The organism is Pseudarthrobacter sp. C4D7 (genome assembly GCF_013359725.1).
Classification (GTDB): Bacteria; Actinomycetota; Actinomycetes; order Actinomycetales; family Micrococcaceae; genus Arthrobacter.
Genome location: NZ_JABFMW010000011.1, coordinates 1 through 105,061 on the forward strand (window position 1 = coordinate 1; position 105,061 = coordinate 105,061).

Below are 105,061 nucleotides of genomic sequence, written 5' to 3' on the forward strand. Positions count from 1 at the left end.
ATGGGTTCGGGCCGATCCCGGCGTCCATGGCCCGGAAACTCGTCGCGGACGGGGCGGAGTTCTTCTACCGGGTCCTCGTCGACCCCCGCGACGGGGCACCCCTGGAAATCGGCCGCAAAAACTACCGGCTCCCCGAAACCATCAAACGCTGGATCCGCCTGCGCGACACCACATGCACCTTCCCCGGCTGCACCAACAAAACCCCCGACAACGAAACCGACCACCTAAAAGCGTGGGAACACGGCGGCACCACGGGAATCAGCAACCTCGCCCAGCTCTGCCCCAAACACCACCGCCTCAAACACCACACCCGCTGGACACCCGGCCCCGCCACCAGGAATGAACCACCAGGCTGGACCTCACCCACAGGCAGGCACTACACCCCAGAACACCCCGACCCCGCACCAACCCACTGGCCACCGGGAAGCTGGCCCACGGGATACAGACCAATGGAAAACGTCCCGTCGGTTAGTTCCTTCCCATGGCCGCAACAGGACGCAGCTGCCCTCTGCCCCTGCCTGGAAGCCAGCCTCGACGACCTCCCCCTGTGGGAACCCGAAGACAACCGATACGTGGACCTCAACGACCTGCAAGCCGACGACCCACTCTGGGACGAGCTCCTCGCGACGCCACTGATCGAGACGCCATTGGTCCCCTCCGGATGATGGGCGCTATCAGCACTCAGGGCGCTGCTTCACCGTCGGGCCCTGGCCGGCCTGCCTCCACCCTGCACCGCTGCGCCCCGGACTGTCAGCTCAGTGCCCCGGGCGCTATGCCTGGTGATGCTCGATCAGCCAGGCCGCCATCTCCTGGGCACGCCGGGCCGCCTGCAGGTCGCCCTCGGTGGCTGAAATGATGGATCCCTTCATCAGGATGTGCCACGACCTCGCAAAATCGTCGGCCCGGACCAGCCCGGCTTCTTCCGCCAGGCGTTGGACGTGCCCGCGCATCTTGGCCAGATAGTCCAGGCTGGCTTTGCCCAAAGGGTGCGCCGGCCCCATTTCAAGCAGGACGTTAATGAAGGCGCTGCCCTCAAAATCGTCACGGCGGAACCAGTTACTGAAAACGTCGAAGATCGCCAGCAACTGCTCAACGGGGGTGTTGCCGCGCTGCCGGGCGCTGGAAATAATGCTGTCGACTGTCCACTGCTTGTCCCGCTGCTCGAGGAAAGCCAGGACCAGGGTGTCCTTGGAGGGGAAATGCCGGTAGAAGGTGGCCTTTGCAACCCCGGACCGCCCGATGAGTTCGTTGACGCCCACATCCCTGATACCGCGGCGCGAGAACAGGTCGTACGCCACAGCCAGGATCCGTTCCTCCGGGTCCAGGTGGCCGCACAGCGGCGACGGCGGCGACGGCGGCGACGGCCGGGTAGACGCGCAGGAGGATGACGCCGCGGGCCCCGGATTCATCACATCCCCAGGCTAATTCTGGCACGAGACAGACTTGTCTCTCCCGCTGTAAGGTGTTTTCTACGTGCAGTGCATTCGAACGCCGCAGCGGCCACTCGGCCCGCTGCGCACTGATGCAAGGAGGCCACTATGACAGCAGAGCAGCTCGCCCCCGTGCCGCCTGACCCAGACCCTTGGCTTCCCAGTGACACGCCCGCCGAGATCCGGCAGTTCGCCCTCGAGTCCCTCCGTTGGCAGGCGCAGGAGATCATCGACGAACTCCTTTCCAGTACCGACCCCGCTGACGAACTCGCCAAAGCACGCCTCCGGCGCTATGTCGCACGGAATCCCGGACGCCCGGAGAAGGCGCTCCTGGAACAGCTCATGGCCAGCGAGGACGCACAGCCCTAGGAATTCAGCGGCATGTTGTCGATCAACCGAACCGGGCCGACTTTGGCCGCGATGAGCGCCAGGGCCTCCCCACGGAATGGTGTTTCCCGGCAGTTTTCGGCCAGGGGTTCCAGGGTTACCGGGTCCACCACATCAAAGTAGTCGAGCGATACCAGGGTCTGGGACTCCACCAGTGCCAGGGCGGAGTCCAGGTCCAGCGGCTCGTGGGCATTTGCCCGCTGCTCCAGGAGGCGCAGGGCCCTGGACAGGACCAGCGCCGCATCCCGCTCGGCCTCGGACAGGAAACGGTTCCTGCTGGACAATGCCAGGCCGTCCGTTGCACGCACCGTTGGCACGCCCACAATCTCAACGGGGAAGTTCAGGTCGGCAACCATCCGCCGGACCAGGGCAAGCTGCTGGGCGTCCTTTTGTCCGAAGTAGGCCCGGTAAGCCGGCAGGCGGCCGGCCGCGGAATCCGCAGCACCACCCGGCAGGCCCGCGGCAGGCAGCCCGTAATGCAGCAGCTTGGCCACAACGGTAAGAGCGCCGTCGAAGTGCCCGGGCCGCGAAGCACCTTCCCATTTATCCCCCAGGTTCCCGGACGTGATCCGCACCAGTGGCTGCCCTCCCGGGTAGACCTCCTCGACGGAAGGGGCGAAGGCCAGGTCAACACCCTGCTCCTCAAGGAGGGAAAGGTCCGCGTCGAGCGTCCGCGGGTAGCGGTCCAGGTCGGCTGCGTCGCCGAACTGCAGGGGGTTGACGAAGATGCTGGCCACCACCACATCATTCTGCTCGACGGCGGTACGCGCCAGCGTTGCGTGGCCTTCGTGGAGTGCGCCCATGGTGGGTACCAGCCCCTGCGAAACGCCGCCCTTCGACGTGAGCAACCGGGCGCTTTCGGCTTTCAGGCCTGCCACCGTGGTGACGAGTTGGATGGGCATTCAGTCTTCCTTCGGATCGAGGGCCTCGTGCAGCCCCTTGAGCTGGTCAGGTTTGAGGAGCCCTCGCCCTTCAGCGCGCAGGGCGGTGGCGCGGGCCATCGCCAGGTAGGCCTCCAGCACGTCACCGTGCCCGCCGCCGTCGAACTCCCGCAACGCCTCGGCATGGGCACGGACGGTGCCCACATCCCCGCGGGCCACTGGCCCGGTCAACGCAGACTCCCCCGAGGCCAGGGCGTTCTCCAGCGTGGCCCGCAGCAGCGGTCCCAGCATGCGTTCGGGCGATTCGACGCCCACCTCGCGCAGGAGCTCCGAGGCCTGCGCCACCAGGGTGACAAGGTGGTTGGAACCATGGGCCAAAGCGGCGTGGTAGAGCGTCCGGTCTGCCTCGGCGATGGCCACGGGCTCCGCCCCCAGCTCCACCACCAGCGCCTGGGCAATGGGCAGCATGGCAGCATCAGCCGTCACCCCAAAGGTGCAGTCCAGGAGCCGGGTGAGGTCCAGGCTCATACCCGTGAACGTCATGGCCGGGTGCAGCGCCAGCGGGACGGCCCCGGCGGCACGGACCGGGTGCAGCACGCCGACGCCAAACCGGCCTGAGGTATGCGCCACGAGCTGTCCCGGCTGCCAGGCACCAAGCTTCGCCAGGCCTTCCACCAAGTCCGGCAGGGCGTCGTCGGGCACCGCCAGCAGCACCAGTTCGGCACGCTCCACAATGTCCTGCACCTCCAGGATGGGGACGCCGGGAAGCAGCGCCTCGGCCCGGTCCCGGCTCGCCTCGGAAACGGCTGACACTCCCACGACGGCGTGCTCGGCGGCGCGCAGGGCCGCACCGAGCACGGCGCCCACCTTGCCGGCACCGATGATTCCGACGCCGAGGCGTCCGGGCTTAGCCATGCTGCTGGCCTTCCTGTTGGTAGTGGGTGTGGCCTTCGGTGGTTCCCGCCCCGCCCGGGGTTGGGCCGGGCTCCGGCCCAACCGGCAGCGGCGTGGGCTCCCCAGCCGGAACAACCTGCCGCAACCATTGTTCGGTGGTTTGCCGCTTCCTGGCCAGCCGGGCGCGTGCCGACTGCTCATCGAACAGCTGCCTCGCCTCGTCCAGCCCGGCCTGGGTCAACCGCGGGGCCACAGGACCGGCCGTTGTATGCAGGACCAGGTCCGCCACCCGAAAGCGGCGCGCCAGGGGTCCTTGGTGGAGCGCCAAGGACTGCGTCCTTTGGTGCGGAACCAGCACCAGTTCGCGCCACCAGCGCCCGGACCGGATCAGCAGCGCCGTGTCAGTGGCGGCAAAACCGTTCCGCCTCCAAGCCAGCGGCGCCAGCAGCCGGGCGCGCCGCGGCGTGGTGGTGAAGCCACCGCCGGAATCCCGGCCGCCCAGCCCCGCGGTGAAGACCGCCTCCGGCTGGTCCGTCCCCGGGTCCGGCAACACGAGCGAGAGCATGGCCATGACGTCGGCGAACCTGCCCACGGGCAGGAGGATGGTCCTGGTGTTTCCTTCGGCGGCGCTGCCCGACGCCCCGTAGCCGGCCACGTTTACCTGCATCCGGTACCAGCCCAGCGGACGCCACAGCGGCGGCTGGGCAATCTTCACGGCTTGGATCCGGCCCGGCGGCAGGGTCTGCGCCTGGGTATCCAGCAGCCCGTACCGCAGCCTGATGCCATCCGGCGAGACGGCAGCGGTGAAGTTGTAGCCCTTGTTGAAGAAGTTCCAATAGCCGGCAATGAGGCCCAGCGCGGCGGGCACCAGGTAGAAGTAGAAGGCGCGGTTGTCCGTCAGCGCGGACAGGACCACGGAAGCCACCCCACCCACCACGATGAATACGCTTTGCTCGCTCAGCAGCAGCGATCCGAGAAGGCGCGACGGCGGGACGCTGAGCACCTTGATCTCGGGCGCCTCAGGTGCGGGCGGGCCAAAGGACGCCGATGGGTTGCCTGGGCCTGGAGGTGCCGCGGCATCGGCCCCTGCCGTGGGCCCCGCACCGGAAGCAGCCGCAGCTCCGGAGGCCCGCGAGAGGATGGTGGCACGCAGTTGGCGGGCATCATCGATCCTGAGGTAGGCCAGGCGCACCGCGGATTCTCCGGCGTCCGCCACCTCGAACTTGAGTTCGGCCAGGCCGAGGACCCGGGCCAGCAGCGGCTGCACTATGTCGATCGCCTGCACCCGGTCCAGCCGCGCCTGCCGGTGCTGCCGGAAGAGGAGCCCGGTGTTGACCCGGACGTAGCCACCGGACACCTGGTACTTGGTGAAATACCAGGTCAGCACGAACCCCAGCACTGCCACGGCCAGGACTGCGGCGCCGCCGCCAAGGAGCCATGGGGCACGCCGGGCGAACCCGTCCTCGAACACGGGCTGGCCCTGGAGGGTCCGCTCAAACAGGTCGCGGCCGAAGAAAAACGTGATCGCGGCCAGCGCCACCCAGCCGCGGACAAAGGGCGAGGCGGGATGCACGCGCAGCCATTCGTCGTCGGGATGTCCCGTGGTTCCCGGGGCTGCACCGGGTGGCAGCGCCGGCCCCGCAAACTGGCCGTCAGCTGTCACAGCCCTGCCAGCCTGGCTTCGCCGCGGGCAGCCAGCTGTTCCCGGAGCCGGGCGCCTTCCGCTGCCGGGAGGCCGGGAATGCGTGCGTTGGTGCCGGGAGAGGCCGTGTGGAGCTTGACGGTGCACAGGCCCAGACCGCGTTCCACCGGCCCTACGGCGATGTCCACGTACTGCATCCGGCCGTACGGGACAGCCATGGTGCGCTGGAAGAAGATGCCGCTGCGGACCAGGAGGTCGTCGTCGCGCTCGGCGTAGCCAAGGGCCCGCACTTGGCGCGGAATCAGCACCAGCCGCCACAGGGCAATCAGCAAGGTGGCCGCCGGAACAGTCACGGCAAGCCACAGCGGCGGCCACCGCCACCAGCCCAGGAGTACGAACACCAGCGGGGCTGACAGGACCAGGACGGTGGCAATGTTGGCCAGCGCCCATTCCACCAGGCGGACCGTAATGTATTTGGTCGACACCCGCTGCCAGGCGATACCCGGCGGGTCAATCGCCTCGGTATGCATATTCGCCTTCCCCGGTGGCGTCGCCGCGGGCGTGTCGGCGCTTCTTGCCATCCACGCCCTCGGTATCGCCATCCTCCGGCGGGATCCTGCAGAACCGCTCCACCAGCAGGCCCACCACGATCATGACCAGTCCGCCGGCAGCCATGGCCAGGGCCAGCCAGGTGATGCTTTGGTCGCTGCGCAGGCTCCAGATCCGCAGCTGGTCCAGGAAGATACCCACGTGCCACCCCAGCAGCACCGTACCGGCATAGGCGCACGCCTGCGCCAGGACCAGGGTCCGGGCTGCCAGGAGAGGATCCAGTTGCGTCTTTTTCGTCTTGCTGTTGGGCTGGTGGCTGTTCCGCCACCTCAGGATCCGGATGCCCAGCACCAGGGTGATGATGACAATGACGCCCATGGTGGCCAGCGCGGTGGCAGGCAGTACAGGCGTGGCCATGCTGTAACGGCTGGTGACCACCGTGGCAGACCAGCCGGCAACGGCCAGGATGACGCAGATCAGGAGCAGGCGCAGCGGGTTGATGGGCTTCATCTCTCCTCCGCCATTCCCGCCGTCGGCATACCGTCGAAGTCTCCAAACCCGTCGAACGGGGCGAGATCCTTGAAGTCGTCCGCCTGGACTGCCAAGGTGCTGATCCGCTCGCCGTTCAGCGTGGCAGTGGGTTCAATCAGCGACCACGGGTAGAGGACGAACGCGCGCGCCGCCGCCCGGGGATGGGGGATGGTCAGGACGGGATCGTCGCTGTGGAGGTCGCCGTAAGTGATGACGTCGACGTCGAGGGTCCGCGGACCCCAATGGACCTCACGGACCCGGAGGTGCTTGTTCTCCACCGCCTGGCAATGTGCCAGGAGCTCCTCAGGGGTGAGGATGGTTTCCACGGTGATGACCATGTTCAGGAAGTCAGGCTGGCCGGGGGGCCCGCCCACCGCCTTGGTCTGAACGACGGGCGAGACGGCGAGAAGCCGGACCTCCGGCGGGTCCACCAGGTCCGCCACGGCCTCGGTCAGGGTTTCGTTCCGTTCCCCAAGGTTGCTTCCCAAGGCCAGCACGGCCTTGGTGTAGATCCCGTTCATGCGGTGGCCCCTGCCTGCGCGGGGGCGGCGGAGGCCCGTTGCCGGTGGACTGTCACGGCTACGTCACCGAACGGGACCTGGATGGGGGCCTGGGGCTTATGGACGGTGATGTCCACGGCCTGGAGCGCGAATTCGGCCAGGAGGCCCTCGGCAATCCGAACGGCGAGTGCCTCGATGAGGTTCAAGGGTTGCCCGGTGATCCATTCGGTAATGCGCTGTGCCACCTCGCCGTAGTGGGCGGTGTCCCGGACATCGTCTGATTGCGCTGCTTCGGTGAAGTCCAGGTGGAGCACGGCGTCCACCACAAAGGGCTGCCCCTCCCGGCGTTCAAAATCGAAGACACCGTGGTGGCCTACGGCGGTCACTCCGGTCAGCGTGATCCTGTCCATGGGTCCCCCGGCCCTATTGCGTTTTGGGTACGGCTTGTGTTGAGGGTGCCGCCGCCATGCGCGCCGCCACCTTGACCGCGTCGAGGCTGGAGCCGACGTCGTGCACGCGCACGGCCCAGGCGCCGCGGCTGGCACTGATCGCCGTGATCGCGGCGGTAGCAGCATCGCGTTCGTCCGGGGCGGCGGACTTCCCGGCCACGGTGAGGAGCGTGCCGAGGAAGCGCTTGCGGGAAGCCGCCACCAGGACCTTGTGGCCCAGGCTGTCCAGCTGGTCCAGGTTTTGCAGGAGTTCCCAGTTCTGGGCGTCGTTCTTGGCGAACCCCAGGCCCGGGTCGATGATGATCTGTTCCTGGCTGACGCCGGCTGCGTAGAGCTTGTCCCGCACGCCTGCCAGCTCCGCCACCACTTCCCCGGCCACGTCCGTGTATTCGGCAAGCGAGTTCATGGTCCTGGCGTCGCCCCGGCGGTGCGTGAGCACATAAGGCGCCTTGGAGGATGCAACCAGCTCGACCATTTCCGGCTCAATGGTCAGGCCGGAGACGTCGTTGATGATGGCCGCGCCGGCTTTCAGGGCAACTGCCGCGGTGGAGGCGTGGGTGGTATCGATGCTGACCAGCGCTCCGGCCTTTACCAGCGCTTCAATCACCGGGAGGACGCGGCGCTGCTCTTCATCCGGGGACACGTCGTCGGCGCCGGGCCTGGTGGACTCGCCTCCGACGTCGATGATGTCCGCTCCGGCGTAGAACATCCGCAGGCCGGCCGCGATGGCGGTATCAGCGGTTGCGTGCTTGCCGCCGTCGCTGAATGAATCCGGGGTGACGTTCAGGATGCCCATGACCAGGGTCCGGTCCGTGGGGAGGTCCTCAAAACGCGCGGCCGGACGGGGCTTGCGCAGGATGGGAAGCGGGGATGTAGCGGGCCCCGTACCGGGGGCTGCAGCGAGTGAATCCATGGTGTGTGGTTACCTTCCGAGGATGAGGCTCATGGCTTCGGCACGGGTGGCCGGGTCATGAAGCTGCCCGCGGACCGCACTGGTGACGGTCTTCGCTCCGGGCTTGCGGATGCCGCGCATGGACATGCACATGTGCTCGCATTCAACGACGACGATTGCACCGCGGGGTTTGAGGTGCTGAACCATCGCCTCGACAATTTCGGTGGTCAGCCGTTCCTGCACCTGGGGGCGGCGGGCGTAAATGTCCACCAGCCGGGCCAGCTTGCTCAGCCCGGTCACCTTGCCGTCGTGCGACGGAATGTAGCCGACGTGGGCCACCCCGTGGAACGGCACCAGGTGGTGCTCGCATGTGGAGTAGAACGGGATGTCCTTGACCAGGACCAGTTCCTCGTGGTCCAGGTCGAAGGTGGTGGACAGGACGTCCGCAGGATCGTGGTGCAGCCCGGCGAAGACCTCGGCGTACGCTTTTGCGACCCTTTTGGGGGTGTCCACGAGGCCGCCGCGGTCCGGGTCCTCGCCGATGGCGAGGAGGATCTCGCGGACGGCCGCCTCAATCCGTGGCCGGTCCACCGTTTCGGTCCTGGAATGGTGGGAACCGTCCTCCGCCGGCTGGGCGGCGGAGGCGGAAACGTCGTCGTCGTCGAAGAAAGTCACAGGGAAAGCTTAGCCGCGAAGGGTGTCAGGCCCTGAGTCGGGGGCGCCTCCGTGAAACGGAGCATCCTCCGAAACGCCCTGCGCGTGCGGGGGCTGGGCATCCAGCGGCTCGTCCAGGCGGGCCTTCTTGGCTTCCTCCTGCGCTTCGCGTTCGGCCCGTTCCTGGCGGCTCTCCACGGGGCCGGCCAGCTGGACGGGGCGGGTTTCCTTGGACAGCCACACCTCGCGGAAGTCACGCTTGCGGACATCCCTGAAGATGTCGGCAATCTCGGCCTGGTTGAGGGTTTCCCGCTCCAGGAGTTCCAGGGCCAGGAAATCCAGGATGTCCCGGTTCTCGGTGAGGATTTCGTACGCTTCGTCGTGTGCCTGCTCGATCAGGCGGCGCACTTCCTCATCCACAACGTACGCAATCTGGTCCGAGTAGTTGCGCTCATGGCCTGCGTCGCGGCCCAGGAACGGTTCGCCGCCGCCCTGGCCCAGCCGGACAGCGCCGACGCGTTCGCTCATGCCGTATTCGGTGACCATCTTCCGTGCCGTGCCGGTGGCCTTTTCGATGTCGTTGGAGGCTCCGGTGGAGGGGTCATGGAACACGATCTCCTCTGCCACGCGGCCACCCATGGCGTAGGCCATCTGGTCCAGGAGTTCATTCCGGGTCACGGAGTACTTGTCGTTGTCCGGAACCACCATGGTGTAGCCCAGGGCCCGGCCGCGGGGAAGGATGGTGATCTTGGTGACCGGAGCAGAGTTCCGGAGGGCAGCCGCCACCAGGGCGTGGCCGCCTTCGTGGTACGCGGTGATCTTGCGCTCGTGCTCTTTCATGACGCGGCTGCGCTTCTGCGGGCCGGCCATGACGCGGTCAATAGCTTCGTCCAGCGCACGGTCGTCTATCAGGTTGGCGTTGGACCGCGCGGTCAGCAGTGCCGCCTCGTTGAGGACGTTGGCCAGGTCGGCACCCGTGTAGCCGGGCGTCTTCTTGGCCACAGCCTTCAGGTCCACGCCCGGAGCCATGGGCTTGCCCTTGGCGTGCACCTGCAGGATCTGGTCGCGGCCAATCAGGTCCGGTGCTTCCACGCCGATCTGGCGGTCGAAGCGTCCCGGACGCAGCAGGGCCGGGTCCAGAACGTCGGGCCGGTTGGTGGCGGCTATGAGGATCACGTTGGTCTTGACGTCGAAGCCGTCCATCTCCACCAGCAGCTGGTTGAGGGTCTGCTCGCGTTCGTCGTTGCCGCCGCCGATGCCGGCGCCGCGGTGCCGGCCGACGGCGTCGATCTCGTCCACGAAGATGATGGCGGGCGAGTTGGCCTTGGCCTGTTCAAAGAGGTCGCGGACGCGGGAGGCGCCGACGCCGACGAACATTTCCACGAAGTCGGAGCCGGAAATAGAGAAGAAGGGTACGCCGGCCTCACCGGCAACCGCGCGGGCCAGCAGGGTCTTACCGGTACCCGGTGGGCCGTACAGCAGTACACCCTTGGGGATCTTGGCGCCGACGGCCTGGAACTTGGCCGGTTCCTGCAGGAACTCCTTGATTTCCTGGAGCTCTTCGACGGCTTCGTCGGAGCCTGCAACGTCGGCGAACGTCACCTGCGGCATGTCCTTGCTGACCATCTTGGCCTTGGACTTGCCGAACTGCATGATCTTGGAGCCGCCGCCCTGCATGCGGGTCATCAGGAACCAGAAGAGCGCGCCCAGCAGGATCACGGGGATCAGCAGGGAGAGCAGGCCGGAGAACCAGTTGCTTTCGATCGGCTGGTCAGTGAAGCCCTGGGCCGGCTTGGCGTCGGTAACGGCCTTCACGACGTCCTGCGCGCGGGCATCAACGAAGAAGAACTGGACGCTCTTGCCTTTGTCCTGCCCGTCCACCTGCAGGTCATCCTTCAGCGTCAGGTCAACGCGGTTCTCGCCGTCGAAGATCTTGGCCTGCTCCACCTTGTTGCTGGAGAGCAGTTCCAGGCCCTTGTCCGTGTCGATCCGGGCTGCACCGCCGGGGGCGAGCGTTGCAAAAGCCACAAGGAGCAGACCGACCACAACGACGATCCAGATGCCCGGGCCTTTGAAGAAGTTCTTAGCTTTCATCTGTTCGGGGGCTCGCCCCGTCCCTTCCGGTAGTGCTTCACGGCGAGTAGTCTGCGCGCGTGATGGTGCTGCGTCAGCTTCTAGCTATACACCGTCCGGAGTAAATCACGCATAGTGAAAACCAAAAGTTCCCTGTGGGCGTAGATGGTGCGGCGGACCGCCGAATGCCGCGTCAGGCCTGAGGTGCCGGGGTTCCCGGCGCTGCCACGGATCCGCGGTTGACCAGGCGGCATGCCAGCAGCACCGGGTCCAGACGGTCATGATGTTGGCGGGTGCCGGGTTCTGCGGCCTGCAGCTCGATCGCGTCGATCAGCCGGTTGGCCGCCCACGTCCCCATGCCGTAGTACGGCAGGGCCACGCTGGTCAGTTGGGGGTGGAGGTTGGCCGCAAGCAGGTCCACATCGCCGAACCCGACGACGGACAAATGGTCCGGGATGGACAGTCCCCGTTCGGCTGCGGCACGGTAGGCCCCCATCGCCAGGCGGTCGTTGCAGCAGAGGAGGGCCGACGGCGGGTTCCCGCCGGCCAGGATGCTGCGGGCAGCGGCGTACCCGCCGGGCGCATCCGGCGACGCCGCCGCAACGGTGGTGGCGGCACCCGCCATTCCTGCGCGCTGGAGTGCGTCCCGGAAACCCAGGAGGCGCTGGTGGGTTGAGGGGTTTTCGTCCCGGGTGGTGAGGAACCCGATCCGGTAGTGGCCCGCGGCCACGAGTGCGGCCGCCCCGGCTGCTGCGCCGCCGTATTCATCGGCCATCACCGCGGGGAGGCTTCCGTCAATGGTGATGGCATCCACCAGGACTGTGGGGACGCCGCCCGGCCGGAACGGTATTGGCAGGACGCGCCGGCCGGCCGCCGAGTAGAGGATTCCATCAACCTGCCCGGCCAGGAGTGACTCCACACCGGCCTGGGCGGCGTCCGGTTCAGACTGCCCCGGGATGGTGGCCATCATCAGGGTGTACCCGCGGGCGCGGGCTGCCTGGTCAGCGCCAAGGATGATGCGGCCGGCGTGCGGCGTGGTGGCTGCATCCTCCACGACCAGGCCCAGCACACCGGACCTGCGGCTCCGGAGGGCGCGGGCAAGGCGGTTGGGGCCATAACCCAGCCGGACCGCCGTCGTCCTGACCTTTTCCCGGGTTTCCGGGCTGACCCGGGCCGAGGGCACGTTGTTGAGGACGTGCGAAACCGTGGTGACGGAGACGCCGGCTTCCCGCGCCACATCCTTGATGCCCACGCTGCTGCTGTCCATGCTCCCGGGCCTCACCAGGGGGCGCGCCCCGTGAGGGTTTTACTCGTAGACGTGCGGCGCCAGGGTGCCCACGAAGTCCAGGTTGCGGTACTTTTCGGCGTAGTCCAGGCCGTAGCCCACCACGAATTCGTTGGGGATGTCGTAGCCCACGTACTTGACGTCGATTTCCACCTTGGCGGCGGTGGGCTTGCGGAATGCGGTGCAGATTTCCACGGAGGCGGTGCCACGGGATTCCAGGTTGGTCTTAAGCCAGGACAGGGTGAGGCCGGAGTCGATGATGTCCTCGACGATCAGCACGTCCTTGCCCATCAGGTCGGTGTCCAGGTCCTTGAGGATGCGCACCACGCCGGAGGACTGCGTTCCGGAGCCGTACGAGGACACGGCCATCCAGTCCATGGAGATGTGGCTGTGCAGTGCCCGCGCGAGGTCAGCCATGACCATGACGGCGCCCTTGAGGACGCCAACAATGAGGATGTCGCGTCCTTCGTAGTCTTTGTCGATCTGTGCGGCGAGTTCGGTGATCCGCTGCTGGATCTGTTCCTTGGTGTAGAGAACGTGCTTGAGATCTGCCTGGACGTCGTTTGAATCCACCAATGGCTCCTGTGTAGATGCGGGGGTGCGACTATTTTGCGGGCGGCTTGTGGGGCCGGAATACTAGCTTCCCACAGCGTGCGGGTTCGCGGGGAACGGAGCCGGGGCCCGCAGGGTCAACTGCAGCGGCAACGTCCTTCGATTCCTCCAGCTGCGCCAGCGACAAGCGGTACACGCCCACGCCGCCTGGAAGCTGCACGGGGCCGGCCGAGCCTCGCCGCCGGAGCAGTGCTTCGGCCGCGAGAAGCCGCCGGTAACTGGGCTGTTGGCCGCCGGCCTCGGCGGCCGCCTTGGCGATGACACGGAACCTGATGGCCGGCGCCAGGGCGCGCAGCGGCTCCTCCGGCAGGCTCAGTTCGGTGCTGTGCCGTTCCACCAGGGAGGCATAGGTGCTTTCCGCCACACCTTCCAGGTAGTCCGCGTCCAGCTGAAGGATGGCGGCGGTCCGGGCCAGGGATTCGGCGACGCCGGGGCCGAGTTTGTCCTCAAGGTGCGGCAGGACCTCCACCCGGGTCCGCGACCGCGCGAAGGCGGGGTCGGAGTTCGTGGGGTCGTGCCAGGGGTCCAGCTCCTCCACAGCACAGATTTCTTCGGTGTCCGCCCGCCGGAGCTCCAGGAAGGGTCGCAGGAGGATGGCGTTTCCGGTTCCTGGACGGGCCGGCCGCATCCCTGCGAGGGAGCGCGTGCCGGAGCCGCGGGCCAGGCCCAGCAGAACCTGTTCGGCCTGGTCGTCCAGGGTGTGGCCCAGCAGCACTGCCTGCGCGCCCTGCCCTGCGGCTGCGTCCTCGAGCGCGGCATGCCGGGCCTCGCGGGCGGCGGCTTCCGGGCCCATGCCGGCACCTGCCACGGTAACGGTGCGGATTTCCACCGGGTGCAGGCCCAGCTCCCTGAGCGCAGCAGCGGTGCGGGCGGCAATATCGCCGGACCCCTCCTGCAGCTGGTGGTCCACCACCACGGCGCCGACGGTCAAGGGGTGTCCGTCCACGTGGCCGCGGCGGGCGAAGTAGGCGGCGACGGCGGCGAGCGCCAGGGAGTCCGGCCCGCCGCTGCAGGCGACCAGGACGTGGCGGGGATACCCGGCGCCGGCCAGGGCGTTCTGCAGCAGCTTGCGCGCCGTGCCGACGACGGGCGCCAACCTGCCGGGCCGTCGTCGGCCGCTCGGCGTCCCATGGCCCTCAGCCCGGGGGCCGCCTGCCGCAGCGTCTGACGGCAATTAGAGTCCCATCCGCTCGAGCCACAGCTTGGCGTCATGGATTTCGGGCTCGGTGGGAAGGTGGTCCACCGAGTCCCACACCTTGTTGAAGCCCTCCATGCCGGCCACGTCCACCACGGCGCGGACAAAGCGGGCACCATCGGAGTACTGGCGCATCTTGGCGTCCAGGCCCAGGAGGCTGCGGATGAACTTCTCCATCACGCCGCGGTCCTTGCCGCGGTCGTTGAAGCGCTGCCGGATGGTCTTCACGGACGGCACGATACTGGCGTCCACGGCATCCATCACCACGTTCGCGTGGCCTTCGAGCAGGCTCATCACGGCGGTGAGGTGTGAGATGGCGGCCTTTTCCTCGGGGTCCTGCAGCAGGTCCAGGATGGCACCGCGGCCGGGGGTGTTTCCGTTGGCGGAGCGATCCTTCAACGAACGCGCGGCAGCTGAGGCACGCTCCATCAGGGAGTCCACGTTGCCCAGGAGGTGGCCGCTGAGTTCATCGATTTGCTCCAGCATGTGGTGGCGAAGCCACGGCGCCGCCGCGAACTGCACCCGGTGCGTCTGCTCGTGCAGGCATACCCAGAGCCGGAAGTCCTCCGGCGCGACGTTGAGTTCGCGCTCCACTGACACGATATTGGGAGCCACCAGCAGCAGGCGGCCGGCGGCAGGGGCAGTGGAGTTCTCCGCCAGGGCCGCGAAGGGATCGTACTGGCCCAGGACCTTGCTGGACAGGAACGCCAGGACGGCGCCCAGCTGGCTGCCGGTGATGGCCCCGCTGACCTGGGCGGCGGCGGGGCTGAGGTTTCCGCGCCGGGTATCCAGCATCTTCTGCATGGCGGGCTTGAGCATCACAGCGAAACTCTGGGTGTTGGCCTTGGCCCAGGACGCCCGGTCCACCACCAGCACGGAAGAGTCCCGCAGGTCGCGCGCCGCTTCCAGCCCGGTGATCTCGTGGACATGCGGAACGGAGGCGTCAGCCAGGTGGCGCAGGCTGTCCACCGCCGCGCCAATGGCCTTTTCGTCAAGCACCGGGCCGGCCGGAGCCAGCCGCGCCGCGGCAGAAGCGGCGAGGTCCCAGTTAATCAGGGACTCGGCCTGGCTGGACTGGGCGGTAGGGGACATCGTCGGTGCGGACTCGCGCGCAGTGGACTCCATGGTTCCCATCAGAACACAGCAGGCCCGGGATCGTCCTTAAGTTCGCTGACCGGCGAACGGTCCCCCCGCATGAGCGGCCCGCACCCGCACAACCGTTGCTGCCCCGCACCGTTGATGCGGGGTAGGCCGCCCCTGCGCCGGAGGGCCCTGTGACAGGCCTGGCAGATCCGCGCTAGCGGCAGCCGCACCCCGCCAGGGCGGTGGCTGCCCGGTCCAGCGCCACCTTGTTGCCGGCAGCTCCCGGTACCAGGCCATTGCCGATGAAGGAGAACACCAGGAGCCGGCCGTCGGCGTCCACCACGTAACCGCTGAGCGCCAGCACGGTGTTCAGCGTGCCGGTCTTGGCGCGGACCAGCCCGGCGCCGCCCGCAGTGGTGGCATCCCCGTACCGGGTGTCCAGCGTGCCGGAGAGGCCACCCACCGGGAAGCCGGCCAGCACGGCGCGAAGCCTGGTATCAGTGCCGGTGGTGATGGCGCGCACCACGTCCGTGAACTGGCGGGCGGTGACCTGGTTGCCCATGGCCAGGCCGCACACATCCGCCAGCATGACGGCGTCCGGGGTGATCCCCGCGGCCGCCAGTTCAGCGGTGACCGCAGCCGTGGCGCCGTCATTGCTTCCCGGCCGCCCCGTAGCCAGCGCGGCCATGCGGCCCATGGTTTCAGCCAGGTAGTTGTCCGAGACCTGCAGCATCAGGTCCACCTGGTCGGCCACGGTGGCCGAGTCAACGCCGGCCAGGGCCGCGGCGCCTGCTGGGGCCGCCCCGGGGGAACGTTCGACGCCGGCCGCAACGGTCAGTCCCGCGCCGGCACCAGCTTCCCGGAGCCGGGCCGCGAATTCCTGGGCAGCGGCCAGGGAGGCGTCCTGGGGCCGGGGACCGGTGGTCACGGCGGGGTCAAAGCGCGCCGAGTTTAGGGCCAGCGGGTAGAGCGGGGCGATCTCGCCGGCTTCCACGTCGCCGGACAACCAGTTGGGGTTCAGCGCGGGGCCGGTGAAAAGGGAGTCGTCCACCAGGACCTTGATGTCTCCGGAGGTGCCGGCGGCCTGCAATGCCTGCACGGTGCGTGCCGCAAGCGTTGCCAGGCCCGCGTGGCCCATGGCCTGTCCCGGCTGCGACTCCCCCGACCCCAGGAGGACGTCGCCGCCGCCCACCAGGACCACCTGCCCGGCAGCGGGGCCGGGCACCACCTTCGTGGTGAACCGGTGTTCCGGCCCCAGCGTGCGCAGGGCGGCCACGGCAGTCAGCAGTTTAAGGTTCGACGCCGGCACCCGGCCTTCCGCGCCGCCCCGGTCAAAGAGGACCTGGCCTGTGAGCGCGTCCTGCACCATGCCCGTGAACGTGCCGCCGCCGTCGGCCGTCAACAGCGGATCCAGCCTGGCCGTCACCGCCGACGGCGAGGGCGCCGGCGCGGACGGCTGGAGCGGTGCGAGGACCTGCGGGGCGGACAAAGTGGCAGGGATCTGCTGCCAGGCCGGCGGGGTGGGGGCGGGTGCTGGAGCGTCCGGGCCCCGGAACCCAGGGGCCAGCAGCAGGGCCCCCGGGAGGGCCAGCGCGAGCAGGAGCAGGGCGGCCAGGACCCAGTGCCAGGATGTGCCGGTCCCCGTGACCGCGTTCCCCCGGCGCCGCGGCGGGCGGGCGCGCTGTGGTTCCCCGCCGGGTGATGTGGTCATGCTGGTGCCGGTCCTCAAGTCCTGAAATTTCCCCACAAGTTCCTGATTCCAGGGCCTCTCGCTATATCCTCAAGTGTAGTCGGCGGCACCGACACGCTTTTTGTGGGCCCGTCAAGTGTGCCGCGCACCCCCTGCAATTGCCGAGGAGCATTCCCATGAAGCACGACGTGACCATCGAGATCCCCAAGGGATCGCGCGTCAAGTACGAAGTTGACCACGAGACCGGCCGCGTCCGCCTGGACCGCGTCCTCTTCACCTCCATGCAGTACCCCACGCACTACGGGTACTTCGAGAACACCCTCGGCGAGGACGGCGACCCGCTGGACGCACTGGTGCTCCTGCAGGACTTCGACCTGCACCCCGGCGTCATCGTCGAATCCCGCCCCATCGGCGTGTTCAACATGACCGACGACGGCGGCGGAGACGCCAAGATCCTCTGCGTGCCGGTGGACGCCCGCTTTGACCACATCCAGGATGTGAGCGACGTCAACGAGTTCCTGATCAAGGAAATCGAGCACTTCTTCACCCGCTACAAGGACCTGGAACCGGGCAAGTGGGTCAAGGCCGAAGGCTGGGGCGACCGCGCCGCCGCCGAGGCCGAGCTGGAAGCCTCCATCAAGCGTTACGTCCCCACCGGACACTGATCCCCAGGTTGGGCCTGCCCCAACAACTGCTTTAGGGTCCGACGGCGGGTGCCCGGCTTTTCGAAGCCGGGCACCCGCCGTCGTTGTTTCAGGAAGTTATGGCAGGGTGGGGCTGTGAGTTCCGAGCCAGCCCTGACGTCCCAGCTTCTGTTCCATCCCCCATGCGGGCCCGTCACCGGCCGGCACGACGGCACCGTTGTGCGTGCCTCCGGCATCCCCTACGCCCGGGCCCCGCGTTTCCAGGCTCCAATACCGGTCCCGGACTGGACCAGCGAATATGCCGCCACGTCCCCAGCCCCCGCATGCCCGCAGGCGCCGGTGCCGTTCCTGGACGACGTCCTGGGCACAAAATACGGCGAGCTTCCGGGCAGCGAAGACTGCCAGAACCTCTCCATCACCCTGCCCGCCGACATCACGCCCGGCGAGAAGCTGCCTGTCATGGTCTGGATCCACGGCGGCTCCTACACCACAGGCTCCGGTGACCTGGCCATCTTCGACCCTGCCCGTCTGGTGGCCGAAAACCGGGTCATCGTGGTCTCGGTGACGTACCGGCTTGGACTCTTCGGCTTCCTGGCCACACCCGCAGGGCGGCCCGGCAACCTGGGGCTCCTGGACCAGCTTGAGGCCTTCCGGTGGGTGCAGCGGAACATCGCCGCGTTCGGGGGCGATCCCGGCAGGGTCACCGCGTTCGGGCAATCCGCCGGCGGCGACGCGATCGCCCACCTGATGGCCACACCCGAGGCTCCAACCCTTTTCCAGCGCGCCATCATCCAAAGCGCCCCGCTGGGCATCACGCGCGGCCGGGCGAAGATGAACCACGCCATGGGCATCGCCGCGGATGGCGTCACGGAACAGACCCCCGCCATGGACGTGGTGGCGCTCGAGGCACAGGTGACCCAGGTGGCCAAAAAGTTCGGGATGCTGGCCGCCATGCCGTTTGGCACCCAGTACGGCCACGATCCGCTCCCCGAGGAGTCCGGGATCGAGGCCGCCTGGAACCGGACGGCCCCCGCCATCGAGGTGCTGATCGGCCATACGTCCGAGGAAGCCCGGCTGTTCCTTCCCCGCAGCCCGCACCTGATGCGGCTGGCCGCGGTTCCGGTGGTGGGTAAAGCCGCCGTGCGCGCGATCGACTGGCTGGTGACTGAAACCGTGTACGGCCGGGCCACCCGAAGGTTCGCGCGCCGGCACGCGAAGGCGGGTGGACAGGCGCACCGGTACGTCCTGGACTGGCATGCGCCCGGCAACATCTTCGGCGCCGCCCACACCATCGATCTGCCCTTGCTGCTGGGCAGCCGCCAAACCTGGGACGGTGTGGGCCTGATCGCGGGCGCCCGCTGGGAGGAAGTGGACATGACCGGCCGGGCGGTGCGGTCGTTGTGGGCCGGTTTTGCCCGCGGGGATGACCTGGGCGAGGCCGGCGCAGTGGACGGCGCCCTGCACTACCGGCGGATCTGACCGGCCATGAGGACCCTTGGCGTGGACCTGGCGGCGGCCACCAAGAAGACCGCCGTGGCCGTCATCGAATGGACCGGGGACCAGGCCCGGCTGGTCCACCTGGCCCTGGACGTTGACGACCAGGAGATCGTAGACCTGTTCGGCAGCTGCGACATGACCGGCGTCGACTGCCCCGTGGGCTGGCCGGCCGCCCTGATCCCGTTCCTCACCGGCCACCTCAACTTCGACGCCGCGCCCGTCCTGGACCATGACGGCATTGCGGGCCGGCGACTGCTCGCGTACCGGGACACGGACCGGTTCTGCACCGCCCGGACTGGCCTGATTCCGCTGAGCGTCTCCGCGGACCGGCTGGCGCACCCTGCCATGCGCTGCGCGGTCATCCAGGCGAAGATCGCGGCGGTGCACGGCCCGCAGCTCCGCGACGGCTCAGGCCGGCTTGCCGAGGTGTACCCGGCGGCATCGCTGAAGATCTGGGGCCTCAACGGCCGTGGCTACAAGGGCCGCGGCGTCACCGAAGCCGAACGCCTGGGCCTCCTGCTGGCAGCCCTTGAGGAGCAGGCACCGTGGCTGGACCTGGGCGCGCACCGGGACCGGATCACCGCTTCGGATGACCTGTTCGACGCCGTCATCGCCTCGCTGACCGCCCGGGCCGTGGGCCGCCGTCGGACGCTCCTGCCCGACGAAGCCCATGCCGCAGCCGCCCGCAGCGAGGGCTGGATCCATTTGCCTTCCTGCGGCCTGGACGGACTCCCGGGCTAGGGCGTCAACCGCCCAGCGTCCAGTTGCGGATCTCCTCCGGGTCCTCGCCGTGGGTGCGGGTGTGCTCCCGGGCGCGGTTCCGCCGGTCCTGCAGGTCCTGGCGCAGGAGCGCGTGCGTTCCTGCGAGGCCGGGGACCCGGTCGATCGCGTCGATGGCCAGGGTGAAGCGGTCGATTCCGTTGAGCATGGCCATGTCGAACGGGGTGGTGGTGGTCCCCTCTTCCTTGTAGCCGTGCACGTGCAGGCCCTGCTGGTTGGTGCGCCGGTAGGCCAGCCGGTGGATCAGCGCCGGGTACCCGTGGTAGGCGAAGATGACGGGCTTGTCAGGGGTGAAGATCCCGTCGAAGTCATGGGCCGGCAACCCGTGCGGGTGCTCGCTGTCGTCCTGCAGCCGCATCAGGTCCACCACGTTCACCACGCGCACTTTGAGCCCGGGGGCGCCGTCGCGGAGCAGTTCGGCGGCTGCCACTGTTTCCACCGTGGGGACGTCGCCCGCGCAGGCCAGCACGACGTCGGGCTCCTCGCCGGGGACTTCCGAGCCGGCAAACGTCCAGATCCCCAGGCCGCGCCGGCAGTGGTTGGCGGCATCGGCCGGGCCCAGCCACGTGGGCGAAGGCTGCTTGCCGCTGACCACGATGTTCACGTAGTCGGTGGACGCCAGGCAATGCTCCATGACCGAGAGCAGGGTGTTGGCATCCGGCGGCAGGTACACGCGGATGATTTCGGCTTTCTTGTTCACCGCATGGTCGATGAACCCCGGATCCTGGTGCGAGAACCCATTGTGGTCCTGCTGCCACACATGCGAGGACAGCAGGTAGTTCAGCGACGGGACGGGCTGGCGCCACCGCAGGGCGCGGTGCACCTTGAGCCACTTGGCATGCTGGTTGAACATCGAATCGACAATGTGGACGAACGCCTCGTAGCAGTTGAACACTCCGTGCCGGCCTGTGAGGAGGTAGCCCTCCAGCCAGCCCTGGCAGAGGTGCTCGCTCAGCACCTCCATCACCCGGCCGGACCGCGCCAGGTGTTCGTCGACGTCGTCGATCCGGTACTGCCACACCTTGTCGGTGACCTCGTAGACATTCTGCAGCCGGTTGGACGCCGTCTCATCCGGGCCAAAGAGCCGGAAGTTCTCCATGTTCTGCGCGATGACGTCCCGCATCCAGGAACCGAGCGTGATCATGGGGCTGACGCGGTCGGTGCCCGGGCTGGGCACGTCGACGGCGTGGTCCCGGTACGCGGGCAGTGTGAGCGCGCGCCGCAACAGTCCGCCGTTGGCGTGCGGGTTTGCGCTCATGCGGAAGTCGCCGGTGGGTGCGCCCTTGGCGACGTCGGACCGGAGCCGTCCCTCGGCGTCGAACAGTTCGCTGGGGCGGTACGACTCCAGCCATTGCTCCAGCTGCTTCAGGTGTTCCCCGTTGGTGCGGACCTCGGACAGCGGGACCTGGTGTGCCCGCCACGTTCCTTCCACCTGGAGCCCGTCCACGGTGCGCGGCCCGGTCCAGCCCTTGGGCGAACGCAGGACGATCATGGGCCAGTGGTGCCCGCCTTCCCCCTCCTCTTCGGCGTCCGGATGCTGCCGGTGGGCGTCCTGGATGGCCTTGATATCGGCCAGGCACCGGTCCAGCACGGCGGCGAAGTCGCGGTGCGCCTGCTCCGTGTTGTCCGGATCCTGCACGGTGACGAAGTAGGGCTCGTGGCCGTAGCCGCGCAGCAGCTGCTCCAGCTGGTCCTGCGGCATCCGGGCCAGGACCGTGGGGTTGGCGATCTTGTAGCCGTTCAGGTGCAGGATGGGCAGCACCGCGCCGTCCGCGGCGGGGTCCAGGAAGTTGTGCGAGTGCCAGCTGGCGGCCAGCGGACCGGTCTCCGCCTCGCCGTCACCGATGACGACGGCGGTCACCAGCTGGGGGTTGTCAAAGACGGATCCGTAGGCGTGGGCCAGGGAGTACCCCAGTTCACCGCCCTCGCTGATGGAACCGGGGCTTTCCGGAGCCGCGTGGCTGGGAATGCCGCCCGGGTAGGAGAACTGCCGGAACAGTTCGGCCAGGCCGGCCTCGTCGTTGCCCACGTGGGCATAGATTTCCGAGTAGGTGCCCTCCAGCCAGGCATTGGCGACGACGGCGGGGCCGCCGTGGCCGGGACCGGCCACAAAGAGCATCTCCAGGTTGTCCCGGCGGATCACCCGGTTCAGGTGCGCGTAGACAAAGTTGAGTCCGGGCGTGGTTCCCCAGTGGCCCAGCAGACGGGATTTGGTGTGCTCAGCCTGGAGTGGTTCGCGCAGCAGCGGGTTGGAGCGGAGGTAGATCTGGCCTACCGAGAGGTAGTTGGCGGCGCGCCACCAGCGGTCCACGAGGCCCAGTTCCCCCTGGTCCATGCCGCCCTGCTGCATCGTGTCCTGCATTCCATCGTGCCCAGTGCTGCCGGCCATAACCATCCTCACCTCGGGTGTGCCGCTGCGGGCGGCCCTTTCCCCATCGCAACAGATGGAGGGGCAGGGTGGCAACCCCCGCCGTCGGACCGTGCTTTGGGGACGTCGGTCCTTGCCATAGGGACCATGGGCACCTGTAAGGTACTAAGCAAGCTTAGCTTTCGTTGCGGCGAAGGCTGGGACCATCAAATTGTGGGGAGACCGAGACATGCCAGCCGAAGACGACGTCGTAATTCCCGGGGTTCCGTCCAGCGAACCCCCGGCGCTTGAAGAGCCCACCACTCCGCGGGAGCCGCTGCCGCCAAAACCGGACCAGCGCGGCCCAGAGGCCGTATCCCCCACGGGCAGCCCAACCGGCGCGCCGGCCACCGCCCGCGCCCAGTCCGGCCAATACCTGACCACGGCGCAGGGCCTGCGGCTGCAGGATACTGACCATTCCCTGAAGGCCGGCCCGCGCGGTCCCATCCTGCTCCAGGACCACCACCTGCGCGAGAAGATCACCCACTTTGACCACGAGCGGATCCCGGAGCGCGTTGTCCACGCCCGCGGCGCGGGAGCCCATGGCGTGTTCCGGTCCTACGGCACGGCCTCGAAAGTCACGCGCGCCGGCTTCCTTGCCGCGGACGTCGAAACCCCCGTTTTCGTGCGGTTCTCCACCGTCCTGGGCTCCCGGGGGTCGGCGGACGCGGTGCGGGACACCCGGGGTTTCTCCACGAAGTTCTACACCGATGAGGGCACCTACGACCTCGTGGGAAACAACATCCCGGTGTTCTTCATCCAGGACGGGATGAAATTCCCGGACGTGGTGCACGCCGCCAAACCGCACCCGGACCGCGAAATTCCGCAGGCCCAGAGCGCGCACGACACGTTCTGGGACTTTGTGTCGCTGCACACCGAAGCGCAGGCCCACACCTTGTGGAACATGTCGGACCGCGGAATCCCCCGCTCCTACCGGACCATGGAGGGCTTTGGCGTCCACACGTTCCGGCTCATCAACGCCGCAGGCGACACCACGCTGGTCAAGTTCCACTGGAAGCCCAAGCAGGGCGTGCACTCGCTGGTCTGGGAGGAAGCCCAGATCATCAACGGCATGGACCCTGACTTCCACCGCCGGGACCTGGCGGACGCCATCGAGGCCGGCGCCTACCCGGAGTGGGAGCTGGGTATCCAGACGTTCCCGGACACGGAGGACCAGATGTTCCAGGGCATCGACCTGCTGGATCCCACCAAGTTCGTCCCCGAGGAACTGGCGCCGGTGCAGCCCATCGGGCTCATGACCCTCAACGCGAACCCCACCAACTACTTCGCCGAGACCGAGCAGGTGGCCTTCCACCCGGGGCACCTGGTGCCGGGCATCGACGTCACCAACGATCCCCTGCTGCAGGTGCGGCTGTTCTCCTACCTGGACACCCAGATTTCGCGCCTGGGCGGCCCCAACTTCGCGCAGATTCCCATCAACCGGCCGCACGCTCCGGTCAACGACATGCTCCGCGACGGCATGCACCAGACGGCGGTCCATGGCGGTGTTGCCCCCTACCGGCCCAATTCGCTGGACGGCGGCTGCCCGTTCCTGGCGGGACAGGACATGGGGGCGTTCGTGGACGTGCCCGAGGCTGTTGCTGAGGCCATCAAGGAGCGGCGCAATCCGGCTTCCTTTGATGACCACTACAGCCAGGCCCGGCTGTTCTTCCGCAGTTTGAGCGCAGTGGAGCAGGACCACGTGATCCAGGCATACACCTTTGAGTTGGGCAAGTGCTACAAGACTGCCGTCCGTGAACGCCAGCTTCAGGCCCTGGCCAACATCGACGCCGGGCTGTGCGCCGCGGTGGCCGCCGGCCTGGGGATGCCTGCGCCGGAAGCCACCGAGGAGGTTCCGGACCGGGACCCCAGCCCTTCCGTGTCCCAGGTGGGCGGAACGTGGCCGGTTGCCGGGCGCGTGGTGGGCATCGTCGCCGATTCCTCCAGTGACCTCGCCCAGGTGGAGGCGGCCCGCAAGGCGCTCGACGGCGAAGGCATGGTTCCGCTGGTCATTGCACCCACCGGGGGCACGCTTTCCTCCGACGGGCATGCTGTGACGGTACAGCGGACCTTCCTCACGGCTCGGTCCACCGAGTTCGACGCGCTGGTCGTGGCCGGGGGCAAGCGGCCCGCGCCCGACGCCTCCGCCGGGCGTGACGCCAAGGCCGGGCAGCCGGTTGACGGGCTGGATCCGCGCGTCGCGCTGATGCTGTCCGAGGCGTACCGCCACGCCAAGGCCATGGGGGCCTGGGGCTCCGGGTCTGCGGCGCTGGAGGCAGCCGGCATCCCGCAGGGGGCCGCCGGCGTTGTGGGCGGCAGCGATGCTGCCTCGGTGACCGCCGAACTGTCGGCGCTCCTCGCCGCGCACCGCGCCTGGGACCGCTTCCCGGCCGCCGGCACCGCTGCTGGACAGGAAAACTGACCGGAACCCGGTTAGCCTGCAGGCCTACCGCCGGGGGTCCGCATCCAGGTGATGCGGGCCCCCGGCCGTGCCTGGAGCCACCAGCGGAGGGAAGGTCCACGTGCGGAACCGGCCGTTTCGCAATTCCTACTTCCGGGTAGTGTGGATCCAGAATGTTCACCCTCACCATCAACCAGACGGACAGCCGGCGCGACGGCGACCAGGTGCCGCAACTGCTCAAGGCGCTGCGGCACATTCCGGCGCGCCTGGATTTTGACCGCTCGGTGGAGGACGAAGTCCAGGGCATTGTCGATTGCCCGCACCAGGCCGTGGATGCCGCGCTGATCGCCCTGCGGAGCGGGCACTGGTACGTGGGAATCGGTGCCGGACCGGTGAACGAGCCGTTGCCCAACCAGGTCAAGGACGCGTCCGGGCACGGCCTGGTCTATGCCCGCCGGGCGGTAGACCGACTGCGCAACAGCAAGGAGCGGGTGCCGGTTGCGGTGGAGGGTCCGCTGGCTGACGTAGCCCACGACGCCGAGGCTGTCCTCCGGCTGCTGGGCCACATCGTGCGGGACCGCTCTGGAGCGGAATGGCGGGTGCTGGACCTGCTGACCCCCGGAGTCCGTGGCCAACAAAGAACGGTGGCGCAGGAACTGGGCATCACCACCCAGGCGGTCAGCAAAGCAGTGGCCCGGGCGCAGTGGAACGAGGAGCACGCCGCCCGTCCCGCGGCCGCGAGGCTGCTGGCGCTGATCCTCGCGGTGGACTGACAGCCGACGGGCTGACCGCCTGGCGGGATACCCGCTTGGGCCGTGTCCCGCCGTCGTCATGGCTGCCGGGCCCTTACTGACGGGACTTTCCCGGGGCTTAGCTGCCGGTGGCGGCCAGGACCGGGCCGCCGTTGAAGTATTCCAATTTCCAGCCGTCCGCTGCGTGGTGGTGCGCCAGGTTAAGGGCCGCATTGTCCACGCTGGCCAGGGTCTGGCCGATGGCGCGGCTGAGGCTGACGCGCAGCAGGGTGCCGTGCGTGACCACCAGGACCCGCCGGCCGCGGTGCTCCGCCGCCAGGGATTCCAGCGCTGCGAGCCCGCGGTCCGCGGCTTCATCTTCAGTCTCGGCACCCTTGAACCCGCCGGGCACACGCAGCGCTTCCAGTTCGGGGCCTGCCTGCATCCCTTCGGCCGGCCCGAAGCTGCGTTCGGTGAGCTCCGGGACTCGCCGGGACACCGTGAGCCCGAGCCCTTCGGCGATCAGGTCGGCGGTTTCGGCGGCGCGGCTCAGCGGCGAAGAGACGATCACGTCCCACTCGTACGGCGCAAGGGTAGCGACGGCGTCCCGCGCCTGGCCACGTCCCACGTCGTTCAGGGGGATGTCGGTTGATCCCTGCAGCCGGCGCTCGGCATTCCAGTCGGTCTGGCCATGGCGGACGAGGGCGAACGTCGTAAGGGTCATGCACCTATTCTGCCTTGGCTGGCCGGCGGGCCCTGAATTCCCGCTTGCCCTATCAGTAATGGCTCCTATAACGGGTGTCGAGGAGCCATATCTGATGGAGCAAACTGCCGGGTGGTGCCTAGAGGAGGCTGCGCAGCACGTGGGCGGCGCCGTCGTCGTGCACCGAGTGGGTAACCTCGTCCGCCGCGGCCAACACTTCAGCCGGGGCCTGGCCCATGGCGACGCCCCGGCCGGCCCAGGTGAGCATCTCGATATCGTTCCGGCCATCGCCCACCGCAACCGTCAGGTGCTCTTCGAAACCAAGCCGGAGCCGGAGGTTTTCCAAAGCACTGGCCTTAGTGACCCCTGCGGCGGCGATATCAAGCCACGCGGTCCAGCCCACCGAGTAGGTCACGCCGGCAAGTCCCACATGGTTGATGGCCTCGTTGAATTCCTCGGGCGTGTTCTCGGTGCTGAACACCACCACGCGCACGGCGGTTGCCTCCAGCATGGTGTGGAAGTCAACGCCCACCGCCTCAACGCCGAAGCTGGCATCCTGGAACCGCTCGGTGGAGAGGAAGTTGCCCTCGGCGTCCTCCAGCGCATACTTGGCGGAGGGAAGGCGTTCCCGGAGTGCGCGCAGTGCCGGCGCCGGATCAAAAGTGGCCTTGTGGATGACCTCGTAGCCGTTTTCCAGTTCCGGGTGGAGCCGGAGGGTCACGCCGCCGTTGCAGCAGACGGCGTATCCGCGCTCGATGCCGATCTTTTCAATGATGGGAAGCGTGGCGTTCAAGGAGCGGCCGGTGGCGATCATCACCTCGTGCCCGGCAGCCACCACGGCCTGCGCAGCTTCCCGCACGCCGGGGGACATGAGTCCGTCGTGGTTCACCAGCGTGCCGTCCACGTCCAGGGCGACCATGAACTTCCGGTCGATGCCCGCGAAGCCGGTGCTGGTGTTGCTGTTGTGTCGGTTGGTGTCTCGCCGGTCATCGTTGCCGGCGACTGAAGTTTCAGTCAGCGTTGTCATCCACATAGTGAAGCAGACGTAACTGACACGCGCTAGGACGGGGACCACACGTTTACTGAACTGTTGGTTAACGCGGCGGGTTTCCACATCGGGGCCCGTTTGTTCGTTGCGCACCAGCCAACGGACGCCGCACCCCCGCACACACGGGTGTATCGTCCTCTTCGCGGTGCGGACGCCCCGGCGCCGGTTATCCACATGCACCCGCCAGTCCCTTCAGCCACCCATCACGCTCCGGCGACGATGAGTGGCATGCACCTGATTTCCGCCCTGGACCTACGCCACACCACCGGGGACACCCGGTCACTCAGCAGGCGCTATGCGCAGGGTGAACTTGTCCGCGTTCGCAAGGGTGTTTACGCCGCGAAGGACGAATGGGTGTCGCTGGCTCCCTGGGAAAGGTACCTCCAAACGGTCCGGGCAGTGAACCTGGAACTACCACAATCCACGTTCTGCCTGAACACCGCCGCCGTCCTATGGGACTTGGAACTCCTTGCTGTGCCCCGATATGTCCACTTGTCCGGGGCATCCAGGGGCCACACCGGCCGCAGGCAGCCAACAACCTCCGCGGCCCCTGACAGATCCGGGCGAACCGGCATCACCCATGTCACCGCATACGGCACCCACCGGCATCTCGGGTATACCGCGTCGGTCCAGCGCGGAGGCCTGCTGGTCACTCCGCTGCCCGATACCGTCATTCATGTCCTGGCGAGGGAAAGCTTTGCGGCAGGAGTGGTGCTGGCGGACCACGTCATCAGCAACCGCCGCGTTTCAGGACCTCGGGTCACAAGGACGAACTGTTCCAGGCGGCTTCCCAGCTCCCGTCGGCCGCCCGCCGGGGCTGGGTGGCCCGGGTGCTGAACTTCGCCTCGCCCCATTCAGAGTCAGCCGGAGAGTCCCTCAGCCGCGCACAGATGCATCTTCTCGGGTTCCCGGCCCCTACGCTCCAGGCAAAGTTCCGGCAGGGAGGTTTGCTGCTCGCCCGGACTGATTTCTTCTGGCCGCGGTACCGGCTGGTCGGCGAGTTCGACGGCGACTCAAAGTACCTGAGCGACGACTACCTGGGCACACGGACGGCGCGGCAAGCCGTGTTGGCGGAGAAGAAACGCGAGGACAGGCTCCGGGCGGCGGGTTTCCGGGTTGTCAGGTGGGACTGGGCAACCGCCTCCGAACCTTCCCGCTTCGCGGCGTGCCTCCGGCAGGCCGGCCTGCCGAATACCCGCACCGGTCCGCCCATCAACGGCTAACGGACAGTGCACCCCCGCGTTCGGGGGTGCACTGTCCGTTAGCGGGTGCGTTGTCCAGGTTCGGGTGCGCCGGCGGAGGAGAAGCCTAAAGAACCGGGAGGACCTCGAGGCCGCCCAGGTACTTCTGCAGGGCCTTCGGCACGTTCACGGAGCCGTCCGCGTTCTGGTGGTGCTCCAGCAGCGCCACGATCCAGCGGGTGGTGGCCAGGGTGCCGTTCAGGGTGGCCACGGCACGGGTGCCCTTGGCTGCGCCCTCAGAATTCACCACCCGCTCGCGGATGTTCAGGCGCCGGGCCTGGAACGTGGTGCAGTTGGAGGTGGACGTCAGCTCGCGGTAGGCGTTCTGCGTGGGGACCCAGGCTTCGCAGTCGTACTTGCGGGCCGCGGAGGTGCCGAGGTCGCCGGCTGCGGTGTCGATAACCCGGTACGGCAGCTCGCACTTGGCCAGCATTTCCTCTTCCCAGGCCAGGAGGCGCTGGTGTTCCGCGGCAGCCTCTTCAACCGTGGTGTAGATGAACATCTCCACCTTGTTGAACTGGTGTACGCGGATGATCCCGCGGGTGTCCTTGCCGTGCGATCCGGCTTCGCGGCGGTAGCAGGAGCTCTGGCCCGCGTAGCGGATGGGGCCAGCGGAGAAGTCCAGGATCTCGTCGGCATGGTAGCCGGCCAAAGCCACCTCTGAGGTGCCCACCAGGTAAAGGTCGTCCTCGGCGAGGCGGTAGATCTCGGCGTCGTGCTTGACGTCGAAGCCGGTGCCCTGCATGGTCTCGGGGCGCACCAGGGTGGGGGTGATCATGGGGATGAAGCCGGCGTCGATGGCCTGCTCCATGGCCATCTGCAGCAGCGCCATTTCCAGCCGGGCACCCACGCCGCGCAGGAAGTAGAAGCGCGCGCCGGAGACCTTGGCGCCGCGTTCCATGTCGATGGCGCCGATCAGTTCACCGATTTCCAGGTGGTCCCGGGGCTCGAAGTCGGGGAATTCGCGTGGGGCGCCGACGGTCTTGACCACCACGTAGTCGTCCTCGCCGCCTTCGGGAACTCCATCCTCCACCAGGTTGGGGATGGTGCGCAGCAGTTCTTCCTGCTTCGCCTGGGCGGCGTCAGCTTCTGCGGAGGCGGCCTTGACCGAGTTGGCGAGCTCCTTGACCTCGGCCAGCAGGGCCTGCTTCTCCTCGCCCTTGGCCTTCGCCACCTTCTTGCCGAACACGTTCTGTTCCGCGCGGAGGTTCTCGAAGCGGAGCAGGGCGGCACGGCGGGCGGAATCCGCGGAGATGATCGCGTCCACCACTGATTCGTCCGCGCCGCGGGCGCGCTGGCTGGCACGGAACTTGTCCGGGTTTTCGCTGAGGTCTTTTACGTCGATCACCAGACAAGGGTATCCAATTCACTGCACGACGGCGGGCGTACGGCTCCGTGCCGCCGCCCGCCGTGCGCCGGGCTACTGTTGAAGCACCATGAGCGACTGGATTCTCTACCTGCTGATTGCGGTGGCGCTTGCCTTCGCCACCTCCAGCTGGTGGGGGGTGCGCCGCCTCAAGGCCCTGCATGTCCGCAGCGCTGTGGCCGGCGAAGCCTACGACTCAGGACTGGCGCGGCAGCGGGTGGCCGTCGTCCTGAATCCGATCAAGGCCCGTGCCGATGAAGCCAGGGGAATGATCCACAGAGCCTGCCTGGCCGCCGGCTGGGATGAGCCGGCGTTTTTTGAGACGACGGCGGAGGACCCGGGCTTCTCCCAGATGCAGGCTGCGCTGGCGGGCAAGCCCGACGTGGTCCTGGTGGGCGGCGGCGACGGCACGGTCCGCGTGGTGGCCGAGGCCCTGGCAAACACCAACGTTGCCATGGGCCTGATACCGCTGGGCACGGGAAACCTTTTGGCCCGTAACCTGGACCTGGATGTCAACGACCTGCACAGCAACGTCCAAACAGCGCTTTTCGGCCGGCAGCGGTACATCGACACCGCCCGCATGGCCATTGAGAACTCCCGGACCGGCCATTATTCGGAGCACGTCTTCCTGGTGATCGCGGGAATCGGCATGGACGCCGAAGTCCTCGCTGACACCAACGCGGGGCTCAAGAAGGCCGTGGGCTGGCTCGCCTACACGGAGGCCGGCGTTCGTCACCTCCCCGGCCGGCGGAAAAAGGTCTCCATCACCCTGGACGGGAGTCCGGAGCAGATCCGGAACATCCGCAGCGTGCTTTTTGCCAATTGTGGGCTCATTCCCGGCGGCATTGATTTCATTCCGCAGGCCATGATCGATGACGGCATGCTGGACGTCGTGGTCATGAGCCCCCGCAGCGCGCTGGGCTGGCTCCTGATGTACATGAAGATCATGTTCAAGCACAGCGGGAAGCTGCCCATCATGACCGTTTACCGGTCCCTCAAAGTGGTCATCAAATGCCCGGAACCGATGCCCACCCAGCTCGACGGCGACACCGCGGGTGAGGCCACGCAGCTTACGGTTCAGGTGGAACCCCGCTCGCTCCTGGTCAGGGTCAAGGCTCAGGGACAGGCCAGCGGTTTGGTGGAGCGCAGCCAGCATGCCGTGCGGTGATTCAGCGCAAAGATCTGACGGCAGCCACTAAAGAGGGCTGACGGAGAGTCCTGGTCAGTCCCCGGACTTCGCCCCGTCTTCGGTGCCGGCCTTGTGGTCCGCATGGGCCTGCCTGGCTGCAGCGTGGGCTTCGGACTGCTCACGGATCATGGCCTGCTCCTCTTCGAAGCGCAGGCGGTCGGCACGGTCTGCGTCGTCCCCGTCCCAGTCCCGGTTTTCTCCCGTGGGCTTGGGATTGACGATCATCCCCTGGCCGTCATTGTCAGTGCTGCTGGTCATGACCCGCTCCCTTCATCAGGGGCCATACCCCGTGTGGATCAGGCAAGCATACGCATTGTCCACACCCCACGGAAGTACTTCCAAGGGCACTTGCCTACGCTTTGGGCGAAGCCCCGGAACCGCTTTCACCTGCTGCTGATCCGCCGGCGAGGATGGATCCAACCCACGTCCGGGCCGCCGTGAAGGCGTCATCGGAGGTGTGCGCGGACACCAGCGTGGCCTGCTTGTCAGCCCTGGCATAGGAGCCCAGGAAGCGGGTGCCGGGACTGATGCGGTGCAGCCCGGCCAGCGCATCCGCCACCCTGGCTTCGGCGGCGTGGCCGTCCGCGTCGATGCTGAAAAAGTAGTGGCCAAGGTACTGCCCTGTGGGGCGTGATTCGATCCTGCTGAGGTTGACGCCGCGACTGGCGAACTGGTCCAGGATTTCCATGAGGGCGCCCGGGCGGTCCTCGGGAAGCGGGACCACCACGGTGGTTTTGTCCGCGCCGGTGCGTTCAGGCAGTGGGCCCGGCCTGCCGACCAGGATGAAGCGCGTCACCGCGCCGGGGTTGTCCCCGATGTTCTCCGCGAGGACAGACAGCCCCGGCTGCTCCCGCGCCACCAGGGGCGCACAGATTGCCGTGTCGTAGTGGCAGTCTGCCGCCAGAAGCCCCAGGGCCGAGGCGGCCGTTGAGGAACCGGGCACATATTCTGCATCGGGAATATTGCGGTCCATCCAGAGCCGGCACTGCGCCCAGGCATGGCCGTGCGTGGACACGCGCCGGACATCGTCCAGCCCCACGCCCGGGCGGGCTACCAGCACAAAGCTGATCGGAACCAGGACTTCACGGATGATCCGCAGCTCCGGGCCGGTGGCGATGGCATCAAGAGTGGCGGTGACGCCGCCCTCCACCGAGTTCTCGATCGGGACCATGGCGGCGCCGGCCGAACCGTCACGCACCTTGTCAAGGGCTGCGTTGACGTTCGACGCCGGGAGCCGGGTTGCGTGTACGGCATCGGGCACCTGGAGCAGGGCAGCCTCAGTGAACGTACCTTCGGGCCCCAGGAAGGCATAGGTGCGCGGCGCGGCCACTAAAGGACCAAGGGCTTGAGTCCGTTGTCCGAGACCAGGGGCTTGCCCGATTCCAACCACTGGTCCATTCCGCCGGAAACGTTGATGGCCGTGTATCCCTGGCCTGTCAGCCACTGGGCAACCCGGAACGACCGGCCGCCCGTGCGGCAAATGACGTAGACATCCTCATCCGGATCGAGTTCGCCCAGCCGGGCCGGGATCTGGTCCATGGGGATGTGGACAGCGCCTTCAGCATGGCCGGCCACCCACTCGTAGTCTTCCCGGACGTCCAGGATCACAGCGTCGTCGGGGACGTCATGGACGGGGACGGTATCGAAATCACTCATCGGAGTCCTGTCTTGGCGGAGCTGGTGGATCACAGTCAGCTTTAAGCCTAGTCCTTCCATCCCCTGCTGCCCGGATCATGTCCGGACCGGTTGCAGAAGGGCACGGGTTAGGCTGGTGGCGGCCCAGGAGGTTTCCATGTCGCAGCAGCTGACCCCCCTTCCCCCGGCACCGGCATGCCGCAGGTGGAGCGCCCGAACACCGGCCGTGGGCGGGAAGCGTGCCTGAACTGCACGAGCTCCCGGCCCTGGCCCTGCGGGACCTTCTTCACAGTGGCGCGGTGTCTGCCGTGGAGGCCGCCACCCACTTCCTGGCACGGATCGAACGGCAGAACCCGCTGCTGGGGGCGTTCATCACGGTCACGGCGGACCAGGCGATGGAACAGGCACGGGCTGCGGATGCCCTGCATGCCCGTTTGGACGCCGGCAGCCTGCCCCTGCTGCATGGCATGCCGGTTGCCTTCAAGGACCTCACGGACGTGGCGGGCGTGGTGACCACCCATGGCAGTGCCGCCCTGGAGCACAAAACTGCCCCGGCCGATGCTCCGCTCGCAGCCCTTTTCAAGGAGGCCGGTGTGATTTCCCTGGGCAAAACCCAGGTGCCCGAATTCGGGCTGACGGCCTACAGCGAAAACCGCATCGCACCGCCGTCGCGCAATCCCCACGCACCCAGCAGGAGTTCGGGAGGATCGTCCGGCGGCAGCGCAGCCGCCGTGGCTGCAGGGTTGCTGCCGTTCGCGCCCGGGACCGACGGCGGCGGATCGGTCCGGATTCCCGCCGCGGCGTGCGGGCTGCTGGGCCTCAAGCCCGGCCGTGGCCTGGTGGCCGCTGGGGAAAGCGCCGGAGACCCCGCACGCCTGGTGACACCCGGACCCCTTGCCCGGAACGCGGAGGACGCGGCACTGATGATGGACGTGCTGGCGCCCGGCAACGGCTACCTGGCCACCGTCGGCAAGAAACCGCCGCGGCTTCGGATCGGAGTCACGCTGGACAGCCCCTGGTCCGGCACGTTCCCATTCACGCCGGACCGGGAAGCCTTGGAGGCGCTCAGGGTGGGCGAAGGGCTCCTGGAGCAGGCCGGCCACATCCTGGGCGAGGCCGCCATCCGCTACGACAACCGATACCCCGACGCCTTCACCACGGCCTGGACCGCCGGAGTGGGCGCTGCCCGCATCAGCCCGTCAAAGGAAGCATTGCTGGCGCCCCTGACCCGGACCTTCCGCCGGCGCGCCCAGCAGCGCAGTCCGGCCAAGCTCGCCGAAGCGCTGGCGTTCCTGCGGCAGTTCCAGCACGACACCCTGGTGCAGTACGGGCAGTGGGACCTGATGCTGATGCCCGCGCTGGCGCAAACGCCGCGGCCGGTGGGCTGGTTTACCGGCACCGTGCACGGCGGCGGCCGCTGGCCTTCGGCTCAATGGCCGGGGGATGCCGACGGCGACTACCGGAAACAGTGCGAATACGCGCCGTGGTCCTCGATGGTGAACGTCTGCGGACTTCCCGCCATCTCCCTGCCGGTGCACTGGACCGGCGGCACCACCGGGAGCGGGCTTCCGATGGGGGTCCAATTGGTGGGTCCCATGGGGTCGGAGGCCCTCCTGCTGCAGGTGGCGCACCAGACAGGGTTCTAGGAAAGCAGGGTTAAGACACCCCGGACCCCGTTGACGTTATTGACCTGAACATAACTCCGCATTAACCCGCCGGTAACCGCTGCAGGGACAGACTGGAACAGCACGCTTCAGCACCCTCCACCCGCCGTCCGCCCGATGAGGAGTTGCCCCATGAACGCTGAATACCCGGCCGCAGGCCCCGGAACCACCGACATGGCAGAGGATGAGAGGCCGGACCTCAGCAACTCCAATGTCCGGGAGGACCTTGCCCTGGCCGGCCGCTGCGCCCTGGTCCACCTGCCCACGGGCCGGACCTGCCTGCTCCCCCTCCGCCACCAGGGGCCCTGCGAATTCCACCGCCCGCAGGAAGCCCAGGACGTGGTGGCCAACAGCCACTGACCGGACAAGTGCCTTCCCGCCCGGCCTGGTCGTTGTGCTTCGGCCGTGCCGCCGTCTATGGTTGAACCATAAGCATGCTTAGCATTCCGGGAAAGGGCGCGATCATGAGCACAGGACGGTACACGCCGGGACCGGACAGCGGGCCGGAACCGGAAAGCAACCCGGCGCCATTGGATGCGGGACGCTCAGGCGATGCTCCGGCCGCCTACGGCAGTGCGCCGCCGTATCCGCCCTCCGCTCCGCGAACACCGGAAGCAGCCTCCACGCCACCGGCAGGGGCCACCCCGGAGCGCCACGCCGCAGAACGCAACACCACCTCGGACCGCAACACCACCTCGGACCGCAACGTCACCCGGGCCGGAGTGATCTGGGCTGCCGTGGTGGCTGCCCTGGTGATCCTGATCCTGCTGATCATCTTCATCCTGCAGAACCAGGAGCTGGTCCTGGTCAAGTTCCTGGGCCTGGAAGGTTCGGTCCCCCTGGGCATGGCCTTGTTCATTGCCGCCGTGACCGGGGGCGTCCTGGTGGCAGCGGCAGGCGGGGCCCGCATCCTGCAGCTCCGCAGGAGCACTTCGCGGTCCAGGAGCCGGCAGCAGCGCTAGCCGGATCCGGCGGGCCGCCCCGGCTGGCCCGCACCCGCAAGGCCCGCACCCGCAAGGCCCGCACCCGCAAGGCCCGCCCACGGCAGAGGTGGCGCGGGCCGGCGGCCAAGGACCGAGGAGACGTTCAGCGTACGCCGAGGGTGGCGAATTTCCTGGCCCGGGCAGCTACGAGTCCGGCCACCGGAACATTGGCCACGGAAGCCAGTTCGTACTCGATGGCCGTCGCCATCCGGGTGCAGAACCCGCGGGGATCCAGGGACGCATCGCCGCACTCATCCACGATGTGGTCCACCAGGCCGCACGCGTAAAGCGCAGCAACATCCACGCCCTGCGCCTCGGCCATGGCGGGAGCAAAGGCCGTGGTGCGGTGCACGATTGCACTGGCGCCTTCCGGAGGCAGTGGCGAGAGCCAACTGTGCTGGGCCGCGATGGTCCTGTCGGCCGGGAGGAGAGCCAGCGCCCCTCCCCCGGCGCCCTGGCCAAGCAGCACGGAAACGGACGGTGATTCCAGGCCGATCAGCTCGTACAGCGAGCGCGCAATCTCTCCGGCCAGGCCGCCTTCCTCCGCCTCCTGGGACAGGGCGGCGCCCGCGGTATCAATGACGGTGAGCAGCGGCAGGCGCAGCTCCTCGGCCAGCTTCATGCCCCGCCGCGCTTCGCGCAGCGATCCGGGGCCCATGCCGGCAGCGTCTTTCCGCAGCGGACGGGCATGCCCCAGCACAATGCAGGGCTGGGAACCGAAGCGTGCCAGGGCCAACAGCAGGCCCGGGTCCTTCTCCCCTTGGCCGGTCCCGTTAAGGGGCAGCGCGTCGGTGGCGCCGATCTTGAGCAACAGGCGCAGGTCCGGCCGCCGCTGCCGCCGTGAAATCTCAATGGACGTCCAGGCATCTGCGGTGGAGGGCCTGACGTCCAGCGTCTGGGGCGGTGCGGGCCGGGAGGACGGCGGCGCCGCGCCTCCGGCACCTCCGTTCGCAGCAAGGATGTCCAGCGCGCGGCCCACCAGATCGGCCAGGTGGCCGGGTTCCACCACGCCGTCGATCAGCCCCTTGCCGAAGAGGTTTTCCGCCACCTGCACGTTGTCCGGGAACGCTTGGCCATACAGCGCCTCGTAGACGCGCGGGCCCAGGAAACCGAGGAGCGCGCCCGGCTCGGCCACGTTGATGTGGCCCAAGGACCCCCAGGAGGCCATGACGCCACCGGTGGTGGGGTGCCGCAGGTAGACCAGGTACGGAAGGCCCGCCTGGCGGTGCGCCCGGACTGCGCCGGTGATCTTCACCATGGACAGGAACGCGAGCGTCCCCTCCTGCATCCGGGTGCCGCCGGAGGCAGGACCGGCCAGCAGCGGCAGCCCTTCCGCGGTGGCGCGTTCGACGGCGGCAACAATCCTTTGTGCCGCAGCGTGCCCGATCGAGCCGGCAAGGAAGGAGAACTCACTGACAATCAGCGCCACCCGGTGGCCGCGGATCAGCCCGGCGCCGGTGAGAACGGATTCGTCAACGCCGCTGCGTTCGCGGGCCCGCTCGAGGTCGCCGGCATACTCGTCGGAGAGCTCCGGCTGCCGGGGTTCGGTGTCCCAAGAGACGAATGAGCCAGGGTCCACTACTGCGTCCAGCAGTTCGGCTGCTTTCAGGTGCCGCACCTTTTCCGCCGTCGCCACGCTATTTTCCCCCTGGCGCGGCGGCGGTGAGGCCCAACCAGTCCCGGATCGCCGGACCGTCCTCGTCGAGCAGCGGCGGCGCGTCGTGGTGGGTGAGGGTGGTTTCCGCGGCGTCGCCCGGAGCAAAGAAGCGCAACGGCGGACCGGGCAGGCTCACTTTTCCGAGGAGCGGATGCTGCACGTCCACCACCAGCCCCTGGGACGCCACCTGCTCCCAGGCGTAGACCTCGTCCAGCGTGCGGACCTTGCCGGCCGGGATCCCGGCGTCGTTCAGCTTTTCCAGCAGTTCCACCGCGCCGTACTCCGAGAAGGCGCGTTCGACGGCGGCGATCACCCCTGCGCGGTTCCGCACCCGTTCGGCGTTGCTGGCGAAGCCCGGGGCGGCCGGGTCCAGGCCGAAGGCCGCGGCGAACGAGGCCCAGAGCTTTTCGCTGCCGACGCTGATCTGCACACTGCCGTCCTTGCAGTTGAACAGGCCGTAGGGGGCAATGGACGGGTGGTGGTTGCCCTGGGCCTGCGGCACCTCACCGGCAACGGTGGTCCTGGTGCCCTGGAACGCGTGGACGCCGATCAGGGACGCGAGCAGGGAGGTACGCACCACCTTGCCCTGGCCGGTGCGTTCGCGTTCAACCAGTGCGGCCAGCACGCCGGTGGCCCCGTTCATGCCGGAGAGCAGGTCCGCGATGGGAACGCCGACGCGCTGGGGGTCATCCGGGCCGGATCCGGTGAGGGACATCAGCCCGGCTTCGCCCTGGAGGATCTGGTCGTAGCCGCTGCGCCGGGATTCGGGGCCGTCGTGGCCGAATCCGGTGATGGACAGGACCACCAGTCGCGGGTTGATGCTGTGCATTTCCGCGGTGGAGAAGCCCAGCCGGTCCATGACGCCGGGGCGGAAGTTTTCGATCACCACGTCCGCCCGTTCCAGGAGCCCGCGCAGCACCGCCTGGCCGTCGCCGCTCTTCAGGTCCAGGGTGATGGATTCCTTGTTGCGGTTGCAGGACATGAAGTAGGTGGACTGCAGGTCGTCTTCCGGCCCCACGAAGGGCGGCCCCCAGCCCCGGGTGTCATCGCCCGTGCCGGGGTTCTCCACCTTGATGACGCGGGCACCCAGATCGGCCAGCATCATGCCGGCGTGCGGTCCTGCCAGCGCCCGGCTGAGGTCGACGACGAGGTGTCCGGCCAGGGGGCCCCGGGAAGGTTCGGTGGTGCTCATGTGCTGGGCTTCCTTTCGTAAGTGCGGCGGCGGATGCAGTGGCGGGCTAGAGCCAGCCGGGGACCACCAGCGCCAGCCAGGCGAGGATGGGACCAGCCACGATGACGATGCCGCTGTAACCGAGGATCTGCTTGTAGAACTTGTCCTTGTCCACACCCTCAGGCGCGTTGGCCAGCACCAGTGCGCCGTTGGTGGAGAACGGCGAGACATCAACGATCGTGGCGGACACTGCCAGCGCGCAGATGACGCCGACGGCGCCGATCTCACCGGTGGAGAGGAACGGGACGGCGAGCGGGATGAGTGCGGCAAGGATGGCGGTGGACGAGGCGAACGCGGACACCACGGCACCGATGAAGCAGATCAGGAGGGCCGCCACCAGGGGCATTCCCAGGCCGGCCACGCCGTTGGAAACGAACTCGATGGTGCCGGCTTCCTCCAGGACACCAACGAAGGTCAGCATGCCGCAGATGAGCAGCACCGTGGACCAGCTGATCTTGTTGATGGCGCCCTTCTGGGCTGCCGGCGACACGAGGGCCAGCACGATGGCAATGGTGATGGACACGAATCCGACGTCCATCTTGAAGCCGAGGGCAATGACGGCCAGGGCGATCAGGCCGGCGATGGTGACCAGTTGCGGGATCCGGTCCTTGCGCTCCTTGGTGGCGGCGATGCCGTCGCCTGCGGGATCCCGCGGTCCGTACATGCCGGAGCCGAAGCCCTTGAACGGTACGTCGCCGCCGGCCGCCTTGGCGCCGACGCTGACGGACATGCGGGCTTCGGCTGCCTGCTCCACGAAGTGCCCCACTTTGGAGGTCAGGAGGGTTTTGCCGCCAAGGACCACGAACAGCACCAGTGCGATGACCAGGTTGAAGATGAAGCTTGAGAGGAACAGCGCCGTGGGGCTGAAGGCAAGGTCGGTCTTGGCCAGAATGCCGTTGACGGTGACGCCGTACACCGCGATGGGCGAGAAGCCGCCGGCCTGCGCGCCGTGGATCACCATCATGCCCATGAGCAGCGGGCTGATCTTGTACTTGCCGGCGAAGCTCAGGGCGATGGGGGCAATGATGGCGACGGCGGCGGGAGACAGTGCGCCCACGGCAGTGATCACGGCGGTGATGGCGAACATGACCCAGGGGATCAACGCCACACGGCTGCCCACCAGTTTGACGGCTCCCCGCACCAGCAGGTCGATGGTGCCGTTGTTCTGCGCGATGGCGAACAAGTACGTGACACCCACGATGGTGAGGAACAGGCCGCCGGGGAAGTTGGCCAGGATGTCGTTGGTGGACATGCCCAGCACCACGGCGCCGAGCAGGAAAGCGCCCACGAAGGCGAGGGCTCCCATGTTGAGGGGCAGGACGGTGGCGAGCAGGAACATCGCCGCCAGGATGATGATCGATAAGACAGGAGCGGACATCGTTGGTCCTCCGTTGGGGGGAAAGAATGTGACGTGAGTTACTGGCTCACTGGACTAGCCTCTTAGACAGTGAGTCTATCTGTCAATAGACGGAGGCAGTATTCTGGACCGGTAGACCCAAGGGAGGGCTTGATGGAGAAGACGGCACGGCTTGGCCTGGAACGCGTGGCGCGGCCCCGGCTCTATGAGCAATTGGTGGAGCAGATCCTGGCCTACATCGAGTCCGCCCAGCTCAAACCCGGGGACCTCCTGCCGGCAGAGCGCGACCTCGCCGAGCGGCTTGGCGTCTCCCGCGCCACGCTGGCCCAGGCGCTGGTTGCCCTCGAGGTCCTGGGTGTCATCGACGTCCAGCACGGGACCGGGGCGGTCCTGGCCAGGCGTCCCAGCGTGGCTTCGGTGGTCAAGGGCCTGCGGGAGCATCAGAGCCGGCTCCCGGAGATCGTGGAGGCCCGCAGCACCCTGGAAGTGAAACTGGCCGCCCTCGCCGCGGAACGCCGCACGGACCAGGACCTCGCGGCCATCGATAACGCCCTGGACGTCATGGCGCAGGAAATCGGCGACGGCGACCGCGGCACCCACGGCGACGAGCTTTTCCACCAGGCGATCACCGGCGCAGCCCACTCCTCGGTCTTGGCGCAGTTGATGGCCTTCATCGCCGAGATGATCCTGGAAACCCGGATGGAGTCGCTGGGCCAGCCGGGCCGGCCGGAGCAGTCGCTGGCCTCGCACCGGAAAATCGCCGCTGCCGTGCGGGCGCAGGACCCGGCCGCGGCGGCAGATGCCATGCTGGCGCACATCGAGCTTGTCTCCGACGTGGAACTGCTCCGCTAGCAGCCGGACCCACCGGGCATCCCGGGACGACACGCCGGGCTGTCTGGTTTCCCGGACAGCCGCGGCCGGATAGGAGTGTTTCCCGGGCCGGAAACCCGTTGTGATGGACCTTACGTTTTCATCACTGAGGAGTTTGGCCATGGCCGGAGGCAGTACCGCCGTAGAGGCACGATCAATCGACATGATTCCGCCGGGCGAGCGCCACGGCCATCCGCGGGGCCAGTTCACCCTGTGGTTCGGCGCCAACGCGCAGATCACGGCCATCGTGGACGGGGCACTGGCGGTGGTGTTCGGGGCGGATGCCTTCTGGGCCATTGTGGGGCTTCTGGTGGGCAACGTGCTGGGCGGCGCCGTCATGGCCCTCCACTCTGCCCAGGGCCCCAAGCTGGGGCTGCCACAGATGATCTCCAGCCGCGCCCAGTTCGGCGTCTACGGGGCCGTGATCCCGCTGGCGCTGGTCATCCTGATGTACGTGGGCTTCGCCTCCACGGGCACCGTCCTCTCAGGGCAGGCCATCAACCTCATGCTGGGAGTGGACACGCCCGCCGTCGGCATCCTCATCTTCGGTGCCGCCACCGCCCTGCTGGCCATTCTGGGCTACAAGTACATCCACGCGCTGGGCCGCATCGCCACCGTGCTGGGACTGGCCGGATTCCTCTACCTGACGGTCGCCGTCGTCACCAAGTTCGACGTCACCCAGGTGATGATGGTCAAGGGCTTCGAGTGGCCCACCTTCCTCACCGCCGTTGCCCTTGGCGCCGGTTGGCAGCTGACGTTCGGCCCGTATGTTGCCGACTATTCGCGCTACCTCCCTGCCCATACCTCGGAGCGCAAGACGTTCTGGTACACCTTTGCGGGCTCCGTGGGCGGCGCCCAGTGGGCCATGACCCTGGGCGCCCTGGCCGGCGGGCTGTCGGCGGCCAAGCTGGGCGGGGATTTCCTGAAGAACCAGGTGGGGTACATGGGCGACCTCGCCGGCGGCGGCCTGATCGCCGTCTTCATCTACCTGATGATCGTCACAGGCAAGCTCACGGTGAACTGCCTCAACGCTTACGGCGCCTTCATGTGTGGGGTGACCATCAGCACCGCCGTCAACCGGAAGGACACCGTCTCCAAAGCCGTGCGGATCGCCTTTATCGTGGCCGTCATCGGCGCCAGTGTCCTGATCGCGCTGTTCGCCAGCAAGGACTTCCTGAACCTGTTCAAGAACTTCGTGCTCCTGCTGCTCATGGTGTTCACCCCGTGGTCCGTCATCAACCTCGTGGACTATTACAAGATCTCGCGCGACCGGCTGGACATTCCGGCCCTCTACAACCCGGACGGACGGTACGGCCGCTGGAACGCCGCCGCCCTGGTCTCCTACGGAGCCGGCGTGGTCATCCAGGTCCCGTTCCTGGCGCAGTCGCTGTACACCGGCCCCGTCACCAAGCTGCTGGGCGGCGCGGACATTTCCTGGCTGGTGGGGATCGTTGCCACCCTGGCCATCTACTACCCGTGGGCCAAGGCAACCAACCGGGCGCCGGCGGAGTCCATCTACCCGGAGAGCTCCGCCGGCGTACCGGCTGCGGCGGCCGTGAAGGGATAAGGCGCACCGTCCAGGAGGAAGGTCTTTCCGGGCGGGGAGCTCTTCTTAGGCGAGGACTTCTTTCCAGGCGGGGACTCTGTCCAGCCACGCGCGACGGCGGCCCGGGCGAAAGTGCCTGGGCCGCCGTCGCGCTTTTTCACTCGCAGGGTGCTAGAAGGTGCCGGTATTCGAGCCGGCCGAGCCGGCGAGGGCCACGCCAACAATAAAGAGCAGCCAGATGGCCCCGTAGCCCAGGAGGCACAGGTAGCCGAGCACCAGGCCCGTAATGGACATCCCCTTGCCGGAAGGCTCACGCCGGAGCGCCATGTGGCCGGTGATGATGGCGGCGAACTGGGGAAGCAGCAGCCAGCCCATAATGACCGATGCGATGCCGCAGACCATGCTGGCGATGCTCAGGTTCTTTGGTTGGACCGCTCCGCCGTAGTAGGAGGGCTGGCCCGTGTATTGGGGCTGGCCGTAGGTGTACTGGGCCTGGTTGTACGGTGGCTGCCCGGACTGGGGCTGGCCGTAGGCCGGGCCCTGCCCGTACGTGGGCGGCGGCTGGTATCCGGGCCACGGCGCACCGTTGTGCTGGTTTCCGGAATACCGGTAGTCGGGGCCCTGTGGTGGCTGGTTGCTCATGATTCCTCCCCTGCGAATCTGGCTCCAGCCTACTTCAGTGCAGGACCAAACGGATGGCCAGGATCACCATGAGGACGCCGATCGACGCGTCAATCCACCGCCAGGTGCGGGGACTCGCCAGCACCCCGGCCAGGATCCTTGCCCCGTAGCCTAGGACGGAAAACCACAGGACGCTTCCGGCCACGGCGCCGCCCGCAAAAATCCAGCGCAGTCCAGGACCCTGCTGGTTGGCAAGGCTGCCCAGCAGGACCACGGTGTCCAGGTAGACATGCGGGTTGAGGAACGTCAGCGCCACCGTGGTGGCGATTACTGAATTCCGTGACCTGGGGGCCTGCTCCGCCAAAGCGGACGGCCTTGCGGCAGCGCGGAAAGACCGCACCGCGAACCACAGCAGGTAGGCCGCTCCGGCCCAGCGCAGGACTTCCAGCGCCGCGGGGAACCGGGTGACCAGCGCACCGATGCCCGCGGTTCCGGCCAGGATCAACAGCGCATCGCCGGCCATGCAGACAGCCACCACGGCGCCAACGTGCTCCCGGCGAACGCCCTGGCGCAGCACAAAAGCGTTCTGGGCACCGATTGCCACGATCAGCGCCAGCCCGGTCAGCATTCCGGTTATTCCCGCAGTCCACATACCGACCACCGTAGGGTTGGATGGGAATGTAGACAAATGAATGATTCTTGATGGTCATTAGAATATCTTCATGAACCTTGAACACCTGAAAGCCCTCGTGGCGGTCATCGATGAAGGCACCTTCGAGGCCGCGGCAGACCAGCTCCGGATCACGCCTTCTGCGGTGAGCCAACGGATCAAGGCACTGGAATCGTCCGTGGGCCAGGTGCTGGTGCGCCGCCGGGTGCCGTGCACTGCCACCGACGCCGGCGCGCTCCTGCTGCGGATGGCCCGGCAGGTGCAGGTGCTGGAGGCGGAAGCGTCAGCAGCACTGGGCGCCGGGTCGCCGGCCCGGGCCCATCTTCCCGTAGCCGTCAACGCGGATTCGCTGGCCACGTGGTTCATCCCTGTCCTCCACCAGGCCGCCGGCTGGGACGACGCCGCCCTTGACCTCCTGGTGGAGGACCAGGGCTTCAGCAGCCGGCTGCTCCGTGACGGAGCGGTAATGGGCGCCGTGACGTCCGATCCCGTCCCGGTCAGCGGGTGCCGCGTGGAGTTGCTGGGCTCCATGCGGTACATCCCGGTAGCCGCTCCCGGGCTGCACCGCCGCTTCTCCACGTCCGGCGCTCCGGACTGGTCAGCCATGCCGGTCCTGAAATTCAACGCGAAAGACACCCTTCAGCAGCAACTGCTCACCGCGAAGGGCGTGGCAGGCCCTCCGCCCACGCACACTGTGCCTTCTTCCCAGGGGTTTTTCGCGGCAGTCAAGGCCGGCCTGGGCTGGGGAATGATCCCGGAGCTCCAGCTCGACGGGGAGCTGGAGCGCGGCGCCCTGGTCCGGCTGGAGGAGCACACCCACCAGGACGTTGCCCTCTACTGGCAGGCATGGGCGCTGGATTCAGAGCGCCTTGGCCGGATGGGCGCGGCGGTACGCGCGGCCGCAGCGGCCCAGCTTCGTGCAGGGGATGGACAGGAGCTTAGCGGACCAAGTAGGGCAGGACATAGACCGCGAAAACAACAAAGGCGGCCAGCAGTGCCAGCTTTCCGCCGCTGGTTCCGCCATGCTGGTGGGCGTTGGTGCTCCGGCCGTGGCGTGCCGGGACAGCGGGTCCCGTCGGCCGCTTCTTGGCAGGCACCGTGGCCGCCGCGCCAGTCCGGCCCGCCCGTGCCTCCCGTGGGGGCAGGGCGCGCCCGGCAGGATGCCGGGCGGCGCTGCGTGCCCTGGCGGCCTGGTCGTCCGACCCCGCGCTCCCTCCCGGGGCCGCCGGACCCGCCGGCGGCAAAGCACCCGCGGGCCGAACCACGGTTCCGGGGCGCACGTTGCGCAGGGCTGTAATTCCGGGCTCCTGCTCGTGCGTGAGCTGCCGGCCCAGCTCCTCGTACAAACCCACCACAGCCTGCTGGTCGAGGACCGCCGGCAGCGCCTCGATGGCACCAACAACGCGCTGGGGACCAGCCACCGCAACGTCCGCGGCGGTGACGCCAAAGAGGTCCGGCTGCGCAGCCATGCAGATGAGCGGACGCACCAGCCTGCGGTGCGGCGGAGCAAGCACGGAAGCAACAGCGGCGCATTGGGCCAGTGCACCTTCAACGGCCTGCGTCCGCGCGTAGCGGCCCTGCCACAGCACCCCGGAAGCAATCCGCACTTCACCGGTCCAGTTCTTTGAATCCACCACCACGACGCCGCCGGGGCCTACCAGGACGTGGTCGAGGTTCGCCTTGGGCCTGCCCGGCCAGTGGACGTCATGGAGCACGTACCAGCCGCGGGGAACCAGCTCGCTGAGCTTGTCGGCCACTATCCGCTCCCCCACCGCGCCGGCGTCCCACGCCCTGGTGGAGCGTTCGGCCTGGTCCAGCCGCCGCTTAAGCCTCGCAACACGCTCGGCCGCCAGCCTGGACTGCTCCGCTGCCCCGTCTCCTGCCCCCATTGGACGTCCCCGTTTCCTTGCCGGACAGGACGACGCCGACGGACCGCCGTCGTCCGTTCCTTTCGCGTGTTTTCGTGGAATTTTCTTGAAATTAGCAGGGGGCGGAACGGGCGGTATATAGGTACTTTCGCGGCGGTGTACTCAGGTTGACTACTTGGTTTGTACCGTCACGGCAGGTCACACCGTCCGGATTCTGGGCGGATCGTTTTGACTCATGCCAGGTTCTGGCATGCTGTAGCCATGGCTAGCCGCGCGGGCACAGTTGCCCAACCCCAGGACCTTGTTGACATCACTGCGCTCCTTGACGCGTATTACGACATCGCGCCGGACCTCAGTGATCCCGGCCAGCGTGTGGTGTTCGGAACATCCGGGCACCGGGGATCCAGCCTCAAGGCCTCCTTCAATGAGCCGCACATCGTGGCCATCACCCAGGCCATCGTGGAGTACCGCGCGGCGCAGGGCGTCACGGGCCCGCTGTTCCTCGCCAAGGACACCCACGCACTGAGTGAGCCGGCCCAGAACTCGGCCCTTGAGGTCCTCGCCGCCAACGGCGTCCAGGTGCTGGTGGATGCCCGGCACGGCTACACCCCTACGCCGGCACTGAGCCATGCCATCCTCACGTACAACCGCCAGGCGGCGCCCGGCGCACCGCAGGCTGACGGCATTGTGGTGACGCCCAGCCACAACCCCCCTGCCGACGGCGGTTTCAAGTACAACCCCCCGCACGGCGGACCGGCCGACTCGGACGCCACGGGGTGGATCGCCAACCGCGCCAATGAGCTGCTGGAAAACGGCCTGCGGGGCGTGAAGCGGATTCCGCTGGCCGACGCGCAGTCCGCGGACACCACCGGCAAGTTCGACTTCCTCTCCAGCTACGTGGACGACCTTCCGTCCGTCCTGAACCTGGACGCCATCCGCGAGGCCGGTGTACGGATCGGCGCAGACCCCATGGGTGGCGCCTCTGTTGACTACTGGGGCGAGATCGCCGAACGCCACCACCTGGACCTGACCGTGGTGAACCCCACGGTGGATCCGCAGTGGGCATTCATGACCCTGGACTGGGACGAGAAGATCCGCATGGACTGCTCCTCGCCGTCCGCCATGGCTTCGCTGATCCAGCGGATGTCCGCCGGCGGATCCACCTTCGACATCGCCACCGGCAATGACGCCGACGCAGACCGCCACGGCATCGTCACCCCGGATGGCGGGCTGATGAACCCCAACCACTACCTCGCCGTGGCCATCGACTACCTGTACCGCAACCGCAGCGGCTGGAACCCGGCCTCGGTGGTGGGCAAGACCCTGGTCTCCTCCTCGATCATCGACCGAGTGGCGGAGAGCCTGGGCCGCAAGCTCGTGGAGGTCCCGGTGGGCTTCAAGTGGTTCGTCCCCGGCCTGCTGTCCGGCGAAGGCGCATTCGGCGGCGAGGAGTCCGCCGGCGCCTCCTTCAACAAGCTGGACGGCAGCGTGTGGACCACGGACAAGGACGGCATCCTGCTGGCCCTGCTGGCGTCCGAGATCACCGCCGTCACGGGCAAGTCCCCGTCGCAGCTCTATAAGGGCCTGACCGACCAGTTCGGGGCACCGGTCTACGCCCGGATCGACGCCGCCGCCACGCGTGAGCAGAAGGCGAAGCTGGGCAAGCTCTCCGCCGCGGACGTCACTGCCACGTCGCTGGCCGGCGAAGAGATCACAGCCAAGCTCACCGAGGCTCCCGGAAACGGCGCCCCCATCGGCGGCCTGAAGGTGGTCACCGAGAACGCCTGGTTCGCCGCCAGGCCGTCCGGCACCGAGGACGTGTACAAGATCTACGCCGAGTCCTTCAAGGGCGAGGAACACCTGAAGCAGGTCCAGGCAGAGGCAAAGGCGCTGGTGGACAGCGTCATCGCCTAGCTTTCACCTTCGCGGCTCCACAGCCGGAGGCGCGCCTGATGGCGTGGTCGCCACCGGGAGCCATGTCCACCAGGGCGACGCGGTCAAGCACGACGGCGTCGCCCGGGTGGAGGCGCTTGCCACCGTGGTGTGAGACGTGGGGACGGTATCCGGCGAGGGTGTGGGCGGGTGTCAGGATTCTTCCGTCCACGCTGCCGACCACGGCAACCAGCTGCCCGTGCAGCCCCTGCAGGTCCTGCTGGGGCTCGATGAGGCTGACAGGCACCGAACCGTTGCGCCCGAACGCGGCGTCCTCCCCTAACCTGAGCGCGGCACCCAGCGCTGCGGCTGCCGGGGCGTCCGCGAGCGCGGCGATGCGTTCGGCGGTGTCCGCGGCGTCCCTGGTGCCGGTGCCGGTGCCGGTGGCGCCGGTGGTGGCGGCAGCGCCGGCGTCGTACCGCAGGTCAAACCGCACCAGCGTAATGTGCAGCGGCCAGTCCGCCCGCGGGAATACCTGGCCTTCGGCCACGGGCTCGACAAAGGCCACGAAAATCAGGTTCCGGGTCGGCATGCCCCAGTCTCCCACCCGCCCCATTAAACCCGCGCTCACCTCTGGCAATGAACGTTCAAACGCCCGCTCACGTCTGACCGAAAAACAGCAAACGCCCGCTCACCATGGTGAGCGGGCGTTTGCTGAAAGGACGCCAAAAGTGAGCGGGCGTTCGGGAAAAAGACGCCAAACTTGAGCGGACGTTGAGGACTAGACGGTGCGGACAGCCTCGCCGTAGGAGTACTTGGGCTTGGCTTCGCCCCAGGCATCCGCGCCGGGCCGGCCGATGTTGACCACCATGAAGCTCTTCTGGTCGCCGGCCGGGAAGAAGGCGGCGTCGATCGCGGCGAAGTCCGCGCCCGTCATGGGGCCGGCGGCGAAACCGAGCGAGCGGACGGCCAGCATGAAGTAGCCGGCCTGCAGGTGGGCGTTGTTGTTGCCCGTGGCTGCGGCGAGGGCCGGATCGGCGTCGTACATGGCCTTGGGGGCGTTGTAACCGGGGAGGAAGCTGTCCCACTTTCCGGCCCAGTCAGTGTCGTAGCTGAGGATGGCCACGAGCGGCGCGGACGCCGTCTTGGCCTGGTTGCCGCGGGACATGGCATCCACCAGGGTGGCGCGGGCCTCTGCGGAGCGGACGTAGGTGACGCGCAGCGGCTGGGAATTGAAGGCAGTGGGGCCGAACTTGGTGAGTTCGTAGATGGCCTGGGCCTGTTCCTCGGTTACCTCGCCGGTGAAGGTGTTGGCGGTGCGGGCCTGGGCGAAGATGGCGTCCACGGCTGCTGAATCGATAACCGCTTCTTCGTGGGCAATAGTCATTGGCATACCTTTCGCTGCGCCGCCCGCCTGCCGGGGAGGCCTTTGTTGCTTTCTATAGTTGCAACTTCAAGTTCCTTCGCCCTCTTCCCGTGACGCCAGGTGACCTTGGCCACAGCGGGCGCCCTGGAATTACTTGGCGGTATTCTGGATCGAGTTGATCTCCGCCCCTCCGCGGCACCCCCTGAAAGGCATTCCTTCCCATGAGCATGCTCGGAATCAAATGGAAGCTGCACGGCACCGGCAAAACCATCAAGCCCGGCCAGGTGGTGGCCCCCGACGAGCGGCTGGCGTGGCCCCTGACCATCGGCGTGGGCATGCAGCACGTGGTAGCCATGTTCGGCGCCACCTTCCTGGTCCCCATCATCACCGGGATGCCGCCCGCCACCACCCTGTTCTTCTCCGGCATCGGCACACTTCTGTTCCTGGTCCTCACCAAAGGCCGGGTGCCCAGCTACCTTGGCTCAAGCTTCGCATTCATCGCCCCCATCACGGCCTCGCAGGCGCAGTTCGGGATTCCCGGCGCGCTGGGCGGCGTGGTCCTGGCCGGTGCCACCCTGGCCCTGGTGGGTGCGGTGGTGCAAAAGTTTGGTGCCGGCTGGATCAACCGGCTAATGCCACCCATCGTCACCGGTGCCATCGTGGCGCTGATCGGCCTGAACCTGGCCCCCGCCGCAAAGCAGAACTTCGACGCCGCCCCCATCACCGCCCTGGTCACCCTGGTCACCATCATCCTGGTCAGCGTCCTGTTCCGCGGCATCCTGGGCCGGCTCAGCATCCTGGTGGGCGTGGTGGTGGGCTACGTGGTGGCCATGTTCCGTGGTGAGGTGACGTACGACAAGATGGACGCCGCAGCCTGGATCGGCCTGCCGCACTTCCAGACCCCCGAGTTCCATATCGGCGTCCTGGGCCTGTTCGTCCCTGTGGTCCTGGTGCTGGTGGCGGAGAACATCGGCCACGTGAAGTCGGTTGCCGCCATGACGGGCCAGAACCTCGACGGCGTCTCCGGGCGCGCCCTGATGGCCGACGGTGCAGCCACGGTCCTGGCCGGCTTCGGCGGCGGCTCCGGCACCACCACCTACGCGGAAAACATCGGTGTCATGGCCGCCACCAAGGTGTATTCGACGGCGGCCTACTGGGTTGCGGGCATGTTCGCCATCCTGTTGAGCTTCTCGCCGAAGTTCGGCGAACTGATTGCCACCGTCCCGGCCGGCGTGCTGGGCGGCGCCGCCACCATGCTGTACGGCATGATCGGCATCCTGGGCGTCAAAATCTGGGTACAGAGCAAGGTGAACTTCTCCAACCCCGTCAACCTGACCACGGCCGCAGTCGCCCTGATCATCGGCATCGCCGACTACACCTGGACCATCGGAGACCTGAAGTTCACCGGCATTGCCCTGGGTTCCGCGGCCGCACTGGTGATTTACCACGGCATGAAGGCCATCGCGAAGGCCCGTGGAACGGTGGCCGAGCCTGAAACGGAACCGGGCGTGCTGCCTCCTGCGGTGAAGTCGGCGCTGAACGCCGCATCGAAGCGGTCGCCGAAGAAGCGCTGAGCCTGCGCACGTCGGGGCAGCCCGGAAGGGCCCCGGTGTAGGTTGGAAGGACGTCAAGCACTACGTTCGGGGGATCCATGCTTGAGAGTTTCATGCGCCTGCCGCGGCCAACACCGCCGGCGAACCACCGCGACGTCCAACAGTCCGACCTGCCGCCGGAGCAGATCCGCGCCCTGGACCCGGTGCCCAAAGGCCGCCTGGCGGCCTGCGTTATCGCCTTCCTTCTGGGCTGCTGGATGCTTGCAGTACCCGTGGCGCTCATTGACCAGCTCAAGGACGCACCCGGGCCGGGGGCTGCCATCGTTTCCGGAATCGTCGCCGCCCTGGGCGTGGCCACAGCCGGCGTCGCAGGGTTCCTGTTCTTCAACGCCCGGGACCGCCGCAGGCCATGGTCCGTAGTGCTCATCGGCGCCCTGGCCGGATCTGTCATTGCCGCAGGGCTGTCAGTGTTCCAGCCCGGATACGGCCTGCTGCTGGCAGCCCCGGCCGTCCTGGCGGGCGTCCCTGCACTCGTTGTGATGGCCAGGGACGCCCGCCGTCCCTGAATTCGATCCGCCTTCCGGCGCCACGGCAGGCACGGCAGGCACGGACACCTACGCTGCCTGCCCCTCCGGCGCAGGACCGCCGGACACTCCAGGCTGCAGGTCCGCACCAGGGTGGCCGGGCGGGAACGGTCCAGGCCGGCCAAGCCCAAACACAGGCTCCGGCAGCGGCCGCTTGGCCGCGAGTCCGTCCAATTGGCGGGGACGCAACTGCTTGAGCACCCAGGGAACAAAATACTGGCGCGCCCAGACCAGGTCTTCAGCCCGGGCCTGCGTCCACCCATGGGCCGGGAGCGGTCGCGGCTGGTGCGGTTTTAGCGCATGCGCCACCCCCAACGCGTCAAGGGTGGCCACGGCCACGGAATGGTGCCCCAGCGGGGACAGATGCAGCCGGTCAGGATCCCACATCAGCGCGTGCTGAAGCTCCGGCAGGCACCAGAGGTCCACCATGATGGCGTGGTGCCGCGCCCCGATGCTGTGCAGGTGCTCGTTGTAGACCGCCACGCGTCCGCGGATCTTGCCGAAGACAGGCGTTTCGCCCCAGTCGGGACCTGCGTAGAGCAGCACGGTGGCACCGGTGGCTGCCAGGATGCCGACAGCCTCGTCGATCTTTTCCGCCAGCTTGTCCGGATCGCCATGGCGGAACACGATGTCGTTGCCGCCGCCGGACATCGCAATAAGGTCCGGTTTCAGGGCCAGGGCCGGCTCCAACTGCACGTCGAGGATCTCCTTCAGCAGCATGCCGCGGATGGCCAGGTTGGCGTAGGCGAAGTCCGGCTGGCTGCCCGCGAGTTCCTCAGCTACCCGGTCGGCCCAGCCACGGAGACCGCCCAGGCTACCCGGCTCGGGATCGCCGATGCCCTCGGTGTAGGAATCCCCCAGGGCAACGAACCGGTGCCAGGGATGCCTGGCGGGTCCTCCTGCAGCAGAGCGAAGCTCCTGCTTCCCCATAGTCATGCCGTCCTCCCTTCCGCCGCCGGCGGGGGTTCCTTCCCCGCTGCAGCATCCTTCCGGGGCGACGTTCCGGCTGGAAAGTCCCGCCCCGCCGCCGACGGCCGCGGAAGTTCCGCCACGCCGTCGTACGCTTCCGGCCGCCGGCCTGAAACCGGCGCCGCGCCACGGTCCATGCCGCTGGGCGCCACCACGTTCAGCGCCGCATCCCGCAGGTCCACCTCATGGTGCAGCGCCTGGGTCTGCAGGAAGCGCAGCGCGCCCTCCCTGCTGAGTCCGTATTCGTTCATGAGGCTGCGCACCGCCAGGTCCACCAGGACCAGGGAACTTTGGACGACGGCGAGCCCGGCCGTCGCTTCGGCGCGTTCGGCAGTCCGGACTACCACGCGGAGCGCACGGGACACCTGCCGCGCGTAGCTCTGTCCCCGCACCAGGTCATCGCTGGTGAAGGCATGCGGGAACGCTGCGTAGAGGGTGATGGCCGCGCTGGTGGCGCCTTCGGTAAGGATGGGGACGGAGAGCAGGGACTGCACGCCGTGGAGGGCGGCGGCGCTGGAATACCCGGGCCAGCGCCGGTCCCGCCCCAGGTCGGAGAGCAGGACGAATTCCCCGGTGCGCACGGCTTCCATGACCGGGCCGTCCGCAAACGAGCACTGTTCGCGGTCCGCTTCACGCGCCTGCTCCGTGCTGGCCGCGAGGGTGCGCGCCTTGCCCAGGCGGAAGAGGGTGGCCGCCCAGCCGATGCTGCGGCGCTCACCTTTGATGCCCGTCATGAGGTCACGGGTGACGTCCCAGAGGAAGTCTTCGACATCCTTGCTGTCGAAAACCGGCTCCGGCGTAACTGGAAGCGGTCCCCAGCCAACCTGCCCCGTAGGATCAGCGGCCATGTTCCAGTCCTGCCATCAGCGCTTCGGCCCACTGCAAAACCTTTGCTCCAAGAATACGGCCCGGCGGTCCGCCGGTGGGGAAAACCGGCAAAAGAGGGGGGATTCATCCGCTTAGGGAGGAGCGGCGCGCCGGTCTACCTTCCGGCGGCTCTGCCGGGCAGTAGCATCGGGAGGGGGAACACCGAATACTCCCTGCTCGCTTGGGTACCTGACCCTGGGCAAGGGGTCCAGGTGCATCCATGCCAGCACGGAAACGAGCAATGGAAAGAGGAGCTTATGCGGGAGCCGGACACCAGCGAGCGTACTTCAGAAGCGGATGCAGCAGCGGATGCCAGCGCGGAAGTGGAAGAGGACGCTGCTGAGCCGTCACCGGAACTGGAGGTCACCTTCGACGAGCAGTTCTTCGCGGCCCGGCCCAAGGCATTGCGGCCCATCGCCCGCCGGCGGCAGTTCGTCGGCAGCAGGCCGTCCTTCGAATTCGATGGGCGGAATGCAGCGTACGTCGAGTGGCTCCGCAACCAGGCCATGCTGGGCGATGCCAATACCCTGGCACGGCAGTTGTCCGGCCAGGCCAGCATGTGGCAGAACTCGTACGCGCACCCCAACCCCCGGGCCGCCGTCGAACGCGCCTCTGTGTGGTTCACCGCCTACCCGCTGTCCTTCATCACCCGGACCGGCCAGTCCTTCCTCTCCGCCCTGGGCGACCCCGAAATGTGGAAGGCGTTCCGCGAAATCGGGATCCGCGGAATCCACACCGGGCCGGTGAAACTTGCCGGCGGCATCAGCGGCTGGTCCCACACCCCCAGCGTGGACGGGCACTTTGACCGCATCAGCATGGCGATCGACCCCGTCTTTGGCACCGAAGAAGAGTTCCGCAGCATGTGCGAGGTGGCCGCCGCACACGACGGCACCGTGATTGACGACATCGTCCCCGGCCACACAGGCAAAGGTGCGGACTTCCGCCTGGCCGAGATGAACTTCCGCGACTACCCGGGCATCTACCACATGGTGGACATTCCGGAAGAGGACTGGAACCTGCTCCCGGACGTCCCGGAGGGCGCGGATTCTGTCAACCTCAGCCCCGATTCGGAGCAGGCGCTGCAGAAGGCCGGCTACATCATCGGCAGGCTGCAGCGGGTTATCTTCTATGAACCCGGCGTCAAGGAAACCAACTGGAGTGCCACGCGGCCCATCGTGGACACCACCGGCAAGACCCGCCGCTGGGTCTACCTGCACTACTTCAAGGCCGGCCAGCCCTCCATCAACTGGCTTGACCCCACCTTCGCCGGCATGCGCCTGGTGGTGGGCGACGCGCTGCACTCGCTGGTGGACCTTGGTACGGGGGCGCTGCGCCTCGATGCCAATGGCTTCCTGGGCGTGGAAAAGAGCGCGGAGGAGCAGCCCGGCTGGTCCGAGGGCCACCCGCTGTCCGAGGCCGCCAACCAGCTCATCGGCTCCATGATCCGCAAGGTGGGCGGGTTCTCCTTCCAGGAGCTGAACCTGACCATTGACGACATCAAGGCCACCTCTGAATCAGGCCCGGACCTTTCCTACGACTTCATCACCCGGCCGGCGTACCACTACGCCCTGGTCACCGCGGACACGGAGTTCCTGCGCCTGACCCTGCGCCTGTCCATGGAAATCGGGGTGGACCAGGCCTCGCTGGTGCACGCCCTGCAGAACCATGACGAACTCACCTACGAGCTGCTGCACTTCGCCGCCGGGCACCGGGACGAAATGTTCGAGCTCAACGGCGAGGAACTGACCGGCGCCCAGCTGGCCGAAAACGTGCAGCAGACCCTGCGGGACCGGCTCACCGGCGAAAACGCGCCCTACAACGCCGTGTTCACCACCAACGGCATCGCCTGCACCACGGTCAGCTTCATCATGGCGGCCCTGGGAATCAAGGACCCGGCCACCGTCACCCCGGAGCAGGAGGGGCAGATCCGGGACGTCCACCTGCTGCTGGCCATGTACAACGCCCTGCAGCCCGGCGTCTTCGCCCTGTCCGGCTGGGACCTCACCGGCATCATGGCCCTGGACCGCAGCAGCGTCGGCGAGCTCACCTCCCAGGGTGACACGCGCTGGATCAACCGCGGCGCGCACGACCTCATGGGGACCAGCCCGGACGCCACCAATTCGTCGGCCGGGATGCCCCGGGCCCGCAGCCTGTACGGCTCATTGCCGGACCAGCTGCAGGACCAGGACTCGTTCGCCCGGCGCCTCCAGCGGATCCTGGCCGTGCGTGAGGACAACGGGATTGCCACCGGCACCCTGCTGGACGTGCCCGAGGTCTCCAACCGCGCCGCGCTGGTGCTGGTGAACCGGCTGGCGGACGGGGCCCTGCAGGTGACTGCCCTGAACTTCTCCGGGCAGGACATCGCCGGCAGCATCCAGTCCAACGAGCTGCCCTCCGGCGCCAACGTCCAGGACCTGTTCAGCGGGGAAACCGTGGGGCAGGTGGATGACCTGCACAGCTTCTTCCTGGAACTGCCGGCCTACGGCGGTACCGCCCTGCTCTTGACCGAGGCTCCGGAGCCGGAAGAGGAAGCCTAGAACCGCCGTCCGGGTGGGGCCGGAAGGACTCTGGCCCCACCCGGCAATGGCGCCTCACCCGGCAATGGCGCCTGCCAGCGTGGCTTCGATGATGGCGGGCGAGAGCACGTACTGGGTGACCAGCTTGCTCGCGCCAAGCACGGCGGCCTGGCCTCCGGCGTGGGAAACGTTGATGCGCAGGTGCGAGGTGGCCAGCGGCGGGGAGCGCCGGTAAACCACTTCACGGATGCCGGCCACCAGGTGCTCCCCTGTTTCGCCCATGCTGCCGCCCACCACAATGACGGAGGGGTTGAGCAGGTTGACCACGGTGGCCAGTACCTCACCGATGTCCCGACCGGCCTGGCGCAGGGCCTGGATGGCCTGCAGGTTGCCGTCGGCGGCCAGCCGGAGGACGTCGGAGCCCTTGGCCACGTCCAGTCCCTGGTTCCGGAGGGAGCGCACGACGGCGGGACCTGAGGCGAGCGCCTCAAGGCACCCGTAGTTTCCACAGGCACAGAGGACATCCGCGCCCCGCGCCACCTGGACGTGCCCCAGGTCGCCGGCGGTGCCGTTGGCCCCGCGCTGGAGTTCCCCGTTGCTGATGATGCCGGAGCCGATGCCGGTGGCCACCTTGACGAAGAAAAAGTTGTTGTGCTCCGGCCAGTGGGCGGACTGCTCCCCCAGGGCCATGATGTTCACGTCGTTGTCCACCAGCACGTGGACAGGCAGGGACCGCTGGACGTAGCTGACCACATCGAATCCGTCCCAGCCGGGCATGATGGGCGGCTTGACCGGCTTTCCGGTGTCGTGTTCCACGGGACCGGGCAGGCCGATGCCGATCCCGGCAAGTTCCGCGGCAGTGCGGCCGGCCGAGGCCAGCAGTTCCTTTCCCTGCGCCACCACCTGGTCCAGTACGGCTTCCGGACCGTCCGCCACCTGCTGTGCCAGCCGGCGTTCCGCCAGGACCTTCCCGCCAAGGTCGGTGACCGCGACGATCAGGTGCGTGGCCCCTACGTCCACGGCCAGGACCAGCCGGGCGGACGGGTTGAAGGCAAAGCGCGACGGCGGCCTGCCACCGCTGGAGAGCGCCTCCCCTGCTGGCCCCACCAGGCCGGACAGCATGAGGGCGTCGATCCGGGAGGCCACCGTGGAGCGGGCCAGTCCCGTACTCAGGGCGAGTTCGGCACGGGTGCGTGCCCTGCCGTCGCGGAGCAGCTGGAACAGGTCGCCTGCCCGCGACAGGCTGCCGACATCGGCGTCTTTTCCGGCCAGCCTGCCCGTCGTTGAAGTCATGTCTAAGTCATAACACTGTTACTTAGTGCTGTCATTACGGCAGAAGAACGACGCGACACAAACAACTTTTGCTTGACGCGCGGCAAAAGTAGATCTACGTTGTGATTCAGGGCACATCCACCGCCCGGATACCAACCATCCACCGCAGTGATCCCGCCACCATCCAAGAGTCCGCTTACAAAGAGGTAATTGACCTTGTCCCACATTGCAGCGCCAGCAGGCCGGCCCCTCGGCGTCGGCTTCCTCGGCGGCGGCCCCGTCACCCAGGCGATCCACCTGCCGGCACTGGCGCGGCTCAAGGACATCCTGGAAGTGCGGCACGTGATGGATGTGGACCCCGGCGTGGCCTCCTCAGTGGCGGCGCGCGTTGGTGCCGCCTCCAGCACCAGCATGGCGGCCGTCCTCGAGAATCCGGAGGTGGACATCGTGGCGATCTGCAGTCCCCACCAGTTCCACGCCGAACAGGTCATTGCCGCCTGCCGCGCCGGAAAGAAAGCGGTCCTTTGCGAGAAGCCGTTCGCGATGAACGGTGACGAGGCAGCCAGGATCGCGGAAGTCAGCGCCTCCACCGGCGTGCCGATCGTGGTGGGCGCCATGCACACTTTCGATCCCGGTTGGCTCGCTGCCGAACAGCACTGGGGCGACCTACCCGCGCAGGCACACACCATCCGTTCCTCCATTGTCCTGCCGCCCAACGCCCGGTTCGAGGACTTCGCCACCGAGATCATCACCCGCCCCGCCACGGGGACGCCCGATTATTCGGACATCGAGGTCATCAAGGGCATGATGCAGGGCGGCATCATGGGCCTGGCCATCCACGACCTTCCCCTGGTGCGGCGTTTCACACCGGACTACGACGAGATCGAAGTCCTCCAGGCGCGGCACGTCCGGCCGTTCGGCTACGCCGTCTCGCTCCGCACCCCAACCCGCGTCATCGAACTGCGGGCAGTCATGAACAACACCTGGAAGCCCGCGTGGACCTTCGAAGCCATAAGTGACGACTCCGCGCTCCGCATCGACTTCACGCCGTCCTATGTCCAGGCAGGCTCCGCCGTGGCCACCTTCTCCCGCGGCAGCGAAACCACCACCTTCGGCCCTTACGGCCACAACGGCTACGAGGGCGAGTGGCGCGAACTGGCTGAACTTGCCCGCGGGACCCGCCGGGCCCCCTCTGCCCAGGCCCTGATCGACGACCTCACCTTTGCCTTGGCCATCTCCGGCGCCACCGTCCAGAACGCGGCCGCCGGGCACCCGGGCGCCACGCAGACCGCGGGAGCCACGGCATGAGCACTTACACAGTGACGGCAACGCCGGAGGCCGAAGAATCGGGCGCGGTGGCCCTGGCTGTCGCCTCCCTTCCGGCAACGTTCGGCCCCGCACCCGCGGGCGGGGCAGCCGACATCGCGGTTATTGCAGGCGGGGCGGGCTGGACCGCCGAAGCCGTGCGGGCCGTGCGCTCCGGTTCGCGCGGCGTCCTGGTGGTGGATCCCGTCCCCGAGGAAACCGCGCAGCTGGCGGACGCTGCCCAGGCTGCCGGTGCCGCCGTCGTCCTCGACCTGCACTGGGCTTCCAGCCCCGCACTCGTCGGCAATGACGGCGCTCCTGACGCCCGCAGCGCTGTACGCGGCGCCCTGGGCACAGCGTCACTGCTGGACTCTGTTGCCACGGCAGCACCGGGGACGGACGTGCGGCAGCTCCTGGCCAGGCACCTCGCCGCGGTACTCGCCGTCTGCGGGCAGCTGCAGGGAGCCGGCGTCATCCGCAGCAACGCCACCGGATACGCGGTCTCCGCCACGCTGGCCAACGGGGCCCCGTTCACCGCCCAGGGCGTTCTCACCGCCGCCCGTCCGGCCGGCGTCGCCATCCACCTCTACACCGCCGACGGCGGAGTGGACGTCCGGGTCCCCGATCCGGACGCCGCGTGGCCCGCCGAGGTCAGGGTCACGGGGGCCCAGGGCGAACTGTTGCTTCCCACCTTGTACGAATCCGCCCACCGGGCAGCCTGGCGGCGGCTGAAGAACCATCTCAGCGCCGGCACCCGCCCGGAAGACCTGGCCGGGTTTGCCCGGCTGACCGACCTCTCCGCAACCCTCCGTCCCACGTAACCAGCCCACCGATACGCAACCGAACAAGCAGTCCAGTCCCACCTCCACTCTCAACGATGAGCAGGACCGCACCAACGGCGCACAGCGCAAGACGGTCCCGAAAGGACACACCATGAACGCAACTTCCGAACGCCGCCCCTTTTCCCGGCGCGGTTTCCTGGGCCTGACGGCTGCCGCCGCCGCAGCACCCCTGCTTGCCGCCTGCGGAGGCGGCTCTGCGTCGCAGGGAGGCGGAGGCGGGGCCGGCGGAACCGTGAAATTCTGGGACATGCCATGGGCAACGCCGGCCTACAACGATGCCGCGAAGGGCATCGCGGAGGGCTTCTCCGGTGCCAACGGCGCCAAGGCGAGCTACCAGATCATCCAGTGGAACAACTTCTACCAGACCTTCTCCTCCGCGATCGCCTCCAAGACGGGCCCGGCGGTGTCCACGGGCGGCGGCTTCCAGGCGTTCCAGTTCGAGCAGCAGGGCCAGATCGCCTATGCGGACAAGGTGATCGACAAGCTGAAGGCCAACGGCCAGTTCGATGACTTCCTGCCCGGCGTCCTGGACCCGTTCAAGTCGGACAAGGGCTACGTGGCTGTCCCGTGGCAGCTGGACATGCGCGTCTTCTGGTACCGCAAGTCCCTGTTCGAGAAGGCCAACGTTGCCCTGCCCACGGACTGGCCGTCCCTGCTGGAAGCGGGCAAGGCACTGAAGAAGGTGGGCGCGTTCGGCTTCACCACCGGCGCGGGCGCAGGCAACAACTACGCCAACCACTCCATGATCATGATGATGGTTAACAACGGCGGCGGCGTCTGGAACAAGGACGGCGAGCTGGACCTGATGAATGACCGCAACGTCGAGGCCATGGAGTTCGTCCTGGAACTGGTCTCCAACGGCATCATCGACCCGGCCGCCGTCAGCTACACCACGGACAACATGTCCGCCCAGTGGAAGGACGGCAAGGCCGGCTACGGCCTGTTCCAGGTGAACGTTCCGCAGCGCGTGGGCGACACCTCGGGCGACCTGCTGGTGGCCGATCCCATCACCGGCCCGCACGGGGACAAGGCCACGCTGGTCTTCCCGAACAACATCATGATGTACACCAACACCCCGTCGCAGGAGGCCTCGGAAGAGTTCCTGGTGTACTACCTGGGCCAGCTGAAGCAGCTGTGGCAGAAGAAGCTGATGTCCGCCCTGCCGGTCTTCAAGTCGATCACCGAGATGCCAGAGTTCGCCGACGATCCCAACAACGTCAAGATCGTCAAGGAATGGCAGCCCATTGCCAAGACCTTCGCCGCCCAGGGCAGCACGCTCAATGCCAACCTTGCAGCCCTCGACGGCGGGCAGGCACTGAACCAGTTCAGCCAAACCATCATCACCGGCAAGGCCGACGCCAAGACTGCCCTGCAGACCTTCCAGTCCGGTCTTGAATCCGTGCTGAAGAAGTAGGTCCGAGCGCCCATGTCCAGCACCACCACCCAGTCCGGCCTTAGCCGGGCCCGCCGCGGGCTTGCCCCCGGCGGGCCCGGGGCCGTCCCCGGAAAACGCAAGAGCAAGCTCTCCGCCCAGGCCACCAGGACGTTCTTCTGGCTCCTGCTCCCCTCCGTCGTCCTGCTTGTCCTGATCCACGGCTACCCGCTGATCTACGCCGCCGTCCAGGCCACGCATGACGGAGACCTGCTCCAGACCGGCAACTTCGTGGGCGGCCAGAACTTCGCCACCGTCCTCAGCTCGCCGGCATTCTGGAAAGCTGCCCAGTTCACGCTGTGGTTCACCATTGTGGGCGTCTTCGGGTCATGGCTGGTGGGGCTGGGCCTGGCCCTGCTTCTCCGCACCAAGATTCCGGCCGGCGGCACCTTCAAGGTCCTGCTGCTCCTGCCCTGGGTGGTGCCCATCGTGGTGTCCTCCACCGCATGGAACTGGCTGGTGGCCACCCCGGACAGCCTGATTCCGTCGATGTTCCGGAACCTGGGCATGGGCACTCCGCTCTTCCTGGCAGATCCCACCCTGGCGTCCGTCACCGTGATGGCGTTCAAGGTGTGGGTCAGCTTCCCGTTCATGATGATGATGATCTCCGCCGCCCTGGCGTCGGTGGACACCACCGTCTACGAGGCAGCCAGCATGGACGGCGCCAGCCGCTGGCAGCAGTTCACCCAGATCACCCTGCCGCTGATTGCCCGCTCCACGTACATCAGCTGGATCCTGATGACCATCTTCTGCGTCAACGACTTCCCCACCATCTACCTGCTCACCGGCGGCGGCCCGGTCAATGCCACCACCTCCCTGGTGGTCCTGGCTTACCGGACCGTGTTCCAGGACTTCGCCACCGGCCCCGGCGTGGCCATCGCCTTCCTCATGACCATGACCCTCGTGGTCATCTCGGTCATCCTGTACCGCCAGATCCGAAAGTCGAGCGTCGAATAATGAGCGCAGTCCTCCACGCCCACCCCGAGTCCGGCCCCACACTCGGCATCGACGGCGGCAAACGGCCCAGGGTCCTCTCCGAAGCAGGCCAGCGGGGCCGCTGGTGGCGCTTCGCGGCAATCCTCATCATCACGGGGATCGTGCTGGTGCCCATCATGGTCACCGTGCTGCTGGCCTTCACGCCCGGGCCCAACAGCACGGCCACCGGCCTGACGTTCGAGAACCTCAGCAACGTCTTCTCCAAGACCCTGGCCGCCACCTGGCTCAAGAACAGCCTGATCACCACCCTGTCCACCGTGGTGGTGTCCGTGGCCGTGGCCGCACCTGCCGGCTACGTCCTCTCCCGCGGCCGCAGCAAGGCAGTGTCCGGGTACTCGCTGCTGCTGTTCGTCATGCAGTCCCTGCCCATCATCACCTCGGTGGTGCCGCTGTTCATCCTGTTTGCCGGCATGGGCCTGGTGGACAACCTCCTGGGCCTGACCATCATCTACGTGGGTTCCACCATGACCGTGGCCACCTGGATGATGGCTGCCTACTTCGATTCCATCCCGATCAGCCTCGAGGAAGCATCCTGGATCGACGGCTGCTCCGTTTTCGGTTCGTTCACCAAGGTGGTCCTGCGGAACTCGCTCCCCGGGGTGCTCTCCACCGCGATCTTCGCCTTCCTCCTGGCCTGGAACGACTACCTGGTGGCCATCGTGTTCCTGCGGTCCAACGAAATCTTCACCCTTCCCATGGGCGTGCAGTCCTTCTTCCAGCAGAACGCCACGGACTGGACCTCCGTCATGGCCCTGGCCGTGGTCATGATGCTCCCGCCCGTTATCGTTTTCGCCACGCTGAACAAGTACTTCAGCGTCGGCGGCATCGGCGGCTCCCTTGCCGGCCGCTGACACAAGCCCACAAAGATCCACCACAGAACGCTAAGGAAACCTATGTCCTACTCACTCCAGCTCTATACCCTGCGCAACGCCATCGCGGAGGACCTTCCGGGCACCATCAGGAAGGTTGCAGAAATCGGCTACACCCAGGTTGAGCCCTACAACTTCGTGGCCACCGCCAAGGAACTCGGTGCCGCGCTGAAGGACAACGGCCTCACCGCGCCTTCCGGCCATGCGCCGCTGATGAGCCAGGACCAGGACGAAATCTTCGCCGCGGCCAAGGAACTGGGGATCACCACGGTGATCGACCCATTCCTGCCCGCCGAGCACTGGCAGAAGGCCGAGGACATCCAGGCCACCGCGGCCAAGCTCAACGCCGCCGCCCGGAAGGGCGCGGAATACGGAATCCGCGTGGGGTACCACAACCATGCCTGGGAGCTGGAGTCCTCCATCGAGGGCCGCACCGCCCTGGAGTATTTCGAATCCCTGCTGGACCCGGAGCTGGTCCTGGAAGTGGATACCTACTGGGTTGCCGTGGGCGGCCAGGACCCCATCGACATCCTCGCCAACCTTGGCGACCGGGTGAAGTTCATCCACATCAAGGACGGCCCCCTGAACCGGGACAACAAGGCACAGCAGCCGGCCGGCCAGGGCAAGGTCCCGGTCATGGACGTCATCGCCGCCGCGAAGTCCCTTGAAGTGGGCGTGGTGGAGTTTGACGATTACGACGGCGACATCTTCGAGGGCATCGCCCAGAGCCTTGCGTTCCTGCAGGGCAACAGCAGCACCGCAGCCGAAGGAGCCAACGCATGAGCACCCCCGCGAACAAGCCGGCCCGCAGCGGCCCGGTGGGCGTCGGCGTCATCGGCGCCGGCGTGATCAGCAAGCAGTACCTGGACAACCTCACGGCGTTCCCGGACTTGAAGGTCCACGTCATCGCCGACCTCTTCGAGGATGCCGCCGAGGCCCGCGCCAAGGAATACGGCATCCCCGAGTGGGGTGGGGTGGACAAGGGACTGAACCACCCCGACGTCGAAATCATCGTCAACCTCACCATTCCCGCAGCGCACGTGGAGGTGGCCACTGCCGCCGTCAACGCGGGCAAGCACGTCTGGACGGAGAAGCCGTTCTCCCTGGACCGCGAATCCGGGCTGGGCCTGCTCAAAACCGCCGACGCCGCGGGCATCCGCCTGGGCTGCGCCCCGGACACGTTCCTGGGCGCCGGGGTCCAGACGGCACTGCGCATGATCAGGCGCGGCGACATCGGCACCCCGCTGACGGCGCTGACCACGTTCCAGACCCCCGGCCCGGAATCATGGCACCCCAACCCCGCCTTCCTCTTCCAGCACGGCGCAGGCCCGCTGTTCGACATGGGCCCCTACTACCTGACCACCCTGGTCCAGGCCTTCGGCTCCATCCGCAAGGTAGCTGCCGTCGGCTCCAAGGCCAAGGACGTGCGCGTGATCGGCTCCGGACCCAAGGCCGGCGAAGAGTTCACCGTCGAGGTACCCACCCATGTCTCCGCGATGGCCCAGTTCGAATCCGGCGCCTCCTCGCACAGCGTCTTCTCCTTCGAGTCCCCCCGCACCCGCATGGGCTTCGTGGAGATCACCGGCACCGAGGCCACCATCTCGCTGCCGGACCCCAACTACTTCACCGGCGACATCAAGCTCTGGCGTGCCGGCGACGAGGACTGGACCACCGTCCCCGCCACTGGTCCCGCCAACGGCCGCGGCATGGGCGTCCTGGACATGGCCCGCTCCATCCGGGCCGGTGTGCCGCACCGTGCCACGGGTGACCTGGCGTACCACGTCCTGGACACGATGGTTTCCATCTCGGAGTCCGTCGATTCGGGCACCTTCGTCAACGTCGAAAGCTCCGCCCCGGCTTCCGCAGCCCTCCCTGAGGACTGGGCGCCGGAAACCGCAACCATCTAACCCGGCAAAACCCGTCCAGCAAGCAGGAAGCACGCAGGAACGCATCATGACCACACCCGCACACCCGTCCGAGCCCCCGGCCTCCCCACGGACTTCGCGCCCGGTTTCCCGTCCACTGGGGGTGGCCGCCATTGGGTATGCCTTCATGGGCAAGGCCCACTCCAACGCGTGGCGGAACGTGGCCGGTTTCTTCGACGTCCCGGCTTTCGAGCAGAAGGTGCTCGTTGGCCGGGACGCCACAGCGGTGGCAGAGGCTGCCGCAAAGTACGGATGGGCGGAATCGGCTACGGACTGGCGCACCGTGATCGAGCGGGACGACATCGACATCGTGGACATATGCGCACCGGGCTGGATGCATGCGGAGATCGCCATCGCGGCCCTGGAGGCCGGCAAGCACGTCCTGGTGGAAAAGCCCCTGGCCAACACCCTGGCCGAGGCCGAACTCATGACCGCCGCCGCCGCAAAGGCCCGGGCCCGCGGCGTGCAGTCCATGATCGGGTTCAACTACCGCCGCGTCCCGGCCCTGGCCCTGGCCAGGGAACTCATCGCGGAGGGCCGGCTGGGCGCCGTCCGCCATGTCCGGGCCGCGTACCTGCAGGACTGGCTCGCCGATGCCCAGGCACCCATGACCTGGCGGCTGCGGAAGGAAACCGCCGGGTCCGGTGCGCTCGGCGACATCGCCTCCCACGCCATCGACCAGGTCCTGTTCCTCCTCGGCGACCAGGTCACCGAGGTATCCGGCAGGCTTAACACCTTCGTGGACCAGCGTCCGGGGCCGGACGGCGCCGAGGCTGTCACGGTCGACGACGCCGCCTGGGCCACGCTGTCCCTCACCTCCGGGGCCATCGCCTCAGTGGAGGTCTCCCGGGTGGCCACCGGGCGGAAGAACAGCCTCCAGATCGAGGTCTACGGCGAGAAGGGCAGCCTGCTGTTCGACCTGGAAAACCTCAACGAGCTCGGTTTCCTTGACGCCACCGTCCCGGTCCGCGAACAGGGCTTCCGCCGCATCCTGGTCAACGAGCCCGTCCACCCGTACCTTGAAGCGTGGTGGCCGCAGGGGCACATCATCGGCTGGGAACACACGTTCACCCACCAGATCCGCGACTTCCTCACCGCCATCAACGACGGAACCCAGCCCTCGCCGTCGTTCGAAGAAGGACTGAACGTCCAGCACATCCTGAACGCCGTGGAGGAATCCGCGGCCAACAAAAGCACCCTCACCGTCGTCCGCCGCTAACGCCCGCACAGTAGAGCCCGCCACCCCCGTCCTTCAGCCAAGGAGCCCCGCATGCCCCGCCCGTTTACCCTGTTCACCGGCCAGTGGGCCGACCTGCCCCTCGAAGAAGTGGCCCGCCTCGCCTCCGGCTGGGGCTACGACGGCCTGGAAATCGCCGTCTCCGGCGACCACCTGGACGCCTGGCGCTGGGACGAGCCGGGGTACGTCGAGTCAAAACTCGAACTCCTGGACAAGTACAACCTCAAAGTCTGGGCCATCTCCAACCACCTCAAGGGCCAGGCCGTCTGCGATGACCCCATCGACTTCCGCCACCAGGCCATCGTCGGATCCAAGGTCTGGGGCGACGGCGACCCCGAGGGCGTCCGCCAGCGCGCCGCCGAGGAAATGAAACACACTGCCCGACTCGCCAAAGCCCTCGGCGTGGACACCGTGGTCGGGTTCACCGGTTCCGCCATCTGGCAGTACGTCGCCATGTTCCCGCCCGTCCCGGAAAAAGTCATCGACGCCGGCTACCAGGACTTCGCCGACCGCTGGAACCCCATCCTGGATGTCTTCGACGAAAACGGTGTCCGGTTCGCCCACGAAGTCCACCCCTCCGAAATCGCCTACGACTACTGGACCACCGTCCGCACCCTCGAGGCCATCGGCCACCGCAAAGCGTTCGGCCTGAACTGGGACCCCTCCCACATGATGTGGCAGGGCATCGACCCTGTCTCGTTCATCTGGGACTTCAAGAACCGGATCTACCACGTGGACTGCAAGGACACCAAGATCCGCCAGACCGGACGCAACACGGTCATGGGCTCCCACCTGCCCTGGGGCGACCCCCGCCGCGGCTGGGACTTCGTCTCCGCAGGGCGCGGCGACGTCCCCTGGGAAGCCTCGTTCCGGGCCCTGGCTGCCATCGGCTACAACGGCCCCATCAGCATCGAATGGGAGGACGCCGGCATGGACCGGCTCCACGGCGCCCCCGAAGCCCTGGCAGCGCTCAAGAAATACGATTTTCCCGCGTCCCAAACCAGCTTCGACGCCGCCTTCAGCAGCAAGGACTGAGCCCCCCGCGGGCGCGCAGCCTGCTTAAGCGCCGAAAGCCCCCGTTTCACTGCCCGGGCGGGCAGCGAAACGGGGGCCGGTCAGCGGAGCCGGCCTATCCGGCGTCGAAGCTTTCGTCGTCGTCGTTGGGCGATTCCTCCTGCGGCAGGTCATTTCCGCTTCCGTCCGGAATACCGGTGGCTTCCTGGCCGGATTCCGACGAAACCGGTGAGGAGCCCTGGGAGTCGTCATTCGACTCGTCGATCTCCGCGGCGCTGGAGGGGAGGTCCATGTCATGCGGGACTTGTTCCTGGCCTGCTCCGGACTGCGGTTCATTGGTGTCGGCGCCGGCGGACGAAGCGCCCCCGTTGCCGGACGGCTGGCCGCCCTGGGTGCCGGCAGCCTCCTGCTCGGCGGTGGGGGTGCCGTAGCCGCCCGGGGCCGACTCGGGTTCAGCCTGCTGATTTTCCTGCGTCATGCTTCCTCCTGTTGTGCGTTGCCGATAATGCTGGTCTGTGTGTACTGCCCGGTGGTGCCTACAGCCCCTTGCCGCCCGTGACCGGGAGGACTGCGCCGGAAATGTAGGAGCCGTCCCCGGATGCGAGCAGGACGTAGGCCGCAGCCAGTTCGGCGGGTTGCCCCGCGCGCTCCAGCGGCGTGTCCTGGCCGAAGGTGGGCAGTTTGTCCGGCCATTCGGTGGCGGGGATCAGGGGTGTCCAGATGGGGCCGGGAGCCACCGCGTTGACGCGGATCCCCTTCGGGCCGAGTTCCTGGGCCAGGGCTTTGGTGAAGGCCACCTGCGCCGCTTTGGTCATGGCGTAGTCAATGAGCTCCGGCGAGGGGTTGAAGGCCTGGATGGAAGCCGTGGTGATGATGGACGCCCCGGCCTCCAGATGCGGCACGGCGGCGCGCGCCGACCACAGCAGCGAGTACAGGTTTGTCCGGAAAACCCTGTCGAACTCCTCGGTGGGAAGGGTCTCCAGGCTTTCCCGGTTCTTCTGGTAGGCCGCGTTCAGCACCAGGACGTCGAGCCGCCCAAACTCGGCGACGGTATCCTCCACGATGCGGGTACTGAAGGCCTCCTCACGCCCGTCGCCGGAAAGGAGCAGGGCCCGGCGGCCGGCTTTCCGGATCCACTCAGCGGTGTCCTGCGCGTCTTCTTCCTCCTCCGGCAGATAGGAGATGGCGACGTCGGCCCCTTCCCGAGCGAATGCGATGGCCGCGGCTTTTCCGATGCCGGAGTCTCCGCCGGTGATGAGGGCTGCCTTGCCGCGGAGCCTGCCGTGTCCCTCATAGCTGAGTTCCCCGTGGTCCGGCTTGGGGTCCATGGGGGCCGTGAGCCCGGGCTGCTTCTGTTCCTGCTCGGGGAAGGGACCCGAGTGGTAGCCGCCGCGCGGATCCGCCGGCTGGCTTGTCTGCTTGTCCGTGTCGCTCATAGTCCGCCTGCCTGGTGTCGGTTGGCTGTGTCGATCCAGCGAAGGGCCCCGCCGTACCGTGCCCTTCGACGCTATCCCGGGCAGCGGAGCGAATCCACCACCACGGGTAATAATAAGTAAACTTACCAAATGTTATTGCGGACGCAACGGCCGGGCTTGTTTCTGGGTACGGGAGGAGTAGAAAGAAGACCTGGACCGCCGCCGGAAATGAAGGAGCGCCGATGTCCGAAGTGGAGGACTACACCGGCCGAACGGGCCGGAACGAAACCCGGGAAGAGCAGCTGGACCGCAACTGGGCCGAACTCCTTCAGGAGCTGCGCGTCCTCCAGACCGGAGTCCAGATCCTGGCCGGCTTCCTGCTGACACTGCCGTTCCAGCAAAGGTTCGAAAAGCTGGACGACTGGGAGGTTGGCCTCTACCTCGCCAACGTGGTGGTTGCCGCCCTGACCACTGCCTTCATCCTCCTTCCGGTCAGCGTGCACCGGCGGCTCTTCAGGAAACGGCTCAAGGAAATGCTGGTCTCAAGCGCCGACACCATCACCAAGATTGCCCTCGGCGGCATCGCCCTTCTGAGTGCGGGAACCGCCGCCCTGGTCTTCGATGTCGCGGCAGGAAGGTCTGCCGGGGTGATGGCCGGCGGTGCGCTTCTGGGGGTCATGGTGGTGATGCTGGTGTTCGTTCCGCTTCGCCTGAACAAACGGGCCACCGGGAGGATCCTGCCGGCCGACAACAAGGAGTGAGTGATGCGTAAGTGGGCCAGGGAGCACGGTCTGCTGCTAGCCAACACAGGCCTGTTCCTCGCGTTCTTCGTGGGGATGGTCCTTTCGGGTGCCGCCTCCTACAGCGAGGACCAGCAGGCCCACGGCCAGCCTGCCGTCTCTGTCCTGCAGTTCCTGGGGACCGGCGCGTTCGTTGAGGCCACGTTCGAGAACTGGGAATCGGAGTTCCTGCAGATGGGCATGTACGTGGTCCTCACGGTCTTCCTCTTCCAGAAGGGTTCATCCGAGTCCAAGCCGATGGACAGGAAGGCGCCACAGGACCAGGACCCGCGGGAAGCGTCCGTCAGCAGCGCCGCGCCGTGGCCGGTCCGGCGCGGCGGCGCGGTGCTCAGGTTGTACGAGCACTCGCTGTCAATCCTGTTTTTCGGCCTGTTCCTTGCCTCGTTCCTCCTCCACGCGGCGGGCGGCGTGGACGAGTACAACCAGGACCAGCAGGCCCATGGCCAGCCCGCCATTACGTTCCTGCAGTACCTGGGCACCAGCCGCTTCTGGTTCGAGTCCTTCCAGAACTGGCAAAGCGAGTTCCTGGCGGTCGGCGTCCTGGTGGGGGCGTCGGTCTACCTCCGGGAAAAGGGGTCCCCGGAATCGAAGCCCGTTGCCGAGCCGCATTACCAGACCGGCACCTAGGAGAAGTCCAACGCCCTGCGGCCTACGCGCCTTCGAGCACCTGGCTCGTTGCCCAGGCCAGGTATTTCCCGGCGTTTGCCACGGCGTCCTCCGGGCCCGACGCCACGTCCAGCAGTTGGGCCGCGGCCACCACGCCGTGACCGGCCAGGTCCTCGAAGGTCACCAGGATCCTGCCGGCCACCACAATGACGGGAATGCCGCGGTCCCGGGCCGCGTCCGCGAGCGCGATCGGCGCCTTGCCGGTCAGTGACTGGGAGTCCATGGACCCTTCGCCGGTAATCACCAGGTCCGCCTGGTCAAGCTGGCCGGCCAGCCCGGTCAGCCCCGCCACCAGCGCAAAGCCGCCTTCCAGCGTGGCGCCGGTGAAGGCAAGGAACGACGCCGGGAACCCACCGGCGGCGCCTGCCCCGGGGACGTTCACGTCCCGGCCCGTTGCTTCCCGAAGCATCGACGCCCAGTTGCGCAGCCCGGCGTCGAGCATTTCCACCGCGTCCTGGTCCGCGCCTTTCTGCGGGCCAAAGACGTGGGCCGCCCCGGACGGCCCGTACAGCGGATTGCGGACGTCGACGGCGATGCGGAAAGTGGTGGCGGACAGCCGGGGGTCCAGCCCGCCCGTGTCCAGGGCTGTCACATCGGCCAGCGATCCTCCGCCCAGGGGAACGACATTCCCGGCCGAATCCAGTGGCTTCAGGCCCAGGGCGCGCAGGGCCCCGCTGCCGCCGTCCGTCATGGCGGAACCGCCCAGGCCCAGGACAATCTCGGTGGCGCCGGCATCGAGGGCTGCGGCGATGAGCTGTCCGCACCCGTAGCTGTGGGCCCGCAATGCATTCGCGGGGGTCGGTTCCATGTCCGCGAGGCCGGATGCCTGCGCCGTCTCGATGACAGCGGTCACCTTGCCGTCGCCGGCCTTGTGGATGGCCCATGCGGCGCCCAGCGGAGCGAGAATGGGGCCCACCACCGCGTTCAGCCGCTCCTCGTAGCCTGCCGCCACCGCCGCCTCCAGGGTGCCCTCGCCGCCATCGGCGATGGGAAACTGGGTGGCTACGGCGTCCGGATACACCCGGAGCGCCCCCTCAGCAATCGAGGCCGCGGCCTCCGCCGCCGTCAGGGAGCCCTTGAATTTATCCGGAGCGATGAGAATGCGCATGCGCTCCATCATGCCAGCACCACAATGGAAAGCGCTTGCCAGCACCACAATATGACCATGCGGCCCCTGCTGGATCAGGCAGGGCGGCGCAGTTCGGACCGGTAGGACTCGTCCTCCGCGGCAGGGGAACCCGCGCGGCCGGGCGCCTCCAGGTCCGGCCGGCCCTCCGGCGCCGCCATGAGGGGCACCGCGAAGGTCACCACGGGCCTGCCGCCGGCGTCATCGGCCGCCCGGATGGTCAGGCTCCTGGTACCCGCCGGCACCGACGGCGTAAAGACCTGGAGATTGCGGGCGCCAACAGTGGCCGATTCCTGCAGCGTGTAGTCGGTTCCGAAATGGTCCTGGAGCACAAGCTTTGGCTCGGGGACGCCCGCCGAGGGAAGGTGGATGTTTACCACCAGCCCTGCCGCCCACACCTCTACGGACAGGATGGTGAATTCGGCGGCAGGGGTGACATGCCGTCCATACGTAGGGGGCAGCAGCATCCGGCGAAGCTCGCCGGGTGGAATGAGGTTGCTCATGATGGTTCCTGTGGGTCTTGCGCGGGTCGATGGCGTTCAGTGTGAGGGAGCCGATGGTGCGGACCCATCGCTCCCAGCCGGCGCGGCCTCCCTTTCGCCTCGGGACTGATCAGTAAGTCTACTTACCATGGAGCCTCCGGATCCGACCCCTGTCAAGCGGCCTGCGGACCTGCTGTGGATATCCCGCCGGGCCTGCGGGGGCGGCGTGCCCGCGAGCTACCGTCGGGGCCGGAGGACCGCGTAGTACCCCGGCACCCGGTCCTGGCCCGGCACGCCAGTCACCGGGTTGGTTTCGATGACCGTGTGGCCATCTTCAAGGACTTCCCAGGCCGATGCCGGGAACGCCCGTTCGCGCTCCGCGGGCCCGAAGTGCCCCGGCATGGGAAGTCCCCGGATGGCAAGTTCCAGCGGCGCCGGAATGCCTCGGGTGGTGGCTCCCAGGTGGGAAACATACTCCACCGGGTTTCCCTGGAAGTTGGTTTCCGCCATGAAGACGGTGCCGCTGCGGCCGGCCAGGAACCGGAGGTTTTCCACAAGTGCCACCTGGTCCGCCGGAGCGAGGACATGCAGGACTCCGCGGATGAAAATGTTGGCCCCGTCCGTGCCTGCGCCGAGGGACTCCGCAAGGGCGGCACCGGCACCCGGCGCGGTCATGTCGCGGGCTTCGAAGGACGGGCTGCCGTTCCCCGCGGACTCCTGCCGGGCCCGGGCAATGGCGTGCGGCGAAACATCCACGCCAACCACCCGGGGAAAGATACCCGCGAGCGCCCGGGTGAAACTGCCGTGGCCGCATCCGGCATCCACCACGGGAAGCGCTGGGTCCAGGTAGCGCAGGAGGCTTTCCTTGTAGCCCAGGAACTCGTGGTCACTGCCCGAATCCCACAGGACCTCACCGCCGGGACCCGTGGCGGTAATTCCGGCCCAGTAGGTGTCCCACGCCTTGTGCCGGTCCTTCGGCGCACCCCGCGACAATCTGACGAGCTTGGGGATCATCAGGTATTTCTGCAGGACGGACCGCGGTGATTTCGTTGGGGAAGACACGGTTCAAATATATGTTCCATCCCCGCCAACGGGCACGGCAGCGGCCCTATTACGGCGTGCCACGGGGAGGGCGGCAAGAGCGCAGAAGCGGGGCGGCGGGCAGTATGGACCCACGTGGCTCCCGTCCCCCTAGAATGTACTCAACTGGGAGGAAGGGAACACTGTGACGGCTCTGCCGAGTGTCGTGCGCCTGGCCCGCACCGCCGTCGTGGCCGATCCCGACGCCGGCCGCCTGTCCCGTAACGCCCAGGCACTGCGGGACGCCGGCTACGGCGTCCAGGAAGCGACGGACGCCGGCAGCCTTGCCGCACTGCTGGACGCAGGCCAGCCCTCCATCGTCGTCGCCGATGCCCTCCTCTCCCCCGTCCGGTCCGCGGCGCCCGTCCTGGTCATGATGGACCTGGACGATCCACAGGAGCTGGCCGCGGCCAAACCGGCCGGCGTCCACGACTGCATCGTCAAGCCGGCGGATCCCAAAGAGCTGGTTCACCGCGCCTCCGTCCTGATTGAGCAGGTGGCCCGGCGCCGCACCGCCCGCCAGGAAGCCGAGGGACTCCGTGAGCAGCTGCGCGAGGTTTCTGCCGCCGTGCGCGCCACCAACGATCCCCAGGAAATCGCCCAGCACGTCGTTGCCGGCTTCGGCCGGACCTTCAAAGCCGACCATGTCCTGCTGACCACCTTCGAGGACCACCGCGTCCCAGTGATCACCGCAGCCTGGCACCGGAAAGGACTGGCTGGCCTGCCCGCGGACGCCCTCCCCGGCGAGGACGAGGCCCGGGCCGCTGCGGACGCCCTGTGGGCCGGGACAGTGACGCCCACGCCGGACGGAAATGACACCGAGGCCAGGGCCGACGAAAAGCCGGCCAGGGCCGTGGCAGGAGCGGCCTCCACGCTGGCCGTACCCATCGGTGAAGGCAACTCGTCCCTGGGCATCATCTGGATCGCCATGATGGACCGGCCACGGACGTGGTCCAGCGCCGAACTGGGACTGATCCAGCACGTGGCCGGCAACGCAGCCTATGGGCTCATCCAAAGCCACCTGATCAGCAGCCAGCAGCAGGTGGTCAAGCAACTGAGGGAACTCGACAAGGCCAAGACGGATTTCCTGGCCACCGTGAACCACGAGCTGCGCACGCCGTTGACATCGATCATGGCGTACCTGGACATGATCCAGGAGAGCACCGAACACCCGGTGTCCAAAGAGGTCCACCAGATGCTGGACATCGTGGTGCGCAACACCGAACGGCTCCGGACGCTCATCGAGGACATGCTCAGCGTGTCCCGCGGCGGGCTGGATACCGCCGACATGCAGCTGGCGCCCGTACGCCTGGGACGCACGCTGGACCTGGTGGCCGCCGCCCTCCGCCCGCTGGCCACGCTGCAGAATGTGACCATCGATGTGGAGTCGGTTCCGGAGGATCCGGAGATCCTGGCCGACGAGGTGCAGCTGCAGCAGGTCTTCACCAACCTCGTCTCAAACGCCATCAAGTTCACGCCCAGCGGTGGCCGGATCGAGGTGGGCAGCGTCTCCCACGCCGCCGCGGACGGTTCCAAATGGGCCACCGTGCGGATCGCGGACACCGGAATCGGCATCTCGGACGAGGAAATCAACCACGTGTTCACCAGGTTCTACCGGGCCTCCAACGCGATGAACGGAGCCATCCCGGGAACGGGGCTGGGCCTGGCCATTTCCAAGGACATCGTGGACCGGCACGGCGGCCGGATTGATGTAGCCTCCACCCTGGGCACCGGAACCACCGTCACCGTCAGCCTTCCCCTCGGCACTGACCGCGGCCTGGCCAACTAGGCGCCGAAGGAGGACTGGCCCATGTTTGCCAACGACGATCCCCGGCTCTCCCAGCTCCTGGAAGGCATTGTCCGGCTCGCCTCCGGCGACCTCACGTCGCGGATAGAGGTGTCGCCGGCCAGGGATGAACTCGATGCGATCATCATGGGCACCAATCTGCTGGCCGAGGACCTGCAGGTGATCTACGAGGAACTTGAACAACGGGTCCAGGTCCGGACCCAGCTCCTGCACGAAGCGCACCTCGAGATGCAGAAGATGGCCATGCAGGACCCACTGACCGGGCTGGCCAACAGGTCTGCGCTGCTCGATGCCCTGCGTGACGCACTGGAATCCCGGGCGGCGGCCGACGGCGGCCGGACCGAAGAAGGCCCGGTCATCCTGCTGATGGACCTGGACGCGTTCAAATCCATCAACGACAGCCTGGGGCACACCGCCGGCGACCAGGTCCTGGTCACCGTCGGCGAAAGGCTCCGGACCGCGGTGCGGGCGTCCGACGTCGTAGCCCGCCTGGGCGGCGACGAATTCGCCATTGTGATGCCCTCCGCCTCAGCGGACCAGGCCACGATCGTGGCCCACCGCATCCTGGCCTCCCTCAGCGAACCCATTGAGCTTCCCGGACGCAGCGTGCGCTGCGGGGCCAGCATCGGGCTCAGCGTGGGCAGCGGGGGCCAGAGCCCGGAGGACATGCTGATGGAGGCGGACGTCGCCATGTACGCCTCCAAGGCCGAGGGGCAGAACAAACTGCACCGGTTCGAACCCTCGCTGCTGCTGATGCGCCGGCTGCGCAGCCAATTGGTGGACGACTTGCGGGCGGCCATCAAAAACGACGCGCTGACGCTTCATTACCAGCCGGTGGTGGAGCTTGCCACCGGGCGGATCGAAGGCGTGGAGGCGCTGGTCCGGTGGAACCACCCCACCCGTGGCTTCATCATGCCTGACGAGTTCATTCCCCTCGCAGAAGAGGCTGGGCTGATCTCAGAACTGGGCCTCTGGGTCCTGCGGACCGCCGTGAAGCAGCTCCGCGCCTGGATCGACGCCGGCCTGGCGGACAGCAGGTTCTCCGTGCGCATCAACATTTCCGCGACCGACCTGCAAAGCCTGCAGTTCATTGAGGACGTGCGCAACACGCTCAAGGAAACCGGCGTCATGCCCGGGCAGGTTGTCCTGGAGCTGACGGAAGTGGCGATCGTCAAGGGAAACGAACTGGACCGCTATTCATTGGGCGGGCTCCGGGGCCTGGGCGTCGGCATTGAAATCGATGACTTCGGCACCGGCTATTCGTCCATCAGCTACCTCCGCCGGCTGCCCGTGGACCGGGTCAAAGTGGACCGGTCACTGATCACCGGGCTGGAGAGCGACCCCAGCCAGCCCGCGCTGGTGGCGGCGGTACTGCAGCTGGTGCGGGCCTGCGGGCTGGAAGCGGTGTGGGAGGGCGTTGAGACGGCGGAGCAGGCGGAAATCCTGCGCGGCCTGGGTTGCCACAGCGCCCAGGGCTACTACTTCAGCCGTCCCGTTCCGCCGGAGCGAATTCCCGAACTGCTGGCTGACCAGCAGGAAAGCGCTAACCAGTAATGCAAAAACTACTGCACTTTTCGGGCTGCCGTTATACGATCAGCGTGCGGTGTCTGGTTTTTCGCCGCCTCGGAAATCAGGTTTCGCAGCACCGTAATTTATAAGGCGTTTGGACATTTGAACATTATGGGGCCATCGGGTCATTACTTCGTCAACTGGGGGCGTTGCTAATGTCGGTTCGGGTACAGGCATGGGGAATTATCGCCGCCGTGCTGGCGGATACGGATCCTGCGGGAACGGCCGTCAGGCAGCGGCTGAGCAACAGCCTCGATGAGAATCCCGGCGTGCCCGAAAGGGCCCTGCTGGAGTATCTTCTCGAGACGCGGCGCAGCGACGCCAATATGGTGGAGACGCTGGAATCCGCAAGGGGCATGCGCCTCACTCCGCCGGCGCTGCCGCCGCAGTTCGCGGAGCAGTTGGACGCCATCCGCAGCACGTCCAGGATCAGCACGTTGCTTCAGCACCAGATGCTGATGACCGCTTTCCAGCCCATCTACGGGCTGGAGGGAAAGACTGTCGTGGGCGCGGAGGCACTCTCCCGCTTCGTCAGCGACGACGGCGCAGCCGCCGAGCTGTGGTTTGCCGAAGCCGCCGCGGTGGGGCTGGGCGCCAACCTTGAATTTTCTGCGCTGGGATCGGCGGCTGCCGCCGCCAAGGACCTGCCCGAAAACCTCTATGTATCCCTCAACATTTCCCCCACTTCCTGCCTGGACGCGCGGCTGCCGGAACTGTTCGACCACATCGAATTACCCATCCACCGGGTGGTTCTCGAATTAACCGAGGACATTCCGGAAGAGGAATACCTGCAGTTCCTTTCCGCCATCAATCCGCTGCGGGAAAAAGGGCTGCGCATCGCCGTCGATGACACCCACACCGGTGCCGGCGCGCTGAGCCGCATGATCCACCTCCGGCCCGACTTCCTCAAAGTTGGCCGCAACGTTATCGGCGATATCGACAAGGATGGCCTCCAGCGGGCGCTGGCGGCATGTTTGGTGGATTTTGCCGAATCCATCGGCGTCACCCTGGTGGCCGAAGGCATCGAGACGGTGGGGGAGCTCAAGGTCCTCACCGAGCTGGGGATCAGCGCGGGCCAGGGGTACCTGCTGGGCCGGCCGTCGGTGCGGCCCAAGGACTGGAGCACCTGGAACACCCGCCTGGATCTGGACGGCCTGGAGCGTCAACTGGCAGCTCCAGGGGAAACGCGGGCCATTCCGCGCGGTACTGAGATTTCCTGAAGTTCCGACGCAGGCGGCGGGGCGGGGGGATTGTCCCCCCGCCCGCGCGAACATACCGGGGCTAGCCTGGCGCCCCGCCGGCCTGCCCGGGCTTCTCCGGCCACTGTCCGCGGAGGCGCATGACGTCGCGGAGCAGGTCCGCCCGGTCCGTGACGATGCCGTCCACGCCCAATTGGAGGAGGCGGTGCATTTCGTCAGCATCGTTGATGGTCCACACGTGCACCACAAGGTCCAGCTCATGCGCGCGCCGGATGAAGCCCGGGGTGACAACGGGAACCCGGCCATAGCGGACGGGCACCTGCAACGCCTGCACGTCCCGGAGGACTCCGCGCATCAGCCGTCGAAAAACCGGCCGGGGAAGCACAGGACCCAGCAGCGTGAACAAGGCATTCGACCCCACTCCGGCTGACGAAGCGACGGGGCGGCTGAGCAGCTTGAGTACCGCCCGACGCCGCCGGTCCGAGAAGCTGGTGACCAACACGCGGTGGTGCACCTGATGCCGCTCGATTGCCGCAGCGGTGCTTTGGACAGAGCCCCAGTCCTTGACGTCGAGGTTCAGCCGCGCCCCGGGAAGCTGGGTGACCAGTTCGTCAAACGTGGGGATGGGCTCGCGGCCGTTGATCCGCGCCTTTGCCACATCTGCCGCCGGCAGTTCAGCCACCCGGCCCCGGCCGTCCGTGACGCGGTCCAGGGTTTCATCGTGGAACAGCAACAGCACCCCGTCCGCGGTGGTGTGCACGTCCGTTTCGAGGTAGCGGAAGCCCAGCTCGACGCCCGCCCGGAATGCGGCCATCGAGTTTTCCAGGCCGTCCGCCGAGAATCCGCGGTGGGCCATGGCGAGGGGAAGCTGCCGCCCGTCGTCGTCAGGGTGCTCAAAGAATGGCAGGCTCACACTGCGAGCCTACCGCTCCCCCCAGCGAGGCGGTTCCAGGGATCAGTCCAGGCAGGCGGTCTCTTCGCAGGGACGGATGTCCACGCCGTCAGCGCAGTGCAGCAGGGTCCGCCCGCGGCCGCCGTCCAGGTGGACCCACACCGCCGTGTGGTCTGCCGTAATGGTGTCCACCACGCCGCCTGCCTCAAACCCGGGCGTGAACAACACCCGGACCCGGTCGCCCTGGCGCAGCTGCTTCCAGTGCGGGGCGGGCGTTGCTGTGCGCAGCGGCCCATCGGCCGCGTGCTGCCTGACGTTTCGTGCCATCATTGCCCCCTTCGAGCCGGCGGGAGGGTGCCTGCTCTCCACGCTTGACCTTACTGGCCGAAGGTAAACGCCAGGTGAGCGGAAGCTGTGAAAATGGGTGGCCGGGCTCCGAAGGGGCGGGGCGTCAGGAAAACTGGACGCCCAGGGAAGCAAGACGGGCCTCCAGAACCTGGGCCACGCCGTCGTCGTCAAAGTGCGGCGCCTGCTGCCCCGCCGCACGGATGGCTTCGGGATGGCCGCTGGCCATCGCGTACCCGTGGCCTGCCCAGCGGAGCATCTCAATATCGTTGGGCATGTCGCCGAAGGCCACCACGTCAGCAGCATCGATGCCCAGCGCGCCGGCGTATTCAGCGAGGGTGACGGCCTTGTTCACGCCCGGGCGCGAGAGTTCCAGCATGGCAACGCCCGGCGAGGAGTGGGTGGTGGCGGCCAGGTGCCCGACGGCGGGGGCCACCTCCGCGAGGAAGTCGTCCGGGGTGCCGTCGCGGAGGATGGCGAGGAACTTGACCACGCCGTCCCCGGTGGTGAGCGTGTCCTTCAGCGGCGCCGGCGTGAATTCGGCGAGCAGTTCGCTGGATTCGTTCTCGATGAAGCCCGGTTCAAGGTGGAATCCCGTGAGCGTTTCCGCGGCGAACAGCGCTGCGGGGCGGAGCGCCTTGATGATGCGGCGCGCTTCCAGCACGGCGTCGATCGAAAGCGTGCGGGCGGAAACCAGCCGGTCCGCCTCAAGATCCCAGACCACGGCACCGTTGGAGCAGATGACGCGGCCGGTGTGGCCCAGCTGTTCCTCAAGCGGGTGCAGCCAGCGGGGCGGCCGGCCGGTCACAAACACCAGTTCGACGCCGGCATCCCGGCAGGCGTGGAAAGCCCGGACAGTGCGGTCACTGATTTTTCCATCGTGTCCGAGGATTGTTCCGTCAATATCGCTTGCTACCAGCCGCATTCCGTAAGTCTACGTGGGGCTTTGGCCGGCGTCGCGCGCAGCTGGTCCCCGGGGACTGCCCGTTGTCAGCCCCCGGGTCTACACTGAAACTATCGAACATATTTTCGAATAAAGGTGTGTTGTGGGCGTTATTGTCGGTCCCCGCGTGATAGATGCGGGCGTTTCGTTGTTCTCGGTGCTGATTTCGCCGGTGGCGGTCGCGGCGGGCTTTCCGTCGCCGGCGCAGGACTACTTCGACGGCCGGATCGACCTGAACGCGCACCTGATCAAGGACATCACCAGCACCTTCGTGGTCCGCGTGACGGGCGATTCCATGGAGGGCGCAGGCATCAGCGATGGAGACGAATTGATCGTCAACCGGGCCCTGGAACCAGTGGACGGGTCCGTGGTGATTGCGGTGCTGGACGGGGAGCTTACCGTCAAGCGCCTCCGCATCACCCGGTCCGGCGTGGTGCTGCAGACCGAGAACCCCAAGTACGCGGACATCCACGTCCCTACTTTGTCCGAACTGACCATCTGGGGCGTTGCCACCAGATGCCTGCACCACGTCTAGGGGGTCCGGTGCCCAAGGCTGTCCCCATGCGGCAGATGCCGCAGATCGCGCACGTGGACGTCAATTGCTTCTACGCCTCCGCGGAACGGGCGTTCGACCCCTCGCTGGAGGGACGCCCGCTGGTGGTGCTCTCCAACAATGACGGTTGCGCGGTGACCCGCTCCCCGGAAGCGAAGGCGCTGGGCATCGCCACCGGTGAACCGTGGTTCAAGCTCACTCCGAGGGCCAAGGAGTGGGGGCTGGTGGCAAAATCCAGCAACTATGAGCTGTACGGCGATATCAGCTCCCGGGTGATGGAGCTGCTGGGCAGGTATTCGGCCTGGCTTGAGGTGTACAGCATTGATGAGGCGTTTCTGGGCGTGAAGGGCTCCCCCGAGGATCTGCTGTCCCTGGGCCGCAGAATAAAGGAGTCCGTCCGGCGGCATGTGGGGGTTCCCGTGTGCGTGGGCATCGCCCCCACCAAGACCCTGGCAAAACTGTGCAACAAATGGGCCAAAAACAATCCCGGCTTTGGCGGCGTCTGCCTGTGGGCCGCCGTTCCGGCCGGGATGCGCCAGACCCTGATGGCACGGCTGCCCGTGGAGGAGATCTGGGGCATTGCCGGCCGCCTGACGAAGCGGCTCAATGTGCTGGGAATCTTCACTGTTTTGGACCTCGTCATGGCCGATCCGGTGATGATCAGGGACAAGTTTTCGGTGGTGCTGATGCGCACGGTCCTGGAACTGCGGGGGACCCCGTGCATTCCCATGGAGGAAGAGCGCATCGGCCGCGACCAGCTCATCTTTTCCCGCTCGTTCGCCACCCCAGTGACCAGCGCCGCCGGGCTCAGGGAGGTGCTCAGCGTCTACGCCCAGCAGGCGGCCGCAAGGCTCTCCAAGCACCGGCTGCAGGCAAAGGTCCTCACCGCGTTTGCTGCCACGTCCCCCTTCCGGGACCAGGAACAGGCCTACCCCTCCGTGTGCGTCCGGCTGCCGATGCCCACCGCGGATCCGTTGCTGCTCACCAGGGCGGCGCACGCATTGCTCCCCAATGCCCGGGACGGGCTCCGCTACGCCAAGGCGGGCCTGATGCTCACCGACCTGCGGCCCACGGGGAACCAGCCCCCGCTGGAGCCCTTCGAGAACCGGCACGAGGAACGCGGCATCGGGCCACTGCTCGAGGACGTGAGCCGCCGCTTCGGGAGGGGAACCATCGGGCTGGGGCACGCAGGGATCAGGTCCGGCCTGGACTGGACCATGAAACGCGGCATGCGCTCGCCCCGCTATACGACGGACTGGGACGAGCTCCCCGTGGTCAAAGCCGCGTGAGGCGCCCCCCCTGGCGGACGGGCGGGCTGGGACGGCCCGCGCCAGGCTGGCGGGACGGCTCCATCCAGGGGACACTTCAGGAAACCGATGAGCGCAGCGCCAGCAGCAAGGACATCCCATGACCGACGAACAAAGCACCAGCCACGCCAACCGAGTAGTCCTGATCACCGGAACCTCCACCGGGATCGGGCTCGCAACGGCCATCGAGACCGCCCGCGCGGGCTGGACCACCATCGCCAGCATGCGCGATGTGGCCCGCGCCGATGCCCTGCGCACCGCAGCCGGGGAAGCCGGAGTGAGCCTGGACATCCGCCCACTCGATGTCACTGACGCTGCAGCCATAGAGCGGGAAGTGGCCTACTGCCGCGACACGTACGGCAGGCTCGATGCGCTGCTCAACAATGCCGGCTCCGCGGCGGTGGGCACCCTGGAAATGCTCGCCGTCGAGGACTTCCGCAGCGCCATGGAAGTGAATTTCTTCGGCGTTGTGGCGCTCACCCGAGCCGCCATGCCGCTGCTGCGGGAAAGCCATGGACGCGTCATCACCATCAGCTCCGTGGGTGGCGTGGTGGGCCAGCCCTTCAATGAAGCCTATTGCGCCGCCAAGTTCGCCGTCGAAGGGTTCCTGGAAAGCCTTCAACCCGTGGCAAAGACCGTGGGCGTGGGCGTCCACGTCATCGAACCCGGTGCCGTGGCGAGCAACTTCGTCGCCAACGCGGGAATCGATGCGGGCGCACTCGTGGCATCTGCCGGACCATACGGTCCTGCCATTTCCGCATACCTGGCCCGGACCAGCCGGCAGTTTGCCAGCAGCAGCGCCCAGGAACCGGCGGAGGTTGCCGCCGTCGTGCTGGCCACTCTTGAGGACAGCAACCCTGATTTCCGGATCCAGACGTCGCCGTGGGCGCACGATTTTGTCCGGACCAAGCTGGGCGACCTGGACGGAAGCCGGGTGACCGGCCTTACCGCGGGCTGGGTGGAAGGCTGACTCTGCGCAAGACGCCGGATGACGGTTCCTGACGCCGCGCTACGGCGCGTTGAGCGTTCGCGTCGCCGCGTGAACGCCCGCTACGGGATTGATTGTGGGGCAGCTGGGCGCTCCGTAATCTCGTTTCAGCATCCGCCCCAGCAAAGGATTTTCCATGGCAAACCAGCAGGACAAGACCCCAGGGACCCAGCCCGGGTCCACCCGCATCGTCGCAGGCCAGTCAGCCAGGCCCAAACGCCCGGTGGGCCTGAAGATCGGCATCGCGGCCGCCGTCCTGGCCCTCATCGGCGGGGGTGCCGCCGTCGCGTCCGCCGTGTCCAGCGGTGCACCGGCAGCCGCACCGGAAGCTGCCCCGTCCGGCAGCCCCGCCGCGGAACTGAAGCTCGGCTATTTTGGAAACGTCACGCATGCCCCGGCCCTGGTAGGCGTCAGCAAAGGCTTCATCGCTGATGAACTGGGCAGCACCAAGCTCACCACCCAGGTGTTCAACGCCGGCCCGGCAGCCATCGAAGCCCTGAATGCCGGGGCCATCGACGCCACCTACATTGGCCCGAACCCTGCCATCAACTCCTACGTCAAGAGCCAGGGCCAGTCGATCAACATCATCGCCGGCGCCGCCGCGGGCGGGGCGCAGCTGGTGGTCAGGCCGGACATCAACTCCGCCGCCGACCTCAAGGGCAGGACGCTCGCCTCCCCGCAGCTCGGCGGCACCCAGGATGTGGCCCTGCGCGCCTGGCTCTCATCCCAGGGGTACAAGACCACCGTGGACGGCGGCGGTGACGTGGCCATCAATCCCACCGAGAATGCCCAGACCCTCAAGCTGTTCCAGGACGGGAAGCTCGACGGCGCGTGGTTGCCTGAACCCTGGGCGTCACGCCTGGCGCTGGATGCCGGCGCGAAGGTGCTGGTGGATGAAAAGGACCTCTGGGACGGCTCACTGTCCGGCAAGCCGGGCGAGTTCCCCACCACCATCCTGATCGTGAACCAGAAGTTCGCGGCGGAGCATCCGGATACCGTCAAAGCCTTGCTGCGGAGCCACGTGAAATCGGTTGAGTGGCTCAACAGCGCCTCCGCCGGCGACAAGGCAGGCGTCATCAACGCAGCCCTCAAGGAGGCGGCCGGCGCCGAGCTGAAAGCGGATGTGATCGACCGCTCCTTGAAGAACATCGTCTTCACCGTCGACCCGCTGGCCGGAACGTACCAGAAGCTCCTGGCCGACGGCGTCACCGCAGGCACCACCAAGCAGGCCGACATCAACGGCATCTTTGACCTGCGCGCCCTGAACAGCGTTTCCACCGCAAAGACCTCAGCCGCGGGCCTCGGCAAGGAGTGAGAACCCCATCGCCTTTACTGCCCACTCACTGAGAGTGAACGCTCAAGACTCCTGCAGCTACTGACCCAAGGAATGCAGCTCCTCCCGCGTCGGCGGGTTGGCGCCCGGGCGGGAAACCGTGACGGCAGCAGCGCGGGCGGCATGGGCCAGAAGTTCCGCCAGCCCCTCAGCGGGAAGGTCCCGCAGGTCCTGCCGGTTCTGGGCCCCGTCAAGCTCCCGGTCCACCAGGCCGGACAGCAGCGCCGCCATGAACGAATCCCCGGCGCCCACGGTGTCCGCAACGTCCACCTTCGGCGCGGGCACGGACGTTTCCCCGGAACGGCACGCGCCCCACGGGCCGTCCGCGCCGCGGGTCACCACCACCATCGCCGGCCCTTCCTCACCGCCGAGCGCCAGCCACTTGCGTGCCGAATCCAGCACGTCCTGCCCGGGATAAAGCCAGGCGAGGTCCTCGTCGGAGGCCTTGACCACATCGGAGAGCGCCACGAATTTCTCCGTCTGCCGCCGGGCATAGTCCACATCCGTGATGATGCTGGGCCGGCAGTTGGGGTCGAAGCTGATGGTGGCCGAGGGATGGGCATGTTCGACGGCGGCCAGCACGTCGGTGGCCCCCGGCGCCAGCATCGTGGCGATGGAGCCGGTGTGCAGCAGGGTGGTGCCCTGCAGCATGAAGCCGAGCCGGTCGCCGATGCCGGGGAGCTCCCAGGCGAGGTCGAACGTGTAGGTGGCGGCGCCGTCGTCGTCAATCAATGCCGTGGCCACGCTGGTGGGCAACTCGTCCGGGGGCAGCGGCAGCATGACCGAACTGGCCCGCAGGTGCGCCGCCACGGAGTCGCCGTAGGCGTCCCGGCCGTAACGGCCGATGAACTGCACCGGATGGTCAAGCCGGGCCAGGCCCACCGCGACATTCAGGGGACTTCCGCCCACATGGGCCTCAATTCCGGAAGCGCGCTGGACAACGTCAACAAGGCCTTCGCCGATCACTGTGAGCATGGTCATACTCTGCCAGAAAGAGGCCTGCGTCAGCAGTTCGTGTCAGCCGAGCAGCTTTCCAACCAGTTCGCGGCACGTCACATATGCTTCTGCGGCGGGATCGATCAGCGCGAAGTGGTCGCCCGGTACGCTCACCAGCTGCGCCGGGGCGGGCCCGGAACGGCTGGCCTCGACGTACGTTGTGGACATGGCAAGGGGAACATCCGCATCTTCGGTCGCGTGGACGGCGTAGACGGGAACCTCCAGGGGCAGCGCGGCCATGGGATCGGCCGTGCGGTGGCGTCCGGGGAAGTCCGACGACGGCCCGCCCAGCAGGTTGCCCACCGCGCCGTTGCTGAGGCCCAGCCTTTCGGCTTCGGCCAGGTTCAGCACGCCGGACTGGCTGACCACTCCGGTGAGGCGGACGCCGTCGTTAGCGTTTTTAACCTGGCAGGCTTCCGCACCCAACCCAGCCAGCCGGTCCCGGCCCGCAGCCCATACCGCCAAGTGGCCGCCGGCGGAATGGCCGAGCGCCACCACCCTGCCAAGGTCCAGCGAGTAGGGCCCTGCGAGTGCGGCAAGCGTGTCGATGCCTGCCAGGATGTCCTGGAAGGTGCCCGGCCAGCCGCCGCCATTGCCGGCGCGGCGGTACTCCAGGTTCCAGGCGGCCATGCCGTGCCCGGCCAGGTCCTTCGCCAGCGGCTCACCCAGATCGGCGCCGTACGTGGAGCGCCAGTAGCCGCCGTGGATCACCACCACCACGCCCCGGTGCGTGCCGCCCGCAGGAAGATCCGGCAGGAAGAGCTCCCCCCACTGGCTGGGGTCCGGGCCATAGGAATAGCGGTGGCGTTGCATCCTGCCGACACTACCGGTCCTATCCAAGGCCAGGGCATCAAACTGGCCCACTTTCGGGTGGCCAACGGCGGCGCGTCCACCGTTTTGCGCGCCCCGGCCCGCCATAACCGGGCCAGTGTGCGAGCTTTTTTGGCCATCCCCGGCGCCTGACGTTTAGCCGGCAGCCGTTGTGGGCACGGTCCTGGAATGGAAAAGGCTGAAGCAACCACCCAGGGTTCCACCGTCGAGGAGTGGACCAGCGCGCTGGCGGAGTCCACAGGTTCACCGGGCGGAGCGGGACCGGCCTGATGCTGGCGGTGGCAGCCTCACTGACGTCGATGGTGGCCGGTTACAGCGGCGACGGAAACGACGACGGCGGGGAGGCGGCCGAGATCCGAACCCGCGCACAGGCGCTGCGCCGGGAAGCCCTGCAGCTGGCGGATGACGATGCGTCCGCCTCCAAAGCCTTCGGGGCCGCCTTCCGGCTGGATCCGGGACCGGAACGGGACGAGGCAATCCGCAGCGCATCGGTGAAAGCTGCCGCATCCTCCGCCGTCCTTGGCAAACGGGCCACCGCCGCAATTGACGACCTGTCCTGGCTGGCAACGCGCGGCAACCGTTCCCTGGTGGCGGACGTCGTGGTTGCTTTCGGGGCCCTCCGCGCTGCCGTGGCCGGCGCCCGGACCAACGTCAGTTTCGACCTCGGTTCCCTCCGCTCCACCGGCACCGGCCTGGAGCAGGTCCGCCGGCAGCACCCTGACCTTTGGGCCGCCGTCGAGAACCTCAACGCCGCCATGGACCGCATCGATGAGGTCACTGCCGCCATCGATCATCGCGCCGCCCCCACAGATACTGACTGACCCTGGCGGCAGAACGCGCCGCCCTGAACGTTCCAGGGCAGGGAAAAGTTTCATCCTTCCCGATTTCTCGAATCGTTGGACTTGTGCAGCGACCTGCGTTTATGGTGGAAAGCGTTGCTTTACGTAACGATCTCTGGGGGGAGGCGTTCCAAGTGCAGTCACAAAACAATAGCTGGGCGTTTCTTCGCCCCGTTCTGCTCGCTGCAGCGGCCGCCACGTCCTGGCTCGCAATTTCAGCGGGCGCAGCATCGGCCGACACGGGCCCATCCCAGGATTCCCTTCTCGGCGCCGTCGGCTCCTCCTTGAGTTCAGCGTCCAGCCATGCCACGCACCAGGTCAGCGATGTCCTGGAACCCGTCGCAGCTGCGCTGAACGGCGGCCTGGCCGAAGCGCCGGCATCCGCGGTCCCTTCCCTTATCCCCGCCCCGTCCGTGACCCCAGTGGTGCGCGACATCGCAAGCCTGGCTGACGACGTCGTCCAAAGTCTTCCGGTGGTCCGGACGGGCGTACCGGCAGGTACCGTCCAAGCCATCGCCGAACCCATCGCCGGCGCCGCCGACACAATCGTTGAGTCAACGGTCGGCACGGTTATTCCGGTGACGGAAACGGTGCTGGCCCCGCTGGATCCTGTCCTGGCACCAGTGACCGGGACAGTGCTCTCGCCGCCGGTAACCGCACCGCAGCTTCCGGATCTTTCCGATCCCGCCAGTGCCGTCATCCCCGATCCCGTGGTCCCTGAATTGCCGAATCCAGACGATCAGGACGGGACGGGCGCCGCCGCGGAAGCACTGCAGGCCCCAGCCGTGGACGAGCCATCGGTCATCGCGCCCGCGGCCCCGGTCATCCAGCCTGGAACGTCCACCAGCGGCCTGAACACCGGATTGACCGTACCAGCGCACGCATCAGCAACCGCCGATCCACCATCTTTCGCGGACCCGGCCCCGGGCAACGAGCCGGTGGGACCGCTTCCGAGCGCCCCGGTTTCCACGACTGGTGGCGCGGGCTCCTCCGGCGGCAGCGGGCCCACGGCTCCTGGTTATCTCAGCGCCAACCATTTCCACATCCCGGCGGCAGTCACAGATGCCGTCCACGGCCGGTTACTCACGGCCCCTGCACCGGTGTCATTCGACCCCGGATCTTCTCCTGATTAGTTGAGGCACTCCCCGCTGCGCTTCCGCGTGCGGGATACGAGCCATTTCCAGGGCCAGGCAGTAGGCCCATCCAACTTTCAGGAGAATTCCAATGAGTCATCGCAACATTCGCAGGTGCCTGCTTGGCACCGCATTCGCAGGCGGCCTCTTGGCGCTTGGCGGCGTTGCCGCCAATGCAGCCGACACCACTTCAGGTACAGACGGCCTGCTGTCCGGCACCCAGGTGGCAGCGCCCATCACCGTTCCCGTGAACCTCGGGGCCACCTCACTCGGACTGCTGGGCGACTCCGCAGCCAGCACCGAAACCGCGGGCACTGCAGCACCTGCACCTGCACCTGCACCGGCAACCACACCCGCAGCATCCACCAGCGGCACCGACGGCATCGCCTCCGGAACCCAAGTGGTGGCGCCCATCACCGTTCCCGTGAACCTCGGGGCCACCTCCGTGGGCCTCATCGGCGATTCGGCGGCCAGCGTGGAAGGCTCCGGAACCGGTGCGGGCAGCACGACGTCACCCGCACCGGCACCCGCACCCGCCGGATCCACCAGCGGCACCGACGGCATCGCCTCCGGAACCCAGGTGGTGGCACCGGTCACTGCCCCCATCAACTTGGGCGCCACCTCCGTGGGCCTCATCGGCGATTCGGCGGCCAGCGTGGAAGGCTCCGGAACCGGAGCGGGCACCACGACGGCACCCGCTGGTGCACCCGCCGGATCCACCAGCGGCACCGACGGCGTCCTCTCCGGGACCCAGATCGTCGCCCCGATAACGCTGCCGGTCTCCCTTGGGGCAACCTCGATTGGAACGGTGGGCGATTCGACCGCCACAGTAGTAACCCCGCCGGTCGTGACCACCCCGGTTGTCACCCCGCCCGTGGTTAATCCCCCCACGGTCACCACCCCGGATGCGGAAGTTCCGGCAGTCCGGGCCCCCGCAGGCAACACTGAGGTCCGCGCGGCAGCAGGAAACACGGCTCAGATGGCGCTGCGCTACTCCGCCGCGCCAACGGTCCTCGCCAACACGGGCGTGGACACCGGCCTGCTGACGGTCGGCCTGCTGTTCCTCGCCTTCGGCGTACTGCTGACCCTGGTCCTGCGCCGCAAGCGCAGCTAGCCAGCTCCAGGGCTGCGGCAGGTTGCTCCTACTGCCAGCCGCAGCCCGGATAAGGTCAGCGTCGCCCGCGGCACGGTCGTCCGTGCCGGGGGCCTGCGTCGCCGGGTGGTCGCTACCCTTGTGACACGGACCATCTTCGGCCCACGCTCGGTGGACCAGGTGTTCTCCGAAGTGACAATCAGGACAACCACCAGCGGGAGCAGGGACATGGCACGCGTCTTCATTACCGGGTCCACCGACGGACTGGGCCTCGCAGCGGCGGACACGCTCTTACGGGACGGGCACGACGTCATCGTGCACGCACGCTCTCAAAAAAGGCTCCCTGCCGTCCGGCACCTCCTGGACCGCGGGGCGCAGTGCGTCATCGGGGATCTCTCGGTCCTGGAGGATGTCCGGCAGATCGCGGAGGACGTCAATGGAATCGGCGGGATCAACGCCGTGATTCACAACGCCGGCGTCCTCAGCGGCCCGGCGCTGCTGCCGGTGAACGTCGTGGCCCCCTACGTGCTCACCGCCCTCATGCCAGGACCCCGGCGTCTCATCTACCTGAGCAGCGGCATGCACCGCGGCGGCGACACCGGCCTGGCCGGCCTGGACTGGGCAGGCCGCACGACGACGGCTTCCTACTCCACCACCAAGCTGCACGTCACTGCGCTGTCGGCAGCCGTGGCCCGGCTGGTTCCGGGCGTCGCCAGCAACGCCGTGGATCCCGGCTGGGTGCCCACCCGGATGGGCGGGCGGTCGGCCCCGGACAGCCTGGAACTGGGCCACCGCACCCAGGAGTGGCTGGCCACCAGTGATGACCCGGCCGCGTTATCCAGCGGCGGCTACTGGTACCACCACCACCGTCAAACCCCGCACGCGGCCGCCACCGACCCGCAGTTCCAAGACGCCCTGCTCGCGCAGCTCGCGCGCCACACAGGGGTTGCCCTTCCGGAATCGATTGCTCCATAAACGTCGTTTTGGGGCGCGAAAACGACAAGTACGGAGCAATCGACGGGGTTTTGTGCCGGTGGGGAGCTCTCGATGGTTCCGGCCGGGGGTTTAGGCCAAGGGTTTTAGGCCGTGCGGAGGCGGCGTTCGACGTCGGCCGCTTCCGGATACGCCGCCTGCGTCCCCTTGCGGGTGGTGGCCAGGGCCGCGGCAACGGAGGCGTATGCGGCGGCATCGGCGAGCGCATCGCCCGCGGCCAGCCGCACTGCGACGGCACCGGTGAACGCGTCGCCGGCCCCGGTGGTGTCCACGGCACCAACCGTGGTGGGGTGGACCCGCCCCACCCGGGCACCGTGCGGAGCCAGCGAGTCCAGCACCACGGACCCCTGCGACCCCAGGGTCACCAGGACCTGCTGGATGCCGCGCCCGGCGAACCGTTCGCGCACGGCATCCCATTCGCCCGCGGGAGCCTCGGCCCCGGGAACCTCGGAGTCCAGGAACAGCGCGGCCTCATGGGCGTTGACCAGCAGGACGTTCGCCAAGCCGGCCAGGGCTGCCGGGATCTCCGCATACGGCGACAGGTTCAGCAGCACTGTTGCGCCGGCGTCGTGCCCTGCCTGCGCTGCGGCCAGCACGGTGTCCATGCCAACCTCCAGGCAGAGGCTCACCACGGCGGCACCCTCCAGCGCGTCCGCGGCATCGGCGACGTCGGCCGGAGACAGGGTGCCGTTGGCACCGGCCGAGATGATGATGTTGTTCTCCCCGCGGGCGTCCACCGCGATGACGGCGACGCCTGTGGGCTCGCTGGAGGTGCGCACATGGCTGACATCCACGCCTGCCCCGGCCACCGACGCCTCCAGCATGTTGCCGTTGGCGTCCTCCCCCACGGCGCCCACCAGGCTGACATGCCCGCCCAGGCGGGCTGCGGCCACAGCCTGGTTGGCGCTCTTGCCGCCGGGATTCACCGCGAACCCGTTGCCATGGACCGTCTCACCGGGCTGCGGGAGCCGGTCGCAGTAGATGGTGAGGTCCGCGTTCAGGGAGCCGACGACGACGATCCGGCCCGAAGCGGCAGCCGCGGCACTCATGCGGCCACCTCGGCCTCAACCGGCTTGGGAATCAGCAGCGACGCCGCGAACGCTGCCACGGTGAGGGCCAGGCCCACCACCACGACAGTCAGGTACGACGCCGTCGCATCGCCCAGCGCGGAGGTGGCCACCAGGACGGCGGGCAGGATGAGGAAGCTCAGGCCCGCGCCCAGGTTGAAGGCGCCGGCGTTCATGCCGGGGAGGAAGCCGGGGTTGCCGGCGGGCGAGAGGACAACGCCGAGTCCGTTGAGCATGATGTTGACCGTACCGGCGTACATGATGCCCAGCAAGACCGTTCCGGCAATCATCATGGGCAGGCTGTGCAGGCCCAGGAACGCGATGACGGCGAGCGCGGCGATGCTGCCCAGCAGCCCGATCCGCAGCACCTTGGTGTAACCCAGGACAGGGGCGAGGCGTCCGCTGAGCGGGCCCACCAGCCAGCCCAGCAGGGCGTACGGGGTGAGGATGATCAGCGACATTTCGGTGGGACCCACACCGAAGCCGGGGTCGGCGGCCTGGACGTAAGCGGGCACGATGCCGTTGATGACGGCGAAGATGCCGGTCATGGTCAACGTGGTGGTGAGCAGCGGGGCCCAGGTGGCGCGCTGGCGCAGGTGCACCGTTTCCACCATGGGCCGGGCGGCGCGCTGTTCGGTGCGCCAGAAGGCGAAGAACGCGACGGCGGAGACCAGCACCAGCGCCAGGCTCAGCATCAGCGTGCCGGAGTCGAATCCGGCCACGAGCTTGGCGGCCTCGTTGAGCGCGGTAAGCAGGGCCCCCACGGCGACGACGATGAAGAACACGCCGCGCCAGTCCATTCGGGTGCCGGCGCCGGGCTTGCTCTCGGTGGCGAGGAACATGATGAGGGCGGTGGCCGCGAGGGCCAGGACCACCATCAGCCAGAAGATGCTGCGGAAGCCGAAGTGCTCGGCGAAGTAGCCGCCCACGAAGGAGTCCACACCGGCCACGCCGCCGTTGACGGCGGTGATGAGGCCCATGAGGGTGCCGTACTTGCGGGGGTTGCTGACGGCGGAGCGCAGCATGATCAGGCAGAGCGGGACGGTGGGTCCGCTGACGCCCTGGATGATGCGGCCCACGAAGAGCCAGGTGATGTCCGGGGCCAGCGCGGCGATCACGGAGCCCACGGCCATGAGCAGCATCATGCCCACCAGGACCTTCTTGCGGCCGATGATGTCGCTCAGGCGCGGAAGGAACAGGGAGAACAGGGCGGCGGCGGTGAAGAACCAGGTCTGGGAGAGCCCGATCAGGGCCTGGTCCGCTTTGAGTTCCTGGCCCATGGTCACCAGGGCGGGGCTGAGCATGGAGGCGTTGAGCTGGAACGCCACGCAGGCGGCCAGCAGTGCGGTCATGAGGGCGGCGATGTTGCCGCGGCCGGTCCTGGTTTCAGTCATGGTTGCGGTGGCCATCTACTTGACCCCTCCGGCGGTGAGCTGGGCACCTTCGTTGAGTTCGACGTCGGACGCGCCGGCGCCGGTGTTTGTGGCACCGGCGCCGGGCTCGCCAATGCGGACCAGCGCGTCGGTGACCAGGTCCCAGAACCGTGCGTGGTCCAGGTCCACGGCCACGCTGGTGTGGCAATCGGCCGGTGCGGGGGCGCGGAAGTCGGCCACGGTCATGCCCAGGGTGAGCGTGCCCTGGAGTTCGATGTTCACGGGGACCTTGCGGGTGCTGACGATGCTGGGGTCGATCACGTACGCGACCGCGCAGGGATCGTGGACCGGTGGGTGGTCGAAGCCCTGGGCGTCCTTGTAGGTGTGCGCGAAGAAGTCCATCAGTTCGGTGACGAACTTCGCCGGCCCGGTGCCGATCGCTGCGATTTTCTCCACGACGTCCGGGGTGGCCAGCGCCTGGTGGGTGAGGTCCAGGCCCACCATCACCACCGGCCACTTCTCGTTGAAGACAATGTGCGCGGCTTCGGGGTCGATGATGATGTTGAACTCGGCCACGGCGCTCCAGTTGCCCACGTGGTAGCCGCCGCCCATGAGGACCACTTCCTTGACCCGTTCCACGATGCGCGGTTCCTTGCGGGCGGCCAAGGCGATGTTGGTCAGGCCGGCGGTGGGGACCAGGGTGACGGTGCCGGGTTCGTGCGCCATGACGGTGTCGATGATGAGGTCGACGGCGTGGCGCGGGTCCAGTTCAATGGTGGACTCAGGAAGCGCGGGGCCGTCCATGCCGGACTCGCCGTGGATGTCCGGCGCGGTTTCGATGCTGCGGACCAGCGGGCGGGGGCAGCCGGCGGCGAAGGGGACGCCGGTGATGCCGGCGATGGTGCCGACGGCCAGGGCGTTGCGGGTGACTTTTTCGAGGGTCTGGTTGCCCACCACCGTGGTGACGGCCAGGAGTTCGATGTCGGGGTTGCCGTGCGCCAGCAGGAGGGCCACGGCGTCATCGTGGCCGGGGTCGCAGTCCAGAATGATCTTCCTGGGCCCTGCCGGGTTCGTCCGGGACTGATTCGCTGGGGGATGAGGTTCCACGATGGTGCTCCACGTCATTGGGGCCTGCCGGGGAGGCAGGGGTTTCAGTATTCCGGGAGTGATCATGGCAGCATTCTGTGGCCTACGTCAAACGCTTGACGTGGCTTCGGCATCATCGCACGTCAAACGCTTGATGCCTTGACTGGCATGGAAGTCGGCAGCCTTGGCCGGGCCGGTCTTTCCGGGCCGGGCCCGCTGGGGTCCGGGGGCTACTACGATCAACGTATGGATTCCGGGGAACAGGTGCAGCAGCAACGTCCGCGGCCGCGGCGGGTGACGGCGGCGATGGTCGCCGCGCGGGCCGGTGTTTCGGTGGCCACGGTGTCCCTGGTGGCCAATGGCAAGACGGCCGGCCGGGTGGCCGAAGACAACATCTCCCGGGTGCGTGACGCCATTGCGGAACTGGGCTACGTGGTGGACGGCATCGGCAGTTCCCTGGCCAAAGGCGTCAGCTCGGTCGTGATCCTGGTGGCGCCGGACATCTCCAACCCGTTCTTCGCCAAGGTCATCGCCGGCGTGCGGGAATCCCTGGGCCCGCAGTACCAGCTGCTGCTGTCCGTCACCGAGGCCGGCGAATTTCCGAAGGCCGACGACGTGCGGCGGCTGATGTCCCTGCGTCCGGCGGGCCTGCTGGTGGACGCACCCAACGCGGGATTCCTCGAAGACCTCGCGTCGCCGTCGCCCCTTGTCCTGCTCGACGCACCGGGGCTGGAGGCCTACGCGCCCTCCGTGAACCTGGATGTCGCCAGCGGGGCACGCCAGCTGGCGGCGCACCTGGCGGACGCCGGGCACCGGGAAGCGGCCTATGTGGACAGCGTGACCGGCACGGAGACGTTCGCGGTGCGGCGCGCGGCATTCCTGTCGGAGGCAGCAGCGCGCGGCATCACCGTCACCCCGGAGCGCATCATCAGCACCACCATCGACGTCGGGGAGGCGGCGGCGGCGTTCGCCCACGCCTGGCCGGAATGGCAGCATGCGGGGGTAACCGCCGTCGCCTGTGCCACCGACACCCATGCATATGGTGTCCTTCAGGAGGCCCGCGTGGAGGGCGTTCGAATTCCGGAGGAGCTGGCCGTGGCCGGGTTCGATGACCTGCCCTATTCGGCCACCAGCAACCCGGGCCTGACCAGCGTTCACCTGCCCGCCACTGCCCTGGGACAGAGGGCCGGCGAGCAACTCCGCCTGCTCATGGAGGGCAAGCCGCTGGAACACGGCGGCGTCACCCTGGAGACGTCCCTGGTGGTGCGCGGTTCCACTACGGCATCGCCGGCCGGTCACCTTCCCGCAGCCAGTCGTTGAAGAACGCGCCCAGCTGCCGGCCGGAGGCGTCCTCCATCACTTTTTCGAAATCTTCGGTGGTAGCGGAGGAATTGGCATGGTGTTCCAGCCACTCCCTGGCGCCGGCGAAGAACGCCTCATCCCCCACTTTGGCGCGGAGGGCGTGGAGCGCGGCGGCTCCACGGAGATAGACGGGCCCGGAGAACAGGTTGTCCCGTCCGGGATCGGTGATGTCCATGCTCCAAAGGTTCCCGCTGTCCAGTTCCGCTACGGTGTCGGCGAACTGTTGGGCCACCGTTGCCTTGCCGGTGTGCCCGGCCCACAGCCACTCGATGTAGGTTGCCCAGCCTTCGTTGAGCCAGATGTCCTTCCAGTCCGCCGGACTGACGCTGTTGCCGAACCACTGGTGGCCCAGTTCGTGGACAACCGTGCCCTCTTCAGCAACCCCTGAATAGACGGGACGGGTCTGGGTTTCCAGGGCGTAGTCGACGGAGTCGTCGTCCACGATCGCGCCGAAAGCTTCGAACGGGTAGCGTCCGAACAGGTCCGAGAGGAACGTGATCATCTGGGGCTGCAAGGCGAGGGCTGCGTTGGTGGTTTCAAGGTCCGGTCCTGTCACATCGCGGTCCACCGCGTTGATGATCGGCAGGCCGTGGGGCCCCTTGCCGTAGGACAGGGTGAAGTCTCCCACGCTGGCCGTGGCCAGGTAGCTGGCCATCGGATCCGCTGCTTCCCAGCTCCACGTGGTCCATCCGCCGCTGGTCCTGGGCCTGCCGTCGGGCAGGCCGTTGGCCACCGCCGTCTTCCCTTCCGGGACCGTGATGTGGAAGGAGTACGTGGCCTTGTCCTCGGGGTCGTCGTTGACCGGGAACCACGTGGGCGCGCCGTCGGGTTCGTTGACCACCATGGCGCCGTCAGCGGTGGTGACCCAGCCGTAGAGAGCCCCGGTGGTGTCCTCGGGACGGCCGGTGGCGCCCCCGTAATCAATGGTGACGGTGGCCTCCTGGCCTTCCTTCAGTTTTGGCCGCAGGCCCACGGTGAGTTCCCAGGTGCGGCTGGCGTCGTCCTGCACCTGCGTCCATTCGGCCGGTCCGGCACCGCGGTTGACGTCCTTGCCGTCCACGTCGACGCCGGTCACGGCCAGCCCGCGCAGGTCGAAGTTGAGGGCGTCCAGGTCCTGGGTGGCACGGAGGGTGATGGTTGCCTCCGCCGTAAGCTTCCCGGCCAGCACGGAGGGGTGCCGCGGCGGCGCGTAGTGGAGGTCGAGATCGTAGTGCAGGACGTCGTATCCGCCGTTGCCAGCAGAGGGAAAGTAGGGGTCCCCGCTTCCCGCGGCACCAGGTGCATAGTGCCCCGGGCCGTCATGGGGTGACCCCTGTGCTGCGTTGATACCGGCCCCACCGGCTGCGATCAGCGCCACTGCTGCCGCGGCAATGCGCCGTGTCCTGGTCAGGTTTGTCATGGTTGCAGTCCCTGGAAAGTGCAGGCGACAGGGAGCCCCGCTCACTGTATTGACGCTCACGCCGCCGGATGGAAAATTCGTGTGCCTTCGCGGCGACCAGACCTGTACCGGCGGCTTAGTGCCGCTGCCCCCAGTTGGGAAGGAATCTAGGCGTCCCCGTGCGGCGCGTCAACACTTTGGCGCCCCCTGCCGGCCCCCTATCGCGTCCCCTGGCAGCCTCCGAGGCGGAAGGGGGATTGGCGCGGGTACGCAACGGCACCGCCGCCACGGGACGGCTTCGCGCCGCCGTCGTTCTGTCGGAGCCCAGCCGTAAGCTGGACCCATGGCGAGTAACTGGGAAAGTCTGGACGCACCGCTGCGGGAGTCGGTGCAGCACAACGTGGAGATCTACGAGCGTGTGCGGCCTGCCCTGAAGCTGGTGACCCGGGATGTCCTGCTGATCATGCGGGACATGCTGAAGGGCAGTGAGGTCACGCCGCTGTTCGTCACCGGCCGGACCAAGACGGTGGAATCCTTCAAGGAAAAGATCTCGCGCACCGAGGAGCCGCTGGAACCGGGTGGGCGGAGGCTCCTGAAGTTCCCGGACCCGTTCCGCACGCTCAATGACATGGTGGGCATCCGGGTGATCACCAAGCTGCCGGCAGAAAACGCCGCCGTGGCCAATATCATCAAGCGCCAGCGCCAGCTTTTCGACTGCCGCGGCGACCGCGAAAAGGACATCGGCTCCATCGAGTCCGGCACGTACGGGTATTCCAGCCGGCACCTGATCCTGCGCACCATCCAGAATGAAGCCGTCAAGGAGTACCAGAAGGTCTTCAATCCGGACCTGCAGCCCAACGGCAGTTATTTCTTCGAGTGCCAGATCCGCACCATCTTTGCCCACGCGTGGAGCGAGATCGAGCACGACATCCGGTTCAAGGCCGAGGACCCGCGCGCGTGGACACCGCATTTCGACCGGCAGTTCACGGCCACGGCGGCCATGCTGGAAACCGTGGAAACGGCGTTCTCCGACCTTCATGAAAGCTATGAGGAAGTCCGCGGCTACTGGGACATGGACGGCGAAGGCGCGGCTCCGCTGACGCCCAACCGCATCCGGGACGTCTGGCGAACCCTGCTCCCGCATGTGGACCGCAAGGTGGACGATGACTGGGGCTGGGCCGCGGAGCTCCTGGCCGCGCACGGGCTCAACCAGACCATGCAGCTGGCCGGGCTGCTCAGCGCCAACCAGATCACGGAGGTCCGCAAGGCCCTGGACCACCGCTACTCCCCCGGACCGGACCGGCTCCTGGACGACCTTCTCCTCTGGCAGTACGGCACCAGGCATATCGACCTCACCGCGGAAGAGCCCGACGCCGTACCGCACCCGCGGCGGGACAGCCTCCTGCGGCGGCTGCGGCAGATCGAGCGGTACAGGATGACGAAGAAGTAGGACCCATGGTGGAACCTGTGCGGCTGGTCCTGTCCGGCTTCGGCGCCGTGGGGCATGCGTTTCTCGATGCTGTCCTGGAGCAGGGTCCGCTGGTGCAGGTCGCCGCCGTCCGGGGCCACACTGCCGAGGCTTTGTTGACGCCGGGTTCCGCTGTGCCGGAGCGCTCCTCGTGGGGCCGGCTTCAGCCCATCGGGGCGACGCTGGCCCGGACCGGCGCCACCGTGCTGGTCCAGGCCCTGCCCTCGTCGCCGGAGGCCCACGCGCGCGCTCTGCAGGAAGCGGTTGCCGCCTTGCGGAGGGGGTGGATGTGGTGACAGCAACCAAAAGCCACGTGTTGAGCCATTGGCGCGTCCTGGAGCGCGCGGCTGCCGAGGGCGGGAGCCGGATCCGCATCTCAGGGGCCACCGGCGCCGCGCTCCCCACGGCGGACATGGCCCGCGTCGCGCTGAGGGGCATGGGCTGCAACGCTGTCCGGGCCTGCCCCAACGGAACGTCCACGTTTGTTTTGGATGAACTTGCCCGCGGTGCCGGGCTGGAGTCCGCAGTCCGGGAGGCGCAGCGCCGCGGCATCGCGGAGGCAGACCCGTCCGCGGACCTGTCCGGGAAGGATTCAGCCACGAAAGTCCGGCTTATCGCCGGGCTCCTCTGGGACTGGGACGTTTCCACCATCGCGGTGGAGACGGAGCCCATTGCCTTTTCCACGGCTGCCACGGCCTTGGCTGCCGCCGGGTCCGGACGTCGTTTACGCGCTGTGGCGGCCGCGTCGCTTGAACGCCCCATGGTGGTGACGGTCCGCCTGGAAGCCGTGCCGGCGGGAGACCCGCTTTTCGCCATTGCCGGCCCGGAGAAGGCGATGGTTTTCAGCTGCCCGGACGCAGGGGACATCACCGTCCAGGGCGGGCGCTCCAGCCCCAAGGGCGCGGCCTTCGCAATGCTGAAGGATGTGCTCAACGTGGGCAGGGTAGCCAGCGCGGGGTTCCGCTAGCCGGCCGTATTTCCGCGGTTGAACGGTCTCCAGGAGCATGACCGCGGCGAAACTGCACGGCCCGTTCAGTGCGGGTCACGGCCGGGCGCGCTGCCTGTGCCAGAGGGGTCTGCCGGCCCTGATGTCCGTTCCTCAGGGCCTACAACTTTCATCCTGCGGGTGTTTGCGGCGTGAGTCCGGGGGCGGGTAACGGCCAAGGCGTCAGCAAGCCGCATGGCGTCCAAGAGCAGGATGCTGTGCGACGGCGGCATGCTGCCTGCCTCGCTGGTGCAGATAATCAGCGCGGCGGTGACTTCCGCGATCAGGTCCGGGTCACGGCTGCGCCGGTACTCCCGTGCAGGGTCTCCTGTGTCTTCGAGTTCTCCGGAGACGAAGATGGCGACCTCGGTCCTTCGTGCCATGTCGAATTTCATCAGCACAGAGGAGACCATGTTCTTCACGGTCTTTTCGGCCAGGAACATTTCCTGTCCGATTTGTCCGTTGGTCAACCCACGGGCAACCCCTGCCGCCACTTTCATTTCCTGCTTTGAAAGCATCCCCAACCGCCCGTCAGGCCCGTTATTCCCGTCGGCGTGGATCGGGGCCAGGATGCCGGTCTGAAACCGACGACTGAAGGCTGTGTACCCTTGCATTGCCCTCCGGATCAGCCTGAGCAGTTCTTCATTGTCGTCCCGTTGCGACAGACATCCCCACGCTCCGGCCAGGATCGCCCCGATCAGCACGGCTTCGTCGGTTTCACCTGTCATCAGCACGCACCGGATGGTGGCATCTGCGGCTGCGATAGTTCGGCACAGCCCGGCACCGGAGCCGTCGGGAAGGTCATCGTCAATGATCGTCAGGTCGGGACGCAGCGCGGGGATCCGCCGCGCCGCCTGACGGACAGAGCCCGACTCGCCGGCAACGGTGAACCCGTTGTCCAACAACAGCCCCCGCAGACCCCGGCCCACGAGCTCTTCACCGGTCACAACGAATACGCTCCCGAAAGAAGGCGACGCCAAAACGGGTTGATGGCCAGTGGCCATATTCGCTTCCGTTCATCCGGCCCCTGAAACCCGAAGGCGATTGTTAGTCTCCTGCTGCCACCCTGGCCCCACCGTGAAAAGGAGAACAGTTACCTAACCCCCAGGTCTCTGTCGAAAAGCGAACGAACCTGCCGTCTTACGTACAGGCTAGCCCTATACGCAGAGTCCTGACGGCCGCGGGGCCTTTTCATTTTTGCTTGCAGCCATACAGCCGCGACGCCAGTGCCTCGAAGCCTGCCGGGGCTTCCGTCCCCGATGCCGGGTCCCCGCGGTGCACTCCACCCCTGAACAATAGGACGGACACCTCCACAGGTGGCCGTCTGCCCCGCCGAAGAATCCGGGTCTCGCCAGACCCAACCCGTCCGGCGGATCTGCCGTCGTCGCTGTGTATGCTGTGGCCATGACGGCGCCGCAAATTTATGTCATATTTCCCGGTACGGCGCGTGAAGCCCTCCGCTTCTATGCGGACGTCTTCGGCGGCGAGCTTTCCCTGTTCAGTTATCAGGAATTCAACCGGGACGACGGACCAGCGGACGCGATAGCCCATGGCGTGCTGTCCGGGGCAGTCGCCGTGGCCGGAGCGGACGCGGCGGCTGGCCAGGCATCGGTGCGGTCGGAAGGGTTGATGCTCTCGTTGCTGGGAACCTCCGAACCTGCAGTTCTTCACGGGTGGTTCGACATGCTGTCTGACGGCGGCCGGGTGGTTGATCCGCTTGGCGTAAAGTCATGGGGTGCGGCTGATGGCCAGGTCATCGACCGTTATGGTCTGCACTGGCTCATCGGTTACGAATTGGCCCCGTGAAGGCGCGTGTTTGAGGGCACGTGCAACCGAGTGACGGTACGGGCTGCCGGCCCTTGGGTGTTTTCTTTGCGGCCCGCTTTTCGGGAACCCAATCTGCTACGGCAGCCGCCGATTGGGAGTCAGATCCGTCGGCAGCCGCAGGATTGCCGTACCTGCAGAGTTGTTGGAAAGATCAAGTGTTCGGAGTTGACGTTTCGGCGGCCTCCAATGAGGGCGCTGACAGCGGCTTTTGCCATGGCCTGTGCCGGTTGTTTTACTGTGGTCAGCGGCGGCCAGGTGTACTCCGCCTCCTCGGATCCGTCGAATGCGGCTATGGCGATGTCGTCGGGAATTGACCGACCGGCTTCATGCAGTGCCCGCATGATGCCGATTGCCTGCATGTCTGAGCTGGCAAAAATCGCAGTGGGTTGGATTGCTGACGCAAGCAGCCGCTGACCGGCAGCGTATCCACCAGCCCTGGTGAAGAGGCTTCGGACGATGGGACCTTCAGGGAGGCCAGCCTCAGTAAGAGCCTGCAACCATCCCTGTTCGCGTCCGTCGAGGAAGTTCCCTGCGTTCGTTCCCATTGCCAGTGCGATAGTGGTGTGTCCGTGGCCAATGAGGTGCTCGACCGCGGATTTGGCCCCTGCAAACAGGTCAACGCCGACGCTGTTGAAGCCCGGGGCGTCGGCGCTGTGGTTGAGGAGGACCGTGCGTATGTCTGCCGATTCAAGGTCGGCGAGGTCTGGTTCCATCAGTACGCTGGACAGGATCACGCCGTCGACCTGCCGGGATGCCAGGTTGCGGATGTTCCTGCGTTCCTTGGTGAGGTTTCCGTCTGAATTGGTGAGGAGCAGCGCATACCCGAGTTCCGCGGCCGCATCCTCCACAGCGTGGGCCAGCAGTGAAAAGAACGGGTTGCCGTTATCGGGGATGACAAGCCCGATGGTTTCGGTGGATCCCAGCTTCAGTGCCCTCGCTGCGGCGTTGGGGCGGTAGCCCAGGACGCGGATGGCGTCCTGGACTTTTGCCTCGGTCGCGGGGGCGACTTTCTTGGGACCCTTGTTAACTACATAACTGACGACGGCGGTGCTCACGCCGGCATATCTGGCCACGTCCTTGCGGGTCACAGGGCCCCGTGTGGCTTGGGCTACCGGAGAAGTCATGCTGTCCATCTTAGGTATGAGCAGTACCCGGCGCATCGCCGAAGTCACGGATGGGAAGCCGAACGCCGCCGTGCAAAGCAGACTGGTGGGCCACTATTCCGGGGAGGGTGAAACGGGCGGCCACCCAGGCGTTAACAGGCGGCAGGGTGCCATTATTCACAGCCGTGACGAAGTCATCCACCAGGAAATGATGGCTTCCCTCGTGCCCGTTCGGCGCGCCCAGGAACTCCTCGGGAAGTCGCTTCGGGTCGTGGACCGGCGCGAGGCCGGAAACGAAAGCATCCCTCAGTTCCGGCGCCACGTTAGCGAGCGACGGATCGTCAAGGGAGATGCTGGGCCGGGTCTCCAGTTGCTCCGAAATGTCGTGGACGTTGCGCTTGTCCTGCCACACCGTGACTTTCGCAAGCTGCTCGAAGCTGGCCTCAGTGCCGAAGAACCGGAACCGGGACTCCCGGATATGGGAGGGGTAGCCCACCCGGCGCATTTCGTTGGTGCGCATAACTCCACCATCGTTCAGCTCAAACAGCGCCGTTGCGTTGGAGAAATCGTTGCTGAACATGCTGACGTCCTTGTCGAAGACGCCGTCATTGCGGTCATCCTTGACTCCGACGCAGCTGACGCTGACGGCATGGGCGGGAATGGCACCCAGTACCCCGCCGACGGCGTGGGTGGGATACAGCATGGGTGGGTAGCTGGCGGTTTCCTTCCACCGTTCGCCGCCGCTGTACCGGTAGGCGTCATAAAAGCCAAGGTCCATGTCGTGGACATAGTCGCCCTCAGCATAAAAGATCCGGCCGAAGTTCCCGGCCGCGTGCTGCTCCCGGGCATAGACGGTGGCCGGGTTGTAGTAGCTGGTCTCCCCCATCATGTACACCAGGCCCGTGTCCCGCACCGCGTCGATGATGCGGGCGATCTCGTCCTCGGATATCGCCATGGGGACGGCTGAATAGACGTGCTTGCCGGCCCTGAGTGCCTGTTCCACCAGGGGTCCGTGCGTCCAGCGCTGCGTGAAGATGGCGACGGCGTCCACATCGGAGGCCAGGAGTTCCTCGAAGCTTGATTTTGCGCCCGCGAGACCGTAGCGGTCCACGGTTTCCGAAGCCCGCTCCGGAAGCTCGTCGACAATGTGCACGGCACTGACACCGGGGTGAAGGTTGAACAGGTGGGCGAACTGGCCACCGAACTGGCCGGCGCCTACTACACCGATTGAAAACATCTTTGTTTTGCTGCCTTTCCTTGGACCGATCGTCCCCGTTTTACTGTCCACGTAGTCTCGCACCAGAATCTACTCGGGTCAATGCAGACTTGGCCGGGAAGAGAAAGATCCAATGTAAAACAGGGAAAAGATCTTGCGCCTGGATTTCTACTCGTATAGATTCTTCGGCAGTAGTTATCCTCATCACAGTCAGGAAAGGGTCGAAGATGACCACCCTTGCCACACGCTCCCGTTCCGCTTCACGGGCTGCTTTCTCATCCGGGCCACGGGGCAGCCACCGCCGGTTTGGAGACCTCAGGGTTGCGCTGCTGTTCATTGCTCCGGCCATGATCGGGTTCGTCGTTTTCTACGTCCTGCCAACAATTCGCGGCATCTATCTGAGCTTCACGGAGTACAACATCCTGGGTGAGCCGGAATGGATCGGGATGGAGAACTACCAGGCAATTGCCAAGGATCCACTGTTCTGGAATTCGCTGGCCGTCACCGGCCAGTACGTGTTCCTGAACATCGCACTGCAGACGGCCCTGGCCCTTGGCCTCGCGCTGCTGATGCACAACGTGGCCAAATCCACCCTCATCCGGGGCACGTTGCTCCTGCCATACCTGATGTCCAACGTCATCGCAGCTCTGCTGTGGTTCTGGATGCTGGACTACCAGATCGGCGTCGTGAACCAGTTCATCGAGTGGGCCGGGTTGCCCAGGGTGGCGTTCTTCGGCAGCGAAGAGTGGGCAATTCCCACCCAGGCGGTGATCAACACGTGGCGGCACATGGGCTACACGGCGCTCCTCATCTTCGCCGGCCTGCAGTCCATCCCGGGACACGTCTATGAGGTGGCAAAACTGGACGGCGCATCGGCGTGGCAGACCTTCCGCAAAATCACCATTCCGCTGCTGCGTCCGGTCCTGGTTCTGGTCCTGGTGGTCACCGTCATCGGATCCTTCCAGGTCTTCGACACCGTCGCGGTGACCACCGGCGGCGGCCCGGTCAACGCAACCCGCGTCATCCAGTACTACATCTACCAGCGGGCCTTCACCGAGTCGGACTTCGGCTACGGATCGGCCATCGCCGTCATTCTCTTCATCATCCTCGCCCTGGTGGCCTTCATCCAGATGAAGTTCCTCAAGGGTAACGAGTCGGACCTGGACTAAGGAGTCCTCCATGACCACCACCGCAAGCCGCGCCCCGCTCGCAAAACCCGCCGGCCGCCGTCGTCCATCCCGGCCCCGCTTCAATGCAGGCCGTACCGGCGCCTGGGCCCTGCTGATCCTGGCTATCGCCGTCTCCGTCCTGCCCTTCCTGTGGGTGCTGCGGACCGCGTTGTCCACCAACAACGCCCTGGCCGGCAACGCAAGCAGCCTCCTGCCGGCAGACTTCACCCTGGGCGCCTTCAAGCGCGTCTTCGGACTCCAGACGCCGGCTGAAGCAGTTGCCGAAGGCGGCTCCGGCGCAGCCATCGATTTCTGGGTCTACCTCCGCAACTCGGTGGTCTTCTCCTCCATCACCACCGCCGGCGCCGTATTTTTCAGCGCCATGGCCGCCTATGCCTTCGCACGGCTCCGGTGGAAGGGCCGCAACGCCGTGTTCAGCCTCTTCCTCGGCACCATGCTGGTCCCGCCGATCTTCACGGCGCTGCCCAACTTCCTGCTGATCAAGAACCTGGACCTGCTGAACACCATGCTCGGAATGGTCTTGCCCTACGTCTTCATGACCCCGTTCGCCATCTTCTTCCTGCGGCAGTTCTTCCTGAACATGTCCCGCGAGGTGGAGGAGGCGGCCATGCTCGACGGCGCCAAGCACCTTCGCATCTTCTTCCAGATTGTGCTCCCCAACGCCGCCGCCCCCATCGCCACCCTTGCACTGCTCACCTTCATCGGCCAGTGGAATGAATACTTCTGGCCACTGCTGGTCGGTTCCCAGGACGATGTACGAGTCCTGCAGGTTGGACTCGGCGTCTTCAAATCGCAATCGCCCCAAGGCGCTCCGGACTGGTCCGGTCTGATGGCCGCCACGCTGGTATCAGCCCTGCCCGTCCTGATCCTCTTCGCCGCCTTCGGCAAGAAGATCGTCAACTCCATCGGTTTCTCCGGCATCAAATAGCTCACCCGCTTCACTCCGTTAGCTCTGCGCGGGCCATGGTGGCCTGCCCGGATCCACCCCGAAAGGACCTGTCATGAAGAAGAAAGCAACCGCGATCGCTGCTGCGGCCGCAGCAGTCCTGGCCCTCTCCGCCTGCGGTAACGGCGGCTCCGCCGAATCCGCAAAGGGCGAGATCAACTACTGGTTGTGGGACGCCAACCAGCTCCCCGCCTACCAGCAGTGCGCCGACGACTTCCACACGGCAAACCCGGACATCAGTGTCAAGATCACCCAACGCGGCTGGGACGATTACTGGAGCACCCTCACCAACGGTTTCGTCGGCGGCACCGCCCCCGATGTGTTCACCGACCACCTCGGACGGTACGGCGAACTGGCAAAGAACAAGCAACTCCTCGCCATCGATGACGCTGTAAGCAGGGACAAAGTGGACCTCTCGGCCTACAACGACGGCCTCGCCGACCTCTGGGTTGGCCAGGACGGCAAGCGGTACGGCCTTCCGAAGGACTGGGACACCATCGGCCTGTTCTACAACAAAGCCATGCTCAGTGATGCCGGTATCTCCGAAGACCAAATGAAGAGCCTTACGTGGAACCCCCAGGACGGCGGCAGCTACGAAAAGGTCATCGCCCACCTCACCGTGGACAAGAGCGGCAAGCGCGGCGACGAGCCCGGGTTCGACAAGAACAACGTGGCCGTTTACGGGCTGGGCCTGAACGGTGGCGGCGATTCCTCCGGCCAGACCGAGTGGAGTTACCTGACCAACACCACCGGCTGGTCCCACACGGACAAAAACCCGTGGGGCACCCACTACAACTACGACGACCCCAAGTTCCAGGAAAGCATGACCTGGTTCGCCGGGATGGCTGACAAGGGCTACATGCCCATGCTGGAGACCACGGTCGGCGCCAGCATGGCTGACACCTTCGCCGCCGGAAAGTCCGCCATCAACGCCCACGGTTCGTGGATGATCGGCCAGTACACCGGCTACAAGGGCATCGAAGTTGGGATTGCACCTACCCCGGTGGGGCCGGAGGGCAAGCGCGCGTCCATGTTCAACGGCCTCGCCGACTCCATCTGGGCCGGGACCAAGAAGAAGGACGCATCTATTAAATGGGTCGAATACCTGGCTTCTTCGGCTTGCCAGGACGTCGTGGCTTCCAAGGCCGTGGTGTTCCCGGCACTGAAGGCGTCCTCGGATAAAGCCGCTGAAGCATTCACGGCCAAGGGCGTCGACGTCACCGCGTTCACCGAACAGGTCAAGAACAAGACCACCTTCCTGTACCCGATCACGGACAACACGGCCAAGGTGAAGGGCATCATGAAACCCGCCATGGACGCAGTGGTTTCCGGCAAGGCCCCGGCCAGCTCCCTGACGGCGGCTAACGAACAGGTCAACGCCCTCTTCAAGTAGCCTCCAACTCCCAGATGCGGCTGCGTATGTGGTCGCAGCCATCCGCCGGGCGCCGCCGTTCCCTTCCTCGCAACGGCGGTCCCCGGCCCCCTTTCCCCCTTTGAGCTACCCGTACCGCGTCACCGTACGCACACTGGAAATACCGAAAGAGATCCTATGGACCCCCTGCACCTCCGTTCCGCCGGCACCAGCCTGGTGGTCAGCTTCGACAGCGAGGAGGCCGAGGTCATCCATTGGGGCGCGGATCTTGGCAACACCCTGCCGGACCTGGCCATCCTCGGTGAGCCAGTCCCCCACTCCGCCATCGACGCCAGGGTTTCTGGCGGCCTCCTGCCGCAGGCCTCCTCCAGTTGGCGTGGGCGCCCCGGTCTGCGCGGGCACCGCATCGCCGACGGCGTCTCCGGTCTGGACTTTTCACCCCGCCTCCGCACGTTGGCAGCGAGCACCGATGGCAACACCGCCGTCATCGACCAGTCCGATCCGGACGCCGGGCTCTCCGTCGAATCCATCCTCACGCTGCATCCCGGCGGGCTGTTGGAACTGCGCCACACCGTCACCAACGACGGAACCACCCCGTTCCAGGTGGATGAACTGGCAACCGTACTGCCGGTGGCGCCGGACGCCGTCGAACTCCTGGACCTGACCGGGCGCTGGTGCCGGGAACGCCAGCCCCAGCGCCACCGGATCCAACAGGGCACTTGGGTCCGGACCGGGCGGCACGGCCGCACCGGGCATGATTCTTCCCTGCTGTTCGCCGCCGGCACCCAGGGCTTCGGCAACCGGCACGGCAAGGTCTGGGCCA

The 105,061-nt window shown here is 67.2% G+C and carries 100 protein-coding genes and 1 pseudogene; 50 read left to right on the forward strand and 51 right to left on the reverse strand.

Annotated features, from left to right (window positions below):
* Window positions 1-665, forward strand: a 665-nt coding sequence (locus HNO81_RS09830; RefSeq protein WP_175317948.1) for an HNH endonuclease signature motif containing protein, incomplete at its 5' end; no start/stop codon positions are given.
* A 105-nt stretch (window positions 666-770) separates the two neighbouring features.
* On the opposite strand, the gene HNO81_RS09835 is transcribed toward HNO81_RS09830, so the two are convergent.
* Window positions 771-1,409 carry a TetR/AcrR family transcriptional regulator gene (locus HNO81_RS09835; protein WP_175318031.1) on the reverse strand — a complete coding sequence of 213 codons (639 nt, stop codon included), beginning with the start codon at window positions 1,407-1,409 and terminating at the stop codon, window positions 771-773.
* A 129-nt stretch (window positions 1,410-1,538) separates the two neighbouring features.
* Between HNO81_RS09835 and HNO81_RS09840 the strand changes: the two genes are divergently transcribed.
* Entirely contained in the window at window positions 1,539-1,799 is a 261-nt protein-coding gene (locus HNO81_RS09840) for a hypothetical protein (protein WP_175317949.1), read from the forward strand.
* Here HNO81_RS09840 and HNO81_RS09845 read toward each other — a convergent pair.
* From HNO81_RS09845 to dacB, 15 genes are all read right to left on the reverse strand, one after another.
* Entirely contained in the window at window positions 1,796-2,719 is a 924-nt protein-coding gene (locus HNO81_RS09845; protein WP_175317950.1) for a pantoate--beta-alanine ligase, read from the reverse strand. The two genes, HNO81_RS09840 and HNO81_RS09845, sit on opposite strands and share 4 nt — an antisense overlap.
* Window positions 2,720-3,613, reverse strand: coding sequence for a Rossmann-like and DUF2520 domain-containing protein (locus tag HNO81_RS09850; RefSeq protein WP_175317951.1), 894 nt, complete (start codon window positions 3,611-3,613; stop codon window positions 2,720-2,722).
* Window positions 3,606-5,255, reverse strand: a complete 1,650-nt coding sequence (locus HNO81_RS09855; protein WP_175317952.1) for a PH domain-containing protein — start codon at window positions 5,253-5,255, stop codon at window positions 3,606-3,608. Before HNO81_RS09855 ends, HNO81_RS09850 begins: the two co-directional genes overlap by 8 nt.
* The gene (locus HNO81_RS09860) at window positions 5,252-5,764 is read right to left on the reverse strand and encodes a PH domain-containing protein (RefSeq protein ID WP_175317953.1); all 513 of its coding nucleotides are present in this window, start codon (window positions 5,762-5,764) and stop codon (window positions 5,252-5,254) included. The genes HNO81_RS09855 and HNO81_RS09860 overlap by 4 nt, the downstream gene beginning before the upstream one ends.
* The gene (locus tag HNO81_RS09865; protein WP_175317954.1) at window positions 5,745-6,293 is read right to left on the reverse strand and encodes a DUF3180 domain-containing protein; all 549 of its coding nucleotides are present in this window, start codon (window positions 6,291-6,293) and stop codon (window positions 5,745-5,747) included. Before HNO81_RS09865 ends, HNO81_RS09860 begins: the two co-directional genes overlap by 20 nt.
* Window positions 6,290-6,835, reverse strand: a complete 546-nt coding sequence (gene folK, locus HNO81_RS09870; RefSeq protein WP_175317955.1) for a 2-amino-4-hydroxy-6-hydroxymethyldihydropteridine diphosphokinase — start codon at window positions 6,833-6,835, stop codon at window positions 6,290-6,292. Before folK ends, HNO81_RS09865 begins: the two co-directional genes overlap by 4 nt.
* Window positions 6,832-7,224 (reverse strand): dihydroneopterin aldolase, encoded by a 393-nt coding sequence (gene folB / locus HNO81_RS09875; protein ID WP_175317956.1) that lies wholly within the window; start codon window positions 7,222-7,224, stop codon window positions 6,832-6,834. The genes folK and folB overlap by 4 nt, the downstream gene beginning before the upstream one ends.
* Before the next feature lie 13 nt (window positions 7,225-7,237).
* Complete coding sequence (gene folP, locus HNO81_RS09880) at window positions 7,238-8,176, reverse strand: dihydropteroate synthase (protein ID WP_175317957.1); 939 nt, start codon at window positions 8,174-8,176, stop codon at window positions 7,238-7,240.
* A gap of 9 nt (window positions 8,177-8,185) precedes the next feature.
* Entirely contained in the window at window positions 8,186-8,830 is a 645-nt protein-coding gene (gene folE, locus HNO81_RS09885) for a GTP cyclohydrolase I FolE (protein WP_175317958.1), read from the reverse strand.
* Window positions 8,831-8,839: 9 nt separating this feature from the next.
* Complete coding sequence (gene ftsH / locus HNO81_RS09890; protein WP_175317959.1) at window positions 8,840-10,903, reverse strand: ATP-dependent zinc metalloprotease FtsH; 2,064 nt, start codon at window positions 10,901-10,903, stop codon at window positions 8,840-8,842.
* 172 nt (window positions 10,904-11,075) lie between these two features.
* Entirely contained in the window at window positions 11,076-12,149 is a 1,074-nt protein-coding gene (locus tag HNO81_RS09895; protein WP_175317960.1) for a LacI family DNA-binding transcriptional regulator, read from the reverse strand.
* Window positions 12,150-12,188: 39 nt separating this feature from the next.
* Window positions 12,189-12,740: a hypoxanthine phosphoribosyltransferase gene (gene hpt / locus HNO81_RS09900; protein WP_175317961.1), complete on the reverse strand. Its 552-nt coding sequence runs from the start codon at window positions 12,738-12,740 to the stop codon at window positions 12,189-12,191.
* A gap of 31 nt (window positions 12,741-12,771) precedes the next feature.
* Complete coding sequence (gene tilS / locus HNO81_RS09905) at window positions 12,772-13,845, reverse strand: tRNA lysidine(34) synthetase TilS (RefSeq protein ID WP_175318032.1); 1,074 nt, start codon at window positions 13,843-13,845, stop codon at window positions 12,772-12,774.
* Between the two features lie 108 nt (window positions 13,846-13,953).
* Window positions 13,954-15,099, reverse strand: coding sequence for a zinc-dependent metalloprotease (locus HNO81_RS09910; protein ID WP_175318033.1), 1,146 nt, complete (start codon window positions 15,097-15,099; stop codon window positions 13,954-13,956).
* A 172-nt stretch (window positions 15,100-15,271) separates the two neighbouring features.
* Entirely contained in the window at window positions 15,272-16,768 is a 1,497-nt protein-coding gene (gene dacB, locus HNO81_RS09915) for a D-alanyl-D-alanine carboxypeptidase/D-alanyl-D-alanine-endopeptidase (protein ID WP_175317962.1), read from the reverse strand.
* Between the two features lie 155 nt (window positions 16,769-16,923).
* Between dacB and HNO81_RS09920 the strand changes: the two genes are divergently transcribed.
* The 3 genes from HNO81_RS09920 to HNO81_RS09930 all read left to right on the forward strand — a co-directional run bounded on the left by HNO81_RS09920 (window position 16,924) and on the right by HNO81_RS09930 (window position 19,629).
* Window positions 16,924-17,412: an inorganic diphosphatase gene (locus HNO81_RS09920; protein WP_175317963.1), complete on the forward strand. Its 489-nt coding sequence runs from the start codon at window positions 16,924-16,926 to the stop codon at window positions 17,410-17,412.
* Between the two features lie 114 nt (window positions 17,413-17,526).
* Complete coding sequence (locus tag HNO81_RS09925) at window positions 17,527-18,870, forward strand: carboxylesterase family protein (RefSeq protein ID WP_175317964.1); 1,344 nt, start codon at window positions 17,527-17,529, stop codon at window positions 18,868-18,870.
* A gap of 6 nt (window positions 18,871-18,876) precedes the next feature.
* On the forward strand, window positions 18,877-19,629 hold the full coding sequence (locus HNO81_RS09930) for a DUF429 domain-containing protein (protein ID WP_175317965.1): 753 nt from the start codon (window positions 18,877-18,879) through the stop codon (window positions 19,627-19,629).
* A gap of 4 nt (window positions 19,630-19,633) precedes the next feature.
* Here the strand turns inward: HNO81_RS09930 and HNO81_RS09935 are convergent, their stop codons facing one another.
* Complete coding sequence (locus tag HNO81_RS09935) at window positions 19,634-22,057, reverse strand: phosphoketolase (protein ID WP_175317966.1); 2,424 nt, start codon at window positions 22,055-22,057, stop codon at window positions 19,634-19,636.
* Window positions 22,058-22,265: 208 nt separating this feature from the next.
* Here HNO81_RS09935 and HNO81_RS09940 point away from each other — a divergent pair, with 208 nt between their 5' ends.
* A complete protein-coding gene (locus tag HNO81_RS09940; RefSeq protein WP_175317967.1) occupies window positions 22,266-24,497 on the forward strand; it encodes a catalase in 2,232 nt (743 codons plus the stop codon).
* A gap of 152 nt (window positions 24,498-24,649) precedes the next feature.
* Window positions 24,650-25,249, forward strand: coding sequence for a hypothetical protein (locus tag HNO81_RS09945; protein WP_175317968.1), 600 nt, complete (start codon window positions 24,650-24,652; stop codon window positions 25,247-25,249).
* 97 nt (window positions 25,250-25,346) lie between these two features.
* Here HNO81_RS09945 and HNO81_RS09950 read toward each other — a convergent pair whose 3' ends face one another.
* Both HNO81_RS09950 and HNO81_RS09955 read right to left on the reverse strand, forming a co-directional pair.
* Window positions 25,347-25,931, reverse strand: a complete 585-nt coding sequence (locus tag HNO81_RS09950) for a histidine phosphatase family protein (protein ID WP_175317969.1) — start codon at window positions 25,929-25,931, stop codon at window positions 25,347-25,349.
* Between the two features lie 118 nt (window positions 25,932-26,049).
* Window positions 26,050-26,937 (reverse strand): HAD family hydrolase, encoded by an 888-nt coding sequence (locus HNO81_RS09955; RefSeq protein ID WP_175317970.1) that lies wholly within the window; start codon window positions 26,935-26,937, stop codon window positions 26,050-26,052.
* A 911-nt stretch (window positions 26,938-27,848) separates the two neighbouring features.
* Between HNO81_RS09955 and HNO81_RS09960 the strand changes: the two genes are divergently transcribed.
* Window positions 27,849-28,181, forward strand: a complete 333-nt coding sequence (locus tag HNO81_RS09960; protein ID WP_175317971.1) for a hypothetical protein — start codon at window positions 27,849-27,851, stop codon at window positions 28,179-28,181.
* 85 nt (window positions 28,182-28,266) lie between these two features.
* Here HNO81_RS09960 and serS read toward each other — a convergent pair whose 3' ends face one another.
* Window positions 28,267-29,547, reverse strand: coding sequence for a serine--tRNA ligase (serS, locus tag HNO81_RS09965; RefSeq protein WP_175317972.1), 1,281 nt, complete (start codon window positions 29,545-29,547; stop codon window positions 28,267-28,269).
* A gap of 88 nt (window positions 29,548-29,635) precedes the next feature.
* Here serS and HNO81_RS09970 point away from each other — a divergent pair, with 88 nt between their 5' ends.
* The gene (locus HNO81_RS09970) at window positions 29,636-30,733 is read left to right on the forward strand and encodes a diacylglycerol kinase family protein (protein ID WP_175317973.1); all 1,098 of its coding nucleotides are present in this window, start codon (window positions 29,636-29,638) and stop codon (window positions 30,731-30,733) included.
* 54 nt (window positions 30,734-30,787) lie between these two features.
* On the opposite strand, the gene HNO81_RS09975 is transcribed toward HNO81_RS09970, so the two are convergent.
* From HNO81_RS09975 to HNO81_RS09985, 3 genes are all read right to left on the reverse strand, one after another.
* Complete coding sequence (locus tag HNO81_RS09975) at window positions 30,788-31,012, reverse strand: hypothetical protein (protein WP_175317974.1); 225 nt, start codon at window positions 31,010-31,012, stop codon at window positions 30,788-30,790.
* Window positions 31,013-31,106: 94 nt separating this feature from the next.
* Complete coding sequence (gene pheA / locus HNO81_RS09980; RefSeq protein ID WP_175317975.1) at window positions 31,107-32,084, reverse strand: prephenate dehydratase; 978 nt, start codon at window positions 32,082-32,084, stop codon at window positions 31,107-31,109.
* Window positions 32,084-32,410: a rhodanese-like domain-containing protein gene (locus HNO81_RS09985; RefSeq protein ID WP_175317976.1), complete on the reverse strand. Its 327-nt coding sequence runs from the start codon at window positions 32,408-32,410 to the stop codon at window positions 32,084-32,086. The genes pheA and HNO81_RS09985 overlap by 1 nt, the downstream gene beginning before the upstream one ends.
* A gap of 218 nt (window positions 32,411-32,628) precedes the next feature.
* On the opposite strand from HNO81_RS09985, the gene HNO81_RS09990 reads away from it, so the two are divergent.
* The 3 genes from HNO81_RS09990 (at window position 32,629) to HNO81_RS10000 (ending at window position 35,015) form a co-directional block, all read left to right on the forward strand.
* Window positions 32,629-34,035, forward strand: coding sequence for an amidase (locus HNO81_RS09990; RefSeq protein ID WP_175317977.1), 1,407 nt, complete (start codon window positions 32,629-32,631; stop codon window positions 34,033-34,035).
* A 150-nt stretch (window positions 34,036-34,185) separates the two neighbouring features.
* A complete protein-coding gene (locus tag HNO81_RS09995; RefSeq protein WP_175317978.1) occupies window positions 34,186-34,413 on the forward strand; it encodes a hypothetical protein in 228 nt (75 codons plus the stop codon).
* A gap of 104 nt (window positions 34,414-34,517) precedes the next feature.
* Entirely contained in the window at window positions 34,518-35,015 is a 498-nt protein-coding gene (locus HNO81_RS10000) for a lipopolysaccharide assembly LapA domain-containing protein (RefSeq protein ID WP_175317979.1), read from the forward strand.
* Window positions 35,016-35,139: 124 nt separating this feature from the next.
* Here the strand turns inward: HNO81_RS10000 and HNO81_RS10005 are convergent, their stop codons facing one another.
* From HNO81_RS10005 to HNO81_RS10015, 3 genes are read right to left on the reverse strand one after another with little or no spacing between them, the layout of a single operon-like run.
* Window positions 35,140-36,672 (reverse strand): acetyl-CoA carboxylase carboxyltransferase subunit alpha/beta, encoded by a 1,533-nt coding sequence (locus HNO81_RS10005; protein ID WP_175317980.1) that lies wholly within the window; start codon window positions 36,670-36,672, stop codon window positions 35,140-35,142.
* A 1-nt stretch (window position 36,673) separates the two neighbouring features.
* The gene (locus HNO81_RS10010; RefSeq protein WP_175317981.1) at window positions 36,674-37,885 is read right to left on the reverse strand and encodes a CaiB/BaiF CoA-transferase family protein; all 1,212 of its coding nucleotides are present in this window, start codon (window positions 37,883-37,885) and stop codon (window positions 36,674-36,676) included.
* Between the two features lie 46 nt (window positions 37,886-37,931).
* Window positions 37,932-39,302 carry an SLC13 family permease gene (locus HNO81_RS10015; RefSeq protein WP_175317982.1) on the reverse strand — a complete coding sequence of 457 codons (1,371 nt, stop codon included), beginning with the start codon at window positions 39,300-39,302 and terminating at the stop codon, window positions 37,932-37,934.
* A 132-nt stretch (window positions 39,303-39,434) separates the two neighbouring features.
* On the opposite strand from HNO81_RS10015, the gene HNO81_RS10020 reads away from it, so the two are divergent.
* Together HNO81_RS10020 and HNO81_RS10025 are read left to right on the forward strand one after the other, a co-directional pair.
* Window positions 39,435-40,133 carry a FadR/GntR family transcriptional regulator gene (locus HNO81_RS10020; RefSeq protein WP_175317983.1) on the forward strand — a complete coding sequence of 233 codons (699 nt, stop codon included), beginning with the start codon at window positions 39,435-39,437 and terminating at the stop codon, window positions 40,131-40,133.
* A 139-nt stretch (window positions 40,134-40,272) separates the two neighbouring features.
* Window positions 40,273-41,718 carry a cytosine permease gene (locus tag HNO81_RS10025; RefSeq protein WP_175317984.1) on the forward strand — a complete coding sequence of 482 codons (1,446 nt, stop codon included), beginning with the start codon at window positions 40,273-40,275 and terminating at the stop codon, window positions 41,716-41,718.
* A gap of 150 nt (window positions 41,719-41,868) precedes the next feature.
* Here the strand turns inward: HNO81_RS10025 and HNO81_RS10030 are convergent, their stop codons facing one another.
* Window positions 41,869-42,339, reverse strand: coding sequence for a DUF4190 domain-containing protein (locus HNO81_RS10030; protein WP_175317985.1), 471 nt, complete (start codon window positions 42,337-42,339; stop codon window positions 41,869-41,871).
* Between the two features lie 34 nt (window positions 42,340-42,373).
* Window positions 42,374-42,970, reverse strand: a complete 597-nt coding sequence (locus tag HNO81_RS10035) for a LysE/ArgO family amino acid transporter (RefSeq protein WP_254703409.1) — start codon at window positions 42,968-42,970, stop codon at window positions 42,374-42,376.
* Window positions 42,971-43,040: 70 nt separating this feature from the next.
* Between HNO81_RS10035 and HNO81_RS10040 the strand changes: the two are divergent.
* Window positions 43,041-43,964: pseudogene (locus HNO81_RS10040) on the forward strand (LysR family transcriptional regulator ArgP); the annotation flags it as partial.
* Here the strand turns inward: HNO81_RS10040 and HNO81_RS10045 are convergent.
* Window positions 43,927-44,877, reverse strand: a complete 951-nt coding sequence (locus HNO81_RS10045; RefSeq protein WP_175317986.1) for a nuclease-related domain-containing protein — start codon at window positions 44,875-44,877, stop codon at window positions 43,927-43,929. The pseudogene HNO81_RS10040 and the gene HNO81_RS10045 sit on opposite strands and share 38 nt — an antisense overlap.
* Before the next feature lie 240 nt (window positions 44,878-45,117).
* On the opposite strand from HNO81_RS10045, the gene pgm reads away from it, so the two are divergent.
* Window positions 45,118-46,770: a phosphoglucomutase (alpha-D-glucose-1,6-bisphosphate-dependent) gene (gene pgm / locus HNO81_RS10050; protein ID WP_175317987.1), complete on the forward strand. Its 1,653-nt coding sequence runs from the start codon at window positions 45,118-45,120 to the stop codon at window positions 46,768-46,770.
* Here the strand turns inward: pgm and HNO81_RS10055 are convergent.
* Window positions 46,760-47,320, reverse strand: a complete 561-nt coding sequence (locus HNO81_RS10055) for a hypothetical protein (protein ID WP_371818214.1) — start codon at window positions 47,318-47,320, stop codon at window positions 46,760-46,762. The two genes, pgm and HNO81_RS10055, sit on opposite strands and share 11 nt — an antisense overlap.
* A 189-nt stretch (window positions 47,321-47,509) precedes the next feature.
* Window positions 47,510-48,115 (reverse strand): malonic semialdehyde reductase, encoded by a 606-nt coding sequence (locus HNO81_RS10060; protein WP_175317988.1) that lies wholly within the window; start codon window positions 48,113-48,115, stop codon window positions 47,510-47,512.
* A 200-nt stretch (window positions 48,116-48,315) separates the two neighbouring features.
* Between HNO81_RS10060 and HNO81_RS10065 the strand changes: the two genes are divergently transcribed.
* Together HNO81_RS10065 and HNO81_RS10070 are read left to right on the forward strand one after the other, a co-directional pair.
* On the forward strand, window positions 48,316-49,668 hold the full coding sequence (locus HNO81_RS10065) for a uracil-xanthine permease family protein (protein WP_175317989.1): 1,353 nt from the start codon (window positions 48,316-48,318) through the stop codon (window positions 49,666-49,668).
* A 77-nt stretch (window positions 49,669-49,745) separates the two neighbouring features.
* A complete protein-coding gene (locus HNO81_RS10070) occupies window positions 49,746-50,213 on the forward strand; it encodes a hypothetical protein (RefSeq protein WP_254703406.1) in 468 nt (155 codons plus the stop codon).
* A gap of 48 nt (window positions 50,214-50,261) precedes the next feature.
* Here HNO81_RS10070 and HNO81_RS10075 read toward each other — a convergent pair whose 3' ends face one another.
* Both HNO81_RS10075 and HNO81_RS10080 read right to left on the reverse strand, forming a co-directional pair.
* Window positions 50,262-51,167: an SGNH/GDSL hydrolase family protein gene (locus tag HNO81_RS10075; RefSeq protein WP_175317990.1), complete on the reverse strand. Its 906-nt coding sequence runs from the start codon at window positions 51,165-51,167 to the stop codon at window positions 50,262-50,264.
* Complete coding sequence (locus HNO81_RS10080) at window positions 51,164-52,048, reverse strand: GAF domain-containing protein (RefSeq protein WP_175317991.1); 885 nt, start codon at window positions 52,046-52,048, stop codon at window positions 51,164-51,166. The genes HNO81_RS10075 and HNO81_RS10080 overlap by 4 nt, the downstream gene beginning before the upstream one ends.
* A gap of 276 nt (window positions 52,049-52,324) precedes the next feature.
* On the opposite strand from HNO81_RS10080, the gene treS reads away from it, so the two are divergent.
* Window positions 52,325-54,604, forward strand: a complete 2,280-nt coding sequence (gene treS / locus HNO81_RS10085) for a maltose alpha-D-glucosyltransferase (RefSeq protein ID WP_175317992.1) — start codon at window positions 52,325-52,327, stop codon at window positions 54,602-54,604.
* Between the two features lie 54 nt (window positions 54,605-54,658).
* On the opposite strand, the gene HNO81_RS10090 is transcribed toward treS, so the two are convergent.
* Complete coding sequence (locus HNO81_RS10090) at window positions 54,659-55,876, reverse strand: ROK family transcriptional regulator (RefSeq protein ID WP_175317993.1); 1,218 nt, start codon at window positions 55,874-55,876, stop codon at window positions 54,659-54,661.
* Window positions 55,877-56,071: 195 nt separating this feature from the next.
* On the opposite strand from HNO81_RS10090, the gene HNO81_RS10095 reads away from it, so the two are divergent.
* The 9 genes from HNO81_RS10095 (at window position 56,072) to HNO81_RS10135 (ending at window position 65,496) form a co-directional block, all read left to right on the forward strand.
* A complete protein-coding gene (locus tag HNO81_RS10095; RefSeq protein WP_217509283.1) occupies window positions 56,072-57,163 on the forward strand; it encodes a Gfo/Idh/MocA family protein in 1,092 nt (363 codons plus the stop codon).
* Window positions 57,160-57,981 (forward strand): hypothetical protein, encoded by an 822-nt coding sequence (locus HNO81_RS10100; protein WP_175317994.1) that lies wholly within the window; start codon window positions 57,160-57,162, stop codon window positions 57,979-57,981. Before HNO81_RS10095 ends, HNO81_RS10100 begins: the two co-directional genes overlap by 4 nt.
* A gap of 112 nt (window positions 57,982-58,093) precedes the next feature.
* Complete coding sequence (locus HNO81_RS10105; protein WP_175317995.1) at window positions 58,094-59,416, forward strand: ABC transporter substrate-binding protein; 1,323 nt, start codon at window positions 58,094-58,096, stop codon at window positions 59,414-59,416.
* 12 nt (window positions 59,417-59,428) lie between these two features.
* Window positions 59,429-60,391: a carbohydrate ABC transporter permease gene (locus HNO81_RS10110; protein ID WP_175317996.1), complete on the forward strand. Its 963-nt coding sequence runs from the start codon at window positions 59,429-59,431 to the stop codon at window positions 60,389-60,391.
* Window positions 60,391-61,281, forward strand: coding sequence for a carbohydrate ABC transporter permease (locus HNO81_RS10115; protein ID WP_175317997.1), 891 nt, complete (start codon window positions 60,391-60,393; stop codon window positions 61,279-61,281). The genes HNO81_RS10110 and HNO81_RS10115 overlap by 1 nt, the downstream gene beginning before the upstream one ends.
* A 42-nt stretch (window positions 61,282-61,323) precedes the next feature.
* Window positions 61,324-62,082, forward strand: a complete 759-nt coding sequence (locus tag HNO81_RS10120; RefSeq protein ID WP_175317998.1) for a sugar phosphate isomerase/epimerase — start codon at window positions 61,324-61,326, stop codon at window positions 62,080-62,082.
* On the forward strand, window positions 62,079-63,206 hold the full coding sequence (locus HNO81_RS10125) for a Gfo/Idh/MocA family protein (protein ID WP_175317999.1): 1,128 nt from the start codon (window positions 62,079-62,081) through the stop codon (window positions 63,204-63,206). Before HNO81_RS10120 ends, HNO81_RS10125 begins: the two co-directional genes overlap by 4 nt.
* Window positions 63,207-63,252: 46 nt before the next feature.
* Entirely contained in the window at window positions 63,253-64,443 is a 1,191-nt protein-coding gene (locus HNO81_RS10130) for a Gfo/Idh/MocA family protein (RefSeq protein ID WP_175318000.1), read from the forward strand.
* A gap of 51 nt (window positions 64,444-64,494) precedes the next feature.
* Window positions 64,495-65,496, forward strand: coding sequence for a sugar phosphate isomerase/epimerase (locus tag HNO81_RS10135; protein WP_175318001.1), 1,002 nt, complete (start codon window positions 64,495-64,497; stop codon window positions 65,494-65,496).
* A 94-nt stretch (window positions 65,497-65,590) separates the two neighbouring features.
* Here the strand turns inward: HNO81_RS10135 and HNO81_RS10140 are convergent, their stop codons facing one another.
* Both HNO81_RS10140 and HNO81_RS10145 read right to left on the reverse strand, forming a co-directional pair.
* Entirely contained in the window at window positions 65,591-65,953 is a 363-nt protein-coding gene (locus HNO81_RS10140) for a hypothetical protein (RefSeq protein WP_175318002.1), read from the reverse strand.
* 58 nt (window positions 65,954-66,011) lie between these two features.
* Entirely contained in the window at window positions 66,012-66,911 is a 900-nt protein-coding gene (locus HNO81_RS10145) for an SDR family oxidoreductase (RefSeq protein ID WP_175318003.1), read from the reverse strand.
* 221 nt (window positions 66,912-67,132) lie between these two features.
* Here HNO81_RS10145 and HNO81_RS10150 point away from each other — a divergent pair, with 221 nt between their 5' ends.
* Both HNO81_RS10150 and HNO81_RS10155 read left to right on the forward strand, forming a co-directional pair.
* Complete coding sequence (locus HNO81_RS10150) at window positions 67,133-67,651, forward strand: DUF6328 family protein (protein ID WP_175318004.1); 519 nt, start codon at window positions 67,133-67,135, stop codon at window positions 67,649-67,651.
* A 3-nt stretch (window positions 67,652-67,654) separates the two neighbouring features.
* Window positions 67,655-68,317 carry a DUF6766 family protein gene (locus HNO81_RS10155; protein ID WP_175318005.1) on the forward strand — a complete coding sequence of 221 codons (663 nt, stop codon included), beginning with the start codon at window positions 67,655-67,657 and terminating at the stop codon, window positions 68,315-68,317.
* 22 nt (window positions 68,318-68,339) lie between these two features.
* Here HNO81_RS10155 and HNO81_RS10160 read toward each other — a convergent pair whose 3' ends face one another.
* From HNO81_RS10160 to HNO81_RS10170, 3 genes are all read right to left on the reverse strand, one after another.
* Window positions 68,340-69,464 carry a glycerate kinase gene (locus HNO81_RS10160; protein ID WP_175318006.1) on the reverse strand — a complete coding sequence of 375 codons (1,125 nt, stop codon included), beginning with the start codon at window positions 69,462-69,464 and terminating at the stop codon, window positions 68,340-68,342.
* A gap of 74 nt (window positions 69,465-69,538) precedes the next feature.
* The gene (locus HNO81_RS10165) at window positions 69,539-69,985 is read right to left on the reverse strand and encodes a hypothetical protein (protein WP_175318007.1); all 447 of its coding nucleotides are present in this window, start codon (window positions 69,983-69,985) and stop codon (window positions 69,539-69,541) included.
* 216 nt (window positions 69,986-70,201) lie between these two features.
* Complete coding sequence (locus HNO81_RS10170) at window positions 70,202-70,978, reverse strand: class I SAM-dependent methyltransferase (protein ID WP_175318037.1); 777 nt, start codon at window positions 70,976-70,978, stop codon at window positions 70,202-70,204.
* Between the two features lie 211 nt (window positions 70,979-71,189).
* On the opposite strand from HNO81_RS10170, the gene HNO81_RS10175 reads away from it, so the two are divergent.
* The 3 genes from HNO81_RS10175 (at window position 71,190) to HNO81_RS10185 (ending at window position 75,640) form a co-directional block, all read left to right on the forward strand.
* Window positions 71,190-72,833, forward strand: a complete 1,644-nt coding sequence (locus tag HNO81_RS10175; RefSeq protein WP_175318008.1) for an ATP-binding protein — start codon at window positions 71,190-71,192, stop codon at window positions 72,831-72,833.
* Window positions 72,834-72,854: 21 nt separating this feature from the next.
* Window positions 72,855-74,405 carry a bifunctional diguanylate cyclase/phosphodiesterase gene (locus HNO81_RS10180; protein ID WP_175318009.1) on the forward strand — a complete coding sequence of 517 codons (1,551 nt, stop codon included), beginning with the start codon at window positions 72,855-72,857 and terminating at the stop codon, window positions 74,403-74,405.
* 170 nt (window positions 74,406-74,575) lie between these two features.
* On the forward strand, window positions 74,576-75,640 hold the full coding sequence (locus tag HNO81_RS10185; RefSeq protein ID WP_217509284.1) for an EAL domain-containing protein: 1,065 nt from the start codon (window positions 74,576-74,578) through the stop codon (window positions 75,638-75,640).
* Between the two features lie 61 nt (window positions 75,641-75,701).
* Here the strand turns inward: HNO81_RS10185 and HNO81_RS10190 are convergent, their stop codons facing one another.
* From HNO81_RS10190 to HNO81_RS10200, 3 genes are all read right to left on the reverse strand, one after another.
* Window positions 75,702-76,532, reverse strand: coding sequence for a glycerophosphodiester phosphodiesterase (locus tag HNO81_RS10190; RefSeq protein WP_371818215.1), 831 nt, complete (start codon window positions 76,530-76,532; stop codon window positions 75,702-75,704).
* A gap of 42 nt (window positions 76,533-76,574) precedes the next feature.
* Window positions 76,575-76,838 (reverse strand): hypothetical protein, encoded by a 264-nt coding sequence (locus HNO81_RS10195; protein WP_175318010.1) that lies wholly within the window; start codon window positions 76,836-76,838, stop codon window positions 76,575-76,577.
* Window positions 76,839-76,962: 124 nt separating this feature from the next.
* Window positions 76,963-77,781 (reverse strand): HAD family hydrolase, encoded by an 819-nt coding sequence (locus tag HNO81_RS10200; RefSeq protein WP_175318011.1) that lies wholly within the window; start codon window positions 77,779-77,781, stop codon window positions 76,963-76,965.
* Between the two features lie 121 nt (window positions 77,782-77,902).
* Between HNO81_RS10200 and HNO81_RS10205 the strand changes: the two genes are divergently transcribed.
* The 4 genes from HNO81_RS10205 (at window position 77,903) to HNO81_RS10220 (ending at window position 81,962) form a co-directional block, all read left to right on the forward strand.
* Complete coding sequence (locus HNO81_RS10205; RefSeq protein WP_175318012.1) at window positions 77,903-78,334, forward strand: translesion error-prone DNA polymerase V autoproteolytic subunit; 432 nt, start codon at window positions 77,903-77,905, stop codon at window positions 78,332-78,334.
* Window positions 78,335-78,360: 26 nt separating this feature from the next.
* Window positions 78,361-79,641: a Y-family DNA polymerase gene (locus tag HNO81_RS10210; protein WP_175318013.1), complete on the forward strand. Its 1,281-nt coding sequence runs from the start codon at window positions 78,361-78,363 to the stop codon at window positions 79,639-79,641.
* A 118-nt stretch (window positions 79,642-79,759) separates the two neighbouring features.
* Window positions 79,760-80,629, forward strand: coding sequence for an SDR family oxidoreductase (locus HNO81_RS10215; protein WP_175318014.1), 870 nt, complete (start codon window positions 79,760-79,762; stop codon window positions 80,627-80,629).
* A 154-nt stretch (window positions 80,630-80,783) separates the two neighbouring features.
* A complete protein-coding gene (locus HNO81_RS10220) occupies window positions 80,784-81,962 on the forward strand; it encodes an ABC transporter substrate-binding protein (RefSeq protein ID WP_175318015.1) in 1,179 nt (392 codons plus the stop codon).
* Window positions 81,963-82,019: 57 nt separating this feature from the next.
* Here the strand turns inward: HNO81_RS10220 and HNO81_RS10225 are convergent, their stop codons facing one another.
* Entirely contained in the window at window positions 82,020-82,961 is a 942-nt protein-coding gene (locus HNO81_RS10225) for a carbohydrate kinase (RefSeq protein WP_371818216.1), read from the reverse strand.
* 36 nt (window positions 82,962-82,997) lie between these two features.
* Window positions 82,998-83,789: an alpha/beta hydrolase gene (locus HNO81_RS10230; RefSeq protein ID WP_175318017.1), complete on the reverse strand. Its 792-nt coding sequence runs from the start codon at window positions 83,787-83,789 to the stop codon at window positions 82,998-83,000.
* A gap of 230 nt (window positions 83,790-84,019) precedes the next feature.
* Here HNO81_RS10230 and HNO81_RS10235 point away from each other — a divergent pair, with 230 nt between their 5' ends.
* From HNO81_RS10235 to HNO81_RS10250, 4 genes are all read left to right on the forward strand, one after another.
* Window positions 84,020-84,628, forward strand: coding sequence for a cyclodeaminase/cyclohydrolase family protein (locus HNO81_RS10235; RefSeq protein WP_371818217.1), 609 nt, complete (start codon window positions 84,020-84,022; stop codon window positions 84,626-84,628).
* Between the two features lie 302 nt (window positions 84,629-84,930).
* Window positions 84,931-85,779 carry a hypothetical protein gene (locus tag HNO81_RS10240; RefSeq protein ID WP_175318018.1) on the forward strand — a complete coding sequence of 283 codons (849 nt, stop codon included), beginning with the start codon at window positions 84,931-84,933 and terminating at the stop codon, window positions 85,777-85,779.
* A 91-nt stretch (window positions 85,780-85,870) separates the two neighbouring features.
* Complete coding sequence (locus HNO81_RS10245) at window positions 85,871-86,893, forward strand: DUF320 domain-containing protein (protein WP_175318019.1); 1,023 nt, start codon at window positions 85,871-85,873, stop codon at window positions 86,891-86,893.
* Between the two features lie 207 nt (window positions 86,894-87,100).
* Window positions 87,101-87,847 (forward strand): SDR family NAD(P)-dependent oxidoreductase, encoded by a 747-nt coding sequence (locus HNO81_RS10250; RefSeq protein WP_175318040.1) that lies wholly within the window; start codon window positions 87,101-87,103, stop codon window positions 87,845-87,847.
* A 104-nt stretch (window positions 87,848-87,951) separates the two neighbouring features.
* On the opposite strand, the gene HNO81_RS10255 is transcribed toward HNO81_RS10250, so the two are convergent.
* The 3 genes from HNO81_RS10255 to HNO81_RS10265 are packed head-to-tail and all read right to left on the reverse strand — an operon-like array spanning window position 87,952 to window position 91,430.
* The gene (locus tag HNO81_RS10255; protein ID WP_175318020.1) at window positions 87,952-88,914 is read right to left on the reverse strand and encodes a ribokinase; all 963 of its coding nucleotides are present in this window, start codon (window positions 88,912-88,914) and stop codon (window positions 87,952-87,954) included.
* Window positions 88,911-90,326 carry an MFS transporter gene (locus tag HNO81_RS10260; RefSeq protein ID WP_175318021.1) on the reverse strand — a complete coding sequence of 472 codons (1,416 nt, stop codon included), beginning with the start codon at window positions 90,324-90,326 and terminating at the stop codon, window positions 88,911-88,913. The genes HNO81_RS10255 and HNO81_RS10260 overlap by 4 nt, the downstream gene beginning before the upstream one ends.
* Window positions 90,327-90,341: 15 nt before the next feature.
* Window positions 90,342-91,430, reverse strand: coding sequence for a nucleoside hydrolase (locus HNO81_RS10265; RefSeq protein WP_371818219.1), 1,089 nt, complete (start codon window positions 91,428-91,430; stop codon window positions 90,342-90,344).
* 267 nt (window positions 91,431-91,697) lie between these two features.
* Between HNO81_RS10265 and HNO81_RS10270 the strand changes: the two genes are divergently transcribed.
* Window positions 91,698-92,711: a LacI family DNA-binding transcriptional regulator gene (locus tag HNO81_RS10270; RefSeq protein ID WP_175318042.1), complete on the forward strand. Its 1,014-nt coding sequence runs from the start codon at window positions 91,698-91,700 to the stop codon at window positions 92,709-92,711.
* On the opposite strand, the gene HNO81_RS10275 is transcribed toward HNO81_RS10270, so the two are convergent.
* Complete coding sequence (locus HNO81_RS10275) at window positions 92,668-94,152, reverse strand: M1 family metallopeptidase (protein ID WP_175318022.1); 1,485 nt, start codon at window positions 94,150-94,152, stop codon at window positions 92,668-92,670. The genes HNO81_RS10270 and HNO81_RS10275 overlap by 44 nt on opposite strands.
* A 322-nt stretch (window positions 94,153-94,474) precedes the next feature.
* On the opposite strand from HNO81_RS10275, the gene HNO81_RS10280 reads away from it, so the two are divergent.
* The 3 genes from HNO81_RS10280 to HNO81_RS10285 are packed head-to-tail and all read left to right on the forward strand — an operon-like array spanning window position 94,475 to window position 96,566.
* Complete coding sequence (locus tag HNO81_RS10280; protein ID WP_175318023.1) at window positions 94,475-95,581, forward strand: GTP pyrophosphokinase family protein; 1,107 nt, start codon at window positions 94,475-94,477, stop codon at window positions 95,579-95,581.
* Window positions 95,582-95,586: 5 nt separating this feature from the next.
* Window positions 95,587-95,895 carry a hypothetical protein gene (locus HNO81_RS19980; protein WP_217509285.1) on the forward strand — a complete coding sequence of 103 codons (309 nt, stop codon included), beginning with the start codon at window positions 95,587-95,589 and terminating at the stop codon, window positions 95,893-95,895.
* Window positions 95,892-96,566, forward strand: a complete 675-nt coding sequence (locus HNO81_RS10285) for a hypothetical protein (RefSeq protein ID WP_217509286.1) — start codon at window positions 95,892-95,894, stop codon at window positions 96,564-96,566. The genes HNO81_RS19980 and HNO81_RS10285 overlap by 4 nt, the downstream gene beginning before the upstream one ends.
* Window positions 96,567-96,631: 65 nt before the next feature.
* On the opposite strand, the gene HNO81_RS10290 is transcribed toward HNO81_RS10285, so the two are convergent.
* On the reverse strand, window positions 96,632-97,531 hold the full coding sequence (locus tag HNO81_RS10290) for a response regulator (protein ID WP_371818218.1): 900 nt from the start codon (window positions 97,529-97,531) through the stop codon (window positions 96,632-96,634).
* Between the two features lie 457 nt (window positions 97,532-97,988).
* Here HNO81_RS10290 and HNO81_RS10295 point away from each other — a divergent pair, with 457 nt between their 5' ends.
* Window positions 97,989-98,390 carry a VOC family protein gene (locus HNO81_RS10295; protein ID WP_175318025.1) on the forward strand — a complete coding sequence of 134 codons (402 nt, stop codon included), beginning with the start codon at window positions 97,989-97,991 and terminating at the stop codon, window positions 98,388-98,390.
* Window positions 98,391-98,509: 119 nt separating this feature from the next.
* On the opposite strand, the gene HNO81_RS10300 is transcribed toward HNO81_RS10295, so the two are convergent.
* A complete protein-coding gene (locus tag HNO81_RS10300; protein WP_175318026.1) occupies window positions 98,510-99,535 on the reverse strand; it encodes a LacI family DNA-binding transcriptional regulator in 1,026 nt (341 codons plus the stop codon).
* Between the two features lie 10 nt (window positions 99,536-99,545).
* Window positions 99,546-100,751 (reverse strand): Gfo/Idh/MocA family protein, encoded by a 1,206-nt coding sequence (locus HNO81_RS10305; RefSeq protein ID WP_175318027.1) that lies wholly within the window; start codon window positions 100,749-100,751, stop codon window positions 99,546-99,548.
* A 206-nt stretch (window positions 100,752-100,957) separates the two neighbouring features.
* Between HNO81_RS10305 and HNO81_RS10310 the strand changes: the two genes are divergently transcribed.
* The 4 genes from HNO81_RS10310 to HNO81_RS10325 all read left to right on the forward strand — a co-directional run.
* Window positions 100,958-101,899 (forward strand): carbohydrate ABC transporter permease, encoded by a 942-nt coding sequence (locus HNO81_RS10310; RefSeq protein ID WP_175318028.1) that lies wholly within the window; start codon window positions 100,958-100,960, stop codon window positions 101,897-101,899.
* 10 nt (window positions 101,900-101,909) lie between these two features.
* Window positions 101,910-102,848 carry a carbohydrate ABC transporter permease gene (locus HNO81_RS10315; RefSeq protein ID WP_175318029.1) on the forward strand — a complete coding sequence of 313 codons (939 nt, stop codon included), beginning with the start codon at window positions 101,910-101,912 and terminating at the stop codon, window positions 102,846-102,848.
* A gap of 73 nt (window positions 102,849-102,921) precedes the next feature.
* The gene (locus HNO81_RS10320; protein WP_175318030.1) at window positions 102,922-104,259 is read left to right on the forward strand and encodes a sugar ABC transporter substrate-binding protein; all 1,338 of its coding nucleotides are present in this window, start codon (window positions 102,922-102,924) and stop codon (window positions 104,257-104,259) included.
* Window positions 104,260-104,415: 156 nt separating this feature from the next.
* Window positions 104,416-105,061, forward strand: a 646-nt coding sequence (locus tag HNO81_RS10325; RefSeq protein ID WP_305791423.1) for a glycoside hydrolase family 36 N-terminal domain-containing protein, incomplete at its 3' end; no start/stop codon positions are given.

Coding starts and splice junctions, on each gene's coding strand:
- HNO81_RS09835 (WP_175318031.1), bottom strand. CDS start 1,409: ATGAATCCGGGGCCCGCGGCGTCATCCTCCTGCGCGTCTACCCGGCCG.
- HNO81_RS09840 (WP_175317949.1), top strand. CDS start 1,539: ATGACAGCAGAGCAGCTCGCCCCCGTGCCGCCTGACCCAGACCCTTGG.
- HNO81_RS09845 (WP_175317950.1), bottom strand. CDS start 2,719: ATGCCCATCCAACTCGTCACCACGGTGGCAGGCCTGAAAGCCGAAAGC.
- HNO81_RS09850 (WP_175317951.1), bottom strand. CDS start 3,613: ATGGCTAAGCCCGGACGCCTCGGCGTCGGAATCATCGGTGCCGGCAAG.
- HNO81_RS09860 (WP_175317953.1), bottom strand. CDS start 5,764: ATGCATACCGAGGCGATTGACCCGCCGGGTATCGCCTGGCAGCGGGTG.
- HNO81_RS09865 (WP_175317954.1), bottom strand. CDS start 6,293: ATGAAGCCCATCAACCCGCTGCGCCTGCTCCTGATCTGCGTCATCCTG.
- folK (WP_175317955.1), bottom strand. CDS start 6,835: ATGAACGGGATCTACACCAAGGCCGTGCTGGCCTTGGGAAGCAACCTT.
- folB (WP_175317956.1), bottom strand. CDS start 7,224: ATGGACAGGATCACGCTGACCGGAGTGACCGCCGTAGGCCACCACGGT.
- folP (WP_175317957.1), bottom strand. CDS start 8,176: ATGGATTCACTCGCTGCAGCCCCCGGTACGGGGCCCGCTACATCCCCG.
- ftsH (WP_175317959.1), bottom strand. CDS start 10,903: ATGAAAGCTAAGAACTTCTTCAAAGGCCCGGGCATCTGGATCGTCGTT.
- HNO81_RS09895 (WP_175317960.1), bottom strand. CDS start 12,149: ATGGACAGCAGCAGCGTGGGCATCAAGGATGTGGCGCGGGAAGCCGGC.
- HNO81_RS09910 (WP_175318033.1), bottom strand. CDS start 15,099: ATGGAGTCCACTGCGCGCGAGTCCGCACCGACGATGTCCCCTACCGCC.
- dacB (WP_175317962.1), bottom strand. CDS start 16,768: ATGACCACATCACCCGGCGGGGAACCACAGCGCGCCCGCCCGCCGCGG.
- HNO81_RS09920 (WP_175317963.1), top strand. CDS start 16,924: ATGAAGCACGACGTGACCATCGAGATCCCCAAGGGATCGCGCGTCAAG.
- HNO81_RS09930 (WP_175317965.1), top strand. CDS start 18,877: ATGAGGACCCTTGGCGTGGACCTGGCGGCGGCCACCAAGAAGACCGCC.
- HNO81_RS09935 (WP_175317966.1), bottom strand. CDS start 22,057: ATGGCCGGCAGCACTGGGCACGATGGAATGCAGGACACGATGCAGCAG.
- HNO81_RS09940 (WP_175317967.1), top strand. CDS start 22,266: ATGCCAGCCGAAGACGACGTCGTAATTCCCGGGGTTCCGTCCAGCGAA.
- HNO81_RS09945 (WP_175317968.1), top strand. CDS start 24,650: ATGTTCACCCTCACCATCAACCAGACGGACAGCCGGCGCGACGGCGAC.
- HNO81_RS09950 (WP_175317969.1), bottom strand. CDS start 25,931: ATGACCCTTACGACGTTCGCCCTCGTCCGCCATGGCCAGACCGACTGG.
- HNO81_RS09955 (WP_175317970.1), bottom strand. CDS start 26,937: ATGACAACGCTGACTGAAACTTCAGTCGCCGGCAACGATGACCGGCGA.
- HNO81_RS09960 (WP_175317971.1), top strand. CDS start 27,849: ATGCATCTTCTCGGGTTCCCGGCCCCTACGCTCCAGGCAAAGTTCCGG.
- HNO81_RS09970 (WP_175317973.1), top strand. CDS start 29,636: ATGAGCGACTGGATTCTCTACCTGCTGATTGCGGTGGCGCTTGCCTTC.
- HNO81_RS09975 (WP_175317974.1), bottom strand. CDS start 31,012: ATGACCAGCAGCACTGACAATGACGGCCAGGGGATGATCGTCAATCCC.
- HNO81_RS09985 (WP_175317976.1), bottom strand. CDS start 32,410: ATGAGTGATTTCGATACCGTCCCCGTCCATGACGTCCCCGACGACGCT.
- HNO81_RS09995 (WP_175317978.1), top strand. CDS start 34,186: ATGAACGCTGAATACCCGGCCGCAGGCCCCGGAACCACCGACATGGCA.
- HNO81_RS10000 (WP_175317979.1), top strand. CDS start 34,518: ATGAGCACAGGACGGTACACGCCGGGACCGGACAGCGGGCCGGAACCG.
- HNO81_RS10010 (WP_175317981.1), bottom strand. CDS start 37,885: ATGAGCACCACCGAACCTTCCCGGGGCCCCCTGGCCGGACACCTCGTC.
- HNO81_RS10015 (WP_175317982.1), bottom strand. CDS start 39,302: ATGTCCGCTCCTGTCTTATCGATCATCATCCTGGCGGCGATGTTCCTG.
- HNO81_RS10020 (WP_175317983.1), top strand. CDS start 39,435: ATGGAGAAGACGGCACGGCTTGGCCTGGAACGCGTGGCGCGGCCCCGG.
- HNO81_RS10025 (WP_175317984.1), top strand. CDS start 40,273: ATGGCCGGAGGCAGTACCGCCGTAGAGGCACGATCAATCGACATGATT.
- HNO81_RS10030 (WP_175317985.1), bottom strand. CDS start 42,339: ATGAGCAACCAGCCACCACAGGGCCCCGACTACCGGTATTCCGGAAAC.
- HNO81_RS10035 (WP_254703409.1), bottom strand. CDS start 42,970: ATGTGGACTGCGGGAATAACCGGAATGCTGACCGGGCTGGCGCTGATC.
- HNO81_RS10045 (WP_175317986.1), bottom strand. CDS start 44,877: ATGGGGGCAGGAGACGGGGCAGCGGAGCAGTCCAGGCTGGCGGCCGAG.
- pgm (WP_175317987.1), top strand. CDS start 45,118: ATGGCTAGCCGCGCGGGCACAGTTGCCCAACCCCAGGACCTTGTTGAC.
- HNO81_RS10055 (WP_371818214.1), bottom strand. CDS start 47,320: ATGCCGACCCGGAACCTGATTTTCGTGGCCTTTGTCGAGCCCGTGGCC.
- HNO81_RS10060 (WP_175317988.1), bottom strand. CDS start 48,115: ATGACTATTGCCCACGAAGAAGCGGTTATCGATTCAGCAGCCGTGGAC.
- HNO81_RS10065 (WP_175317989.1), top strand. CDS start 48,316: ATGAGCATGCTCGGAATCAAATGGAAGCTGCACGGCACCGGCAAAACC.
- HNO81_RS10070 (WP_254703406.1), top strand. CDS start 49,746: ATGCTTGAGAGTTTCATGCGCCTGCCGCGGCCAACACCGCCGGCGAAC.
- HNO81_RS10075 (WP_175317990.1), bottom strand. CDS start 51,167: ATGACTATGGGGAAGCAGGAGCTTCGCTCTGCTGCAGGAGGACCCGCC.
- HNO81_RS10080 (WP_175317991.1), bottom strand. CDS start 52,048: ATGGCCGCTGATCCTACGGGGCAGGTTGGCTGGGGACCGCTTCCAGTT.
- treS (WP_175317992.1), top strand. CDS start 52,325: ATGCGGGAGCCGGACACCAGCGAGCGTACTTCAGAAGCGGATGCAGCA.
- HNO81_RS10090 (WP_175317993.1), bottom strand. CDS start 55,876: ATGACTTCAACGACGGGCAGGCTGGCCGGAAAAGACGCCGATGTCGGC.
- HNO81_RS10100 (WP_175317994.1), top strand. CDS start 57,160: ATGAGCACTTACACAGTGACGGCAACGCCGGAGGCCGAAGAATCGGGC.
- HNO81_RS10105 (WP_175317995.1), top strand. CDS start 58,094: ATGAACGCAACTTCCGAACGCCGCCCCTTTTCCCGGCGCGGTTTCCTG.
- HNO81_RS10110 (WP_175317996.1), top strand. CDS start 59,429: ATGTCCAGCACCACCACCCAGTCCGGCCTTAGCCGGGCCCGCCGCGGG.
- HNO81_RS10115 (WP_175317997.1), top strand. CDS start 60,391: ATGAGCGCAGTCCTCCACGCCCACCCCGAGTCCGGCCCCACACTCGGC.
- HNO81_RS10120 (WP_175317998.1), top strand. CDS start 61,324: ATGTCCTACTCACTCCAGCTCTATACCCTGCGCAACGCCATCGCGGAG.
- HNO81_RS10125 (WP_175317999.1), top strand. CDS start 62,079: ATGAGCACCCCCGCGAACAAGCCGGCCCGCAGCGGCCCGGTGGGCGTC.
- HNO81_RS10130 (WP_175318000.1), top strand. CDS start 63,253: ATGACCACACCCGCACACCCGTCCGAGCCCCCGGCCTCCCCACGGACT.
- HNO81_RS10135 (WP_175318001.1), top strand. CDS start 64,495: ATGCCCCGCCCGTTTACCCTGTTCACCGGCCAGTGGGCCGACCTGCCC.
- HNO81_RS10140 (WP_175318002.1), bottom strand. CDS start 65,953: ATGACGCAGGAAAATCAGCAGGCTGAACCCGAGTCGGCCCCGGGCGGC.
- HNO81_RS10145 (WP_175318003.1), bottom strand. CDS start 66,911: ATGAGCGACACGGACAAGCAGACAAGCCAGCCGGCGGATCCGCGCGGC.
- HNO81_RS10150 (WP_175318004.1), top strand. CDS start 67,133: ATGTCCGAAGTGGAGGACTACACCGGCCGAACGGGCCGGAACGAAACC.
- HNO81_RS10155 (WP_175318005.1), top strand. CDS start 67,655: ATGCGTAAGTGGGCCAGGGAGCACGGTCTGCTGCTAGCCAACACAGGC.
- HNO81_RS10160 (WP_175318006.1), bottom strand. CDS start 69,464: ATGCGCATTCTCATCGCTCCGGATAAATTCAAGGGCTCCCTGACGGCG.
- HNO81_RS10165 (WP_175318007.1), bottom strand. CDS start 69,985: ATGAGCAACCTCATTCCACCCGGCGAGCTTCGCCGGATGCTGCTGCCC.
- HNO81_RS10170 (WP_175318037.1), bottom strand. CDS start 70,978: ATGATCCCCAAGCTCGTCAGATTGTCGCGGGGTGCGCCGAAGGACCGG.
- HNO81_RS10180 (WP_175318009.1), top strand. CDS start 72,855: ATGTTTGCCAACGACGATCCCCGGCTCTCCCAGCTCCTGGAAGGCATT.
- HNO81_RS10185 (WP_217509284.1), top strand. CDS start 74,576: ATGTCGGTTCGGGTACAGGCATGGGGAATTATCGCCGCCGTGCTGGCG.
- HNO81_RS10195 (WP_175318010.1), bottom strand. CDS start 76,838: ATGGCACGAAACGTCAGGCAGCACGCGGCCGATGGGCCGCTGCGCACA.
- HNO81_RS10200 (WP_175318011.1), bottom strand. CDS start 77,781: ATGCGGCTGGTAGCAAGCGATATTGACGGAACAATCCTCGGACACGAT.
- HNO81_RS10210 (WP_175318013.1), top strand. CDS start 78,361: ATGCGGCAGATGCCGCAGATCGCGCACGTGGACGTCAATTGCTTCTAC.
- HNO81_RS10215 (WP_175318014.1), top strand. CDS start 79,760: ATGACCGACGAACAAAGCACCAGCCACGCCAACCGAGTAGTCCTGATC.
- HNO81_RS10220 (WP_175318015.1), top strand. CDS start 80,784: ATGGCAAACCAGCAGGACAAGACCCCAGGGACCCAGCCCGGGTCCACC.
- HNO81_RS10225 (WP_371818216.1), bottom strand. CDS start 82,961: ATGACCATGCTCACAGTGATCGGCGAAGGCCTTGTTGACGTTGTCCAG.
- HNO81_RS10230 (WP_175318017.1), bottom strand. CDS start 83,789: ATGCAACGCCACCGCTATTCCTATGGCCCGGACCCCAGCCAGTGGGGG.
- HNO81_RS10245 (WP_175318019.1), top strand. CDS start 85,871: ATGAGTCATCGCAACATTCGCAGGTGCCTGCTTGGCACCGCATTCGCA.
- HNO81_RS10250 (WP_175318040.1), top strand. CDS start 87,101: ATGGCACGCGTCTTCATTACCGGGTCCACCGACGGACTGGGCCTCGCA.
- HNO81_RS10255 (WP_175318020.1), bottom strand. CDS start 88,914: ATGAGTGCCGCGGCTGCCGCTTCGGGCCGGATCGTCGTCGTCGGCTCC.
- HNO81_RS10260 (WP_175318021.1), bottom strand. CDS start 90,326: ATGACTGAAACCAGGACCGGCCGCGGCAACATCGCCGCCCTCATGACC.
- HNO81_RS10265 (WP_371818219.1), bottom strand. CDS start 91,430: ATGACGTGGAGCACCATCGTGGAACCTCATCCCCCAGCGAATCAGTCC.
- HNO81_RS10270 (WP_175318042.1), top strand. CDS start 91,698: ATGGTCGCCGCGCGGGCCGGTGTTTCGGTGGCCACGGTGTCCCTGGTG.
- HNO81_RS10275 (WP_175318022.1), bottom strand. CDS start 94,152: ATGACAAACCTGACCAGGACACGGCGCATTGCCGCGGCAGCAGTGGCG.
- HNO81_RS10280 (WP_175318023.1), top strand. CDS start 94,475: ATGGCGAGTAACTGGGAAAGTCTGGACGCACCGCTGCGGGAGTCGGTG.
- HNO81_RS19980 (WP_217509285.1), top strand. CDS start 95,587: ATGGTGGAACCTGTGCGGCTGGTCCTGTCCGGCTTCGGCGCCGTGGGG.
- HNO81_RS10295 (WP_175318025.1), top strand. CDS start 97,989: ATGACGGCGCCGCAAATTTATGTCATATTTCCCGGTACGGCGCGTGAA.
- HNO81_RS10300 (WP_175318026.1), bottom strand. CDS start 99,535: ATGACTTCTCCGGTAGCCCAAGCCACACGGGGCCCTGTGACCCGCAAG.
- HNO81_RS10305 (WP_175318027.1), bottom strand. CDS start 100,751: ATGTTTTCAATCGGTGTAGTAGGCGCCGGCCAGTTCGGTGGCCAGTTC.
- HNO81_RS10310 (WP_175318028.1), top strand. CDS start 100,958: ATGACCACCCTTGCCACACGCTCCCGTTCCGCTTCACGGGCTGCTTTC.
- HNO81_RS10315 (WP_175318029.1), top strand. CDS start 101,910: ATGACCACCACCGCAAGCCGCGCCCCGCTCGCAAAACCCGCCGGCCGC.
- HNO81_RS10320 (WP_175318030.1), top strand. CDS start 102,922: ATGAAGAAGAAAGCAACCGCGATCGCTGCTGCGGCCGCAGCAGTCCTG.